The 115343-nt window shown below is 39.3% G+C and carries 109 protein-coding genes (1 of these 109 only partly in view); 53 read left to right on the top strand and 56 right to left on the bottom strand.

Going from position 1 to position 115343, the window contains the following annotated elements; translation table 11 throughout:
* The 9 genes from EHQ24_RS07855 to EHQ24_RS07815 all read left to right on the top strand — a co-directional run.
* Positions 1 to 679, top strand: partial view of a DMT family transporter gene (locus EHQ24_RS07855; protein WP_135601113.1) — the 3' portion only. 242 nt of this gene lie to the left of the window's left edge; 679 of the gene's 921 nt are visible here — the last part of the coding sequence; the start codon falls outside the window, past its left edge; it ends in the stop codon at positions 677 to 679.
* A 53-nt stretch (positions 680 to 732) separates the two neighbouring features.
* Entirely contained in the window at positions 733 to 1860 is a 1128-nt protein-coding gene (locus EHQ24_RS07850) for an Lsa36 family surface (lipo)protein (protein ID WP_135601112.1), read from the top strand.
* A gap of 76 nt (positions 1861 to 1936) precedes the next feature.
* Entirely contained in the window at positions 1937 to 4477 is a 2541-nt protein-coding gene (locus tag EHQ24_RS07845) for a methyl-accepting chemotaxis protein (protein ID WP_135601111.1), read from the top strand.
* Between the two features lie 96 nt (positions 4478 to 4573).
* Positions 4574 to 5536, top strand: a complete 963-nt coding sequence (locus tag EHQ24_RS07840; RefSeq protein WP_135601110.1) for an ArsR/SmtB family transcription factor — start codon at positions 4574 to 4576, stop codon at positions 5534 to 5536.
* Between the two features lie 10 nt (positions 5537 to 5546).
* A complete protein-coding gene (gene ahcY / locus EHQ24_RS07835; protein ID WP_135601109.1) occupies positions 5547 to 6866 on the top strand; it encodes an adenosylhomocysteinase in 1320 nt (439 codons plus the stop codon).
* Between the two features lie 48 nt (positions 6867 to 6914).
* Positions 6915 to 7214 carry a ferredoxin family protein gene (locus tag EHQ24_RS07830; protein ID WP_100745059.1) on the top strand — a complete coding sequence of 100 codons (300 nt, stop codon included), beginning with the start codon at positions 6915 to 6917 and terminating at the stop codon, positions 7212 to 7214.
* A gap of 64 nt (positions 7215 to 7278) precedes the next feature.
* Complete coding sequence (gene metH, locus EHQ24_RS07825) at positions 7279 to 10995, top strand: methionine synthase (RefSeq protein ID WP_135601108.1); 3717 nt, start codon at positions 7279 to 7281, stop codon at positions 10993 to 10995.
* Between the two features lie 38 nt (positions 10996 to 11033).
* Positions 11034 to 11327 carry a hypothetical protein gene (locus EHQ24_RS07820; RefSeq protein WP_135601107.1) on the top strand — a complete coding sequence of 98 codons (294 nt, stop codon included), beginning with the start codon at positions 11034 to 11036 and terminating at the stop codon, positions 11325 to 11327.
* 162 nt (positions 11328 to 11489) lie between these two features.
* Positions 11490 to 11882 carry a hypothetical protein gene (locus EHQ24_RS07815; RefSeq protein ID WP_135601106.1) on the top strand — a complete coding sequence of 131 codons (393 nt, stop codon included), beginning with the start codon at positions 11490 to 11492 and terminating at the stop codon, positions 11880 to 11882.
* A gap of 16 nt (positions 11883 to 11898) precedes the next feature.
* On the opposite strand, the gene EHQ24_RS07810 is transcribed toward EHQ24_RS07815, so the two are convergent.
* Positions 11899 to 12720, bottom strand: coding sequence for a hypothetical protein (locus tag EHQ24_RS07810; RefSeq protein WP_135601105.1), 822 nt, complete (start codon positions 12718 to 12720; stop codon positions 11899 to 11901).
* Between the two features lie 84 nt (positions 12721 to 12804).
* On the opposite strand from EHQ24_RS07810, the gene EHQ24_RS07805 reads away from it, so the two are divergent.
* Complete coding sequence (locus EHQ24_RS07805) at positions 12805 to 14112, top strand: ATP-dependent 6-phosphofructokinase (protein ID WP_135601104.1); 1308 nt, start codon at positions 12805 to 12807, stop codon at positions 14110 to 14112.
* 8 nt (positions 14113 to 14120) lie between these two features.
* Here EHQ24_RS07805 and EHQ24_RS07800 read toward each other — a convergent pair whose 3' ends face one another.
* From EHQ24_RS07800 to argB, 3 genes are read right to left on the bottom strand one after another with little or no spacing between them, the layout of a single operon-like run.
* On the bottom strand, positions 14121 to 14711 hold the full coding sequence (locus EHQ24_RS07800; protein ID WP_135601103.1) for a hypothetical protein: 591 nt from the start codon (positions 14709 to 14711) through the stop codon (positions 14121 to 14123).
* A 16-nt stretch (positions 14712 to 14727) separates the two neighbouring features.
* Complete coding sequence (locus EHQ24_RS07795; RefSeq protein WP_135601102.1) at positions 14728 to 16473, bottom strand: SpoIIE family protein phosphatase; 1746 nt, start codon at positions 16471 to 16473, stop codon at positions 14728 to 14730.
* Positions 16474 to 16479: 6 nt separating this feature from the next.
* A complete protein-coding gene (gene argB / locus EHQ24_RS07790) occupies positions 16480 to 17358 on the bottom strand; it encodes an acetylglutamate kinase (RefSeq protein WP_135601101.1) in 879 nt (292 codons plus the stop codon).
* Between the two features lie 20 nt (positions 17359 to 17378).
* On the opposite strand from argB, the gene EHQ24_RS07785 reads away from it, so the two are divergent.
* Positions 17379 to 18188, top strand: coding sequence for a carbon-nitrogen hydrolase family protein (locus EHQ24_RS07785; protein ID WP_135601100.1), 810 nt, complete (start codon positions 17379 to 17381; stop codon positions 18186 to 18188).
* Here EHQ24_RS07785 and EHQ24_RS07780 read toward each other — a convergent pair.
* Both EHQ24_RS07780 and alr read right to left on the bottom strand, forming a co-directional pair.
* Complete coding sequence (locus tag EHQ24_RS07780; RefSeq protein ID WP_135601099.1) at positions 18185 to 19078, bottom strand: alpha/beta fold hydrolase; 894 nt, start codon at positions 19076 to 19078, stop codon at positions 18185 to 18187. The two genes, EHQ24_RS07785 and EHQ24_RS07780, sit on opposite strands and share 4 nt — an antisense overlap.
* Before the next feature lie 8 nt (positions 19079 to 19086).
* Complete coding sequence (gene alr, locus EHQ24_RS07775; protein WP_135601098.1) at positions 19087 to 20217, bottom strand: alanine racemase; 1131 nt, start codon at positions 20215 to 20217, stop codon at positions 19087 to 19089.
* 55 nt (positions 20218 to 20272) lie between these two features.
* Between alr and EHQ24_RS07770 the strand changes: the two genes are divergently transcribed.
* The 5 genes from EHQ24_RS07770 (at position 20273) to EHQ24_RS07750 (ending at position 25308) form a co-directional block, all read left to right on the top strand.
* Positions 20273 to 21475 (top strand): aminotransferase class V-fold PLP-dependent enzyme, encoded by a 1203-nt coding sequence (locus tag EHQ24_RS07770; RefSeq protein ID WP_135601097.1) that lies wholly within the window; start codon positions 20273 to 20275, stop codon positions 21473 to 21475.
* Positions 21476 to 21501: 26 nt separating this feature from the next.
* Positions 21502 to 22446 (top strand): bile acid:sodium symporter family protein, encoded by a 945-nt coding sequence (locus tag EHQ24_RS07765; RefSeq protein WP_135601096.1) that lies wholly within the window; start codon positions 21502 to 21504, stop codon positions 22444 to 22446.
* A gap of 34 nt (positions 22447 to 22480) precedes the next feature.
* Positions 22481 to 22642 (top strand): 50S ribosomal protein L33, encoded by a 162-nt coding sequence (gene rpmG / locus EHQ24_RS07760; protein WP_081431684.1) that lies wholly within the window; start codon positions 22481 to 22483, stop codon positions 22640 to 22642.
* 8 nt (positions 22643 to 22650) lie between these two features.
* Positions 22651 to 23118 carry a TraR/DksA family transcriptional regulator gene (locus EHQ24_RS07755; protein ID WP_135578051.1) on the top strand — a complete coding sequence of 156 codons (468 nt, stop codon included), beginning with the start codon at positions 22651 to 22653 and terminating at the stop codon, positions 23116 to 23118.
* A gap of 204 nt (positions 23119 to 23322) precedes the next feature.
* Complete coding sequence (locus EHQ24_RS07750) at positions 23323 to 25308, top strand: hypothetical protein (RefSeq protein WP_135601095.1); 1986 nt, start codon at positions 23323 to 23325, stop codon at positions 25306 to 25308.
* A gap of 13 nt (positions 25309 to 25321) precedes the next feature.
* On the opposite strand, the gene EHQ24_RS07745 is transcribed toward EHQ24_RS07750, so the two are convergent.
* Both EHQ24_RS07745 and EHQ24_RS07740 read right to left on the bottom strand, forming a co-directional pair.
* On the bottom strand, positions 25322 to 25816 hold the full coding sequence (locus tag EHQ24_RS07745; RefSeq protein WP_135601094.1) for a YiiD C-terminal domain-containing protein: 495 nt from the start codon (positions 25814 to 25816) through the stop codon (positions 25322 to 25324).
* Positions 25817 to 25880: 64 nt separating this feature from the next.
* The gene (locus EHQ24_RS07740; protein WP_208725733.1) at positions 25881 to 27125 is read right to left on the bottom strand and encodes a methyl-accepting chemotaxis protein; all 1245 of its coding nucleotides are present in this window, start codon (positions 27123 to 27125) and stop codon (positions 25881 to 25883) included.
* A gap of 69 nt (positions 27126 to 27194) precedes the next feature.
* Between EHQ24_RS07740 and EHQ24_RS07735 the strand changes: the two genes are divergently transcribed.
* Positions 27195 to 27506, top strand: coding sequence for a hypothetical protein (locus tag EHQ24_RS07735; protein WP_135601093.1), 312 nt, complete (start codon positions 27195 to 27197; stop codon positions 27504 to 27506).
* Between the two features lie 24 nt (positions 27507 to 27530).
* The gene (locus EHQ24_RS07730) at positions 27531 to 27902 is read left to right on the top strand and encodes a PAS domain-containing protein (RefSeq protein WP_135601092.1); all 372 of its coding nucleotides are present in this window, start codon (positions 27531 to 27533) and stop codon (positions 27900 to 27902) included.
* A gap of 2 nt (positions 27903 to 27904) precedes the next feature.
* Here EHQ24_RS07730 and EHQ24_RS07725 read toward each other — a convergent pair whose 3' ends face one another.
* The 3 genes from EHQ24_RS07725 to EHQ24_RS07715 all read right to left on the bottom strand — a co-directional run bounded on the left by EHQ24_RS07725 (position 27905) and on the right by EHQ24_RS07715 (position 32042).
* Positions 27905 to 29314, bottom strand: a complete 1410-nt coding sequence (locus EHQ24_RS07725; RefSeq protein WP_135601091.1) for an AMP-binding protein — start codon at positions 29312 to 29314, stop codon at positions 27905 to 27907.
* Positions 29315 to 29377: 63 nt separating this feature from the next.
* A complete protein-coding gene (locus tag EHQ24_RS07720) occupies positions 29378 to 31138 on the bottom strand; it encodes an LruC domain-containing protein (RefSeq protein ID WP_135601090.1) in 1761 nt (586 codons plus the stop codon).
* A 172-nt stretch (positions 31139 to 31310) separates the two neighbouring features.
* The gene (locus EHQ24_RS07715; RefSeq protein WP_135601089.1) at positions 31311 to 32042 is read right to left on the bottom strand and encodes a ubiquinone/menaquinone biosynthesis methyltransferase; all 732 of its coding nucleotides are present in this window, start codon (positions 32040 to 32042) and stop codon (positions 31311 to 31313) included.
* A 16-nt stretch (positions 32043 to 32058) separates the two neighbouring features.
* Between EHQ24_RS07715 and EHQ24_RS07710 the strand changes: the two genes are divergently transcribed.
* Together EHQ24_RS07710 and EHQ24_RS07705 are read left to right on the top strand one after the other, a co-directional pair.
* On the top strand, positions 32059 to 32523 hold the full coding sequence (locus EHQ24_RS07710; protein ID WP_208725732.1) for a MotA/TolQ/ExbB proton channel family protein: 465 nt from the start codon (positions 32059 to 32061) through the stop codon (positions 32521 to 32523).
* On the top strand, positions 32520 to 32915 hold the full coding sequence (locus tag EHQ24_RS07705; protein ID WP_135601088.1) for an ExbD/TolR family protein: 396 nt from the start codon (positions 32520 to 32522) through the stop codon (positions 32913 to 32915). The genes EHQ24_RS07710 and EHQ24_RS07705 overlap by 4 nt, the downstream gene beginning before the upstream one ends.
* Here EHQ24_RS07705 and EHQ24_RS07700 read toward each other — a convergent pair.
* Both EHQ24_RS07700 and EHQ24_RS07695 read right to left on the bottom strand, forming a co-directional pair.
* A complete protein-coding gene (locus tag EHQ24_RS07700) occupies positions 32899 to 34899 on the bottom strand; it encodes a PAS domain-containing sensor histidine kinase (protein ID WP_135601087.1) in 2001 nt (666 codons plus the stop codon). The two genes, EHQ24_RS07705 and EHQ24_RS07700, sit on opposite strands and share 17 nt — an antisense overlap.
* The gene (locus EHQ24_RS07695) at positions 34896 to 36029 is read right to left on the bottom strand and encodes a PP2C family protein-serine/threonine phosphatase (protein WP_208725731.1); all 1134 of its coding nucleotides are present in this window, start codon (positions 36027 to 36029) and stop codon (positions 34896 to 34898) included. The genes EHQ24_RS07700 and EHQ24_RS07695 overlap by 4 nt, the downstream gene beginning before the upstream one ends.
* Before the next feature lie 76 nt (positions 36030 to 36105).
* On the opposite strand from EHQ24_RS07695, the gene dinB reads away from it, so the two are divergent.
* Genes dinB through EHQ24_RS07680 form a run of 3 tightly spaced genes read left to right on the top strand, consistent with a single transcriptional unit; the run spans position 36106 to position 38700 of the window.
* Complete coding sequence (gene dinB / locus EHQ24_RS07690) at positions 36106 to 37182, top strand: DNA polymerase IV (RefSeq protein WP_135601085.1); 1077 nt, start codon at positions 36106 to 36108, stop codon at positions 37180 to 37182.
* 3 nt (positions 37183 to 37185) lie between these two features.
* Positions 37186 to 37887 carry an alpha/beta hydrolase gene (locus tag EHQ24_RS07685; protein WP_135601084.1) on the top strand — a complete coding sequence of 234 codons (702 nt, stop codon included), beginning with the start codon at positions 37186 to 37188 and terminating at the stop codon, positions 37885 to 37887.
* A gap of 54 nt (positions 37888 to 37941) precedes the next feature.
* Positions 37942 to 38700, top strand: a complete 759-nt coding sequence (locus tag EHQ24_RS07680; protein ID WP_135601083.1) for a DUF547 domain-containing protein — start codon at positions 37942 to 37944, stop codon at positions 38698 to 38700.
* Positions 38701 to 38792: 92 nt separating this feature from the next.
* On the opposite strand, the gene EHQ24_RS07675 is transcribed toward EHQ24_RS07680, so the two are convergent.
* The 3 genes from EHQ24_RS07675 to EHQ24_RS07665 all read right to left on the bottom strand — a co-directional run bounded on the left by EHQ24_RS07675 (position 38793) and on the right by EHQ24_RS07665 (position 42774).
* Positions 38793 to 39206 (bottom strand): OsmC family protein, encoded by a 414-nt coding sequence (locus tag EHQ24_RS07675; protein ID WP_135601082.1) that lies wholly within the window; start codon positions 39204 to 39206, stop codon positions 38793 to 38795.
* 43 nt (positions 39207 to 39249) lie between these two features.
* Positions 39250 to 39885, bottom strand: coding sequence for a peroxiredoxin (locus EHQ24_RS07670; protein ID WP_135601081.1), 636 nt, complete (start codon positions 39883 to 39885; stop codon positions 39250 to 39252).
* Positions 39886 to 40002: 117 nt separating this feature from the next.
* On the bottom strand, positions 40003 to 42774 hold the full coding sequence (locus EHQ24_RS07665) for an adenylate/guanylate cyclase domain-containing protein (protein ID WP_135601080.1): 2772 nt from the start codon (positions 42772 to 42774) through the stop codon (positions 40003 to 40005).
* Positions 42775 to 42948: 174 nt separating this feature from the next.
* Here EHQ24_RS07665 and sthA point away from each other — a divergent pair, with 174 nt between their 5' ends.
* From sthA to EHQ24_RS07645, 4 genes are all read left to right on the top strand, one after another.
* Positions 42949 to 44352 carry a Si-specific NAD(P)(+) transhydrogenase gene (sthA, locus tag EHQ24_RS07660; RefSeq protein ID WP_135601079.1) on the top strand — a complete coding sequence of 468 codons (1404 nt, stop codon included), beginning with the start codon at positions 42949 to 42951 and terminating at the stop codon, positions 44350 to 44352.
* Positions 44353 to 44477: 125 nt separating this feature from the next.
* Positions 44478 to 44975: an RNA polymerase sigma factor gene (locus EHQ24_RS07655; protein WP_135601078.1), complete on the top strand. Its 498-nt coding sequence runs from the start codon at positions 44478 to 44480 to the stop codon at positions 44973 to 44975.
* Between the two features lie 4 nt (positions 44976 to 44979).
* On the top strand, positions 44980 to 46026 hold the full coding sequence (locus EHQ24_RS07650; RefSeq protein ID WP_135601077.1) for a FecR domain-containing protein: 1047 nt from the start codon (positions 44980 to 44982) through the stop codon (positions 46024 to 46026).
* An 80-nt stretch (positions 46027 to 46106) separates the two neighbouring features.
* Positions 46107 to 46652, top strand: a complete 546-nt coding sequence (locus EHQ24_RS07645; protein ID WP_135601076.1) for a hypothetical protein — start codon at positions 46107 to 46109, stop codon at positions 46650 to 46652.
* Positions 46653 to 48184: 1532 nt separating this feature from the next.
* Here EHQ24_RS07645 and EHQ24_RS07640 read toward each other — a convergent pair.
* The 6 genes from EHQ24_RS07640 to EHQ24_RS07615 form a co-directional block, all read right to left on the bottom strand.
* The gene (locus EHQ24_RS07640; RefSeq protein ID WP_244310336.1) at positions 48185 to 48361 is read right to left on the bottom strand and encodes a DUF1554 domain-containing protein; all 177 of its coding nucleotides are present in this window, start codon (positions 48359 to 48361) and stop codon (positions 48185 to 48187) included.
* A gap of 130 nt (positions 48362 to 48491) precedes the next feature.
* Positions 48492 to 48770 carry a hypothetical protein gene (locus EHQ24_RS07635; protein WP_135601074.1) on the bottom strand — a complete coding sequence of 93 codons (279 nt, stop codon included), beginning with the start codon at positions 48768 to 48770 and terminating at the stop codon, positions 48492 to 48494.
* A 68-nt stretch (positions 48771 to 48838) separates the two neighbouring features.
* On the bottom strand, positions 48839 to 49111 hold the full coding sequence (locus tag EHQ24_RS07630) for a hypothetical protein (protein WP_244310335.1): 273 nt from the start codon (positions 49109 to 49111) through the stop codon (positions 48839 to 48841).
* A 79-nt stretch (positions 49112 to 49190) separates the two neighbouring features.
* Complete coding sequence (locus EHQ24_RS07625; protein WP_135601073.1) at positions 49191 to 51194, bottom strand: S8 family serine peptidase; 2004 nt, start codon at positions 51192 to 51194, stop codon at positions 49191 to 49193.
* Positions 51195 to 51208: 14 nt separating this feature from the next.
* A complete protein-coding gene (locus tag EHQ24_RS07620; RefSeq protein WP_244310334.1) occupies positions 51209 to 52732 on the bottom strand; it encodes a choice-of-anchor D domain-containing protein in 1524 nt (507 codons plus the stop codon).
* Positions 52733 to 52921: 189 nt separating this feature from the next.
* Entirely contained in the window at positions 52922 to 53578 is a 657-nt protein-coding gene (locus tag EHQ24_RS07615) for a hypothetical protein (protein ID WP_244310333.1), read from the bottom strand.
* On the opposite strand from EHQ24_RS07615, the gene EHQ24_RS07610 reads away from it, so the two are divergent.
* Positions 53577 to 54329: a lysoplasmalogenase family protein gene (locus tag EHQ24_RS07610; protein WP_135601072.1), complete on the top strand. Its 753-nt coding sequence runs from the start codon at positions 53577 to 53579 to the stop codon at positions 54327 to 54329. The two genes, EHQ24_RS07615 and EHQ24_RS07610, sit on opposite strands and share 2 nt — an antisense overlap.
* A gap of 11 nt (positions 54330 to 54340) precedes the next feature.
* Here the strand turns inward: EHQ24_RS07610 and EHQ24_RS07605 are convergent, their stop codons facing one another.
* A complete protein-coding gene (locus tag EHQ24_RS07605) occupies positions 54341 to 55204 on the bottom strand; it encodes a methylated-DNA--[protein]-cysteine S-methyltransferase (protein ID WP_208725739.1) in 864 nt (287 codons plus the stop codon).
* A gap of 120 nt (positions 55205 to 55324) precedes the next feature.
* On the opposite strand from EHQ24_RS07605, the gene hrpB reads away from it, so the two are divergent.
* Complete coding sequence (gene hrpB, locus EHQ24_RS07600) at positions 55325 to 57790, top strand: ATP-dependent helicase HrpB (RefSeq protein WP_135601070.1); 2466 nt, start codon at positions 55325 to 55327, stop codon at positions 57788 to 57790.
* On the opposite strand, the gene EHQ24_RS07595 is transcribed toward hrpB, so the two are convergent.
* Positions 57772 to 58251 (bottom strand): hypothetical protein, encoded by a 480-nt coding sequence (locus EHQ24_RS07595; RefSeq protein WP_135601069.1) that lies wholly within the window; start codon positions 58249 to 58251, stop codon positions 57772 to 57774. The genes hrpB and EHQ24_RS07595 overlap by 19 nt on opposite strands.
* A gap of 83 nt (positions 58252 to 58334) precedes the next feature.
* Here EHQ24_RS07595 and EHQ24_RS07590 point away from each other — a divergent pair, with 83 nt between their 5' ends.
* From EHQ24_RS07590 to EHQ24_RS07570, 5 genes are all read left to right on the top strand, one after another.
* Complete coding sequence (locus EHQ24_RS07590) at positions 58335 to 60218, top strand: polysaccharide biosynthesis protein (protein WP_208725730.1); 1884 nt, start codon at positions 58335 to 58337, stop codon at positions 60216 to 60218.
* On the top strand, positions 60215 to 60673 hold the full coding sequence (locus EHQ24_RS07585) for a ClpXP protease specificity-enhancing factor SspB (protein WP_135601068.1): 459 nt from the start codon (positions 60215 to 60217) through the stop codon (positions 60671 to 60673). Before EHQ24_RS07590 ends, EHQ24_RS07585 begins: the two co-directional genes overlap by 4 nt.
* Positions 60670 to 62289, top strand: a complete 1620-nt coding sequence (locus tag EHQ24_RS07580) for an NCS2 family permease (RefSeq protein WP_135601067.1) — start codon at positions 60670 to 60672, stop codon at positions 62287 to 62289. Before EHQ24_RS07585 ends, EHQ24_RS07580 begins: the two co-directional genes overlap by 4 nt.
* 84 nt (positions 62290 to 62373) lie before the next feature.
* On the top strand, positions 62374 to 63264 hold the full coding sequence (gene htpX, locus EHQ24_RS07575) for a protease HtpX (protein WP_135601066.1): 891 nt from the start codon (positions 62374 to 62376) through the stop codon (positions 63262 to 63264).
* Positions 63265 to 63360: 96 nt separating this feature from the next.
* Complete coding sequence (locus tag EHQ24_RS07570; RefSeq protein ID WP_135601065.1) at positions 63361 to 63894, top strand: adenine phosphoribosyltransferase; 534 nt, start codon at positions 63361 to 63363, stop codon at positions 63892 to 63894.
* Positions 63895 to 63934: 40 nt separating this feature from the next.
* On the opposite strand, the gene EHQ24_RS07565 is transcribed toward EHQ24_RS07570, so the two are convergent.
* Entirely contained in the window at positions 63935 to 64972 is a 1038-nt protein-coding gene (locus tag EHQ24_RS07565) for an ATP-binding protein (protein WP_135601064.1), read from the bottom strand.
* Between the two features lie 31 nt (positions 64973 to 65003).
* Here EHQ24_RS07565 and EHQ24_RS07560 point away from each other — a divergent pair, with 31 nt between their 5' ends.
* Both EHQ24_RS07560 and EHQ24_RS07555 read left to right on the top strand, forming a co-directional pair.
* Positions 65004 to 66551: a S1C family serine protease gene (locus tag EHQ24_RS07560; protein WP_135601163.1), complete on the top strand. Its 1548-nt coding sequence runs from the start codon at positions 65004 to 65006 to the stop codon at positions 66549 to 66551.
* A 4-nt stretch (positions 66552 to 66555) separates the two neighbouring features.
* A complete protein-coding gene (locus tag EHQ24_RS07555) occupies positions 66556 to 68031 on the top strand; it encodes a PDZ domain-containing protein (RefSeq protein WP_135601063.1) in 1476 nt (491 codons plus the stop codon).
* Here EHQ24_RS07555 and EHQ24_RS07550 read toward each other — a convergent pair.
* The 6 genes from EHQ24_RS07550 to EHQ24_RS07525 are packed head-to-tail and all read right to left on the bottom strand — an operon-like array spanning position 68028 to position 74712.
* Positions 68028 to 69251, bottom strand: a complete 1224-nt coding sequence (locus EHQ24_RS07550; RefSeq protein ID WP_135601062.1) for an AZOBR_p60025 family cell surface glycopolymer formation protein — start codon at positions 69249 to 69251, stop codon at positions 68028 to 68030. The two genes, EHQ24_RS07555 and EHQ24_RS07550, sit on opposite strands and share 4 nt — an antisense overlap.
* Before the next feature lie 14 nt (positions 69252 to 69265).
* Positions 69266 to 70828, bottom strand: coding sequence for a hypothetical protein (locus EHQ24_RS07545; protein ID WP_135601061.1), 1563 nt, complete (start codon positions 70826 to 70828; stop codon positions 69266 to 69268).
* Complete coding sequence (locus tag EHQ24_RS07540; protein ID WP_135601060.1) at positions 70801 to 71523, bottom strand: glycosyltransferase; 723 nt, start codon at positions 71521 to 71523, stop codon at positions 70801 to 70803. The genes EHQ24_RS07545 and EHQ24_RS07540 overlap by 28 nt, the downstream gene beginning before the upstream one ends.
* Before the next feature lies 1 nt (position 71524).
* Positions 71525 to 72565 carry an NAD-dependent epimerase/dehydratase family protein gene (locus EHQ24_RS07535; RefSeq protein ID WP_135601059.1) on the bottom strand — a complete coding sequence of 347 codons (1041 nt, stop codon included), beginning with the start codon at positions 72563 to 72565 and terminating at the stop codon, positions 71525 to 71527.
* On the bottom strand, positions 72555 to 74030 hold the full coding sequence (locus EHQ24_RS07530) for a nucleotidyltransferase family protein (RefSeq protein WP_135601058.1): 1476 nt from the start codon (positions 74028 to 74030) through the stop codon (positions 72555 to 72557). The genes EHQ24_RS07535 and EHQ24_RS07530 overlap by 11 nt, the downstream gene beginning before the upstream one ends.
* Before the next feature lie 34 nt (positions 74031 to 74064).
* Positions 74065 to 74712 carry a hypothetical protein gene (locus EHQ24_RS07525; RefSeq protein ID WP_135601057.1) on the bottom strand — a complete coding sequence of 216 codons (648 nt, stop codon included), beginning with the start codon at positions 74710 to 74712 and terminating at the stop codon, positions 74065 to 74067.
* On the opposite strand from EHQ24_RS07525, the gene EHQ24_RS07520 reads away from it, so the two are divergent.
* Positions 74707 to 76227: a M30 family metallopeptidase gene (locus tag EHQ24_RS07520; protein ID WP_244310331.1), complete on the top strand. Its 1521-nt coding sequence runs from the start codon at positions 74707 to 74709 to the stop codon at positions 76225 to 76227. The genes EHQ24_RS07525 and EHQ24_RS07520 overlap by 6 nt on opposite strands.
* On the opposite strand, the gene EHQ24_RS07515 is transcribed toward EHQ24_RS07520, so the two are convergent.
* The 11 genes from EHQ24_RS07515 to speE form a co-directional block, all read right to left on the bottom strand.
* A complete protein-coding gene (locus EHQ24_RS07515) occupies positions 76181 to 77242 on the bottom strand; it encodes a DUF1574 domain-containing protein (RefSeq protein ID WP_135601056.1) in 1062 nt (353 codons plus the stop codon). The two genes, EHQ24_RS07520 and EHQ24_RS07515, sit on opposite strands and share 47 nt — an antisense overlap.
* A gap of 84 nt (positions 77243 to 77326) precedes the next feature.
* Positions 77327 to 77689: a PLU-1-like domain protein gene (locus tag EHQ24_RS07510; RefSeq protein WP_135601055.1), complete on the bottom strand. Its 363-nt coding sequence runs from the start codon at positions 77687 to 77689 to the stop codon at positions 77327 to 77329.
* 58 nt (positions 77690 to 77747) lie between these two features.
* Positions 77748 to 78203 carry an SRPBCC family protein gene (locus tag EHQ24_RS07505; protein WP_135601161.1) on the bottom strand — a complete coding sequence of 152 codons (456 nt, stop codon included), beginning with the start codon at positions 78201 to 78203 and terminating at the stop codon, positions 77748 to 77750.
* A 97-nt stretch (positions 78204 to 78300) separates the two neighbouring features.
* A complete protein-coding gene (locus EHQ24_RS07500) occupies positions 78301 to 79614 on the bottom strand; it encodes an SAM-dependent methyltransferase (RefSeq protein ID WP_135601054.1) in 1314 nt (437 codons plus the stop codon).
* A complete protein-coding gene (locus EHQ24_RS07495) occupies positions 79571 to 80371 on the bottom strand; it encodes a DUF1365 domain-containing protein (RefSeq protein ID WP_135601160.1) in 801 nt (266 codons plus the stop codon). Before EHQ24_RS07495 ends, EHQ24_RS07500 begins: the two co-directional genes overlap by 44 nt.
* A gap of 8 nt (positions 80372 to 80379) precedes the next feature.
* Positions 80380 to 81651 (bottom strand): NAD(P)/FAD-dependent oxidoreductase, encoded by a 1272-nt coding sequence (locus tag EHQ24_RS07490; RefSeq protein WP_135601053.1) that lies wholly within the window; start codon positions 81649 to 81651, stop codon positions 80380 to 80382.
* A 26-nt stretch (positions 81652 to 81677) separates the two neighbouring features.
* A complete protein-coding gene (gene pyrF, locus EHQ24_RS07485; RefSeq protein ID WP_135601052.1) occupies positions 81678 to 82505 on the bottom strand; it encodes an orotidine-5'-phosphate decarboxylase in 828 nt (275 codons plus the stop codon).
* Positions 82502 to 83371 (bottom strand): hypothetical protein, encoded by an 870-nt coding sequence (locus EHQ24_RS07480; RefSeq protein ID WP_135601051.1) that lies wholly within the window; start codon positions 83369 to 83371, stop codon positions 82502 to 82504. Before EHQ24_RS07480 ends, pyrF begins: the two co-directional genes overlap by 4 nt.
* Positions 83368 to 84099 carry a hypothetical protein gene (locus tag EHQ24_RS07475; RefSeq protein ID WP_135601050.1) on the bottom strand — a complete coding sequence of 244 codons (732 nt, stop codon included), beginning with the start codon at positions 84097 to 84099 and terminating at the stop codon, positions 83368 to 83370. The genes EHQ24_RS07480 and EHQ24_RS07475 overlap by 4 nt, the downstream gene beginning before the upstream one ends.
* Entirely contained in the window at positions 84089 to 85342 is a 1254-nt protein-coding gene (locus EHQ24_RS07470; protein WP_135601049.1) for a hypothetical protein, read from the bottom strand. Before EHQ24_RS07470 ends, EHQ24_RS07475 begins: the two co-directional genes overlap by 11 nt.
* 6 nt (positions 85343 to 85348) lie before the next feature.
* The gene (gene speE, locus EHQ24_RS07465) at positions 85349 to 86194 is read right to left on the bottom strand and encodes a polyamine aminopropyltransferase (protein WP_135601048.1); all 846 of its coding nucleotides are present in this window, start codon (positions 86192 to 86194) and stop codon (positions 85349 to 85351) included.
* 141 nt (positions 86195 to 86335) lie between these two features.
* On the opposite strand from speE, the gene EHQ24_RS07460 reads away from it, so the two are divergent.
* Both EHQ24_RS07460 and EHQ24_RS07455 read left to right on the top strand, forming a co-directional pair.
* Positions 86336 to 86776: a hypothetical protein gene (locus EHQ24_RS07460; protein ID WP_135601047.1), complete on the top strand. Its 441-nt coding sequence runs from the start codon at positions 86336 to 86338 to the stop codon at positions 86774 to 86776.
* A gap of 83 nt (positions 86777 to 86859) precedes the next feature.
* Complete coding sequence (locus tag EHQ24_RS07455; RefSeq protein WP_100719627.1) at positions 86860 to 87249, top strand: DUF302 domain-containing protein; 390 nt, start codon at positions 86860 to 86862, stop codon at positions 87247 to 87249.
* 110 nt (positions 87250 to 87359) lie between these two features.
* On the opposite strand, the gene EHQ24_RS07450 is transcribed toward EHQ24_RS07455, so the two are convergent.
* A complete protein-coding gene (locus EHQ24_RS07450) occupies positions 87360 to 87770 on the bottom strand; it encodes a hypothetical protein (protein WP_135601046.1) in 411 nt (136 codons plus the stop codon).
* Positions 87771 to 88076: 306 nt separating this feature from the next.
* Here EHQ24_RS07450 and EHQ24_RS07445 point away from each other — a divergent pair, with 306 nt between their 5' ends.
* The 5 genes from EHQ24_RS07445 to EHQ24_RS07425 all read left to right on the top strand — a co-directional run bounded on the left by EHQ24_RS07445 (position 88077) and on the right by EHQ24_RS07425 (position 90865).
* On the top strand, positions 88077 to 88811 hold the full coding sequence (locus EHQ24_RS07445) for a hypothetical protein (RefSeq protein WP_135601045.1): 735 nt from the start codon (positions 88077 to 88079) through the stop codon (positions 88809 to 88811).
* A gap of 36 nt (positions 88812 to 88847) precedes the next feature.
* Complete coding sequence (locus tag EHQ24_RS07440; RefSeq protein WP_135601044.1) at positions 88848 to 89405, top strand: dihydrofolate reductase family protein; 558 nt, start codon at positions 88848 to 88850, stop codon at positions 89403 to 89405.
* Positions 89389 to 89850: a hypothetical protein gene (locus EHQ24_RS07435; RefSeq protein ID WP_135601043.1), complete on the top strand. Its 462-nt coding sequence runs from the start codon at positions 89389 to 89391 to the stop codon at positions 89848 to 89850. The genes EHQ24_RS07440 and EHQ24_RS07435 overlap by 17 nt, the downstream gene beginning before the upstream one ends.
* A 404-nt stretch (positions 89851 to 90254) precedes the next feature.
* Positions 90255 to 90515 (top strand): type II toxin-antitoxin system HicA family toxin, encoded by a 261-nt coding sequence (locus EHQ24_RS07430; RefSeq protein WP_135601042.1) that lies wholly within the window; start codon positions 90255 to 90257, stop codon positions 90513 to 90515.
* Positions 90512 to 90865 (top strand): type II toxin-antitoxin system HicB family antitoxin, encoded by a 354-nt coding sequence (locus tag EHQ24_RS07425; RefSeq protein WP_135601041.1) that lies wholly within the window; start codon positions 90512 to 90514, stop codon positions 90863 to 90865. The genes EHQ24_RS07430 and EHQ24_RS07425 overlap by 4 nt, the downstream gene beginning before the upstream one ends.
* A gap of 106 nt (positions 90866 to 90971) precedes the next feature.
* Here EHQ24_RS07425 and EHQ24_RS07420 read toward each other — a convergent pair whose 3' ends face one another.
* The 4 genes from EHQ24_RS07420 to EHQ24_RS07405 are packed head-to-tail and all read right to left on the bottom strand — an operon-like array spanning position 90972 to position 93843.
* Complete coding sequence (locus EHQ24_RS07420) at positions 90972 to 91814, bottom strand: DMT family transporter (protein ID WP_341867237.1); 843 nt, start codon at positions 91812 to 91814, stop codon at positions 90972 to 90974.
* 55 nt (positions 91815 to 91869) lie between these two features.
* Positions 91870 to 92352, bottom strand: coding sequence for a DUF2505 family protein (locus EHQ24_RS07415; RefSeq protein WP_135601040.1), 483 nt, complete (start codon positions 92350 to 92352; stop codon positions 91870 to 91872).
* On the bottom strand, positions 92352 to 93116 hold the full coding sequence (locus EHQ24_RS07410; RefSeq protein ID WP_135601039.1) for a ferritin-like domain-containing protein: 765 nt from the start codon (positions 93114 to 93116) through the stop codon (positions 92352 to 92354). Before EHQ24_RS07410 ends, EHQ24_RS07415 begins: the two co-directional genes overlap by 1 nt.
* Before the next feature lie 58 nt (positions 93117 to 93174).
* On the bottom strand, positions 93175 to 93843 hold the full coding sequence (locus EHQ24_RS07405; RefSeq protein WP_135601038.1) for a lysoplasmalogenase: 669 nt from the start codon (positions 93841 to 93843) through the stop codon (positions 93175 to 93177).
* A gap of 65 nt (positions 93844 to 93908) precedes the next feature.
* Between EHQ24_RS07405 and EHQ24_RS07400 the strand changes: the two genes are divergently transcribed.
* The 4 genes from EHQ24_RS07400 to meaB all read left to right on the top strand — a co-directional run bounded on the left by EHQ24_RS07400 (position 93909) and on the right by meaB (position 99384).
* Positions 93909 to 94217, top strand: coding sequence for a hypothetical protein (locus EHQ24_RS07400; RefSeq protein WP_244310330.1), 309 nt, complete (start codon positions 93909 to 93911; stop codon positions 94215 to 94217).
* 1 nt (position 94218) lies between these two features.
* Positions 94219 to 96030 carry a methylmalonyl-CoA mutase family protein gene (locus EHQ24_RS07395; RefSeq protein ID WP_135601037.1) on the top strand — a complete coding sequence of 604 codons (1812 nt, stop codon included), beginning with the start codon at positions 94219 to 94221 and terminating at the stop codon, positions 96028 to 96030.
* Positions 96031 to 96032: 2 nt separating this feature from the next.
* A complete protein-coding gene (gene scpA / locus EHQ24_RS07390) occupies positions 96033 to 98171 on the top strand; it encodes a methylmalonyl-CoA mutase (RefSeq protein ID WP_135601036.1) in 2139 nt (712 codons plus the stop codon).
* Positions 98172 to 98268: 97 nt separating this feature from the next.
* Positions 98269 to 99384 (top strand): methylmalonyl Co-A mutase-associated GTPase MeaB, encoded by a 1116-nt coding sequence (gene meaB / locus EHQ24_RS07385; RefSeq protein WP_135601035.1) that lies wholly within the window; start codon positions 98269 to 98271, stop codon positions 99382 to 99384.
* Positions 99385 to 99848: 464 nt separating this feature from the next.
* On the opposite strand, the gene EHQ24_RS07380 is transcribed toward meaB, so the two are convergent.
* From EHQ24_RS07380 to EHQ24_RS07360, 5 genes are all read right to left on the bottom strand, one after another.
* The gene (locus EHQ24_RS07380) at positions 99849 to 100487 is read right to left on the bottom strand and encodes a response regulator transcription factor (RefSeq protein WP_135601034.1); all 639 of its coding nucleotides are present in this window, start codon (positions 100485 to 100487) and stop codon (positions 99849 to 99851) included.
* Complete coding sequence (locus EHQ24_RS07375; protein ID WP_135601033.1) at positions 100484 to 101728, bottom strand: sensor histidine kinase; 1245 nt, start codon at positions 101726 to 101728, stop codon at positions 100484 to 100486. The genes EHQ24_RS07380 and EHQ24_RS07375 overlap by 4 nt, the downstream gene beginning before the upstream one ends.
* A gap of 50 nt (positions 101729 to 101778) precedes the next feature.
* Positions 101779 to 102141 carry a PilZ domain-containing protein gene (locus tag EHQ24_RS07370; protein WP_135601032.1) on the bottom strand — a complete coding sequence of 121 codons (363 nt, stop codon included), beginning with the start codon at positions 102139 to 102141 and terminating at the stop codon, positions 101779 to 101781.
* A gap of 73 nt (positions 102142 to 102214) precedes the next feature.
* On the bottom strand, positions 102215 to 105418 hold the full coding sequence (locus tag EHQ24_RS07365) for an efflux RND transporter permease subunit (RefSeq protein ID WP_135601031.1): 3204 nt from the start codon (positions 105416 to 105418) through the stop codon (positions 102215 to 102217).
* Positions 105419 to 105430: 12 nt separating this feature from the next.
* A complete protein-coding gene (locus EHQ24_RS07360) occupies positions 105431 to 107311 on the bottom strand; it encodes a hypothetical protein (protein ID WP_135601030.1) in 1881 nt (626 codons plus the stop codon).
* Between the two features lie 106 nt (positions 107312 to 107417).
* Between EHQ24_RS07360 and EHQ24_RS07355 the strand changes: the two genes are divergently transcribed.
* The 3 genes from EHQ24_RS07355 to EHQ24_RS07345 are packed head-to-tail and all read left to right on the top strand — an operon-like array spanning position 107418 to position 111147.
* On the top strand, positions 107418 to 108077 hold the full coding sequence (locus tag EHQ24_RS07355; protein WP_135601029.1) for a MotA/TolQ/ExbB proton channel family protein: 660 nt from the start codon (positions 107418 to 107420) through the stop codon (positions 108075 to 108077).
* A 15-nt stretch (positions 108078 to 108092) separates the two neighbouring features.
* Positions 108093 to 108734: an energy transducer TonB gene (locus tag EHQ24_RS07350; RefSeq protein ID WP_135601028.1), complete on the top strand. Its 642-nt coding sequence runs from the start codon at positions 108093 to 108095 to the stop codon at positions 108732 to 108734.
* A 1-nt stretch (position 108735) separates the two neighbouring features.
* Positions 108736 to 111147: a fibronectin type III domain-containing protein gene (locus EHQ24_RS07345; RefSeq protein ID WP_135601027.1), complete on the top strand. Its 2412-nt coding sequence runs from the start codon at positions 108736 to 108738 to the stop codon at positions 111145 to 111147.
* A gap of 48 nt (positions 111148 to 111195) precedes the next feature.
* On the opposite strand, the gene EHQ24_RS07340 is transcribed toward EHQ24_RS07345, so the two are convergent.
* Positions 111196 to 111597 carry an acyl-CoA thioesterase gene (locus EHQ24_RS07340; protein WP_135601026.1) on the bottom strand — a complete coding sequence of 134 codons (402 nt, stop codon included), beginning with the start codon at positions 111595 to 111597 and terminating at the stop codon, positions 111196 to 111198.
* 102 nt (positions 111598 to 111699) lie between these two features.
* Here EHQ24_RS07340 and EHQ24_RS07335 point away from each other — a divergent pair, with 102 nt between their 5' ends.
* On the top strand, positions 111700 to 112290 hold the full coding sequence (locus EHQ24_RS07335) for a TetR/AcrR family transcriptional regulator (protein WP_135601025.1): 591 nt from the start codon (positions 111700 to 111702) through the stop codon (positions 112288 to 112290).
* Here EHQ24_RS07335 and EHQ24_RS19475 read toward each other — a convergent pair.
* Genes EHQ24_RS19475 through EHQ24_RS07320 form a run of 3 tightly spaced genes read right to left on the bottom strand, consistent with a single transcriptional unit; the run spans position 112280 to position 114314 of the window.
* Positions 112280 to 112537: an LA_0364 family Cys-rich lipoprotein gene (locus EHQ24_RS19475; protein ID WP_135601024.1), complete on the bottom strand. Its 258-nt coding sequence runs from the start codon at positions 112535 to 112537 to the stop codon at positions 112280 to 112282. The genes EHQ24_RS07335 and EHQ24_RS19475 overlap by 11 nt on opposite strands.
* Positions 112534 to 113946, bottom strand: a complete 1413-nt coding sequence (locus tag EHQ24_RS07325; protein ID WP_135601023.1) for a UTP--glucose-1-phosphate uridylyltransferase — start codon at positions 113944 to 113946, stop codon at positions 112534 to 112536. Before EHQ24_RS07325 ends, EHQ24_RS19475 begins: the two co-directional genes overlap by 4 nt.
* A gap of 2 nt (positions 113947 to 113948) precedes the next feature.
* Positions 113949 to 114314: a hypothetical protein gene (locus tag EHQ24_RS07320; protein ID WP_135601022.1), complete on the bottom strand. Its 366-nt coding sequence runs from the start codon at positions 114312 to 114314 to the stop codon at positions 113949 to 113951.
* Between the two features lie 112 nt (positions 114315 to 114426).
* Here EHQ24_RS07320 and EHQ24_RS07315 point away from each other — a divergent pair, with 112 nt between their 5' ends.
* Positions 114427 to 115275: an esterase/lipase family protein gene (locus EHQ24_RS07315; RefSeq protein ID WP_135601021.1), complete on the top strand. Its 849-nt coding sequence runs from the start codon at positions 114427 to 114429 to the stop codon at positions 115273 to 115275.
* The last annotated feature ends 68 nt before the right edge of the window (positions 115276 to 115343 follow it).

Genomic DNA, 115343 nt, shown 5'->3' with positions numbered 1-115343 from the left:
GGGAGTGGTAGGTTATTACCTTGCCAGTTTATTTGACTTTTTAGGACTCAAATACATCAGCGCTGGTCTCGAACGAATCATTCTATTTATTTATCCCACGATTGTTGTTCTTCTTTCTTTTTTATTCTTAAAGAAAAAAATCCATACAAGAGAAGTATTTTCTCTTATCTTAACTTATACAGGTGTTTTTTTAGCCTATGGACAGGATGTCCAATTGGGATCTGCTAAGGATGTAAGTTTAGGTGCTTTTTTTATTTTATTATCGGCACTGACTTATGCTATTTATTTGATGGGAAGTGGTTCCATTATCCCAAAGTTAGGTGCAAGAAAATTTACAGCCTGGGCACTCATCATCTCATCCTTTGCAGTGTTCATTCATTTTGCGATTTTTGGAACTTCTAAGGAACTCATCCAACCATTGTCATTTTATGTTTTGGCATTTGTTATGGGGACAGTCAACACTGTGGTTCCTGCTGTTTTTGTTTCCGAGGGAATCAAACGAGTTGGCAGCAAAACAGCTGCTATAGTGGGTTCTGTCGGACCAATGTCGACTCTTTTCCTTGCTTACTTATTACTGGATGAACCCATTACTTTACTACATAGCATTGGTACTTTATTCGTACTCACGGGTGTTTTTTGGATTAGTACGGCAAAAAAAGCAAAAGAAGTGTCTGTTTGAGAGAGAATTTTTCTTTCCAATTGTTGAAACCAGGTAGAGAATTAAGGATCTATATGAATTTGCGAAATCTGCTACTTCTACTCGTATTTGTCACAAGTCTGTCCCAATCGGAACTGTATGCACAATTTACATGTGAAGGATCGGCTTGTAGTTTTTTACCAGCTCCACTCACTGAAGCGGGGAATGGTTCCCTTAAAAAGTTTGAAACGGGCTACTTAAACGAAGTACTCAAAACCAATTTAGAAGCTGGTTTTCTTGCCAATGTGGGAGCAAGTAATATTGGAACAGGAACCGTACGTCGGATCCAATTTGGTGTCAGTGCCTCTGCTGCCGGATACAAAAAAGATGACATCCAAATCCAAGACAATTATATCAAATATCCAAAACTTCCTAACGTAGGTGGAGCTGTGATTCCTTCCTTCCACTTGGACATCAATCCTGGATGGTTGATTGGAGCCTCTGATGAAAGTTTTCTCCGTAGGTTTGGAATTTTCCTCCACGGTATGAATGTTGCGGTTTCCCAAGACCAAATCCAAGCTGCTTCCAATAATAAAAACTATGAAGGTCGTATCGCCGTACGCTCGTATGGTGGTATGTTGCGTTACCAATTGGTTGAAAAAGAAGGTTTTTTAATGAACCTCATCACTTGGAATGGAATCAATGTGGGAGTTGGACATCATGTAATGGAACAAAACATGAGTCTTAGTTACCTAGAAGGGAAAGCTGCTCAAATTGAATTCCAAGGTGTGAAAGGAAAGTGGGGTGGGGATACCAATTTTGTTTTTAATACCAAGGTTCAGACTACAAATGTAGACTTACGTACTGGAATCGGAGTATTCTGGATTGCGAATGTGATTGTGGGAGGGGGTTATAGCTGGAATTCAGGAAGTAATTCTGCTTCTCTATCAAGACGGGGACCATTCCTCGTCACATTGAATGACACACTTCCTTTGGAACTCCCCAGAGAATACCAAGCCGCTTTAGATAAAGAACTCCTGGCCCAAAATCCGAATGCCACTCTTGGGTTTCGTGCCTCTGGTGAGTCCCATTCCAAAAGAGGGATTGGATACGGGATTGTTGGTTTGGAACTGGATATCTTCTTAGTAAAGGTCATTGCCGAAGGTTTGTATGGAGGAAAGGATCTCTATTCTGCCAACTTGGGAGTCAAAGTCTCCTTTTAGGAAATCTTCGGGGAAATCCATAAAACCTTGCCGTACGAATCGCTGAATTTACCCTTCGTATTAGGTCTAAGTTGCAATGAATTTATACAAAAGATACTCCCGCGCCTTCACTCTGGCTTCCCAAGTTTTCTCCTTGGGAGTCGTGGTTCCAATTGGAATTTCTCTCATTCTGTTTTATGTCGATTTAAGTCCGACTCAAATCAAAACCTTTATTGGTTCTGCTATCGCGGCAGGTCTGATCAGTCTCATTTTACCTGCGTTTATTTTTCCTAAAAAACTAAATGCCATTAAACACGGGTTAATTGAGTTAGAATCACAAACGGAAAAAAAACCAGAAACCTATGTAGCTGTTTGGGACTTAATTGCAAAAATGCCAGTGGTTGGTGCTGTCACGGGAAGTATCCAGTGGCTATTGGCTTTTCCGATTGTGGTTGGCCCCATGATGTATCTTCCGGAGACCAGTAAGTCGGATTCCTTTTATATAATTTGTATCTTAATTCTAACAGCCCTACTCAATGTAATCTTTTCGTTTGTTTTTTTGGAAAAGGCATCCCATTTGGTTTTGGAAGATGAAATCCTCCAAGTAGATTTAAAAGAACGAATCACACCTTACTATAGAAACTTAAGAAACACAGTTCCTATTATGTTTTCTATTATGGTGATGATACTTTCTATTTTCCTTTTGATTTTTGCCTTTAATACAAATGCAAAATCTCTAGAAAAAGCATTCTCAAACCAATTGTACAACTTTAACCAAAGTAATGAAGCAGGGATTCATGTTTATTTTGAATCTCTTGAAAACAATTTAAAAGCTTTGGTGGAATTACCCGTCATAAAAACAGCTCTCGAAACTAAACAATACAAACTGGCAGAACCTACTCTTTCCAAAGTTTTAGAAGATTCGCAATTGTTATTGGAAAATGCATTTATCGCATCCTTTGATGAAGGAATTCCCATTGTTGCCTCGGGCCTACCGGGTGGTGCAAGTGTGGGTTATTCTCTTGGTGCCAATCAGGAAGTTTTAGAAAATATTCAAGCAGCCAAAGAAGGAAAAATTCATGTGGGTGTGGCTGTGAAATCTCCGATTAACGGAAGTATTGTGATTATGGTCACAAGCCCTGTAAAAAATGCAAACGGGACTGTCATCGGGATGGCCGGGATGCCATTTTTAGTAGGGAAGGCAATGGAATCCTTCCTAAAAAATGTAAAAATTGGAACTACTGGTTATTCCTTTCTTTTGGATAAACAATCTAATATGGTTTATCATCCCAATCCAAAATATTTAATGCATAGTTTCAAAAATTCAGAATTTGAGGAACTTGCAAAAAATGCTGGGGAATCTGATTCTTTTCGCAATCCTTGGGAAGGATCTACTTTTTTACTCCGAAGAAAAGTAAGTGAAAAATATGGTCTCCAATTTTTTTCCACAATTGATTTAAAAGAAATAGAAGTGGAAAGTATATCCGCATTAAGAGGGCTAACAATCATTAGTTTGGTAGGGGCTATTTTTATAGCAATCTCCATATATTCACTTTTTACAGCAAGATTCAGGCCGATGAAAACCATTGGGAAAATTCTGCAAGATATCGAAATCGGTGACCTTCGTCACAATGCAAAATTGGAATCTTCCGATGAATTTGCAAGACTGGCTCGTGGTCTCAATGCCACTTTAAAACAAATTTCTGAAGTCGTGGGATCCAACCAAATTTTTTCAGAAGATTTGGCATCTTCCGCAGAACAAATGTCAGCTTCACTGAATATGTTATCTTCTAATGCACAAACACAAGCAGCCTCTGCCGAAGAAATCTCTGCTTCGATCGAAGAGATTTCCGCAGCCGTTCAAAACGTGGATGCACAGGCAGAAGACCAATTTCGCAAAGTTGATTTTTTGAAACTAAAAATGGCAGAACTTTCTAGTTTGATTGAAGCTACAGGTAAGCAAGTAGGAAAAGCTTCACAAGATGTGACTTTAATTTCCGAAGAAGCAAGATCTGGCCAAACTTCGTTAGATTCCATGAGAAATTCCATTACCAAAATCAGCAATAGTTCGGAAGAAATTGGAAGTGTGATTGAAATCATCAATAATATCTCGGAACAAATCAACTTACTTGCGTTAAATGCGGCAATCGAAGCCGCAAGAGCAGGGGTTTATGGAAGAGGGTTTGCAGTTGTTGCTGACGAAATTGGGAAGTTAGCGGAAAAAACTGCCATGTCTATTGGCGACATCGGAGAACTCATCCAGGCCAATGAAAAGGAAATTGAAAGCGGTAGGGAGAACATCGAAACCACCATCTCTCTCATCCAAAGGATCATCCAAGGGGTTAGTTCTTTCAATGAAATGACGGATTCCATTGAAACAAGCACACGTGAGCAGCTCATCATCAACCAAAAGGTCGGTGAAGAAGTGGATAAGGTGAACCAAATCAGTCAAGCCATCCGCCTTTCTATGGAAGAACAGAAAAATGCGATCGGGGAAGTGGCCCAGGCCATCTTTAGCATCAACGATCTTACTCAAGGCACAGCGGCGGGACTCGAAGAGATGACAGCCACTTCCAATGGGATTGCGAATTTGGCAGAAACTCTAAAAAGGAAGATCAACTTCTTTAAAATCTCGTAACCGGAGTCGTTTTAGGCCTTTTGTCGAAAAAAAAGGCCAAAAAATGCTTGCCGGACACTACATATCAAGATTTCTTGATATGTAGATATCTTGGTTATGGCAACAGAAACCCTTTTGCAGTCTAGGCCTTCCGGCCACTTGCTCGTTGCTTCCAAGGCCATTTCCGATGAAACTCGGATTCGGATCCTGCATATCCTCAGTTTTGGGGCATTTTCTGTGAATGAAGTGGTGGAAATTCTCGGGATGGGACAATCTCGGATCTCGCGCCATTTGAAAATTCTAACGGAAGCTGGGCTCATATCTTCTCGAAGGGAAGGAAGTTTGGTTTATAGTTTTCTTCCGGAAGAAGAAGAGTCCGATCTTAAATTTCCTCTAGAGCTCACCAAACTATTGTTATCATACAAAGAAGATCTGCCTTCTAGAGAAAGGGATCAAAAAATGGTACACCAAATTCTAGAAAATAGAGAAAGGAAATCCAAATCCTTCTTTGATGGTGTGGCCGAAAGTTGGGAAAAATTACAAGAAGAGACTCTCCATCCCAAACTGTATAGGTCTTGGATTTTACAAGAACTGCCCTTATGTGAAAATATTTTGGATTTGGGTTGTGGACCTGGTGGTCTTATCCCTTTTCTTCTCAATAAATCCAAACATGTGATTGGAGTGGATAATTCTTCAAAGATGATTGAAAATGCATCTTCCCATTACGGAAAAAATCCGAGTGTGAGTCTCATCCAAACTCCAATGGAACATTTGCCATTAACTACTAACTCTTGTGATGCGGTGGTCGCTTCAATGGTGATGCACCATATCTCTCATCCACCTACTGTACTCGAAGAAGTGGCAAGGGTATTAAAACCAGGTGGAGTTTTGTGTATTGTAGATTTAGCAAAACACAATGCAGAGTTTATGCGGGATAATTTTGCAGACCTCTGGCTCGGATTTGAACCAGAATTATTTGAGTCTTGGTTATCCAATGCAGGTTTTAGAGTCGGGTCAATGAATGAGATCCAAACAGAATCAAGTTTTAAAATTTTAACTATCAAAGCAACAAAGGAATAAGGAGGACACTATGTCCACAGCAACTGAAACAAAATCGGAAAGATTGCCATTTAAAGTGAAGGATATCTCTCTTGCAGAATGGGGAAGAGAAGAGATCATTTTGGCAGAAAAAGAAATGCCGGGCCTAATGGCTCTACGTAAAGAATTCGGAACTTCTAAACCACTGAAAGGTGCTAGAATTTGTGGATCTCTTCACATGACAATCCAAACAGCGGTTTTAATTGAAACCTTGGCTGCATTAGGTGCTGACATTCGTTGGTCCTCTTGTAACATTTTTTCAACACAAGACCATGCAGCAGCAGCCATTGCAAAAGCAGGAATTCCTGTATTTGCTTGGAAAGGTGAAACAGAAGAAGAATACTGGTGGTGTATTGAACAAACACTATTTTTTGACGGTGGAAAAGGACCAAACATGATCCTTGATGACGGTCATGATCTAACTCATTACATTCATGAAAAATACCCACAACTTCTAGCAGACATCAAAGGTGTTTCTGAAGAAACAACTACAGGTGTCATTGCACTTCATAAAAAATTGAAAGCGGGAACTTTGAAAATCCCTGCAATCAACGTAAATGACTCTGTAACAAAATCTAAGTTCGATAACCTTTACGGTTGCCGTGAGTCACTTGCTGACGGAATCAAACGTGCAACAGACGTGATGCTCGCTGGAAAAGTAGCACTTGTTTGTGGATACGGGGATGTAGGGAAAGGTTCTGCTGCTTCTCTTCGTAACTTTGGTGCACGAGTGATTGTGACTGAAATTGATCCAATTTGTGCTCTTCAAGCGGTTATGGAAGGATACCAAGTTCTTCGTGTAGAAGATGTGATTGAAAACGCAGACATCATTGTGACTGCAACTGGAAATGATGATATCATTTCACTCGAACACATGAAAGCGATGAAAGACGGTGCAATCCTTTGTAACATTGGTCACTTTGATACAGAAATTCAAATGTCTCGTTTGAATGCTGAAAAAGATGTGATCAAAAAAGAAATCAAACCACAGGTTGATAAATACACTTTCCCTAATGGAAGATCGATCATCGTTCTTGCAGAAGGTCGATTGGTAAACCTTGGATGCGCGACTGGTCACCCATCATTTGTAATGTCTAGTTCTTTCACAAACCAAGTATTGGCTCAAATCGAACTTTACACAACAAAATATGAGTTAGGTGTTTACCGCCTTCCAAAACATTTAGATGAAAAAGTAGCGGCACTTCATTTGGAGCAGTTGGGAGTTCGTTTGACAAAACTCTCTCAAAAACAAGCTGATTATATCAGTGTTCCACTCGAAGGTCCGTACAAACCAGACCACTACCGATACTAAAAAAATCGCCCTTTTTGATAAAATTCAAGAAGGGCAATGGAGTTTCTCATGGCTTATGTTGTAACTGAAATTTGCGTCGATTGTAAATACACGAGTTGTGCAGCAGTTTGTCCCGTAGAAGCTTTTCATGAAGCTCCGGACACTCTGTACATTGATCCAGACACTTGTATTGATTGTAATGCTTGTCAATATGAATGTCCGATTGATGCGATTTTTCCTGACTATGATGTTCCGGAAAAACACAAACCTTCGATTGAAGTAAATGCAAAAGAAGCAACCAAATTCCCGGTAATTGTTACCACTAAACCACCTCTCAAAGGTGCAAAGTGTTCCGATCCGAGTAAATAATTGATTTTTAGAGTATGTGGTCTTTCGGCCATATACTCTTTTCCCTATATACTGATATAATAATATGAAATTTGAATATACCAATCCTTCTGCAAAATCCCTTTTAAAATTAATAAACGAGAGGATTCTCGTTTTAGATGGTGCTATGGGTACCATGATCCAAAGACATTCTTTGGAGGAAGACGATTTTCGTGGGGATCGTTTTAAGGATTGGCCTTGTTCCATTAAAGGGAACAACGATGTTTTAGCCATCACTCGCCCGGATATCATTGAGTCTGTCCACTTGGAATATTTGGAGGCAGGAGCCGATATCATTGAAACAAATACCTTTAGTTCTAATATTGTTTCCCAAGCAGATTATCAAATGGAATCGGCGGTTCGGGATCTAAACTTAGCTGCGGTTTCTTGTGCCAAAAATGCAGTGGCCAAATTCAAAGAAAAAACAGGGAAAACGGATGTGTTCATTGCAGGATCCATTGGGCCAACAGTAAAAACAGCATCCCTTTCGCCAGATGTGAATAATCCGGCATTTCGTGCTGTCACCTTTGATGAGTTAGTGGATTGTTTTTATGAACAGGTCTCGGCACTTCTTGATGGTGGTGTGGATTTACTTTTACCAGAAACAAATATTGATACATTAAACTTAAAAGCATGTATCTTTGCGATTGAGAAAGTATTTGAAGAACGTAGAATTAGAATTCCCGTTGTCCTTTCTGTCACCATTACCGATGCCTCTGGTCGAACTCTCTCTGGCCAAACAGGGGAAGCATTTTATATTTCTATCAAACATGCAAAAGCACTAGCTGTGGGCATTAACTGTGCGCTCGGTGCAGGAGAGATGCGTCCTTATATCGAGGAACTATCTCGTGTGGCTGATTGTTATGTATCTTGTTATCCGAATGCGGGTCTTCCGAATGCCTTCGGTGGGTATGACCAAACTCCAGAAGAGTTTGGTGGTTGGATGAAAAATTTTGCAGAAGCAGGTTTCTTAAATATCGTTGGTGGTTGTTGTGGGACAACTCCTGCACACATTCGTGCAGCCAAAGAAGCAGTGGCTTCCATCGCTCCTCGTCCTTTAAAGGAACAACCCAAACTCAGTACGTTTGCAGGACTTGAACCTTTGAAACTGACCAAAGAACAAGGGTTCATCAATGTGGGAGAAAGAAACAACGTCACTGGATCTCCTAAATTCAAAAAACTCATCTTAGATGGAAATTTTGAAGAAGCCGTGCAAGTTGCCTTACAACAAGTCCAAGCTGGTGCTAACGTTATTGATATCAACTTTGATGAAGCACTCCTAGATGGAGAGGCCTCTATGACAAAGTTTTTGAACTTAATTGCAGGGGAACCTGACATTGCACGGGTTCCGTTTATGGTGGATTCTTCCAAATGGTCGGTATTACTTGCGGGTTTGAAATGCATCCAAGGAAAACCTATTGTCAACTCAATCTCTTTGAAAGAAGGGGAAGAGGTATTTTTAGACCATGCGCGCACCATCCAAAGGTTTGGAGCGGCAGCGATCGTAATGGCCTTCGACGAACAAGGGCAGGCGGCAACTAAAGATGATAAGGTTCGCATTTGTAAACGGGCTTATGACCTACTTGTCGAAAAATTAGATTTTGATCCAACGGATATTATCTTTGATCCAAACATTCTCACTGTTGCCACAGGAATCGAAGAACATAATAATTATGCGATGGATTTTATCGAAGCCACTCGTGAGATTAAAAAAGTTTGTCCTGGTGCGAAAGTATCTGGTGGTCTCAGTAATATTTCTTTTTCCTTTCGCGGAAACAATCCAGTTCGTGAAGCCATGCATTCGGTATTTTTATACCACGCCATCCAAGCAGGTATGGACATGGCCATTGTCAATGCAGGGATGTTAGAAGTTTATGAACAGATCCCAAAAGATCTTTTGGAACTTGTGGAAGATGTCATTCTCAACCGTAGACCAGATGCCACAGAACGGATGATTGAGGCCGCGGCAAGTTTCCATGGAGAAGCCAAAGTCCAAAAGAAAGATGATGTGTGGAGGAGTGGTTCTGTGGAAGAACGCCTAACGCATGCTCTTGTCAAAGGGATTGATGAATTCGTCACCCAAGATACAGAAGAAGCTCGTACTAGTTTTGCAAGACCTCTTGAAGTGATCGAAGGGCCACTCATGAATGGAATGAAAGTGGTAGGGGAACTATTTGGTGCCGGAAAGATGTTCCTTCCCCAAGTAGTAAAAAGTGCACGGGTAATGAAAAAAGCCGTGGCTTACTTACTTCCTTTTATGGAGGAAGAAAAGCGGAACCAAAAAGACGAAAGTAAACAAGCCAAATTCCTTATCGCTACTGTAAAGGGAGATGTCCACGATATTGGAAAAAATATCGTTGGGGTGGTATTGGCATGTAACAACTATGAGGTGATTGATCTCGGAGTGATGGTTCCTTGTGAAAAAATTTTAGAAACTGCAAAAAAAGAAAATGTGGCGGCCATTGGTCTATCGGGTCTTATCACACCGTCGCTTGATGAAATGGTGTATGTGGCCAAAGAGATGGAACGCCAAGGATTCCAAGTACCTCTTCTCATTGGTGGGGCCACAACTTCCCCCGCACATACGGCAGTGAAAATTGCCGAGCAGTATTCCAAACCTGTCCTTCATGTTATGGATGCGTCTCGTGTTGTGAACGTGATGAACAGTGCTCTCAATCCACAAACAGCAGTGGATTATGCAAAACAGGTAGTAGAAGAACAATCACGAATTCGTGAAGAATTTTATTCCAGAGAAAACGAAAGAAATATTTTACCAATTGAAGATGCAATTAAAAACAAATTTTCTGCCGATTGGGATTCTTATACTCCACCAAAGCCAAGTTTTACGGGAGTACAAAAAATTGACGACGTGAGTTTGAAGGATTTACTCTCTTATATTGACTGGTCTCCTTTCTTTTTGGCTTGGGAATTAAAAGGCCGATACCCTCAAATCCTCAAAGACCCAGTGATAGGAAAAGAAGCCACATCTCTTTTTAATGATGCCCAAATCATCTTAAAAGAGATGTTGGAAAATCCAAATCTCAAACCGAGGGCGGTTGTAGGAATGTTCCCTGCTGTTTCTCATGGGGAAGTTGTGGAAATTTTCGAAGATGATTCTAAAACCAAGTCTTTGGGAAAGTATCCGATGTTACGTCAACAAACGGTAAAAATGACAAGCCAACCAAACTATAGTTTGGCGGATTTTATTGCTCCCGAAGATAAAAAGAAAAACGATTATATTGGATATTTTGCCGTAACGGCCGGTCATGGAATCGAAGAATTGGCTAGAACTTACGAATCCAAACAAGATGATTACAATGCCATTTTGGTAAAAGCACTGGCTGACCGATTTGCAGAAGCGTTTGCCGAGTATATGCACCATAGAATGCGGGAAGAATGGGGATTTGGAAGGACTGAAAATCTTTCCAGAGAAGATATGATCCGAGAAAAGTATCGTGGGATTCGTCCGGCTCCTGGTTATCCCGCTTGCCCTGACCATACGGAAAAAAAGAAAATTTGGAAACTATTGGATGTGGAAAAAAATGCAGGCATCCAACTCACCGAATCCTGTGCAATGTGGCCGGCAAGTAGTGTGAGCGGGTATTATTTCTCACATCCGGAATCTCGTTATTTTGCCATTGGAAAAATCAACGAAGACCAAGTAGTGAATTACTCTAAAGATAAAGAAATGGAAATTTCAGAAGTGGAACGTTGGTTGTCACCGATTCTCAACTATGATCCTTCTCGTAAGTCTAAGTCTTAAAGAGTCAGTGTAAGACTTGAGAGAGACGGAGGGTTCAGTTGAGTTTCATTCAAAACAACCACAACCATGGGTGGAAATCTGTCGCCAAAGGAACGCTAGGTGATGGGTTTTCTTTCCATTCCAAACTTGCCACTTGGTTACAGGATTATACCAATATACCCAAAGAAACGGAACTTGAAATTTTAGAAGTGAGTTGTGGGGAAGCCAGTTGCCCGACGGAAGAAACCATGATTGTTTGGAAGGATCACGAATTTCGAATTTCCAGGAAAAAAGAAAACATTTCTAAGATGGATGTGGATTTGTCTTGGAAACGATTTGTGAGTAAAGGGTAAAGTCCCGCACAAGGGATCGAAGCGAAAATCCTTTCCTAAATAGAAAAGTGATCGATACAAACATCATATTGGAAAGATTGAAGCGTAGAGCCCGGTCGTTATAAGATTGGGTTCTGGTATCACATCAGATTCGATGTGCCCAAAGGAAAAATAAATCAATTTATGAATTCACAAATTCAGTTTTTAAAAAACAATCCAAAGTATATTTTTTTAATCGATGGTCTAGGTGCCATCCTTTCGGGAGTATTACTTTCTCTCGTCCTTCCTTTGTATGTGGATTTACTCGGAATGCCAATAAACACATTGTATACTTTATCAATTTTACCTTTTGTATATGCCGTTTATTCTTTGTTATGTTGCGTTTTAAATCCTTTTCAGTGGAAATTTTATTTACGAGTAGTTGCGATCGCCAATTTTTTATACTGCGCTTTCACTATGTTTTATCTGGTTATGAATTTAGGCCAAACTACGATTCTATGTGAAATTTATTTTGTTTTGGAAATGATGGTGGTGGTGAGTTTAGCTAGTTTTGAATGGAAGTTAACGAAGGGTTAACCCAGAGTTAATCCACTCAATTTGAGTGAGAGGAAGCTGCTACAGGCATATAGTATTTGAGGCCTAAGTTTCCTTGGATCTCTGGAGCCCAAAGTTCGTCCAAGGTGCGACCTGCTTCTCTGGCGTTGAGAGGAACTCGCACCATACCTTCAAAGGTTAAATTGCTATTGGAAATACTGATCCCTGGTGTGATGTAAACTTGTCTTCCTACGAAGTTGGTTCTGGAAGGTTCTTGGGCTCGAATGGATGTATTGAGACGGTTATTGATGTCGTTATCAAAACGGTGGAGTTCAGAGAGTTGTAAGAAGAGTTCCCAACGAGAGTTTTTGATAAAGGAAAACAAGTTTCGATTGAGGCGGTATTTGATTCGCACCTTTGACTCGGCCACATCCACATACCCGGAAGCACCTTGGTTCATTGACATTCCCATACTTAGTCCTAGATCAAAGGTAAATCCATTTCTGTAATATACATATGTGACATTGGGTTGGTAAGAAAGGATGGCCGAGTTCATTCTCTCTGGCCTTACATCAAAGTTACCCTCTGGATTGCGGTAAGGATTGGTTGTAGAAAAAGGAATGACTGAAGAAAAAATTTGAATTCCAGCTATGGGATCATCTGATTTGGGAAGATTACCATCATAACCAAGTTCCAATTCTTTCGGGAAACGAAATGGGATAAGAATCGCCAAATTCCCGTTATGTGAACCGCCAACTTGGAATAAAGAAGCTTTAGGGTCTGAAAAGGAATAACTCGAAAAGAAGGGTAGACCCTGTGCCAAAAGACTGTAACTCGCGATGGTGACGAGAAGGGTAAGTAATACTGTCTTTTTTAGCATCTAAAAGCATTTCTGCCTTCTTTTCCTTAGTTTGGCAATGAAATTTGCTTTCCTCTCTCTCTTTTTTTGTTATAAGTTTGATCAATGAATGAAAATGATACCAAGGTTGAACAATTTGGCCCTTGCACCATTCCCAACCCAGCAGGGTATGACTACTGGACGGAAGACAACTCCGTCGTTCTTTTCCAAACCATATTTTCCGGCCCAGCCGATGCTAAAAAAACCGTAGAGACAAGTCCTGTATTCTTTGAACAGGCCGGCCCCAAAGAAAAGATCTACTTTCGTCCCGAAGAAGTCACCGCAGGGATTGTGACTTGCGGTGGACTTTGCCCTGGAATCAATGATGTGATTCGTGCTTTAGTGATGGAACTCCATTACCGGTACAAGGTGCCCCGAATTTTGGGTTTTCCTTTTGGATATGAAGGCCTCGTGAAAAAATTCGGGCATAGGCCAGTCGAACTCACACCAGATAAGGTGGCTCATATCATGAACTTTGGTGGTTCCATTCTCGGATCCTCTCGGGGGAACCAAAATATTGGAGATATGGTGGATACATTGTTTCTCTATGGCGTGAAGATGTTGTTTTGTATTGGTGGGGACGGAACCTTACGTGGGGCCCAGGCCATCCAAGAAGAAGTGCGGAAACGAAAAGAAGACATCGCCATAGTGGGGATTCCGAAAACCATCGATAACGATATCAACTATGTCCAAAAAACGTTCGGATTTTCGACTGCTTTTAGTAAGGCGGTAGAGGCTGTCAACTGTGCCCATGAAGAAGCAAAGGGTGCACCCAATGGAATTGGCCTTGTGAAACTCATGGGTCGTCATTCCGGTTTTATTGCAGTGAACTCGGCTTTGGCATCTAAAAACGTAAACTTTGTCCTCATCCCAGAACTTGATTTTGATTTAGAAGGAGAGGGCGCTTTCTTAAATGTCCTTAAAGAGAGAGTACAAAAACGCGGTCACGCCGTTGTGATTTTGGCCGAAGGGGCTGGGCAAAAGTTCTTTGAAGACAAAGGAGAAAAAGACCAGTCAGGTAACAAGAAGTTGGCGGATATTGGGATTTTTATCAAAGACAAAATTACAGAATACTTTAAAAAAGAAGGTGTGGGTCTCAATCTAAAATACATTGATCCGAGTTATATCATTCGTTCTGTTCCTGCCAATGCCGAAGATTCCGTGTTTTGTGGGTTTCTGGCACAAAATGCAGTCCATGCCGCCTTTGCAGGTAGGACGGGTTGTGTGGTAGGGATTTGGAACAATGTGTTTACAGTCATGCCGATTTCCCTTGCTATTGCGGAGAGAAAGGTATTACGTCCAGAAAGGAGTACTTTGTGGCGGGCGCTTCTCGCGTCGACGGGACAACCGAACTCGATGAAGGCGAAAGGCTGATCTTTAGATCAGCTATTCTCTACCTTTTTTTGAAACTTAAGGATATTGTCCCGGATCTCTTCTTCTTTTTTATGAAGTTCTTTTAGAAATTCCGTATCTAAAATCATTTCCGGTTTTTTGATGAATTTACTTTCATCATAGTTATCAATTTCGTATAACAGATCTTCTATGTTAGATTCTACTTTGACCAAACTTTGGATGGACTCCACTACCTTTTTGTTTACAAACAAAATTTCTTTGAATCGTAAAATGTAATGTTGGAATCTGTTATCGCGAATCATAGCTTGGCGTTGCATTTCTTTTACGATTTCGCGTTCTTTCAGAACTTCCTTTTTTTCCACAAGGATTTGGTTTTTAAAAATACGAATTAGATTTTCTGTTTCTAATTTATAATTTTCAAAACTGCTATTGTGGTTGTTTTGTAAGTCTTCCATCTGTTTGCGAAATTCTTTTTCTCGCAAACGATCCTGTTCTTTACGTAATTTGTCAGATGTTTGTAACGCGTTTTTGACACGTGTTTCGATGACAGCATCTAACATGGCTTTGTGCAGTTTATCCAGACGTAAGGTCACTGCCATTGCATATAAAATGCGTTTCATAAAAACTCCTCTATTACTAGTTTAGACGAATAATAAAGAGAGAAAGGTCATCGTGTGGCTCTGCTTCTCCCACAAATTCACTTACTTTTTGTAGAATGGCTTGTCTGATCACTTCTGGTGGATCGTTGATATGAGATAAAATGACTGATTCCAATCTTTCTTCTGAAAAAAGTTCTTCTTTCATATTCATGGCTTCAGTCACACCATCTGTATACAATACCAAAAGATCTCCGGGCAAATAACTCACAGTGTGTTCGGAGAATTCACAATTTCCAATCCCTAGTGGCTGGCCTTTGCCAGAGAGGTGTTGGATTTTATGATGTTTTTTACGATAGATGATTTGTAAATTATGACCAGCAGAAGAATAAGTTAATTCTTTTTTTGTCATATTGATTCGCACAAGCATTGCTGTGACAAACATTAGAAAACCAGATTTATCTTGTAAAACTTGGTTGGCGTTAAAAAGAGCTTCACTTGTAGAAGTGGTTTTCGAAACCTCTTGTTGTAAAACCGTTTTGGAAAATTCCATAAAGAGGGCAGCTGGTGTTCCTTTTCCAGACACATCTGCTATGATCACGGAAACCTCATCTTTTCCATGAACCACCATATCATAGAAGTCTCCCCCAATTTCTCTTGAGGCTTGGTAATAGGTATCGAACTCTAAAAGTGAATATTGTTTTGGAATGATAGGGAGTGAATGTTTTTGGATCATGGCAGCCACTTGCATGTCGCGGTCGATGTTTTTCAAACGTTCACTTTGTATCTTCACTTGTAGAGCAGTGTAGGCTTCTCCAACTTGGTTGGTAAGAGTTCGTAGAATTCGAATGTCCATCTCATCGAACCTAGTGCGAGATGTTTTATCGGAAACAACTAGGGAACCTAACCATTCTTTGTTTTTCAGAATGGGAAAAAGAATCATACTGTGTTGGAATAGACCCTTATGTGTGAGTTGGATTCCTTGCGGTGAATTGGCGGTGATGATTTTGTAGCCTTTGAACATCCAATCCGCTTTGTCTGCAAAAAGTAGGTCTTCCACATCTTCGTCATGGATTTGATCGGAAAATCCTTTGGACTTTGATCTAGGGAGACCTTTCTTTTCAATTTTTTCAAAGTTAAGAGTGACCCGGTCTACTTGTAAAACTTCCGAAATGGTTTTGACTGCCAAATCCATAAATTCATCAGAACTTTGGATATTGGCAAGGGCCTGGGAGATTTTAAACAAACCATTCAGTTCGGTAGCACGTAAATTGAGACTATCAATGAGAAGGCGGTTTTTGACTGCAATGGCTGCAAGGTTCGAAAGGTATTTTAGAATTTTAATGTCGGTATGATTAAAATCACGATTGTCAAGAGAGTTGACTGCTTCGAGTACACCTTGTACTTCACCTTGGGCAATCATAGGAACACAAAGTAGATTCCTTGTAACATAACCAACTGTTTGGTCGATGGCTTTAAAAATCCTTGGGTCGTTGGTAGCATCGTTGACTATTTCTGGTTTGAGAGTTTCGAGAACCATCCCTGCAATCCCTTTCCCCCTAGGAACTGTTAGGTGAGCGAGAGATTCTTCTTTTAAACCACTAGTTGTATTAAAAACCAACTGATCGTTTTCTTTATCATAGAGGAGTAGGGAAGAACCTTCGGTTTGTAAAACATCCCGAGTGATTCCCATAATTTCACTAAGAAGTGTATCCAAATCTTCATGGGAATTGATGCGGCTAGTGATGTCTGAAATCAGACCTAATGTCAGTAATTTAGTAGGCATTCGAATCTATCCTTGTTCGATCAAACTTCCAATCCCTTGGTTGGTTAAAATTTCAATTAATACGGAATGAGCAACTCGTCCGTCAATGATGTGGGCTCTTTTGACTCCAGAGTCAATGGCTCGCAAACAACACTCTACTTTTGGTATCATGCCACCAGAGATCTGTCCAGTTTTTATATGCCCGTGAATGTCAGCCTTTTTGAGACCGGTTACCAACTGGCCATCGATGAGGATGCCTGGTGTGTCAGTGAGTAAAATGAGTTTGTCTGCATGCAGTGCTTCGGCAATGGCTCCTGCCATGGTATCTGCATTGATATTTAAAGTTTGTCCTTCTTTGGACATTGCCACTGGCGAGATGATAGGGATAAAACCTTCACGTTGTAAGGTGAGTAAAATATTGGGATCAACTTCTGTCACTTCGCCCACAAGTCCTAAGTCCACTTTCTGGACTTTTCCATCTTCCGTTTCCACTTCCATCAGGTATTTTTCAGCGATGGCAAGTCCTCCATCTTTTCCAGAGAGCCCAACGGGTTTTCCGCCTTTTTCTTGGATGAGAGAAACAATTTGTTTGTTTACTTTTCCTGTAAGAACCATCTCCACCACTTCCATTGTGGCTTCATCCGTGACTCTATGGCCACGAATGAACTGGGTATTGAGGTTCAGAGACTTGATTAGAGCATTGATTTCCGGTCCACCACCGTGAACCACAACAGGATTGATCCCTAAATACTTGAGGAGTACAATATCTTCAGCAAAAGATGCTTTTAATTCTTCTTCCACCATGGCAGCCCCACCATACTTGATGACAATGGTTTTCCCAGAATATTTGATCAAATAAGGAAGTGCTTCCAAGATATGATTGATTTTTTCGGAATGGTGGTTCATAAAAGTCCTCATTTATGATAATGAAATTTAAAGCCGCCGCAGTGCAAGTCACAAGTACAGCAAGAATCTCAAATAACCTAACTAAGTGTAGGCAACTTGTGGAAGAGGCAGCAAATGCGGGAGCAAAAGTCATAGGCCTTCCCGAAAATTTTTCTTTTATGGGAAGTGAATCTGAGAAAAAAAATCTCCTGGGCCAAATCGAAGAAGAGACCAATGCCTTTTTACGAGAAACGGCAAAAGACCTTGGGATCTATCTCCTTGGAGGTGGATTTCCCACTATGGCTCCTACAGGAAAAGTTTTTAATACGGCTGTCCTAGCTGATCCCAATGGCAAAGAAATCTTTCGGTATCACAAAGCCCATCTCTTCAATGCAGTAGTCGGAGACGGATTCAATTATAGCGAATCCAATTCCACAGAAAGTGGAGGCAAGGTTCCCGATGTCATCCAAACCGAATATGGAAAAATTTCCTCAGCCATTTGTTATGACATTCGTTTTCCAGAGTTATTTCGAGCACTTTCTGAAAAAGGAGTGGAACTTTGTTTTTTACCAGCAGCCTTTACAGTTCCTACGGGAGAGGCCCATTGGCATGTTTTACTTCGTGCTCGGGCCATCGAAAATTTTATGTATGTCATCGCACCTGGGCAAACAGGAACGCATGACCCACATGGAAATCGCAAAACATTTGGACATTCTCTCATCATCTCTCCTTGGGGAGAAATTTTAGATGAGATAGACAAAGAAGAAGGATTTGTTATTGCTGAAATCGACTTGCAAAAGTTAGGCGAAATTCGAAACCAACTTCCGAGTTTAAATCACCGTTTGTTTTAGAAAAAAGACTTCTTTGTGGAAGCGACCTTTTTCATTAGAATAAAATCTTTCATCACTTTTTCTGCGGCTTGTTTTTTTTCCATGTGTACAAAATGTCCGCATTCAGAAAATAAAACCGCTTTGACATGAGGAGTGGTTCTTTCGAGTTCCATCACATGTTTTCCTGGAATGATCGGATCCTCTTCTCCTCGCATGATGAGGGTAGGAACTTGGTTTCCAAAAACTATGGGGCGAATGTCAGTTCTATCTAACATTTCTAAAATCATTAAAATTTGTCTTGGATTCAAACATTCAAATTGTGGGTTATAGTCTTTGAGAAATTGTTTGATATCTTCTCTTGCATGGAAGGCAGAAGAATCATAAACCCCATAAGAAAATCCAATTTGTAAGGCTTTGGGAAGGGACTTACCCAATTTAAATCCAAAGTCAAAAAAACTTCCTAAGTTGGCTCTAAGTCCCACCACCCCAATTTTTAAAATTCCAGGAACGGGCCCGTGGACAAATGGTGCAATGGAGATCACTTGTTTGATCCTTTGTGGAAATAAAGAAGCAATGGCGAGAACTGCCATCCCTCCGGTCGAATGACCCACAAGGGTGATGTCTTTTTCACCAGCCGAAGCCCAAATTCCTTGTGCTTGTGTTTCTAAAAAATCTTGGAGGGTGAGTCCTTTTTTTTGGTCAAAAATTTCTGCCGGATAATGACCGACTAAGTCGAGTTCGATGACATCTCCAAGCTGACGAAAAAAAGGAATGTTTAGGCCCCAATACCCAGCTGCAGAACACCAACCACCAATGAGGACAATTGTTTCTTTTGCCTTTGGATTGAGTGATTTATGTTTAACGTAAGTTAGCCTATGATTTTTCCAATTATAAATTTGTCTTTCTGACATAAAATCCTCTAGTCTTCGATGATACGAGGGAAAGATCCCAAAATTCTTGTGACCACTTCGTAGTTGATGGTTCCAGTCCAGGATGCATGGTCGTCCGCCGAAATCATTTCGTTTCCTGATTTTCCGAGGATGACCACATCATCTCCGAGTTTTGCATCTGGAATATGAGTGATATCAAGCATTGTCATATTCATACAAATCCGACCTAAAATTTTTGCCCGTTCGCCGCGAATGAGCATATACCCTTGGTTCGAAAGTTTTCGATCTAGTCCCTCATAATATCCGACGGGTACAACTGCCAATTTTGTATCGTGTGTGGTTTTATAAGTGGATCCGTATCCAATAAAAGTCCCTTGGTTTAGGTTTTGGATGTGTTGGATTTGTGTTTTCCAACTGAGTGCTGGTTTTAACATCCCCACATCTTTTTTCATAAGAGATAAGGATAGTTTTGTTTCAAGACTTGGCCATAGTCCGTATAAAGAAATTCCCACTCGAACCAAATCCATCCTTGCTTCTGAAAATAACATGGCAGATGCTGAAGAAGCGCAGTGGCAAATTAGATCGATAAACCCGTGTTTAGCGAATGTATCTATGGTTTCTTGGAACTTACTGAGTTGTAACATAGAGTAACTATGTTCTGTAAAATCTTCGGTGCTCGCAAAGTGTGTGGCTATTCCTGAAAGAGGGAGTTTTTTTTCAAAAATTTCTTTGGCAAGGGCTTCCGCATCGGTTATGGGAATTCCAAGTCTTGACATTCCCGTATCTACTTTTAAATGGATTTTGGGAGTGGGGGAAAGTTTGGATAAAATTTCGATTTCTTCGATCCGAGAAACCATCACCCAAAAATTTTCATCTGCCAAAGATTCCTTTCTCTCTTTTAGATCGGGAATGCTACCCATAATGAGAATGGTGGCTTTCGTAAATACACGTCGTATGGAGAGGGCTTCTTCTAAGGAGTTGACTCCCAAATAGTCAGCACCCGCATCGAGGGCAATGGAGGCTGTGGCAAGGAGTCCATGCCCATAAGCATTGGATTTAATGATGGCTGTAAACTTGGTTTTTGGCCCGATCAGTTTGCGGAATAGGGCAATATTATGGCTAAACGCCGAACGAGAGAGGTAAATCCGAGAAGAGAGCACTGTCCCATTTTTTTTTACTTTTCTCTTCTGTCGCTTCAGATATTTCTATTTTTGAATGCTCTCCCAACACACTGAACTTCCGTCTTTCCCTCCTTTTGATTCTTGGAAAGGGATCTCCCAGTATTTCCCCGTACAGAACGATTCTGTTTGGTTGAATTATTGTGGAACCACACCTGTTTCCACTTATGCCATCGAGATGATGAATCTCTACTTCCAGGAATATGCAAGGTTCGGAATTTTTGCTCCCAGTTTTGCCGAACCCACAATCAAATCTGCCATCCGCGGATCCATTGCTGAAATTTTGAATTGTGATCCCTCAGAGATAGGCATTGTACATAACACAAGTGAGGGGATCAATCTTTACTCCCATAGCATCCAAATCCCAAAGGGAAAACGAATCCTTGTTTTGGAAAACGAATACCCAAGTAATGTTTATCCTTGGGAACATTGGAAAGAAAAGGGAGTGGGGCTTGATTTTATTCCTGTGGGTAAAACTCCCGATGAATTTTTAACGAACCTCAAAACCGAATTAGATAAAGGGGATGTGTTCATCCTTAGTTTATCGCCTGTTCATTGGTGTACGGGAGTGGTTTTTGATATGGAAGCCGTATCCATACTTTGTGAAACTCATTCGACAAAACTTGTGATTGATGGAAGCCAAGCAGTCGGTCATATCCCACTCGATTTTAGAAAACTAAAAGTGGCGTTTTGTGCTTTTGCTGCATGGAAGTGGTTACTTGGCCCACTAGGACTTGGTGTCGTGTATTTATCCAAAGAAGAATCCAAAGGATTCAAACTGATCTTTAAAGGCCAGGCGAGTGTGGTGAACGATTCCAGTTATTTTCCGTATCGGGATGAATGGAAACCTGCAGCCGACCAATTTGAACAAAGTACAATCAATTTCAATGATTGGATTTATTTTTATGCATCCCTACGGATGTTATCGACTCTTGGGTTTTCTCGGGTTCGGGAACGGATTTATGAAGTTGCGGGGATGTTTAAGGATGCACTTCATGATCTTGGTTTTACTTTAGAATCAGATACATTTCCCCAAATAAAAACAGGGATTCTTGCCATTACTGGTCATAAGGATTCGTCCAAGTTCCAACCAGAAGCCATCCAGGCCTTTTTAAAACAGAGGAAAATCACAACAGCAGTCCGTCTGGGAAGGTTACGTTTGGCTCCTCATATTGCCATTGAAGAAGAACACGTGGCCCGTGTGAAAGAAGCTCTAAACGACTACTTAAAACAAAATTAGGCGAATCAAGTACCTTAGGTTTGATGATGTTCACAAAAATTTCTAGACTGATTGTCACTGCGTTTCCCCTTGTTCTTCTACTCATCTCAGGGATTGGATTTTTATTTCCTGAAAAAATCATTTGGTTTAAAGGTTCTTGGATCACCTATAGCCTCGGTGCCATTATGCTTGGGATGGGGCTTACTTTGGATGCAGAAGATTTTATTCGTATCTTAAAACAACCAAAACCCATTCTCATTGGAACTATATTGCAATATACGATTATGCCAATCCTTGGATATTCTCTAGGGTTTTTGTTCCAACTTCCGGAAGCATTTGCTGTGGGACTCATCCTTGTTTCTTGTTGTCCTGGTGGGACCGCATCCAATGTGATTGCATTTTTGTCCAAAGCGGATGTGCCTCTCAGCGTTACCTTAACTTCTGTTTCTACAATCCTTGGAATCCTTATGACTCCCTTTCTGATTGCCGTTCTCATAGGGAGTCGATTGGAAATAGACCGTGTAGGTCTTGTATTGACTACCTTCCAAGTGATTTTAGTTCCTGTAGGATTGGGTTTATTTTTAAAATCAATGTTTCCAAAACTGACAAAAGAGGTTCAGGATTTTTTTCCCGTACTTTCTGTACTCTTGATTGCAATGATTGTGGCTTCGATCATTGCCAGTGGGAAAGATACCATCCTGCATTCGGACTTTCGTATCTTTTTTGCAGTCATCCTTTTACACTTAGGTGGGTTTGGACTGGGTGGGATTTTTAGCCTGTATCTGACAAAGAACGCAAAAACTGCCAAAACCATTTCGATTGAAGTAGGGATGCAGAATTCGGGGCTTGGGGCCGTGCTCGCAAGGACTCATTTTCTCGATCCGAACACCGCAATTCCTAGTGCTTTATCGAGTTTGACCCATTCCCTTTTGGGGAGTTTGTTTGCTACCTATTTCAGAAGGGAATTAAAAAAACCAGCTATTGTCGATTGACTATATATGGGGTCGGTACGTCATGGCATAAATTATGAGAGAAATCATAAAACTAACCTGTGTCCCATGTGCGATACCTGGGCGGTCAAATTACTTCCAGACTAAAAACAAGAAGACAAAGTCGGAAAAACTTGTGACTAAAAAATATTGCAAATTTTGCAAATCTCATACAGATCACAAGGAATCCAAAGTCTAAGGATTAAGATGCCGAAACCAGCTGCAAAATCTTCATCAGCAGAGAAGGGAGTGGACAAAAAGTTCATTGAAGAGGTGCGAGAGCTCCTCCAAGAGAAAAAAGAGTCCCTCCTGATCAAGCTCAACCAATGGGAAGACACTAGTTCGCCTTCTGGATTGAAAGAGATGGGAGATATTGCGGACATTGCATCCGAACTCAATTCAGAGGCCTTAACTTCTGTTTTGACTGAAAACGAAATTGAAACTCTGCGCGAGATCGAACTGGCGCTAGAAAAAATAGAAAACGGAACCTATGGGATCTGTGAAGGAACGAAGAAAAAAATTCCGATCGCAAGACTCAAAGCCATTCCGTGGACAAGATTTACTGTAGAGTTTGCAGAACAAATGGCCAAAAGCCGTAATCGTGCCGGTGGATACCGCATGGATTCTTTATCTGCATATCCTGCAACTGGAATGGACGTGGATTCTCTCGACTAAGAGAAAATCCCTGATTCTTTTCTAGACAAGTTCTCGCACAAAGTCCGAATTCTCCCGATTCCTTTAAATTTACAATTGATTCACTGAGCCAGGCTCTAAACTCTTTCTATCGTGAGTTTTCTAGGCCGACTTCGCTCTTTACCCATATCCGATCTCCTTTTCTTTTTTTTCTGCACCTTCTCTGTTTGGAGCCTCCATCGGTATGTGGAACCGGTTCCGGGAAATCAATTCTATCCATCCTTTCTCTTACAATTTGCCTTTGGATTTTTTCCCCAAATCTATCAGAGGAAATGGGGAAGGATCTTCACAGCTCTTGGAGTATTTACTTTCCTTCGTCTGCCTTATCTTTCTGGTCTTCCTATGGTTGGTTCTTACCAGCTCGTTGGTTTGTTTCTCGGCTCCATTCTTGGAATCTGGACAAGAGAAGTGGTTCTTGTCCTTCTTGGGAGGAATGAAATGGCCCTCCCCAAACAATCCGAACAAATTCTTACCGATTGGATGATTCGTAATCCCACTGGGAAATCCAATCTCCCCATTTGGTATTCTACCTATTTTGGGTTTATCTTCTTTCTTTGTCTTTTGACAGTGCTTTGTCTTTTCCAATACCAAGGTCTAGGGCTTGTGACTGGCCTTGGGATCCAAGAGTACATTTATTTCCCTTCTCTTTCTTCCAGAGAAGCCATGGGACTTTCTTGTAAAATTCTTGTTCCTACTTCGTTTGTGATTTTATATTTATTTTCCGAAGAACGTTCTATGCCAACTCCATCTAAGGATAGTTTGTCGGAACAACTTCGGTTTGGATTGTTTTTAGGTTTGGGAATCAATTTACTTGTGATGTGCATCCAATCCATTTGGAGTTTGGATTTTTTTTCTGCGGGTACTTTAGAAAGTGTAAAGGTTGGGCGTACCACAGGACTTTTTCAAGACTCTGGATCGGCTTCTTGGATTCTTCCTGTATTGTCTCTACTTTGGATTTCGAAACTCATTCGGAATTGGCGTAAATCTAAAGAAAGATTTAGTTTGGTTTTGGCGGTTCTTTCGTTTTTATTTGTGACTTGGCTTGGTCTAAAACAAGGCAAAGCATTTTGGGTGGTCTGGGGTCTATCCATAACGATTGGAATGATCCATCTAACCACTGATTTGTGGATCATTTCTCTCACCAAAAAAAGAATCACTCGAGTGGGTTTGTATTTACTCATTCCTATTTTGGGTTTTTTGACTCTATACGGACTCAGTTTTCTGCAAAAAAATTGGGATCTGGTGGAATTATCTAAACGAACAATGGAAGCACTTCCTATTTTGAAAAAAGATCCTTATTTGGCTCTCAAACGAATGGACTTAATGCGAGCGGAACTTTTGACCATCTGTCTCGAAGGGATCAAAAACAATCTTTGGTTAGGAAATGGAATAGGATCTTTCCCTCTTGGTCTTCTTGATCCTTTCCGGATAGGAACAAAAACTACAAATGAAATGATCGATTTTCCACCTAACTTCTTTTTGTGGTTAATACATGATTTCGGAATTTTAGGGAGTATTGTTTTTTTCTTTTTTATCTCTGTGTTTTTATGGGAGAGAGGGCTTTGGAAACAAAGTTTACTCCTTGTTTTGCCGTTTTTTTTTGGAGTACAAATCCAAAACTCGGACGGGGCTTTTCTTTGTTTTTACTTAGTGTTACTCGGAGAAAAAGGAACAGGATTTTCCGCCAGTTTTGATAAATTTAGAAAAACAATTTGGTTTTCACCCTTACTCCTGATCCTTTCCATAGGCCTTCCTTTAAACTACGCATTGTTTTATTCTCAGAGGTACTGGGATTTGGGTATTGGATCTGAGTTTAGAAAAAACCAATTGCGAGAATACCAAGTGGCAGCGACCCTCCCTCCAAGATCACCTAACTTTGAATATGAATTTCATGGGAAAGTTTGGGAGTGGAAACTTTCCGAATTTGGATCTGCTAGATCGGGAAGGATATTTTTAGAAACCACAGATAAAAGCCCAGTAGTCGAAGTTATTTTTTTGAATTCCCAACGAATGACCATGAAACAAGAGTTATTTACCGAAACTAAATATGGGTACTCCTGGTCCGGAGAAAGTCCTAGTGGGGCGAGTTTTTTCCGTTTAAAATCTAGATCTAAATTAGAATTTCGATTGCCCAGATCACAGTTTGATGGGAACAACCGAATCCAATTTTAAATAATTTAGAAAATTAAACTAACCTTCGGATGTATAAATCCTTTGTGATTTTGGCGACGGTTTTCCCGTCTTCACCAACCACTTGGGTTTCGTAGGTTCGAATGGTTTTTTTCTCTTTTTTTAAAAGTTCTTTTAAGTTTTCAAATTCACTATCTGGAATATGGAAGGTGGCTGTTACCGTACCTTCTCCGGGTTTTACAAAATCAATTTTGGCACCTTTGTCCCAAACCATATAATCTTTTCCCAAATTCATCATAAGTAAAAACATAAAAAATGGATCACACATAGAATAAAGAGATCCGCCGAAATGAGTCCCCACATAATTCGTGTTTGATAATATGAGTGGCATAGAAACTACCATCGTATTTTTATCCACAAGTTTGGGTAAGATGTTGGCACCTTCATAGGGTTTAAACATCCGAAAGGCCTGTTCAAAACCATAAGTTTGTTCTAAAAATTGCCATAAAGGATGGACTTTGTATTCCAAAAGGATTTCTCTGTGTCTCATAAATCCAATTGAAAACCTTAGAACGATTGGTCTACTATTTCTTTTTACTTAAAAAAACAAAAAATCAAGAAACACCCAAAATTTCGTCGGTTTGATTTGAAATTTCTTTGAGTTGTCTTCTTAGGTTTCCTGTGAGTTCTAAAATTCCACGTTGTGCACTATGAATCTCTTCGCATTCTTTTTGAATGGTATCGGAAAGTCCTTGTACATCTTCCAAATTTGTATGAATGGTTACAATTTCACCATAAACTTCACCGGATGTATCCCTCACTCGTTCTGCTACATCATCCAGAGTTTTCGCTTTTGATAGAATGGCAGTACCTCGCGATTTTAATTCCTGAATGGATTGAATGACTTCAGCAATGGTTCCGTGGACTATATGGATTTCATCAGCAATGAATTGAAATGCATTGCCTGATTCAATGCCTAATTTTTCTGCTTTCCCATAATCATTGATATTTTCTTTTAAAATTTTTGTGATTTGTTTTGCGTTGTTTGCGGTGACTGTTGATAGTTTTCCAATTTCATCTGCAATCACAGTAAAACCTTTACTTTCCGATCCAGAATGTGTGGCTTCAATAGCTGCGTTGATGGCAAGCAAGTTTGTTTCTTTGGAAACCCCGTTGATAAAATCGATCAACTTCAAAATGTTTCCAGAGGATTCACTAAATTTTTTAATCGTTTTATTTGTGTCTGCAACTTTAGTCCTACCATCCTTACTTAAAAAAACTAAATTCTCCATTGTTTCATCCCGGCTTTGGATTTCTGCGATGACTATGTTGACAATATCAAACATGATGTTGATTTCTTCCGATGTTTTTCCTACGGCTTCCATAAGTTTAACTTCTTCCGTTGCGAGTTGGGAAACAATTTGATACACACGGTCGATATCTTGCCCTGTGGTATGAATTTTATCGTTTAAGTCAACTATATGTTGGTTGATAGCATCCAACCGATTTTGGAGAGAGGAACAATTTTCTAATAATGATTCAGAATAATCTTGTATATCGATCCCGAATCCTGATAGTATCAGCACTGGATCCAAAGTTTGAGACTTTTCGCCAACCCATAACTTTAACATTTTTCTTTTTTTGTATGATAAATACAAAAATGATAAGGTGAGTGCAAAAGTCGTTATACCAATAAAAATCGGGAGGGGAAGAGGGAAGGCCGCAATCATAAGTTGCAAAATGACAGTTGCCACAAACCCAATTAGTATTGTTACTAAGAATCCATCCAGACGATTCAGTTGGTTAGATATCTCATATTTTTCGTTAATGACTTCGAATTTGTTCTTATTATTTCCCATTTGAGTCGTTCATTTTTTTTATTTTTTTTTAGAGAAATTGGATCATTCCCCTATCTAATGCATTAGACTATGATATTTACCAAAAGGGAAATTGAAGAACACTATCCACTTGAGGAGCGTTTGCGTTTAGAAAAAGCTAAATCGCAAAACTCTGTAATTTACTGGATCAATGAACTTGTTCGCAATCAAGTGAATGGTGCAGAAGATGTAACCAGTCTCATTGAAGTCACAAAGGATTTGATCTCACAAATAGAAGCTTTGTATGCGGAAAAAGAAAAATTGTTAGAACAAACAAAAACTAATTCCATAGAAGAAGTGATTGGGCTTATCCACGGCATGGAAGAACAATTGAATTCTATGTATTCAGAATACGAAACTTAAAAAAAACAAACAGGAATGTAATTAATGAGCAAATTCATAGACCCAAATATCCTTGGCAAACTTGGAACGCTAACTCAAGCCGAAGCTGATGCAGCGTCATTTGGAATCGTAAAAGTAGATGAAAATGGGAAAATATTGTTATACAATAAATATGAGTCAGTACTTGCAAATGTACCCATTGAAACAGCAGTTGGTAAAAACTTTTTTACAGAAGTTGCAATTTGTACCAATAATAGAATTTTTTATGGTAGATTTAAAGAAGGGATGGTTTCGGGCAACTTAGACATCACTTTTAATTACGTTTTTACTTATAAAATGAAGCCAACAAACGTAGTGATTCATTTGTATTATGATCTCCCATCTGACACAAATTGGATTTTTGTAAAACTAAGATAAACTTATTCCAATAAATAGAGTTTCTCTTTTATATATTCCTCTATCCCAGAAGCACTGGCAAAATAACCAGTTCGTTTGTCTTCTTCTGGGATTTTATGATTTATTTTTTTTTCTAATCTTAAAATTAAATCCGCGTATTGAATCGAATCCATTCCATAGTCATAAACTAAATGTTGGTTCGGATCTGGTTGTATTCCTAGTATGGATTCTAAAATTTCGAGAACGCTGGTTTGGGAATTGGTAGGTTCATTCACTTTTAAATTTAACTTTTCATTTTTTAAGGATTGATATTCCTCAAAACAAAGTTTGATGATGGTTGGATAATCTGGTTTCCCATTGGGAAGTTTTGGCAAAGAAGGATAGGTGAGTAACACCTTTGGAATATGACTTTCTGGTAGCTCCCTTCGCAAAATTTGTAAAATTTCAGGTTTCGAATTGTTTCCTGAATAAAATAAACCAATTGTATCGCCTAATTCGTCAGCTACGGGAACACAGACAAATTCTCCTCCTAAACCCAATCCCAAAATTTCAGATTCAATTCGGTCTAAGGAAACACGTTTTCCATTGTGTTTGATAATTCGGTCTTTTCTTCCGAGAAGAAACCATCCTAAATCAGTTAAGTTTCCTAAATCACCTACAGAATAATATTCGCTAGGTGGTGCGGTTTGTTTTTCCCAACCATTCTCTTTTAAAAGAAAGGATTGATGAGATAAAAAAGGGCTTCGAATTTGAAGTTCTGTTTCAGAGATTCCTTCTTCTAATTGAACTTTAGTTTCTATATCGGTAAGGATTTGAAATCTGTTTTGTCTGAGTGGGTCTCGAAACCCAATCCCGCCCGTTTCCGTTGATCCGTAAATTTCGGTCACAGAGATCCCACCTAATTCTCGCAGGTGTCGAGCCAGCGGAACAGGAAATTTCATTCCTGAAACAACTGCCGTGAGGGGAAGTGGGATTTTTGAGTCTAAGGCTCTTTGTAATTGTGGTGCTGATGTGATCCATAAATCCCCAGCTGTAGGACTTGAGGTCCATTGGATTTGGATTCCCAGTCGTTTGGGGATTAAATACCCCCAGAGCAGTCCATACAAATGGCAGAGGGGAACTAACACTTGGACTTTACTCGTCTGACTTAAAAGTGTTTTGAGTTCTGATACATTTGTCCAATAGGTAATTTCTTTTTGAATTTCTTCCCATTCCTTCCATACCATTTTAGGAAGCCCAGTCGAACCAGAGGTCACGAGGCAAAAAGAATTTTTAGAATTTAAAGTAGGGAGTGGAAATCGATGTAGATGGTTTTCCAAAACCGTTCCTTTCCAAAGTGGATCCACTAGGATGGGTTGGTTTCTTTCTAAATCGAATTCAAAGTTTCCAGATAAAAAGTATTCGGAGTCAGCAAAACGAAGGACAGAGGCCATAAACAAAAAATCCTCCCCCCAGGATTTGGAGGAAGGATTTCTTTTAAGGTAGGTTATCTAATTTTAAGCGGCTTGTTGTTTTCCAAATCGTTTTTTCATTAAGAACCCAAGAGCGGCTCCTACGACGATCAAACTTGCCGATACTTCCCAAGCATTTTTCTGAACAGCTTTGATGAGGTAGGCAGAAAAACCATTGTCAATATAAAAGTCGCTGACTCGAACCACATAAGATGGCCGTGTTGCAGTAGGGATTTGGTCTACTTGTGAATACCAGTCTTTATGAAGGACTCCATTTGAAGTTACCCAATCGTTAAAGAAGATATAACCAGAGGTAGACGACTTACGAATGTCAGCACCTTCTGTTGGGTGATTAAAAATACCAGGAACAATGATGGCCCAAGGAAATCCTTTGCTATCGAGGAAAGAGTCTTTACCGGCATTGTTTGTGAAGTAACCAGGACGATAGATTTGTCGGAACACTCCATCTGTTTTTTGGTTGATGGCAAGGAAATAATTCAAATGCCCACCAACTAGGTTTTTGGTTTGGTTCAAATCCACTGGTTCTTCAAATGTAATGGTTACATTGGCAGTCACACCGCGAACAAAGTCGTTGATTGTGAATGTAGTTCCTGCACTTGGAGCATTTTTACTTCCAAACAATGTTTTATCAGAACTTGGAAGGATGAGAACTCCACGTTTGAGTTGTGCAGATGTTAAAGTTCCACCAGTACAATCTCCTGTAGTGTTTGCAGTGTATTTAGGAGCAGCAGCACATCCATTCCATGGATTTCCACTTCCGTTTACATAACTCACTTGGACGGTTGCATTGGTTGGAACATTCAATGAAAGTCTAAGTTCATGATTGTAACCTGCACCTTTCGCAACATGAGTGTAAGTTCCACGAATCACCTTTACTTTGTTTGCTGGTGTTTTGTCCATCTCAGTAGTAAATACTGTAGAGTGGTCGTTTAAGTCGGCATCACCTGCTGACGGAAACATGTCTTCGAATGCAATTGTGTATCTACCAGAACGTGCTGTTGTCGCAAGACTTGGATCTTCTGGGAATTCGTCATAAATATTGGCAATTCCATCGCAATCAGTATCAACGGCTTGCACACAACCATTCACAGGTTGGAAGTTTGTTGTGTCTACAGTGACAACAGGAGCCACAACAACAGTACCTGAACCGTTAGGAGCAGGTTGTTGGACAGGTGCTGTTCCATTGAGTTCCACTACTTCGCCAGTAGTCGGATTCACACCAATCACACTGATTTCTACAGTGGTTACTGTTGGAGGAACACTAATGGGAATGGTTACCGATCCGTTAGAATCAGTGGTTCCTACACCAACCACATTGGGTTGTCCCGTAGTTGTTGTTTCAGTCACAGTGACTGGTGCGTTTGCGATTGGGCCTGATTCATTTCCAACCACAACAGTGACAGGAACGGTCACATTGGTTTCAAAATTAAAATTTCCGCCATTGGTTTGGTCAACGACAACCACTGTAGTTTCATTCACAACGGTAGTTGGCGTGGGAGCCGGAGTGGTGACAACCGGTGCCGGAGTTTGCTCTGGAGTTGTTGTTTGGTCTCCACTTGTGGCACCATCTGTGGGTGTGGTTTCCGCAGGAGCAGTGATTTGGCTTGTGTCGGTGGTTTCGAGTCCCACTACAGTAAAGGCGCCGTCTCCTTTACCAGTCTCTGGTGTGGATTGTGCGGTTCCGTCACCGAGTCCCAAAAATGGGAGAAGTAATAAACCCTTCTTTTTATTGGAACAATCCAATAAAACAAGGGGAATTGTTAAAAGAACTAACCATCGTTTCATTTCTAGATATCCTACCTGTATAGGGAATTAAACGACAAATCCTAAAAAAAAGCAACGGAGATTTACAAAAAATTAGGGAAATCCATGGGATTTTTGGGGGGATGTACGAACAGGGATCAAAAAAAATGAACAAAATGCCCGAATTATCAGACATAAAGTCATTTTTTATATTTTAGTCTGCTTTTTTGGCTACGTGGGCCACGGCATTTCCAAAAACAAAGTTTTGAAACCGTACATTTTGAAACCCCACTTCTTTTAAGATTTCTGCCAAAGTCTCTTGGTCTGGGTAGGCTTTGGATGAGTGAGGAAGGTAATCAAACATCTCATTTTCCTTCCCATAGAGCAAATACCCAAAGATAGGAACTATTTTGAAAAAATAAAAATCAGCAAAGTATTTCAAAAATTTAGGTCGGACACGCCCCACATCCAAATTGACAAATACACCACCTTTCTTTAACACTCGTTTGATTTCATGTAGACATTTTTTGAGATCAGAAACGTTGCGCAGTCCAAATCCCATTGTCACAAGATCAAAACTACCATCGGCAAATTGACTCAAATTCATGGCATCACCCAGAAGGAGATCCACTCTGGGGTCTTTTGGAATTTTGTGGAAGGCAAAAGACAACATCTTCTCCGAAAAGTCAAGACCAACCACTTTTTCTAAACTTGGATCCTTGGAAAGCCGTAGTGTGATGTCTCCAGTCCCACAACAGAGATCCAGGGCTGATTTGGCCAAAGGAACATTCTTTTTGGCCTCTCGCACTACCCAATCCTTCCAAACACGGTGGAGAAAAAAACTATTCCAGTCGTTGAACCTGTCATAAGCTTTCGCGATTCCATCAAAATTGGTTCTTACATATTCCGGTTTCTTTTCTTGGGATGGGAGTTGGTATTGGTTCATAGAGGTCGATACATCCATGAATTGGACATTTTCAATTCCCGCAATTTTGATTTTTATTCTTCTTTTTTGTTTTTCACTGACTTCCTTCTATTTTTTCTTTCGAATCGTTCTCGGACTTAAAAAATTAGAAGGGAAACAATTCCGGTCGGAAATTTTTCCCAAAGAACCAACAGAGACAGAATTGGAATTATTCTTTTCGCCACTGGAAAGAACCATCCAATGGCTGCCTACACTCGCATCTCTTGCCATGCTTCTCGGATTACTCGGAACTGTGATTGGAATCAATTCTGCCTTTGGCGCGATGGAAACCCAAGGGAAGGTTAGTTTGGAAGTGCTTGCTGGTGGAATCAAAGATGCACTGAACACAACCATTGCCGGATTACTCGTTGCCATCCCTTCTTTATACTTTCATCGATTTGCAGAAAACAAAATTCGTTATATATCCGAACTTTTAGTCAAAGATTTTTCGAATCCACAATGAAACTACGTAAGTCCACTTCTAATTCTACCATTGACATTAGTAGTTTAATCGATGTACTTTTTATTCTTCTCATCTTTTTGATGTTAGCCGTCAGGTTTACGGAAACAACTTCTACTTTACAGCTCGACCTACCCAAAACTAAAACGGAATCCATTGGAGAGGAATCACCAAAATTCAAAATCCAAATAAATCATTCAGGAATTATTTATATAGATGGAAAGGAAACGAAAGTAGAAACTTTAACAAACGTAATTCCAAAAAATGAAGATGGGAAGTCTAGAGTTGTTTTAGAAGTGGACCAAAAGGTGGAATTTGGAGTTTTTGTTTTGGTAACAGATTTATTAAAATCAAAAGGGTATCAAAAAATTGATATTGTCACTCAAAAGGATTAGAGTTTTGTAATAAATCGATTAAAAATTTATATTTTTTGTTTTGGACTTTTTGTTCTAGGATTTTTTTCCCTTTTTCCTCTGTTTGAATTTCCTTTAAAACTCCTGTTAGTTGTCCGAAGTTTTGAATTCGAATGAGTCTTAAAATTTCCTTTTTTAATTCAGGTGAGGAATCATTTAAAAAACTCTGCACAATTTCCGCTTCGGACTCTTCCTGTTTGTTCATTTGAAAGATTTCGTTTGTATGAATTGGTCCTAATTTTGATTTTTCTTTGAGGTTATCGGGAACAATTTGTAATTTTGTTAATGGAATTTCAAAAGAAAATTCGGAACCTACTCCTACAAAACTTTTTACGTGGATGGTTCCTCCTAAAAATTCAACTAACTGTTGGCAAATGGAAAGACCAAGTCCTGTTCCTTCTTTATAAGAACTCCCTTGTTCTGTTTGTTGGAAAGCCTCAAAAATAGAATGTAATTGATCTCCAGGAATCCCAATTCCAGAATCTTTAACAATGAATCGAACTGTATCAAAAGATTGGTCGGGGTTACTCTCAATTTTAATCTCTAAACTGACGGAACCTTGGTTTGTAAACTTTAAGGCATTCCCAAGTAAATTAACAAGGATTTGGCGAATTTTTTGTAAATCGGCTTCATAAAAAGAGGAAGATATATTTTCAGATCCAATGAGTTCGAAACTAATTGATTTTTCAGAAAAACGATAAGAAAACATAGAAAACAAAGTGTCCCAAAGTTGAACTAGGGAAAATGGTTCCCGCGTTTCTGTCATCTTACCTGCTTCAATTTTTGCCAAATCCAGAATATCATTGATCATCCCAAGTAAATGTACGCCGTTATCATAAAGGGAATTGACATATCCTTTTAAGTGATTTGGCAGGTTTGGGTCTTTGTCTAAAATTTGGGAAAACCCAATCACCGCATGGAGGGGAGTTCGTAGTTCATGTGTGATTTTTGAGAAAAATACAGATTTGGAACGGTTTGCCTTAATGGCAGCCTCCACTGCTTTTTGGAGTCTTTTGTTTTGTAATTGGATTTTTTGTGAGTAGTCGTTTAACTTATCTTCTGCGATTTTACGGTCTGTGATATCAAAAACCGTAGATTTGCTAATGATAAAATTCCCATTTTTGTCGAAAGTAGAAGTAGAGTTTAAACTAATAAAAAAAGTAGATTTGTCTTTTCTGACAAATTCTAATTCAACACCGGTTAAATTTTCGTTAGGAAAAGAATTTGTGATGAGTCGATATTTGTCTTGGCTACTTTCTGTCATTAAATCATTAAATTTAAAATTCCCAACAACTTCCTCTCTGGTATAACCTAGCCAGTCTAGTTCTGTATCGTTAATGGAAACAATGATATTATTGTTGTCGAGTGAATGGTAACCACAGGGAGCATTGTTATAAAGATCCAAAATCCTCTCATAGGATTTCATCAAATTTTCTTCGGCAATTTTTCGATTGGTGATGTCGTTCCCAATAGATAATACTTCATACGGATACCCAAATTCATTTTTTAAAATTCGGTTGGACCAAGTAACCGTCCTTTTATCACTTTCTCCAATAAAAACTTCGTATTCTTGGCGGATGTTTTGTTCAGGTTTATGAAAGATATTCCATAGTTGAGATTTTACTTCATTCGATTTTTCTAATGGAATTTGGAATAGATCTAATACCACATCTTTGCCTTCCGCTAAGTCTTTTGTGGTTTGAAAAAATTCTTCAGCATAAGGATTGATGGAGTGAATTTTAAAATCAGGACTCCAACGAATGATGATGGAATTTGCAGTATCGTAGATATCTTGGTATTGTTTTTCTTTTTCTCTGATGGTACGTTCAATTTCTTCAGAGTTGTTTAGATTTTTTCTAAAAAGAATCAACCGAAGTTTTTTTTCCCTTTTGTAGGAAAAATAAAAATAGTATGTTGTCAGTAAAAATACAAAGGCAGCGAAAAAGAAAACAATTCCGGTGATCATTTGATTTCCAAGAGTAACATTGTCATGTCATCGGCAACCTTCCCACCAGAAAAAATCAAAACTTCCTTTTGAACTGATTCCAAAAATTCTTCGGAAGGAAGATGAATCCTGGATTCAATCATTGCCTGAAATTTTTGATCACCTAAATATTCTTCTTTTTCATTTGGTACTTCAAACATCCCATCAGAAAATAAAAACAAACGGTCACCTGCTTTTAAAAAGATATCTTCGTTATCTGTATTGAGTTGGTCAGGAAACATCATTAGACAAAAACCTTTGGTCCCTAATTTGATGATGTTTGTATCACGGAGTAGAAACATATTATGGTGTCCTGCCATAGAATAAGAAAGTAAGTTTTCTTCCGCTTTGTATCTCAAATAAATGGCACTAATGAAATGAGTGCTAATCAGTGGTGTGAGAGTGTTATGAATCCAAAACAAACTTTCACTCGGTGACAAAAATGATTTGTCCATCGTTTTGAAAGTGATGATGGCCATAAGAGAAACCATTGCCGCTGCAATTCCATGGCCCGTCACATCTCCAAACAAAATATCTAAATCACCTGAAGGTAACAGATCGTAGGTAATCAGATCACCACCCACAAGTTCCATAGGTTTGTAAGAAGTATAAATTTGATAGAGAGGCGAAGGTGGAAATTGGAATGTAACTAAATTTTCTTGGTTGGATTTTGCAAGTTCCAAATCCTTTTGGATGGATTGCAAAAGATCTATTCTTTCTTTTTCTAAGGTTTTGATTTTGATATGAGTTCTGATTCTTGCAAGGATTTCTGATTCCTGAAAGGGTTTGGTAATATAATCCACAGCTCCTGTTTCCAAACCTTTGACAATATCACTGGTTTCGTTGAGCGCTGATAAAAAAAGTATGGGAGTGTTTTTGGATCTATCCATAACAAGCAGTTGTTTTGCGACGTCAAGTCCACTGAGACCCGGTAATAGGATATCTAATAAAATTAAATCAAAATCTAATGCTTCTGCGAGTTCTAAAGCATATTCACCATCATAGGCAACTGCCACTTCATACCCTTGGCCCAGTAAAATATGAGTGATAATTTCAATATTGGTTTCGTTATCATCAACAACCAAAATTTTTGCTGCTTGTTTTGTTTGCACAATTCATGAAGGATTGAGAGTAAAAAACATTTGGCAAGAGATTTTTGGTATAGTTTGATTCTAAGAGACAAGAGAAATGAAAAAGATCATCCATATTGATATGGACGCATTTTATGCATCTGTGGAACAGAGAGACTTCCCAGAAATGCGCGGAAAACCAGTAGTTGTTGGTGGATCTCCGCATTCAAGGGGAGTGGTTTGTGCCGCAAGTTACGAAGCTAGAAAATTTGGAGTCCGTTCTGCCATTCCTTGTTTCCAAGCCTTTAAACTTTGTCCTGAAGCCATTTTCACTCCACCCCGATTTGAAGTTTATAAATCGATCTCACGAGAAATTCGTTCTATTTTCTTAGAGTATACAGATTTGGTGGAACCTTTGTCACTTGATGAAGCATATTTGGATGTAACTTCGAATAAATTAGAAATTCCATTAGCAAGCACTATCGCCAAAGAAATTAGAAAAAAAATCTTTGAGAACACAGGGCTCACTTGTTCTGCAGGAGTGGCTCAAAATAAATTTTTAGCAAAAATGGCCTCCGAAAAAAATAAACCTAACGGACTTTATGTGGTTCTTCCAGGTGAAGAGGAAAAATTTTTAAACGATATCCCTTTATATAACTTCCATGGAATTGGGAAAAAAACATATGAACGTTTATCCCAATTAGGATTTACTAAGGGATCGGATCTCCGAAAGGCAGAGGAGTCCTATCTTGTCAGAGAGTTTGGAAAAATGGGAGCTGTGTTTTACCGCATGGCACGGGGAGTGGATGACAGGGAGGTTATCCCTTTTCGTGATCCCAAATCCATTGGAGTGGAAACAACCTTTTCTCACGACTCAGAAGATTTTGCTTATTTACTGCTCACTTTAGAAAACTTATCCAAGGAATTAGAAATGCGGATGGGTCGTAAAAATAAACAAGGAAAAACACTGACCTTAAAAATCAAATTTGAAGATTTTACAGTAAAACAAAAATCTATTTCTTCCGATTCTGTTTTCTACTTGGCAGACAACCTTTTCCAACAATCCTCGAACCTATTGGCCACAGTATGGAAAGAAAATATCGAACCATCTCGAAAAATCCGACTTCTCGGGATTTCTGTGACCAACTTTTCTACAGATACAATCAGTAAGGACCAACCTTCACTCTTCGGTTAAACTATGTTAGATAATGAAAATGATTTAGAATCCCTCGGACCATTAAAGGTACTTCGAGTCAAAGGAGACCCTGACGCACCAACAGTTGTTTTGTTTCATGGTTATGGAGCAAGCGCTTTTGATTTATATCCAATTCACGAAGTTTTAGTCACGGACCAAAAATTCAATTGGGTTTTTCCACATGGGCATTTGAGTGTGCCACTGATGCCAGGTTATTCCGGTCGTGCTTGGTTCCCGATTGATATGGCAGCCTTGGAAGAAGCAATCCGCAAAAATGATTTTAGAAATTTCGCTGATAAAGATCCAGAAGGTATGGATGTTGCTAGACAAGCCGCTTATTTGATGTTAGATGCAATTGGTGTTCCTTGGAACCAACTCATTTTAGGTGGATTTTCTCAAGGTGCCATGCTTGCGACAGACCTCACTCTCCGAAAGGAAGAACTATCTAAAGGCCTTATGATTCTTTCTGGTGCTTTAGTGAATGAATCGTTATGGAAAGAATTGGCTCCCAAAAAATCAGTTTTACGATTTTTTCAATCACATGGGGAATTTGATCCTATACTTGGTTATGCGAACGCTAAAAAACTCGAAAAGTTACTTCGTAATTCAGGACTACTCGGTGAATTTATAGCTTTTAACGGTGGTCATGAAATCCCAGCTCCAGTCATCCAAGGTGTCAGTCGTTATTTGAATAGTTTATCGTAAATTTTTATCAGATAGAATCCAATTTGGATCTGTCTAATCAAACGGGTGGTTGTGATGAAACAGTTTTTTCTTGTTTTCCTTTGTGTTGGTTTATGGCAAGGGGCTTCTGCCCAAGGATTCGATCATAAACATAGTATTTGGGACTCGATTCTTAAAAAAAATGTAAAAAACGGACTCGTTTCTTACAAAGGGATTCAGTCGGAAGAAGGTTCCTTCAAACTATATTTAGAATCTCTTTCGAAGGTGACTGAGGCTCAATACCAAGGTTTTAACGAAAAAGAAAAAATTAGTTTTTTAATCAACGCTTACAATGCCTTCACAGTAAAACTCATTTTGGATCATTATCCAATTGAGAGTATTACGGAAATTGGATCTCCATTTTCTAAAATTAATTTAGCCCGGGGCATCCCTTGGAAAAAAGAATTTTATACACTACTTGGAAAATCCAGACATCTTGATTGGATTGAACATGAAAAGTTAAGAAAGGATTTTAATGAACCAAGAATCCATTTTGCGATTGTTTGTGCTTCGATTGGATGTCCTAACTTGGCTTCGGAAGCATACACAGCTGTTAATTTAGAAAAACAACTCCAATCCGCCAAACTCGGATTCTTAAAAAATCCAAAAAAGAATTCTTACGATAAAACAACGAACACTTTGTACTTAAGTAAAATTTTTAATTGGTTCCAAACAGATTTTACCAAAAAAACCACTCTCATTCAGTTTTTGCAAGATGGGTTTGATGAAACTATCAAACCAGATGCAAAAATTGTGTATAATGAATACAGCTGGGACTTAAACGAATTAAAATAGAAAATTGATACAAAGTAGGGAAGTTTGATTTTTCCTACTTTGGTGATTTTAAAATAGAACGGGCAAATGTTTTTTCTTTCATTTGCGAATGATTAAACTAACTCAAATTCGTAAGTGATTTTTGCAGTTTTTTCAAGTGTTTTGGCAACAGAACAATATTTTTCTAAACTTAGATCAATCGCACGTTTTACTTGTTCTTCTTTAAAATCACCAGCGACTTTGAATTTCAAATGGATGTTTTTAAAAAGATTGGCTTCTTCTACTTTTTCTCTATCGGCATCTACTTCTACAGAATAGTCTTTCACTTCGATTCTATGTTTAGCTAAAATCATTAGAACATCAATGCTACTGCATCCAGCAAGTCCCATAATCAAAAGTTCCATGGGTCTCGGACCAGAATTTTTTCCACCAATTTCAGGGGAGGCATCGATACGAATGGAATTACCAGATTCGTTGGTTGCTTCTAAAACATAAGGAGATTCAATTCGACTCAGTTTGATATTCATAAGTATAAAATAGGCGGGTGCGAGAACCCGCCAAGTTTAAAAATTACTTATTCGGTTGTGGAGTGTAACGTAAATAAGGTTTGATGGTTTTAAATCCCTTAGGGAATTTTTTCTTAGCATCTTCATCAGAAACAGAAGGAACGATGATTGTATCTTCGCCGTCTTTCCAGTTCGCAGGAGTAGCAACGCTAAACTGAGAAGTGAGTTGTAAAGAATCAATCACACGTAAAAGTTCGTCAAAGTTTCTTCCAGTGGACGCAGGGTAAGTAAGAGTTAACTTCACTTTTTTGTCAGGTCCGACAACAAATACAGAACGAACAGTAGTGGTTTCACTTGCGTTCGGGTGGATCATATCATAAAGATTTGATACCTTACGATCCGCATCTGCAATGATTGGATAATTGACAGTTGTTCCTTGTGTTTCGTTGATATCAGAGATCCAACCTTTATGGCTGTCCACAGGGTCAACAGAAAGTGCGATCACTTTCACATTTCGTTTTTCGAACTCTGGTTTGATTTTTGCTACATATCCGAGTTCTGTTGTACAAACTGGAGTGTAGTCTTTCGGGTGAGAAAATAGAATCCCCCATCCTTGTCCTAAAAATTCATGAAAGTCAATTTTGCCTTCAGAGGTTTCCGCTTGGAAATTCGGTGCTTCGTCGCCTAAACGTAGTGCCATGGTTTGTCTCCTGTAAGATCAGTTATTCCAATCCTAAAAATCTTGTCCAAAAAGGCAAGAATTTGTTATACTTTATTGGATGAAATTTCCATTTTATTGAAATATTTCACAGATTTCCTACTTTTTCGTCCTGGTAAAGGCCCCATCCCAGTCCGGATCTGGTGGCGTTTCGAGGTAGTACTGGCATCTTTCCCAAAGGAGTTTGCAGGCTTCATCACCGTTTGTGGTGAGAAGAGTGTAGAATTTTTTACCCGCTTCCTCAAACTTGCGGTTCAAATACGAAAAAAGGGCGGATTCATAGGCTTCCACAAATTGATGGTCTTCTTCTGTTTCTTCTCCTTTTTTCGCACGAACTTCGTAAAGAGTGACTGGTTTTGTTTTTCCTTTCACTCGCACAATGTCTAGTTTCCTTGTGAAAAAATGATCTTTGATTTCATCCTGAACAAACTCAGAAACCAAAATACAAACTCCATAATCTTTTCCAGCGGCTTCGAGTCTTGCGGCCAAGTTGACAGTATCACCCATCATGGTGTATGATGCCAATGCATCGGTTCCCATAAATCCCACTTTCGCATAACCCATATTAAGCCCTATTCGGAACTTCATCGTATGCGCTTCTGGAATGTATTTATTTTCTTCTTTCCATTCTTTTTTTAAAACTTCTAGTTTATCTCGCATTTCTACACTTGCAGAAACTGCTTTTAAACAGTGGTTTTCTACATCGAGTGGGGCATTAAAAACGCCGACAATCGCATCTCCAATGTATTTATCCAAAACACCATCATGGTGTTTGAGGATGATGGTCATGGCTGATAGGTATTCGTTTAATAAATTTGCGAGTTCTTTTGAATTTAATTTCTCGGAGATGGCACTAAAACCTGCGATATCGGAAAAAAAAGCAGTGATGACCTTTTCGCTTCCTTGTTTTAGTTTTTCTAAATCTTTAAGAGCTTCTCCCACCACCACAGGGTCCACCATACTTCCAAGAACACCGCGCATTTTTTCACGATCTTTTAATCCCGACACCATCTGGTTGAGTGCTACCGTGAGATTTCCAAATTCATCATTACCACCATCATCAAAATGAACATGGAGATTTCCTTGGCCCACATCTTCGGCACTCCGAATGATCTTACGAATTTTTTGAACCACCACACCAGAGATAAAAATCGCAAATACAATTGCCACAAGACAGATCGTAATGGCAGTAAATACAATTTGATTTCGATTGTCTTTGATCGCCCGAATCCCGTCCGTTCTATCGACTAGAGTACGAATCAGTCCAGAAAAGTTATCACGTAAAACTAAGTTCGGAACATTCTCTGATTCCAAAAGATGAGTTCCGTCTAACTTCCACATGATCTCTTCGGATTCGCTTCGAGAATGACCAAAACTTCCATCGGGGAAAAGTTTTTTTAATTCTTTTGTAGGAGTTTCTTGTTCGGCAGAACTTATCCATTTACGAATGGCCCGCCAACGATTTCTTTGGGTTTCTCTGGCATCTGGATCTTGGTAATAACGTTCGTATTCGGTGGGATCTGTTTTGAATTTCATCAAAATCCAATCTTCTAAAGTTACATCTCGCAAACTTCGTAAAGCCTCAATTTTTTCCCAGTTTTCGGCCGCAATTGGATAGTTTGTGGTTACTTCATCAAAAATTTTATCTCTCTCATCAATGAGTTCGTTATAAGATTTATAAAAACTAGTGAACAGTTTGTCCTTTGCCGGTGGGATTGGCGGTTTGGCATTTTTTAAAGTTTGAATCCGTTCTCGTAGTTTTGGGATGAGTAGGTTTAGTTCATTTGTGATCCGAAAATCTTCCTTAATGACCTCTCTATAATCTCCTAAACTAGATTTAACGCTACTTAGGTTAAATGCTCTTTTTGTAGAATTCTGATGGCGGAAAAGGGGAGAGTGGAGTGCTTGGATTTCTCTATCTTGCCATTCGTAAACGTATTGTTTTTCATTTTCATCTAAAGAGGAAATATCATCCGAAAGACGTTGGAAAGATTCCACGAGACTTTCTTCCATCTGATCAAACTGATCAATTTTTGCTAAAGGGGAAGTATTGTCTATGATTTGTGTATCAAAGGAAGCAAGAGAGGTTTCTCCTTGGATCATTGCCGAAAGGGGGAAGGTTTGGATTCGGAAGAGTTGTGTATCAAGACCCAGTTCTTCCAGTTTTCTTTTTTTTGAATCCGCATAGAACTTAGCAATGAAAAGATCCAATTGTGATTTATGATTTCGAATTTCTTTTTTTAAATTTTTAACATTGGTGTCCCATTTGGTTTTTTCTTCTGGGTCTTCCGGAGGAGTTTGTTTTTGGGCTTCTAAATATTTTTCTTCGTTCCGAACATAAGAAGAGGCAAGGTGAACGAGTGTATTCCATTCTCTTTCACTGATATTTCGGTTGGATGCTTCCCGGAGTTGTTGGCGAATTTCTTTTTCTAATACATCTACATCATCTTTTGTGAGATAAACGGAAAAAAACGAATCTACTTTTTTTACTACTTTGGATGTTCCTAGAGATCCGAATAAATTGGTTTGGAATCCAAAAACAGAAACAGTTTTTTTCTGTGTGACTACTTTGGCAGTTCTATATTTTTTTAGTTCAACACGTTGCCTTTCGATCCTTGATTTAAATTCTTCAATTCGGATTAAGTTTTGCGATATATTCTCAATCTCCATAACCAAACTTGCGATGAAATTTTTGGAAACGGCTGCTTGTTTTTCATAACTTTCAGATAGGATGGCCGTTTGTTGGCGAACGGTAATGATAGAAAGCAAGAGGATGGTTAAGGCGATTAGGGTGCCTGTAAACCAAGCAAGTTTGGCTCTAATTCCTTCGGAAAGAATTTTCCAGACTAAAGTAAGTCCAGTTCGGATCATTTTCAAAAATTCCATAGGGATGGATGAAACTTGGAACTAGGAGTTTGCAAAGCAAGGTTTTTTGTATTTCATTTTGTGCTTTGTTAGGCGAAAAGGAATTAAGACGAGAGTCGTGTATGGTTCTTTCAATTTTGCTTGCTATTTTCCTATGTATCGGTATGGTTTTTGTAGCAAATGTCCATCAATCGTTTTGATTTACTCGCCATCGGGGGCGGTCCTGCCGCACAAAAAGCTGCTATCCAAGCAAGCAAAATGGGAAAAAAAGCAGCCATCATTGAAAAAGACCCATACTTGGGTGGTGGTTGTGTCCACTATGGGACCATCCCTTCCAAATCCTTACAGGAAACGAGCCGGTTTTATCGGAATTTAAAATTGTCCAAACTGCATGGACTCCAATCTCCACAAACGGCAACACTCACCTTGCAAGAGCTTATGTTTCGCGCAGACACTGTGATTGAAAAAGAAGAAGATGTCACTCGTGAACAGATGATTGAAAATAGAGTCACCACACTCACGGGTTGGGGACAAATCATTGATCCTCACCACGTAGAAGTCACAGATTCTGCGGGAAGAAAAAAAGTCTACGAAACAGAAAATATCTTAATCGCCACAGGAAGTAGCCCTCGTCGACCCGCAAACGAAAACATTCCTTTTGAAGATGGACTAGTTTATGATAGTGATGGGCTCTTTACCATGAAAAAGATGCCTACCTCTCTCGCTGTTGTGGGAGCAGGGATCATTGGTTCTGAGTATGCTACTATTTTTTCTCATATTGGAGTGCAAGTTCATCTCTTTGATTCTCAGAGCCGGATTCTTGGATTTTTGGATGAAGACGTATCCAATGAAATGACTCGGATCATGCAACAATCAGGGATATCCATCCATGTTGATTCTTCGATTACAAATTATAAAAAACTTCCCAATGAAGATGGGTATGAACTCACAACTAACAAAGGTGAGGTGGTACGTGTCCACCAAGTTCTAATCTCTCGGGGTCGATTGGGGAATGTTGACAATTTAGGCTTAGAATCTGTTGGGATCATTCCCAATGATAGAAAACAAATCTTAGTGAACGAAAACTACCAAACCAATGTTTCCAATATTTATGCTTGTGGTGACGTGATTGGATTTCCTAGTTTGGCGTCCGTGTCTATGTACCAAGGTGCCTATGTCGCAAAGCATATGTTTGGTCATCCTTCTGTTCCAGTTGATGCTGAAGAATTTCCAATTGGAATTTATACATTACCGGAAATCGCAACCATAGGACCAACAGAAGAAGCACTCAAAGCTCGAGGGGTTTCTTATGGAGTGGGTATGGCAAAGTTTGATACCATCACTCGGGCTCAAATCAGCGGGGACCAAGTAGGTCTTTTAAAAATCCTTTTTGATAAACAATCCAGACGTGTTTTGGGAGTTCATATCATTTCTGACAAGGCAACGGAACTCATTGCCCTTGGACAATGTGTGGTAAATCTCAAGGCACCCATTGAGTACTTTACCGAACACATTTTTAATTACCCTACCATGATTGGGGCTTATAAAAATGCCGCGAATGATGCCCTTTTAAGAGAAAAATAATCTTGGTTTCCATGAGAATCTGACCTATCCCGGTTGTTTACTTTTATAGAGAAGAACGGGATTTTACTTGTCAGAGACTCGGTTTTACCAACACATACAAGATTGTGTCAGACAAAGCTGTCTCTATGAGTCAAATTTATGAAAGAAGTCATAAACGTATTTATGACTTCCTCTACAAGTACACTCAAAATGCGGACACGGCGATGGATTTGATGCAAGACAGCTTCTTAAGTTTCCATAAGCACTACGGCAATGCCGGTCTCTCGGAAGAGAAGTCCGTCATGGTTTTATATACGATTGCTCGCAATTTGTCGATTAATTATGCTAAAAAGTTTTCTACCACAAGAGAGATTGTTTCTGATGAAATCGAATTTCATAGTCACAATCCCAAATTGGAAACTAAAGCAGAATATCAGGACTTAGAAGACAGGCTCTATTCTTTTCTGGTGGAGTTGTCGGAAGAGGAACGTTCTGCTTTGTTACTGAAAAATGTGGAAGGATTTCAGCTGGTGCAAATCGCTGAAGTTCTGGGTGTTTCGGTTTCTACGGCATCTCGTTTGGTCATTAGGGCCACCGAGAAGGTGTTAGCCATTGCTAAGAGAGAGAATCTGGTACCGGATTAAATCTATGAACGAATTTGATAAGCAACATACAATCGCTAAATGGGAAGAACTCTTACGGAAACCATCCAAGGTGACTGAGTCCAGAGAATTTCCCTCTTGGGAAGTTGTCTCCAAACGAAATATCCAATTCGAATACAATCCTAAGTCAGTTTCCAATTCCAATGTAGTTTCTTTTTTCCGTAAACCTTTGGGCCTTGCTATTGTGGGGGGATCGGTTCTCTCGCTTGCGGCTACACTATTTTTTGTTTTTTTACTAAATCCAAATTCCTCACAAACAAATGGATCCGATCTAGCAATTGTATCTGCCGCTAAATCTTCGAAGGAAATTAGCTCTCCTTTAAAAGTTATCGTTTCGTCGGTTAAAGGGAAGGTTTCTGTCCTTCCCCAAGGAAGTTCCCATCCAGTTCCACTCGTCAAAAGTTATCAATTGGCCTCGGGTGATGTTGTCATCACCGAAGGATCTGCACAGATTGATTTGGATTTTGAAACAGGATCCTGGATGCGAATCACACCGAATTCAGAAGTGGTTATGGACTTAATCGAAAAAACAAATGAAGCCCAATCACAAAAGTTTTCGGTTAAAAAGGGGAAGTTATTTGCCTCTGTTTCGAAACTATCGAAGGACAGCCAATTTGTTGTCCAAGCTGGCGAACATCTTACGCAAGTTAGAGGAACAGTCTTTAGTGTTCAATTTGATGGCACCACTGAGGTGGTTGCTGTGCGAGAAGGTTCGGTTGCCGTAGGAGACTTAGTCCTATCTGCAAAACAACAAACGGTTGTCAAACTAGGGGAGCCGGTGGCAGCCACTGCCTCACCGGTAAATTTGAAAGAGGAAAAGGAACTCAAAGCCTTTCAAACACAAACTGTTCTTGCTCGTGAGTCCAAATTGTACGAAGAACATGCAAGATTAGAACTTGTACGATTGGAAGATGGAACCGAATACCGAGGAGTGATCCTTGGACAATCAGAGACACATCTCCACTTCCAAGGATTGGAAGGGCTTATCGAAATCCCGATCCAAAAGATATTAGAAACAGAAAAAATCCGTTAATTTTTATAAGTTTTTGACAATTTTGTCTTTTTCTGAGAGGCTCTACCCGAAGCCCGCCTTTGGGTACCTTAAAGGATACTATGCCGCAAAATCATAAAAAGACCTTCCGATTTCACTATCTCATCGATAAAGAATTCCAGTTAAAATTTTTAGCCCATTATTCTCTTTTGTTTATCTCTGGAGTTCTAGTGACTTTAGGTTTTCTTTATTGGTTGAACCAATCTAAATACGATGGTGGCGCTGTATTTCGACTCCGCCAAGATGCACAAACTGTGTTTTGGAAAGTGGAAAATGAAGATGCAGCACCTGGCGAAGCAAAAGAGAAATTTGTACCTCGCGAAATTTACCTTCCTAACTATGACCACCAATTGAATATGTATACCATTCAATTTGATGCAGTGGTCACACTTTCCGTATTGTATTTACTTTTGATAACAGTGTTTTCTGTTTTTAAATCTCATAAAATGGCAGGCCCTGTTTTCAGTATCAAACGTTCCTTACAAAGGATGGCATCTGGCGAACCCATTGAAACCATTCGCATTCGGAAAGGTGACGAATTCCAAGAACTTGTCGAAGTGCTAAACGAAGTGATCCAAAAGCGAGTTGCCGATAGCGGAAAGAAATAAGCATAATTTAACTATGTCGCATTGCCCCCGAATGAGCCCCCGCCCTGATTGGGTGGTGGAGGTGGGCCTTGTGGGCTTTCTTTCCCAAAACCACACCTAACAGAATTTTCCCAATCTTTCAACCCAGTCTCCGGATCCCGCATTTTTTCTTCCCATTTGTTCGTGTTTTGCACCTGGATTCTTCTCTCAATCCACTTGTAAATTCTAAACTTTCTTTTTGAAGACCACCGAACCAAAGTAACTCATTGGCAGATAAGCCAAGCCCCAACTAAATCTGGGATAGTATAAACCCAAGCCGAGAAGGTAACAGCCGATTGTTGGTCACAAGCAGAATGAGTAATTACCATTTTTATTGCAAACAGCAGGAAAAAATATTATAAATTTATAAAGTAATAACAAGCGCTACATTTCAATTATTGCATCTTCATTTATTTTTTATAAAAAACATTTAAAAAGTGCACAATATTTGTGAAGCTAAATTTTTAATTTCATTGGCTATACAAATATCATAATATTAAGATAATCAAAGTTTGCTGATTATATCTTTGCCGAGTTAGACTGCGTGTAGATTTTGAAGCAATCAAATTTAAATAGTTTAAGGGTTATATGAAAATAATTAAAGTTTTGTTTGTCGTAGGTGCGTTAGTTTTGTTTCTAAATTGTGAGAAAAAAAGAAACTGCATGCGCTGAAGATGTTGTTTGTTCTTATCTGCTAGTAAATTCTACTGTGAAAGGTAATATTAACATTGCTGCTTCAACAGGAGCACTGAGTAATGCAACGAATTATACAGTCGCAGTATATACTGCTGCTAATTGTGAAGGAACGGCAGCATCCACTACCCAATTCAGTAGTACTGGGCTTCGAAACACTTATCTACCTGGGTTTCCCTCAAATACACAGTATTCTGTCAGGGCATACACTAGTAATAATAGCATATCTATTTGTTCTTCTTCATTTTCTTTTAGCATTGAAAAACAATCGGTAAACTGCCAAATCGGTACATCTACCATCACTTGTATTTAATTGTTAGGTTGTAAAAACTGGTAAGGGAAATTGAATCCATTTTCTATTGATGAATTCATTGGAAATGGGCGAAAGTTCCCTTCAAAGATAAAGTATCGGATGATAAAATGATTTAAAAGATGCGTATCATCCGATACCATTTTGCCACCGATCGTAGCGGAAATCCTTTCGCATCGCGAAAGATTGGAGCGTAGAGCGGGATCGCTTTTCGGCAAAGATGATCGATCATAGATCCAATTTGCGAGGCGCATCCATCCGGCGGCTGTTTCTTGGTAAATTATTTTGATTTGGAATACTATGAATTATGAAGCAATATGTTACTTCCCATAATTGATCTTATGTCACATTAGAAGCGGGGCTTTATTGTATAGAAAGGCACATCGGTAACACTTTAGATCACTCACATGGGTTACACATTTTTTTCGAAATGGAATCACAGAATTCCATCGTAAGTATGTTCTTTTGAAACGTTCCAGACCAAACTTACTATTTAAAGTTCTAATAATCTTTATTGTTCCACACAAACCAGTTTCCAAATGTTGTTGGTACAATTGGCTGATGCACAAGTAATACGATTGGTTCCATCGGCAACTAGTGCTTTGTAGGTGCTTGTACTGCTAGAAGAAGGTTTGTTTACGTCAGAAGCACATTGGCTATCAAGTCCGGCAATATAAGTTGCTATCATGCAATAAAAATCAGGGGAAACCCTAACGCAATATCTGAAAGTTTCGACACGCATGAGGTATGATTTTCACTACAATGATGGTTTATGGAACTACGAAATTTAAAGTTGCTACCTTGTGCCATATGTAAGTTCATTTAGTTCCGCAGGTTTTTTTCTTGATGTCTTCGCATAAATAAGAACCTACCAGTCGTTCGGCGTCACATTGGAATTTGGCTGCTGCTTTTGTGTCGGAAGAACCCGAGACACCAGAGGCAGACTCTGCGCAATAAGTATACGACTGGTACACCACAAGAGAACAAGCCAGATAATCTAAATCGGCTCTCTCGCAAGCTTCGTAAGAAGAGCTGGTTTTGGAACATTGAGATAAAAAAAGAACAGGAAAGATTATAGAAACTACAAGGGGACGCACTGTCCGTTAGACAGATGAGAGTAGGTTTTAGTTTCGGTTTTTTTACCTGATTTATGATCGATAAATACTTATCGATTTGAGTTGTATTTATGCATGATTTGGTTTCTTTCAATGTATCGAATTTTGCCAAACTTTTTTGCCTTTTTTTCAATGATTGAAAGTCCTGGATCATTGTTGAGAATCAAATGATAACTTCTGTCTCGAACAATCATTGAATCCAATTTGATGATTCCAAATTCATCAAATAGAGTCCGCAGTTCATCCGTTGTAACCCCCTCTTCCGTTGTAAAGAGATATTCGCCTTCTTTAAACATCGGTTTATCTTGCTGAATAGGTCTCATTGGTTGGTTTTGTTTTGGTTCGCCAAATAAGGTGCAGCCTGTGGTTAAGGCTGCGACCAGGATGCTGCAAACAACAGTTTTATTGTAAAGCAGCGGTAACTCCAGTGACTTGTTTGAGATGTTTGATAGAAGCATTAGCATTGATGGTTTTTCCATATCTTGTGATTGTACTAATATCTGTTGCTGCCACTCCACCTTCAATAAGCTTTGTGATCACATCTTGGTAAGTAAAAGTTGTACCATTATAAGATCTGATCAGTGCTGCCACTCCAGAGACATTTGGCGCAGCCATAGATGTTCCGTTAAGATTTGAATAAGCAGTGTTTGAAGGTGCCCAAGCGGAAAGATAAACGTCAGTAACAAATCCACCAGGGTAATTACCAGAACCATCCGTTGACATTCGGTATCCTACAGTGCAGTTTGTACCGCCGCCAATACAGTTCGTTAGAATTAATGTATCATCAGGGTGGCTCTCAAAAATATATTGCCCATCGTTACATAGATCAGTTTTCATTGCGCCATAATTGCTATCATATAACTGCAATGTAGTTGTGGGAACACCAGTATTTGAAGAATATCGAACTTGCATAAAGTCGTAACAAATGCTGCTTGTCCAGCGATTTCCATAATTCACAACATAATGCGAAAGAGTAACTCTTGTTGACCCACTCGGGATTGTAAAATTCCTATATACTATACTATTTGTGTTAGCGCTAAGATTCGAAACAGATACAGCCGAATTATTAAATAAATAATTCGGCAAAGTACAGTTTGGATTTGTAAGCATTTTATAATTAGAGGTTAAGCAACTTGTATTAAGCCATGCACTTCCCGTGGTTGTTGAAATCTGCCAGCCAGCATAACTAGTTGAATTTTCATTGTACGAAACTTCATTACCATACCCGCTGTAAATGTTTGTTCCTGGAGCACCAAAATCTACCGTACGACTTGCAGCAGTATTATGGGAATTGTAATTAGAGAAAGTGGCTCTATTAAAGTTTTGATCAACCGCTGCAATACAAAGTATATTATCCTTATCGTATTCGCAAGGGTAAGAATCATTATTGAGTATATTTAGATTTAAATTTGAATTTCCTGCCGCAGCAACGATCAATACATCATTGATACGAGCGTATTCGATGGCATCTAACATGGTTTGTGAAAAGGCAGGGCCACCTAAACTCATATTAATGACTTTAGCTCCATTATTAACAGCAAATCGAATGCCTTGTGCAATAGCATCGTTAGTTCCGCCTTGGAGACCTAACACTCGAACCGCCATTATCTTAGCACTTTGGCAGACTCCTGAAATTCCTTTGTTGTTATTTCCAACTGCTCCAATAGTTGCAGAAACGTGGGTGCCATGACCATCTTCATCTTTTGGATCATTATCGGAACCTGCATAGTCCCATCCATGATTAGGACAACCACCACCTATTGCATTGTTATCATGGTCAACACAGCTTGCTCCATTCCACATATTTCCTACAAGGTCTTCGTGGGTGTAAGTCACACCTGTATCAAGAACAGCAATGATCGTATTGGAACAAGAGGTAGTTACATCCCAAGCACCTAACACATTCATATCTTTACCACTGGTTCCTTGACTTGGAGAGTAACTTGGAGACGGAATCGCTTGCGCATTATTGTTTAAGGCCCATAAATTCCCAAATCCTGGATCGTTTGGTGCGCTGGCATATTTATAATAAAGATATTTTGGCTCAGCATATTCTACATTTGGATCATTTTTCGCACGAGCCACAGCAGTTTCAACGGACTCGCCATCCATAATTTTACCTGTGACAAAATGTCCCCTTTCATTCTTGATTCCTGGTCTGAAACCCAAACGAGAGGTTTGTGTGGATAGTTCCGAATTCGGAATCTGTTTTTTGAATTTAATTACAATTTCATTAGGAACAAATAAAGGTTTTTTTTGATTGCTCAAATTTGAAGAATCGACTGTCGCTTCTAAACTTTTCCGGTATGGTTCCCAGATAGGCTCGGAAACAAGAATATTTGTAATCGCGAAAACCGCCACTACAAGAGATACACATTTTGGAATCAAATGTTTGTTATTTTTCATCATCATATACCTTATTAAGATTGTGGAACTACTACGGACACTTGCGTTGAAGGTAATCCACCAGTTGTGTTATATTTACCATATGAATACACTTTGAAATACCATGTTCCATAGGATGGAACAGAAATCGTTTTAGAGGTCGGAGTATTTCCTCCCGCATTTGGCACAGCGGCACAAAAAATAGAATTTGCAATGGGTACGGCAGTAAAGTTTGAGGTTTTGCTGTAACATACATTATAGCCACCATCAGTATCATTGACTGCTTTTTCATTCGTTGCAGACCAGGTGACTAAAACATCTACCCCGGTTCTTCCTGTTCCCACAACAGCCAAATCGGAAGAAGAAGCACTTCCATTACTTCCATTTGCAGTTTGTACTCTTACAATTGCGTTTTTTTCACCATGTAGAGTTGGTACAAATTGAATGGTAAAAGTTCCTGAGGCTCCTGGTGCTAGACTAGTTCCTGCGGAAAAAGCACTGACTGAAAATTGACCAGGATCTGTTCCTAATTTAGAGATGGAAATCCCTGTCATAGTGGCAGTTCCACTATTAGTTATAGTAACCGTTTTTGCTCCGGCAACTTCAGGAGGCCAGACTACGCCAAAATTGGGAATAGAACCGCCAGTTGTAAAACTGCTAGAGTTATGAGATATTGCAATTGTAGGCACAGGTTTCACTGTTGCAGTCGCAGTGACCTTATATAAGAAACTTGCCGAACCATCGTAGAGAATCGCAATATTTGACTCCTCAGCTCCCGCGACCAAGGGAGAGAATCCAATGGTAAACGTTTTACTCTGTCCAATGGCAAGTGTCCCAGTAAAACTTGCTTGGCTTAGAACAAATCTTGCGTTTGAAGATGTAACTGCTGGTGAATCAAAGTTTACTACAAAACTTCCGGTATTTCGGACAGTAAACGTAACAGGAGTTCCCACGGATTGTTCTTCAACTGAACCCATAGCGTAACTTCCATTAGACGATATTTGAGTCGCAGAAACGGAGACATCTAGACGAAAAGCACCTGCTCCACCTGTTCCTGTTAAATTCATTTGGAAAGAACCAACAGCAGCATCACTCGATTGAATTTTAATTGTAGCAGTTTTTAATCCAGTGGTAGTCGGTTTGAAATTTAATGTAAATGTAACCGACGCTCCCGCCGCTAATGTCGAGGTGCTTGGTTGGGTCACTGTAAATTGTGAAGCATCCGTTCCGGAAAGGGCTACAATATTAGGAGATCCTGGTAATGTAATCGAAGCAGTTCCAGTATTTTTGATGGTTATCGTTCCTGTTTTACCATCTGGTGTGTTAATGGGTTCAGATCCTAAATCAAGCGTGGCACCGCTTTCTCTGCTAATGCCATTGTAGACGATTTCTAATTTGGGAGCTGGGACGTCACCTCCGCCACCACCGCCCATACCTAACAAAGCAAATGCAGCTCCCCCGCCCCCTCCACCACCGCCAGGGCAACCAATGATTGTTAAAGATAAAAGTGTTAATAATATTAGAAAATTCAGTTTTTGATTCATGGGTAAAGAACGCATAATTTTTGACCCATCGTGGAACGACTCTGATTTTTTTCAATCGTACAGCGGTTCTCTGATCTGAGAAAAACCGCTAGAAACGTTTTTATCGGCGTTTTAGAACGTTAATTCCGGTTCGACGAAATTTTTTTTTAAAATCTGGAACCACAGTTCGAAATTTTTACCTAACACGAGTTTTAAGTGAGTGATTTAATCCTCTTCGGGAGGGCTCACCACACCATTTTTAGGGATTTCCTTGCGATGACGAATGTCATCTTCGCACTCCAAATGCCTGTAAGTTGGGAGGGAAGGTATAGTTTTGTCAGTGAATTCGCTATGGTCTAGGTCGTATTCCCAGTATTTGGTGAGGTTCCCTTGCCAATCATAAGGAACTATTTTTTGAAAAACAAACTCACGATCGGTGATCCCTTGCATATGGTGAATTTCTAATTTTAGATTCCCTCTAAAAAAATGAGGGATGGGAAAAAAATACAAACATCCAACCAGTAAGGTTTCTTCTAGGTATTTTGTTTTTGTAGAAAGAGGTAAAAAGAAAGGTTCTTTTGATTCTGCAAGCGGGAGGGGATGAATTCTTAATGATTGTTTGGTGCTGTCAGACAAGTTTTCAAAAGTCAAAGTGACAGGAATTTCCTCCACAAGCCCAATGGTTTGATCCTTACCATGAACCAATCTTAAAACCAAATAACTTTCTTTATCAGAGAGATATGTAGGTGCGGGTGTTAATACTGGTTCTTTTTTATATTTTTGTTTCAGATACATACAATGAATACAGAAAAGAAGGATAAAGACGAAAATTGATTTCGATTCTTTTACCGAAGTTCTGGATTGCGTTTTGATTCGAACCATGTTAAAATCAACTATGGTATATTACTTAATTCTCACAACCATTCCTTCCGCCATCATCTCGGCTTTTTGTATCCACTGGTATACATTACAGGGAGAATCAAATCCTCTCAAACGACTCGAACACTCGCGTGGGATTTATCTGGGTTTTTCCTTTCAAATTTTACTTTTTGCGTGGTTGTTATTTCAATTGGGACATGCCAGATTTTCTTATCCTTTGTATGCCATTGGATTTTCTTTTTTAGGAGATTGGTTTAATCTCCAATTCCCTATTGCTAAAAAACAAATGGAAGACCCAGTTCTCGGGGGAATCTTTAGTTTTGCCATTGCACAAGTTTTCTTTTTGTTATCGTTTTGGCGTTTGACCAGTTGGAATGAAATCTACACGGGAATTTTGCCTTACGCGATTACAGGAGCATTACTCGTCCTTCCAGCCATTATCTTCTATTTTAGAGTTTATAACCCCAATCGGTCAAAATGGGTGATAGCTTCGGCCTTTATTTATGGACTTGTTCTTTGTTTTTTTGTTTCTCTTTGTATCAACGCCTATTTTTCGTTTGGTGGAGTTTGGATTTATTTGGCCATTGGAGCAGGATTTTTCTTACTTTCTGATGCCGTGATGGGAGAAACAACTATCAATGGAACCAGACACCCTAAATGGGAATTCCAAGTTCCATGGGTTACCTATCTAATCGCTCAATCATTTTTACTTGTAGGTTTCTTTTTAATTTCTCATACAAGGCATCTAGGATAATTTAGAAAAAATCACTTAGTTACATTCAATAAATCATTGTTTGGTGCAACCACTTTAGCCTGTTCCCAAGCAATGATCATTCGTTTCCGGTCCGGATCCCATCTGTATCCACCAAATAAACCTGAGGTTTGGATCACACGGTGACAAGGGATGAGGTAAGCGATTGGATTTTTACCAATTGCTGTCCCTACTGCTCTTTGTGCTGATGTTTGTCCAATCGAAGTCGCAATGTCTCCATAGGTACAAAGTGTACCTAAAGGGATTTTTAATAAGGATCTCCATACTTTGAGTTGGAATTCAGTTCCATATACATATAAGGGAATGGGAGTTTCGGGAATGGTTAATTTTTGGAAGTAGTCCTTTAGTTTTTGGTGTTCATCATTTCCACCTTCCTTCCAAACAGCACTTGGGAATTCTTTTTTGGTTTCTAAAATTCCTTTTTCTCCTGAATCGATAAACTGAAGGGATTGGATCCCACGTTCTGAGGAAACAAGAAGGATATCACCAAAAAGAGAAGGAAATACTTCGTATTGCAAAACTAGTCCTTCCCCTCCTCGTTTGTATTCACCTGGAGTCATGGCTTCTAATTTGACAAATAAATCATGAAGTCGGCCCGTTCCCGAAAGTCCAAGAGAATAAGTTGTGTCTAAAACTGACGATTCTTTTAACAATCGTTTGGCGTGAGTAACTGTGACGAACTGTAAAAATTCTTTTGGTGAAACTCCGGCCCAAGTTCGAAATACCTTTTGGAAATGAAAAGGGCTAAGCGAAACTCGTTCTGCTAGAGAATCCAAACTAGGTTGGTCTTCAAAATGTTCCAAAACATATTCGATGGAATTTTTTATGATTTCGTAATGTTTATGATTTTCATCCACAAAATAGATCCTAATCGATTTCACCAGGGCTGAAAACCCGATTCTTGCGATTTCCGAAAATAAACTACAATTTGTTTGATTTTTTTTTAAGAGATCCAACCCTCTTCTTTAAGAAGAAAAGTGTCAAAATCCTTGGATCCATTTCCCGTACTCACCGCCTTACAATCCATTGTTGATTCCATTCAAAAAAATCCTGTGACGATTTTGGATGCCCCACCAGGGACCGGAAAAACAACAGCTCTCCCCACAGAACTTCTAAAGGCTGGTGTCGCTTCAGGGAAAAAAATCTGTATATTAGAACCAAGACGAATTGCAGCAAAAAATGCCGCCAAACGAATCAGCCAATCTTTAAACGAAGAAGTGGGAGGCAGTATTGGTTACCGGGTTCGATTTGATACTAAAATCAGCAAAGATACAAAAATCGAGTTTGTGACCGATGGAATTTTAACAAAGATTTTGTTAGCAGATCCAGAACTCAAAGAGTATGGACTGATTGTTTTTGATGAATTTCATGAAAGAAAACTGGATTCTGATCTATGTTTTGCTCTCGCACGTCGCACCCAAGAAGTTTTTCGAAACGATTTAAAACTTCTCATCATGAGTGCCACTTTAGAAGGACAAAATTTTGAATCCATTGGCATCCTGTCAAAACCCATCCAAGTCAGTGCAAGCACTCATCCCTTAGAAATTTTTCATATGGGAGATTCTTCCAAAAAACAAAAAGAGAGACTTCTCGATCTGATTCCCAAAGCCGTAGAACAAACAGAAGGTGATATTTTGGTATTTTTATCTGGGAAAAAAGAAATCCAAGATTTAAAATATGGATTGGAATCCATCCATGCCATCCAATCAAATGCTGCTGTGCTTAGTTTGTACGGCGATTTGGATCTGCACCAACAGGAACAAATTTTTTTACCACATCCACATAACAAAAAAAAGATCATTCTATCCACAAATATCGCAGAATCATCTGTCACCATTCCTGGAGTCAGAGTCGTTTTTGATACAGGATATCACAAACATGCGGTTTTTGATTCGGAATCGGGGGTTTCTCACCTAATCAAAGATAGGATTAGTATGAGTAGCGCCAAACAACGTGCAGGTCGAGCCGCACGCGAAGGCAAAGGATTTGTTTACAGACTTTGGTCCAAAGAGGAAGAAAGTTCTTTTTTAGACAGAACCAAACCAGAAATTTTAGAAGGTGATATTGACCGATTGGTTCTAGAAGTTAAGTCCTGGGGGGAAGAGGTTGATCAGTTACCTTTTTTAGATCCACCAAATAAAGGTTCGGTGATTAGAAGTACCAACCGGTTGCAACTTTTAGGATGTTTGGATCAAAATTCCAACCTGACAAACATAGGAAAGGAATGTTTGCGTTACCCTCTTCCCATTCGGCTGGGAAAAATTTTAGCAATTCTGCCAAAAGACAAAGAAAGTCTAATTGCCGATATAGTCGCGTTAGTTGGGAAAGAAAGTTCAGGAACAGAAAGCAAACTTTTTCCGGAAGAAACCCAACCAAAAAATTTTCCGTACGAATTACGCTCGGTATATGACCAAATTTTACGAATTTACAGGGAAAAATCGGATTTTTCAACCACTGTCCCAGATAGGGATCGGTTGTTTTATCTCAGTTCTGGGTTCCCGGACCGGATTGCCAAAGCCAAAATTTTAAATGGAAAAGACTTTAAACTTTCGAATGGAAAACAAGGAATCCTAAATACAACATCCCTTCAAATTCCAGAATTCATTTTAGTGTTGGACACTTTTTCTTTTGGTTCGGATCTTTTGATTACGAATTTTCTACCAATCGAAGAAAAACAAATTGAGAAATTTTTCCAAGACCAAATCCAAACCAAAGTAGTTTCCGAAACAAGAACCAATCAAAGAGGCGAATCCTTTCTTGTTGTGAAAGAAGAAAGATCACTTGGTGAATTGGTTTTAGATTCTAAAGAAACAAAATCTCCCAACCCAACTGTACTCAGTTTGGCGCTTGCCGAATATATAACAAAAACTTCCCTGGAAGAAGAATGGAAAAAAGACCCAGAATTAAAAAACTTTTATCACCGAGTTCAATTTTTAGAACGAAACGGTATTTTAGATACCAATACCGATATGAATCATTTAAAACAAACCTCCAAAGATTGGCTTTTTCCTTTTATCGATTTTGATTCTGGTAAAATTTCCCTCGAGAAACTTCCCTATTTGGAAGCATTCAAAGCCTATGTAGGATATGATAAAAAAAATACAATCGATTCCGAGGCGCCTAAATCCATCCAAGTTCCTTCAGGTTCTCATATTTCTTTGAACTATGAGGGAAATGAACCTGAGTTACATGTCAAATTACAAGAGTTATTTGGTCTGAAATCTTTACCAAAACTCGCCGATGGTAAGGTGAGTATCCTCATCCATTTGCTTTCACCAGCGCGTAGGCCTGTACAAATCACAAAAGATTTAGAAAGTTTTTGGAATCACGGTTATCATGAAGTCAAAAAAGAATTAAAAGGGAGATATCCTAGACACCCTTGGCCCGATAAACCTTGGGAAGCCACTGCGACCAAATATTTGAATCACAACAAACGTTCGTAAGTGGACACCCAACCCTTTTTGTTCACAAAAAATTTGGTCTTACATTGAGGGCAAAGATAATCCCCGGCCAATTTCCACCGAAGTAAAGATTGGCATTCTGGGCAATGAACCGTTTTTTCTTCTGATTTGGGAGCAAATTCGTTGGCAGGAATGTCACTGACAATTTGTGATTCTAAATGATGGATACAATCAGACTCACTTGAGAAAAATTGAAAACCAAATGGCAGATTTTGGGCAGCCTGGTCTTTCCAACCAAATCCAGCCACTTTTGAGCCTGTTTCTTTACAACGTTCGGTGATCTTTCTTAAGAACTCCCAACCAACTTCTGTGACTTCTTCCACTTCCAAAAAATCCAGGCAAAACAGAGAGGGGGAAAGAGTTTCCTCCTTCAATTTTAGATAGAGTTCTGAGCCGATTTCCGCAGAAAATGTTCCCGCTAAGCGGAAAAGAAGTGATTTCAAACAGGTTTTTCCTCTTTTCTATTCTTCGGAAAAGATTCTGTATTTACAAGGAATTTTGTTCCTAATACCTTTATTTATCAGATATGAAATCGATACCTAGACGATACTGGGTTTTACCAGTCGACATACTCTTTATGTTTTTGTCCTATTTTCTCGCACATCTTGTGCGATTCGAGAATGTACGATTTTTAGATAGTTATCCTGACTTTTGGGTCTGCGCCACTATCGTCGTAGTTTCGCGAAGTGTGGTATTTCTATTCTCAGGGATTTACAGATCCCTTTGGTCTTACGCATCCTTACATGACCTACTCTCTATCATCAAAGCCACAGTTCTTTCCTCTTTAGTTTCGACTCTGGCGCTTCTTTTTTATAACCGGTTTTACCAACTCTCTCGAATGGTTCCGATTCTTGACACTCTCATCTTACTTGGGTTTTTATGTTTGCGAAGTTTGAGTTGGAGGATGTTAAGAGAACAAATTTTTAGTTCCGACAAATCCAAAGGTGGGATTCCGATTCTACTTGTAGGTGCAGGTAAACTAGGGAGTTCATTCTTAACGGAGATTAGGCGAAATGTGGACATGGATTATTCGCCAATCGGATTTTTGGATGATAACATTTCCAAAAAAGGTGGATACATCCAAGGAATTCCCATCCTCGGTTCCACAGACGAAATTGGTAAAATTTTAACTCGTTTCGGCGTGAAAAAAGTAATTATGACAGTTCCCCAACCAGATGGGCGAGTTGTCAGTAAACTCATGAAAGAGTGTGAAGGTGCAGGAGTGGATTTTAAAATCCTTCCTACTTTTGGTGAATATTTATCTGGCAAACCGAATATCACACAACTCAGGGAAGTTCAGGTGGAAGACCTTTTGGGAAGACCCACTGTGGATTTAGAAATTGAATCCATTCGTTCCTATTTGGAAAAAAAAGTAATCCTTGTTACAGGGGCCGGTGGTTCGATCGGTTCCGAAATTTGTAGACAGGTAGCACTTTTTAAACCCAGTGTTCTTGTGATTTTAGATGCCGCAGAAACTCCGTTATACGAAATCGATTACGAACTAAGAAAAAATTTCTCCGACTTAAACATAGACATTCGGCCCGTCATTGCTGACGTTAAAAACTTGTCCCGTATTTCGGCAATTTTTGAAGAACACCGCCCTTCTGTCGTATTCCATTCCGCAGCATACAAACATGTTCCGATGATGGAAATCAATCCTTCCGAAGCTGTACTCAATAATGTGATGGGCACAAAGAATGTAGCAGATGTTTGCCGGTTGATTGGAGTGGAACGTTTTGTTTTGATTTCCACGGATAAAGCTGTAAATCCAGTGAACGTAATGGGTGCTTCCAAACGTGCTGCAGAAATTTATCTGCAACATATCTCTCAAAATTCAAGAACTAAATTCATTACCGTACGATTTGGTAACGTTCTTGGATCCAATGGAAGTGTGATCCCACGTTTCCGTGAACAAATCAAAAGAGGTGGACCTGTCACTGTCACCCATCCAGAAGTCATTCGTTACTTTATGACCATTCCAGAAGCCACACAACTAGTGTTACAGGCAGGAAGTATGGGTGAACATGGAGAAATTTTCCTTTTGGATATGGGCGAACCAGTCAAAATTCTATCTTTAGCCGAAGAGATGATTCGTCTTTCCGGATACACTCCTCACAAAGACATAGCCATTGAATTTTCTGGACTTCGTCCTGGTGAAAAGTTGTATGAAGAACTTCTTCTCAACCAAGAAGGAATCAAAAAAACACACCATCCAAAAATCCGAATCGCGGCACCTTTGGAAAATTACAACCTACTTCTCTTCCAAAATAAACTCAACAGGTTGTTCTCTCTTGCTAAAGCCAATAAAAATAGAGAGGTTTTTGGTGCCTTTAAAGATATCATTCCCGAATATAAAGTCCACGACGAATACATCGAGTGGGAAACATCACATGGTAAAAGGAATTTATGAGCGAAAAACTCACCCAGGAAGAAATCACAACATTACGTGAGTTTAAAAGGGATTTGTTCAATCTCTATTGGGAACGGTTCGGAGTGTTTTACATTCATGTTATGCCCCATCCAAAGTTGGAAATTGGGAAACGTGGATTACTCAATGCTGAAAAAGAATCGGGCATCGTACTTGTGTTTGGTGACAAAGCGGTAAAAGTTTTAGATAGTAAACCAGATTATTTATTTGCGGAACTACAATTTGGATCAGCTTGGGAACCAACTATGATTCCTTGGGATGCTGTGTTTCGTATTTATGATAAGTTTCAAAATTCGGCAACCCAACTCAGATTTTTGCAAGTGGAAACAACAATGAATGTTGAAGAAAATACTCCTAAACCTAAGCTCACAAAACCAGAAGTTACTGGGGATGGAAATGTGATACGAGTTGATTTTGGAGGGAAACGAAACGAATGAATTTTTTTACTATCACTCGGGGTGATCTCGACGGTTTTTTTGGTCTCATGGTGGACAACCTCATCCAACTTTTAGTTTTATCTGCACTCTGTATCGGCGTTTGTGGGTTCCCACTCCTCTTTGTTACTTCTGTAGTCCTTCCCGGTGCAGCTGTTTCTTTACTCGTAGGAAATGTTTTTTATGCATGGCAAGCCTGGAAACTAGGCCAAAAAACTCACCGAACAGACGTTACCGCAATCCCTTACGGAATCAATACAGTTTCTCTTTTTGCTTTTGTTTTTTTTGTTATGTTCCCCACCTATCAGGCTACAGGTGACTATGTGGCTGCATGGAAAGCGGGCCTTCTTGTATCTTTTGTTTCCGGTTGTATCGAAGTGATCGGTTCTTTTGTAGCTGCAAAAATTCGCAAATACACACCCAGAGCGGCTTTACTTTCTGCTTTGGCGGGGATTGCCATCACCTTCATTTCGATGGATTTTTTACTTAGGACCTTTGAAAGGCCAATTGTCGCCTTTATTCCATTAGGTGTTATTCTCTTACAATACTTTGGGAAGGTTCGTTTCCCTTTTGGAATTCCGGGGGGGTTTCTTTCTGTCATACTCGGAATTTTGTTATCCTACCTATCATCATTTTGGGGTGATCCCATTTACAAACCAGGAGCCATTGATAATGGATTACAAACTCTTGGAATTTATTTCCCACAACTTTCGATTAGTCCCCTGATAGAAACTCTAACTTATGCCAATATCAAAGCCTACTTTTCAATCATCCTTCCTATGGGAATTTTTAACGTCATAGGTTCTTTACAAAATATTGAATCAGCAGAAGCATCAGGTGATAGTTTTGATACAAAAACTTCGCTCCTTGTGAATGGACTCGGGACCCTTGTTGGAACTGCCTTTGGATCTCCATTCCCAACTACAATTTATATTGGGCATCCAGGTTGGAAGGCTCTTGGGGCTAAACATAGTTATTCGGTGCTTTCCGGAATTTTTATGACTCTCGTCAGTTTGTTTGGACTTATGGGTCTCATCCAAGCATTGATCCCGGTAGAAGCAGGTATGGCCATTGTACTTTGGATTGGAATTGTGATCACAAGTCAGGCCTTCCAAGCCATACCCAAACACCACTCCCCCGCGGTTGTTGTTGGTCTTTTGCCAGCCTTTGCTGGTTGGGCAGTGCTTATCATTCAAAATGTATTTATTTTTTTGGATGGGAAACTACAGGCCACTTTACAAGAATTAGGTGCCAAACAATCGATCCATTTTTCTTTATCAGACCTTCCCCCTCATTTGCCATTCCTTCCCTACGCCCTTTCTGGAGTTCTTGCCTTGTCACAAGGTTTTCTTATCACCTCGATGGTGTGGTCGGCAATGGTTGTGTTTATTTTAGAAAGAGAATGGTTGAAAGCTGCGTTTTGGGCAGTCATTGCCGCCGTACTTTCCATGGTGGGTTGGATCCATGCTTATGAATTGCAGGGGAACGCTATTCTGAACCGATTCACTGAACTTGCAAGTTTGGATTTCCCTATTGCTTACATTTCTCTGGCTGTTTTGTTTTTATTGATACAGCTTCTCAATCATTCAAAAGAAAATCCTGACAAATTCGGGCATTAATTTGCTTGTAATCTACGACTCAAACAATTACAGTTTGAGTCTAACAAATAGGTTCCATGTGGACCTTAAGGAGAACAATTTCCTATGACTTGGATCAAACGAATCGGTTTTTTCCTGTTAACCAATATTTTGATTATGACTACCATCTCTATCGTAACCACATTGCTTGGTTCGATGGGATTTAGCATCCGTGCCTATGGTTTGGATCTAACACGACTCATTGTATTCTGTTTAATGTGGGGTATGGCGGGGTCTTTCATTTCGCTTTTACTTTCTAAGATGATGGCGAAGTGGACGATGGGTGTAAAAGTCATCGATCCTAAAAAAGCTTCTGCACCTGAAATGGATGTATATCGCCGAGTACAATCTTTGGCGCAACGAGCACACCTTCCTATGCCAGAAGTTGGGATTTATGAATCCCCTGAAGTGAATGCGTTTGCTACAGGACCAAGTAAATCCAATTCCCTTGTTGCTGTATCTACTGGTTTACTGAATCGTATGAACGCACAAGAGTTGGATGGAGTCCTTGCACATGAGTTGTCACACGTTGCCAATGGAGACATGGTAACACTCACTCTCATCCAAGGTGTTGTGAACTCATTTGCTATGTTCATCTCTCGAATCATCGCATACATTGCTTCCAACGCAGTAAAAGAAGAAATGGCGCATATCGTAAGAATTGTTGTTACAATTGCTCTAGACATCGCTTTCTCCATTCTTGGTTCTATAGCAGTGGCTTATTTCTCGCGTAAACGTGAGTTCCGAGCTGATGCAGGTGGTGCTAAACTTGCGGGAAGAGAGTCTATGATTTCTGCTTTGGAATCACTCCGTCAAATGGTGGATATGCCAGAAGATCCGAGAGGAGAGGCTTTGGCTTCTTTTAAGATCTCTTCTAACAAAGGAGGATTTATGTCCTTATTTGCAACCCACCCTGCCTTAGAAGAAAGAATTTTAGCACTCAAACAAATGAGATAAAATCTTCTCACAAAAGACTAACAAAGTAGAAAGGTCGGCTAAACAGCCGGCCTTTTTTTATTGCAAAGCCCTAGTCCTCCTTGGTTTCATCCTATTATGTCCATTGTTAAATCTAAGATACGAACCATTCCCGATTACCCGAAACCAGGAATTCTTTTTCGCGATATTACTTCCCTTCTCATTGACCCAGAAGGATTCCAACTCACGATTGGAATGTTTGTAGAACGATACCAAAATGCTAAATTAAATAAAATTGCCGCCATTGATGCCCGTGGTTTTATCCCTGGAGCGGCCCTTGCCTTCCAACTTGGAGTGGGATTTGTTCCTATTCGAAAAAAAGGAAAACTACCAGGCACCACTATTTCCGAGTCTTATGCATTGGAATACGGTGTGGATCATGTCGAAATTCATACAGATGCCATTAGTCCCGGCGAACGTGTTTTGATTATGGACGATTTGATTGCTACTGGAGGAACTTTGGAGGCTTCGATCAAACTGGTTCAAAACCTAAAGGGAGTCATTCATGAATGTGCCACAATCATCGACTTACCAGATTTAGGTGGAGCAAAACGAATCAAAGATACTTATGGAATTGATGTATATTCTATTTGTGAATTTGAAGGACATTAAATAGAAATTTACTTTTTCTTAAAAAACAAAGAGTTCTGTTTTAGGTTATAGATTTCCAATCAGAATTCTTTGTTTTATCCACACGGATACTCACCTCATTCCCCAGGAAATTCCAACGGACCACAAATAGTTTTTTTAGTATATGGATCCCACGTCCACTTGTGACTAACTTTCTATCGGAATCAATAGGGTTAGGGATGAGTCTTGGATTAAAACCTTTTCCACTATCAATCACATACACATCAATGTACTTACGCGATTCAAATACATGAACTGTAATGATATCATCTTCTCTTTTACCTCCATGTTCTAAGGCGTTGTCTAAGGTTTCATCCACAAGGATCTGGAACCAGAAACTATCCATAATATTCCGCCAGTTTCTTGTTTCATACAATCTCCAAAGATTTTCTTTGATCAGTCTGGAATTAGTTCTTGTCGCGAGAATTTGGTCTTCAAAGATTTTGTTTGATCTTTCAAAGATAAAAGAAAATGGATGTGTTAGGTAATCTTCTGTAAAAGAATAATGAAATAAAAAAACGATAAAACAAGAAAGAAAAAGTAGATTCACAAATAGGAAAAAATGTAAAAAATATTTTGTTGTGAGAGGAATGGTATTGGGGAAAAAACAAAGAATAATAAAGAAAACACAAGTAGAGAAGGTGGCCAAATAAATAAATTCCATAAATCTTTGAATGGCTGGGAAGTTGAATCTAAGTTTGGCGATGATCAAATAGGAAAATGTGATTACAGCTAATACAAAATAGGTGTTATAATAATATTTTAACAAAATTAGGTTTGCTTGTGGAAAAACTTCATTGAGTAACCCCAAGTCCACAAATAACAACATAATCCCCATCCCCAGAACAAAGGAACAAATCACAACAAGTCTCGGGAAATTACGAAAGAAGGTTGGGAACTGCAAACCAAAGTATAACAAAACAAAGGATAAAAAAACTAAATAGGTGGAGATGGAATGCGCTTGGTTTAAGATTTGATTTTCTAAGAACAAAGTATCAGAAAGTATTGTCAAATCCCCGATACAGAAAAAAGCCGCGAGGATGGAAAAACTTGTTTTCATTCTTGTCCGAGGATTCTTTCTAAATGAAACAATACCGGCAATCAGTGAAAAAAAGGCGGTAACTCCGAATATGATGGATTCAAACAAACTCATGCAAAAACAAAAAAAAATTCTCCACGCCCCATCTCTCTTTGCGAGTACTATTTTATTTTTTACAAGTTTATTCCTGAATCCAATTTACCCGGAAGAAAACAGACAATCCATCGACGAAATCAAGAAATCTGTAGTCCAAATCCGAGTATTTTCGCAAGCCAAAGACCCCTTCTCTCCCTGGATCTCCTCCGGAATTTCTGCATCTACTGGCTCAGGATTTTTAATCACTAAAAACCGTATCCTTACAAACGCACATGTAGTTTCTAACGCAAAGTTTATGGAGGCCCAGAGGAACAACCAAACAGAATGGTATGAATTAAAAGTTTTGTTCGTTGCACATGATTGTGATTTGGCGCTTCTCGAAGTTCCCGATCCCGAATTTTATAAAGACAGTAATTTTTTGGAACTTGGCGACCTTCCAGAACTGGCAAGCCCGGTTGATATCATCGGTTATCCCATTGGTGGTAGCAAAATATCTGTTAGCCGAGGAATTGTTTCACGGATTGAACAATCAACGTATGCACATTCCCAAATCGATAGCCATTTGGTAGTCCAAGTGGATGCGGCCATCAATCCAGGAAACTCTGGGGGCCCTGCACTCCAAAATGGAAAGGTTGTGGGTGTTGCTTTCCAAGCCTCGACCAAAGGCGAAAATATTGGTTATATCATTCCCACAGGTGTGATCCAACATTTTTTAAAGGATATCGAAGATGGAACTTACCACGGTTATGTGGAATTAGGAATTCAAACCCAACCTTCTTATTCCGAATCCCATAGAAAGTTTTATGAAATCCCTCCCTCTGTTGAAGGAGTTTTTGTCACGAAAGTCCTAAAGGCAGGTTCTGCCGATGGGTTTTTAAAACCGGGTGATTACTTAACTGCTATAGATGGAAAAAAAATTGGTCGTAACGGAAATCTACTAGAAACAGGTTCGATTGATTTTTTAGAACTTGTAGACAATAAGTTTGCTGGCGAAGAAATTCAGTTCGACCTCATTCGAAACAAAAAGAAAATAAATGTAAAATTCCCAGCTAAAAAAATGCCTCAAATGGATAACCAAAGGTCAAGATATGGAGTTAATTACGATTATCTATTGTTTGGTGGCCTTGTATTCCAAACTGTCAACAGAGATCTACTAGAAACTTGGAGTAAAAATGGACAAACACAAGGAGGAAGCCTTCTTGTGTATCGGTTTTATGATGCCACGACACTTTCTGATGGAGCGACAGAGGATGTAGTTTTGTATCGGAAACTACCTCACCCCAACAATTCTAATTCCGATTTTTATTTGAATATGGTAGTGGAATCCTTGAACGGAACGAAGGTTCAGAGTTTAGCCCATTTTAAAGAATTACTTGGTTCCTCAAAAGAAAAAACAATCAAAATCCAATTTTATGGAATTCAATTGCCTATGATTTTAGATAAGGAAGAATCCGAACGTGCCGACCTTGAAATTAAAAAAACTTACCACCTAACTGGAAATTAAAATAATGTTTCATTCAATTCAAACCATTCGATCTATTTGGCTTTTTCTTTTTATTTTTACAGGTACTTTATTCGGAAAATCCGTTCCCGTGGGAATGACCGATGTTTCCATCTTACAAATTAAAGCTACAGTCCAATATCCGAATTTCCAACAACCTTGGCGGTTTAAAAATCCCGAAGTTCGTCATTCTACAGGGATTTATATTGGAGACAATCGAATTCTAGTCCCTGCCCAAGCCATCTATTTTTATACAAGTATCGAAGTCAAAAAACCAGATGTTTTAAAACTATATACTGCAGAACTCGATCGTTTGGATCCAGACTTAGGTCTCGCAATTTTAAAGTTAAATGACCCAAATGCTTCGAAAGACCTAAAGGCGGTAATTTTCCCAAATGAATTGTTTTTACCTGGAACTGGTCTTGTGATGGAAAGTAAGGAGCAAAGGAACTTAGAAGAAAAAAAAATCAGAATGATTCGTTTGGATATGGATGCATATTCCAGTGGTTACGCAGAACTTCCCTTTATCGAAATTCAATCAGAAGAAAAGTTAGATGGTGTGGGAGAACTGATCGTAGATTCTACATCGAGAATTCCACAAGGTATCTTATACCAATTTAAGGAAAATAATACTGGTAGAGTCATTCCTTCCTTTTCTATCAAACATTTTATAGAAGGAAAAATTTTTCCCTTCAAAGGATTCCGGTTCAAACCATTAACGGATACAGCGACAAGGAATTATTATGGACTAAAAAAGGACGACTTAGGAGTGTTAGTGGCAGAAATTTATCCCGGTTCTTCGGCTGATGGGATTTTACAATTAGAAGATGTATTACTCGAAGTTTCGAATTCAAAAATTGATCCAAAAGGATATTTTGACCATCCCAAGTTTGGAAAACTCAATTTATCATATTTGTTTCATAATACGAGTGAAACGGATTCTCCACTAGTGAAAAAAATCAAACTGAAAGTGTTTCGAAATAAAAAACCGGTTTCTTTGGAAATGGAACTAAAACCATTACCAGAATCTGCCATCCGAATTCCGTATGGAAACTCCAGATCGCAAACTCCCAAATATTTAATGTTAGCTGGGATGATTTTTCAAGAACTTTCAGAGATGTATTTATCTGAACATGGGAACCAATGGAGAAACCGTGTGAATAAAGAACTACTTTATCTAAATGATTTTTATAGAATCAAAAGGAATGCGAATGAAGGTAAAGTTGTATTTTTATCACAAGTTTTACCGCTATCAGGAAACAAAGCCTACCATACAGCTCACCAATTGATTCTAAAAACGGTAAACGGAACAGAGATACAGTCATTAGGCCAATTGCAGGAGTTGGTTAAAAATGCCGAAACACCTTATATTCATTTTGTGATGAATGATGGATTTGAAATGATCTTCAAAAAAGAAGAAATCCAAACCCTCAATACAGAAGCAAAACAAAGTTTTCAAATCCAGAAGGATTCTAATTTTTAGAATCCAACAAACCCAATTTGGTATCCTAATTGTTTTGAAATCAATAAAACCTTCGCAAGAAACAAAACTAAAATAAAAAGTGTTAATAGTATGTATTCTTTTTTGCGAACGGATTTGTCTTCGTTAACAAGTAACAATAAAACAGGAATGGATAAAGTAAACATCCGAGATACGTTTTCATACACTGACCAAAAATGGTAATACCCAGCAGTCCCAATCATAAACATAATGAACAAAAAGGAAATTCGAAACTCCCAACCTTTTTTCAACTGTCCGGTAAAAGGCAAAAACAAACCCAAAAAGAATAAAACTACTAAAGGGAATCTTGAAAATAACCGTGCTAAGTCTTTCCAGTTGTTTCCCGCTGAAAGAGAAGCCCAAATGGATTCCATATAAGAAATTAACCCTTCCAATGGTAATATAAAATCCGTTAAACGACCAGGTCTCCAGTTGGGGAACCGATATGCCAAATACAAATGCCAACAAATAGGGATAATGAGAACAGAACCTACAACCAAAATCCGTTTCCATTCCTTTCTAAAAACAGCGGCAAGACCCAAAGGGAATAATAAAAACAAAGCTGGTTCTTTGGTGAGTATTGCCAAACTAGAAAGTAAAATAAAAGGGATATAGTTTTCCTTTACATAATAATAGTATGCAATGATCAGAATGGACACCATCACAGTATCGCTTACAAGAACATAATAACTACCTAACGCGAAAGGGCTAATTAAATAAAGAATGGCATAAGGTTTTGTATCTTCTTTTAGGAGTTTACGTAAATAAAAATAGGAAACCAATGTAAGGACAATGTTCCAAAAGTACATTCCAAAAATAGCGGCTGTTTTCCCAAAAAAACCAAAAATGGCAATTAACAGAGGGTAGCCGATACGCGGTGCTCGGTAGGATTCATCAAATCCTTTCGGCCAATTCAAATTCAATTCGGAAAGTGGTCTTGAAAAATAATAAAAAATTTGGCCATCATAACCTGCACCCAAATCACCCTTCTCCCCCTTAAATAGAATGGCCTTCTCTGGAGTTTCTGTTTGGTTTTGCAGAGCAAATTCATAACCAAAATTTACCATAGAACTAGGGTTCCATTCGTATTTTTTCCAATAACCTAAAGTAGAAACACCCCAGATAAAAAAGAATAAAAGTATAGTGGCCCACTGCTTTGAATTGAAATATAAAAAAATAGGATTAATATATTTTTGGAACATTGGGTTCACTCCCATTACGGATTAAATTTTAAAATTTGAGGTTCTAGAGACTTGGAAAAAATAGAGTTATAAAAATCTGCACCTTCATAAGTTAGATGGTGAGGGTCAAAAAAATAGCGAACATCACTCACTACTTCGGTATGATCTATGAGAGTTTGGCCTCGTTGTTCTAAATGAGATTTTAAATTGGTTATCCAATCCTTTCTCCACTCTGAATTTTTATATATGTCAAATTCAATTGGATTCTCAGGACTTAATACCAAAACAAAAGGAATTTTGTGTTGGTAAAAATAATCAGAAATACTTAAAATACGATTCAATTCCCACCAGGGTTCAAAAGGAACAGTATTCACATTTTTTTTGGCTTCGCGAACCAAATGCAAACGCATGAGTTCAGGTCTAGTTCCTGCATCTCGAATCATTCTCTCAGAGTAATCTTCTTTAAAATCAGAAACAGTTTTTGTCACCAAACGGGTGTCATCCCAATAGCTATCGCGGGAATAAGATTTATTTTCTAAATTAGTAGTTTTACAAAAAAAATGAGACAACCGAACACCAACAGATTCATCTCGTCCATAACGGATCAGTTTGACTTCTTTTGCAGTAGACAATTCAGATAAAACTTTGATTTGGACAATGTTCCATTCTAAATTAGATTGGATGAGAGAACTCCAGTCTAGTTCGTTCCATCCGGAACGAACAAATGATTTTTCAATTTCAAATACTGGTTTGTCCAATGAATTAGAATCTTTGAAAAAACGGAATAAGAGCTTCGTATTTGTTTTTTGGAAAAACAAAGATTCTTTTGGTTTTTTGTCAGAACAAAGAATGGTTGCTGATTCTTTTGTCCATCCTTTCGACCAAATCCCTTCCATCGGTTTTTCACCTTGGTATAGATGGTATTTTCTACCACTTCCAAAGTGGTTGTCGATATAAACTTCAATCGGATCCATAAAGAAAACCCGAAACCGACTTACGTAAAACAAAGATTTTGCGGCAAGTTTGGATATAGTTTTTCTTGGTAATTCTTTCCAATGATCGAACAAATAGGAATTTGGATAAATGGTTTTAGCAGGATAACGTTCTCCAAACTGTGTGACCCAAATTTTTTGATTAAACTTTAGTTTGCCATCAATTAGGTCTTGGTATTCCCACTGTAAATCAGCAAAATTAAGGAGATACACCACTAATGTCGGATGGGAATCTAAAAGATCTTTTTTATAATAATCTAAATCTGTGGGAGCCATTGCCACATGGGAGAAAAAATGATACTTGGTGATTGGATTTTCTTTTTGATTGAGCCTGTCAGGTAATACTGAATACAATGCAACAGAACTGCCGGTGATAATGGTACGATGTTTGTCTTTTGTTGATTGTAACTCTTTGGTTTTGAAAATGAAATTATACCATGGAGAGGAGTCCCACTCCGTTTCGTTCGGAAACAAAAAATATAGTTTAGAAAAAATTAGATTATCTAAAAAAAGTATACCACCAAACAAAGCACAGGTGACAACGAACACTTTCCATTTCTGCCCGAAACGGGATTTGTTTAAGGGTATTCTGGACTCAGTTTCCATTTTCGTAACAAAAGTTTTTTTGCAAAACTAATGGCAAGTTTCAAAACTTTTTTATTAAAACTACTATTTGAAAAGATATAACGAATTGGTAACTCTTTAATGGAACCATCATTTTTCGCTACAATAGACAAAGCTTCCATGTGAAAATCAAAAGCAACCGATTCCAATGGATAAGCTGCGATTTTTTGAAACATTGGTTTGGAATACCTTCGGTATCCACTTGTGCAATCGCGAAGGTTGGCTCCAAAAAGGTTAAAAACTCCTTTGGATAAACAATAGTTCATAACTTTTGCAGCAGACCAAGAAATCAACTTTCGATACAACGGAACATTCACAGTAGAAGTTCTAGACCCAATGACTAGGTCACAATTTGGAAAAGACTGGAACTCTTTCAGATAACCAGCGTCATGCGACAAGCCCGCGTCCATTGTGATCACCCAGTCATAACCTTTTTCCACCGCATACTTCATTCCATCTTGAATTCCACCAGGGATATGAGTATTTTTTTCGTGGCGAATGACGTGAAGTCTCTTTCCAAATTCTTTTTGTAATTTAGCCAAAATGGTGGGTGTACCATCTTTACTCGCATCATCTGTAACAGAAACATCTGCAAACACGATGGCACCCCGAACCACTTCCTCAATGGTTTCGGCTTCATTGTATGCAGGGATGATGACTAAAGTTTTACCAGACATTCTACTTCCCAGAGATATTGAATACGTCTTTGTTGGCTTCAATCCACTTAAGAAGCCTTGTCACACCTTCTTTTGGTAGAATTTTAGGATTGAATCCGAATTTTTTTGCTTCTTTGATATCACATATAAAATAACGCATGTCACCTGGTCTTTCTACTTCAAAAAGAATTTCTTGTTTTTTATCCAGAATTTCACCAATGAGGTGGATACATTCTAAAAGAGAAATTTTATGTGGGCTTGCACCACCAATATTGTAAACACCTGGAATTGGGTTTTTAAAAAATTCCAAATAAGATTTTGCACCGTCTTCGGCATGTAAAATATCTCTTGTTTGTTTACCAGTTCCAAATATACGAAGTGGGAGACCAAATACGGAACGAATTGCAAAGTTTGCAACCCAACCATGATCCTCGCCACCAAACTGACGTTCGCCGTAAATTCCGGTAAAACGAAAACTTGCAGCTTTTACACCATACATATCTGTATAAGAACGTACATAATGTTCCGCACTCATTTTTGAAGCATGGAGTGGGGAAATTTGTCCCACCATTGTTGGTTGTTCTACAGAAATTTCGACTGGGTTTCTTTCGTAGGAAGTTTTACCTTCCGTCAAACTATCGTTAATGGAGTTTCCATAAACGTGGATGGAAGATGTATTCACAACAGGGATTTTATGTTTCCTTGCTGCTTCCATAACGTTAAAAGTTCCAATCACATTGGTGGAAAAATCAAGTTCAGGATCTTCCCAAGAAATGGTCATTGCAGGTTGTGCCGCTGTATGGATGATATAATCACAATCAGCCGAACGATCCATCAAATGTTCTAAATTTCGAATGTCACCTTTTACCATAGTGACACCAATGGATTTTAAATAATTCCAGTTATAATCACGAGTGGCATCAGACCCATAACCAGTTCGTTTTAATTCATATTTTGTCATGTTGTCAAAACTAACAACATCCCAACCTTCTTTACGAAATAATTCACAAACATGGGATCCTAAAAATCCACATCCGCCTGTTACCAATACTTTATTCGCCATCGCGATTTTCTCCTAGGTAAAACTTTTTAGATAAAATTAATTTCATTATATGGACAACATCGGAAAACATATCACGTACTCGATATTCCACCTGCCCTACCGGTTTGAAGTAGGAAACAGGAATTTCAATACAACGCATATGAGATCTAACAATATCTATCATAAGTTCAACGATGAACTTTCTATCTTGGGTAAATAATTGTGGTTTGACTCGTTCATAAGACTCTCGCCAAACAGAAAAAAATTGACAATCCACATCGGTAAATCGTGGTTCTTGTCCCCACCAAAACACTTCAACCAATTTTCCCATAAGTAAGTTTACCAAACGGTAAAGTGGTTTGAGATTGGATCCTTGTTCGATCATCTGTCTTGTGGTGCGTGTTCCAATCACCATATCCGAATCTTTCATATACTCGAGAAGTTTAGGAAAATCTTTCGAACGAAAAGATCCGTCGGGAGAAACGACAACAATGATATCACCTGTTGTATATTCGATTCCCCTTCTCACTTGTTCCCCAAGCCTTGTGGGATCACCATCACCTGGGAAAGTATAGGTTTTAACTTTTTCTTTTTTGCTCAGAGCCAATGTTTCGTCAGTGGACTCGTTATCGATTACAATGATTTCGTTAAATTTATCTTTGAAGTCAACAATCACATCTGTGATGGATCTTTCGTTATTATTTGTTGGGATCACAAGACTCGTTTTGAATTTGTGGAACAAATCATTTCTTACTTCATACACCGCATGATAGTAGTCTTGCATGGAATTGATATTGAAATATTCACAACTAAGAGTGGTTGCATACACTCCCGTTTTTGACTCTTTCGCCATCTTATCAATCACGTCTGTGATTTCAATGACACCCGACTTTTGAGATGCAGGTGTTTTTTTATAAAACTCAAAATACTCTGGTGTAAAATAATAACTGCCTAAACCCAAAAGTTCATTCGGAGGATTTTCTGGTTTTTCAACCAAGTTTACTATTTTATCATTTTCTAATACAACGGAATAATTCTTTCGAATCCTTGAAAGTAAGGATGTTTTTACAATCCCTATGGACGCGGCCATATTTGGATGTTTTTTTAAAACTTTTAGAAACTCATCGTGGTCGGTGCGGTAATAAAACTCATCTCCAAGGATAGTTAGAAATGGTTCGCGGATGGTTTTTTCTAAACTGGCGACATCAGATGCCAGGCCTTTTTTGGTCCAATCCACAGGTTCAATGACTACTTTGGGAATGGCCAAACGGATATGATCAATTTCTGAGATGATTTGTTCTTTCAGGTGACCGACGAGAACATAAACCTTTTCGATTCCAAATGTTTTGACCATCAGTTCCACATTTCGGTGGAGGATGGACTTTCCTTCGATGACGAAGAGAGGTTTTGGAATGAAGCTGGTTCGGGGATATGCACGGGTTCCTTTTCCGGCAGCTGCAATGACCCCAATTCTGATCTTTTTCAATGTAAAAGGAAAGTCCCTGAAACGAACCCCTGGGTCAATTAGAAAAGGATCGTTTCCACCGGTAGAATTGGAAACCTGAACCGGTTTTGTAGCCTTGGAAGGGCTCCCAAACCTGCTTAGAAGGATTCCAGGTCTTCTCTGGATCTTTTCCCCCAAGCCCATTCAAATGGAAGCCCCAAATCCCTTCCTTGGTCATCTGCATGGCATCAAAATGGACAGCCACAGGGTTTCCGGCACTATGATCCAGAACATAAGGTAAGGAAACCGATTGGATGGTTCCCAGTAAGGACTCTGAAATCACAAAACCATTTCCTGGCTCTTGTTTCAGGCGGTAGTACAAATGGTCACAATCAAAACGGCGTAGAAGTGCCATTTTTTTACCCCAAGTCTCTGTGGCTCGGATTTGGCAGGCCTCAGGCACAAGGACGAGATCTCCTCCTTCTTTTGTGACCGTCCCCACAAAAATGACCTCTTCCCAACCTAGTGATTTTTGATACCGTAGCTCTTGGGCATTGTAAAAAGACTTTCCCTTTTCTGTGAAGATCTCTATTCCTAATATTAGATAGCCGTTCTCCGTAGCCAACTGGTCGGAAAAATAGAGGCCATCCGTTGACTTGGCGAAATTTGGATCCGTCCAAAGGAATGTCAGGGAAAAAAGGCCCGCTGCCAGGAATTTATGCATTTAAAAAAATTAATCCTTTTTCCTCTTCTTTTCGTAACATCATTCATTACTGATTGCAATCTCCTAAATTTAGAAAAAGAAAAAAATAACGATTTGGTTATGTTACTGGGTGCCTATGCCCTACTAGCAAACAATTGTACGAACGGTTCAGGCATTTGGGCGAGAGATCTAACGACGAATTCCAGTGTTTGTGTTACGGTAGATTTGGTTATTTCTGGAACCAATGTGGAAGTTTATAAAGAAAGATCATTATCTCTTAGTTACGATCTAATAAAGTTCGGTCGTGATTTTGATTCCATTACGTTTCCAAAATTAATTTCCACCTTCGGGGCTCCAAGCGATATAGATGGGAACGGAAAAGTAAAAATTCTTGTGATGGACATTCGAGACGGTGCCACAGCAAACAGTGCTTATGTGGCAGGATATTTTGACCCGGTTAACTACTTTCCAGATATTATTATATCCAGACTTCGTTCCAACTATGCTGAAGTTTTGTATTTAGATGGGAAAGAACTCATAGCAGCTCTTACCTATGACCCAAATGCCTTTGCTTCCACTGCAGCTCATGAATTCCAACATTTATTAAGATATCCCAGAATGCGAGCCGCAAACCAAACCGACGAACTTTGGATCAACGAAGGAACAAGCGAAGTAGCAAGTGATATCGCAGGATACGGACCACAAAACAGTCGTATGGATTGTTATTCAGGAGTGAATGACTCTCGTTGTCCCGATGGGATCAATGGGGTTTCCTTACTTGACTGGGATAGTACAAGCAATGATGTTCTCAAACAATACTCTTTTGCTTATGTATTTATGCGGTATCTTTATGATATTTCAGGAACAAACGATACACAGAGACAAAACTTCTTCAAAGAAACTGTGATTGGGGAATCAGGTACAAGGGCAAATAGCACAGGCAATTTAATTAGTTTATTTAGAAATACAACCTATGCTCCTAATTTTGATGCTTCTTTACTGGGAAATGGGAACTCTGATGTTTTCTTTCGCACTTATGCCTTACTGAGTGCACAAAGTTTTTTAGGGAGCAATCCCAACCTAACTGCTGTCGAACAGGTGACAAGCGATGGAGCTTCCGCGTCTACGATCAACTTAGCAGGAGCACTCACTAGATACCCTTTGTCTACGACTCTTTCGAGAATTGCTACGAATCAAGTCACTCCGACAACTACAAAATTTACAATCAAACAAGGTTCTACGAATTTTTACAATTCATCGACACCCTCTATCCCAGCAAGTTCCTCTAGAAAAAACTATGGAAGAGTGACAACCGCAACCACCAAAGGAATCTTTTTTTGGGCTGATGCCCCTTCCGGTCTAAATGCTAACATTAAATATGTTCAAACGAATGAAGAAGGAAATACAATGACAATTCCAAAAAAACCTCGTTCTTTGAAATCGGTCATTGAATCCTCAACAGAGCCTATCCCCATTTGTGGGATCGAGTTTACAGATGATGGCGTTCGTACTTTCGAAAGTATTCCAATAGAATAGAACGCATCAAACTGCGATAACAATCTTTTGCAACATGACCACCGTCTGCGAACGCATTACAAGTATAAGATGGTTCGTTTTTCAGTTTCAAAATAGAAAAGTTTTTACTAGCAGTTAGCGCATCAATTTCTTTTTCCCAAGTTTTGACCAAAACTTCTTTTTCCATAAGTGCTTCAAAGTCGGGTGAAGAAAGAGGCCAAATGATGATGGTTTTGATTTTTTCAGCCTGTAAACGATCCAAAATTTTTTCATAAAATCCGAATTGCATCGGGCTACGAACATACGAGGCAAACAACCAATCCAAGGTTCTATGGCTTGTCATTTGTAGGGAATTAGAATCTTTCTCCATATAATTATCGATTGGTGAAAGTCCGTTTCCATTGTGTGAAAGAATGTAGTCATAGGTTGCCTTGTGCATTTCAAAGGCATTTTCTAAATATGGATTTTTATAATTTCTCCACATTTGGTCCAAATAAGGTTTGTACGTCCCTACTGCAAAAAGTTTACGCCCCAAATAAAACGAAACATGGTCTTTTCCAAACAAACTGAGATTTGACAAAACATAAGATAAATCAAAACTATAAGTTAGGTTCGAACTTTTAAATACTGAGTTTTGGTTAAACTGGTTTGGGTCAGTTTCCATTACTACCAAATCAGGTTTGATCCCCGCATCCAAAACTTTTGTCAGTTGGAAATCATAATACGCAGGAGTTGTCACTGCAGAAGAAAGATTATAAATATCCCAATCAGGATAAAAAGAAACCAGTTCATCGTGATCAAAATAAAGAAGGCGTGAAGATCCCAAAATCAACATGATTTTTTTGGTTTTTGGTGTGTTCACACCTGGTTTTTCGGAAATGAGTTTTTCTAAGAAGGCCGATTTAGCTTTATAGTTAACTGCCGTTAAATCAATCTTGGTAATTGTCTGGATATAGGGAATTCGAAATATCGCATCAACAACAAACAAAAACAATAAAAGGATAACAGGGTAAAAAAGGAACCGCGCCTTGGACATATCTGAAAGGAGAAAGGAAACGGATTTAATTGTAAAGCGAATTGAAGAGCCTCCCCCGAGGTTTCTTTCGAGGGAGTTTAAATTTTAAGCGACTTGGATGCGAGCGAGTTTACGTTTCTTTTTTAAATTGACAAACCAATCATCAGAGTTTCTGACATGGCTTACTAATTTTTTTACATATTCACGATTTTCTGGGTTCAGAATTTCACGTGCTTCTTGAATGATTTCTTCCACAGTTTTCACATGGAAAGTAAAATAACTGGTAAAGAGTTCGTAATACTCTCTGTCCGTATTCTCCCAGTCCTTTGACTGAATGTCTGCGTAGAAATCAGATAACTGTGGTATGTCGATCTCAGGTGTCGCATCAAAATGATTGTTCATCATAGCGATACGGTCTGTTATATCAGTTAATTTCTGGAAATACGTTTCCAATTCGGGATATTCCATCTTCCAGCCCTCCTTAACAACCCTTACTTTTACCAGGATTTTAGAAAGGCCCTAGAGATCAAGATTTTTTAAAAAATTTTGTGATGTCTGGATTTTGTTTTAGAAAGTCTTTTAAGTGTAAAGCTTGTCCATCCCATGCCTCTTTGGCACCTTCTAGCCATACATCGGAACTTTCTCCATCAGGGAACCCTCCATTAACAATTGTTAATTGGGAAGATTTTTCACCTTTGGATTCAAATAATAATTGTAAATAAATGGCACCTGTTGGGTCAGCAGGATGGTCTTTCCATTCCATTACCAATTCACGTAATGGTTCTATTTTTTTGTATATGCCATGTGTGGTGAAATCACCTTCCAAACCCAATTTCCAAGTCCATGAAAAGTCACCACCCACTTTCGGGCGACCTCTTACCTCATCCGCGAGCCAATGCACTAACACTTCGTAGACGGTGACACCGGACCACAATCGTTCGATTGGTTCGTCAAAGGTAAATACGGACTTAGTTTCTCTCATAGACAGAGTAGTAAAGAGATGGGTTTTCCTTGGCAAGATGTTTTTTGGAAGGAACTACCGACAGGTTTCCCCATCGGTAGCCAGGTTTTGTACGAATTTAGAGATTTAGATTGTTTGGCCTAACATAAACAGATTGAATCACACTGATGTTTCTCATTTGGAAAGCAGCTGCACAATATGCCAAATAATATCTCCATTTTCTAATGAAGGTTTCGCTATAACCTTGGTTTCTTACCTCAGTTAAGTTTTCTTCAAAAGCTCTTAACCAAAGTCGGAGAGTTTTCGCATAACTCATACCCATATCTTCCAAGTGGAATAAATACATATCTCCTGTACGATTGATGGCTTGGTTCATACGACCAATGGATGGCAATAAAGAACCAGGGAAGATATGTTTCTGAATGAAATCGATTCCATTTTTGAAAGAAGTAAATCTAGAGTCAGGGCAGGTAATGACTTGTAAGGCCATAATTCCGTCCTTTGTCAAAAGGTCTTGGCACTTTTGAAAGAAGGTTTCATAAAACGCATCCCCTACTGCTTCTAACATTTCCACAGAAACTATTTTTGTAAATTGACCCTCAATTTTTCGATAATCCTGAATTCGAATTTCAATTTTGTCAGAAAGACCTTCTTTTGCGATCCTTTCTTTGGCATAGGCATATTGTTCTTCCGATAGTGTAACGGTAGTCACACGGCAACCATAGTTTTTTGCAGCATGGATAGATAAAAACCCCCATCCACTTCCAATCTCCAAAAGATGATCTGCAGGATTTAGTTTTAACTTTTGGCAAAGTTTGTCCACTTTTCTTGTTTGTGCTTCTTCCAAACTATCTTCCAAGGATTCAAAATACGCAGAACTATAAGTCATCGATGGATCAAGAAACAGTTTATAAAATTTATTTCCTAAATCATAATGTTCTACGATATTTTTTTTACTTCCTGTAAGCGTGTTTTTCCTTAAAAAATGTAGGAATTTGTTACCTAAATTGAATAAATCCAAATGGAAAAGTTTCTTTTTCGCACCAGAAAGACTGGGACTATCATCCACGTTGAGAATAAACCAAGAAATTACGTTTTCGATGGAATCTGTTTCCCAATCTCCCGTTAAGTAAGATTCGGAAAATCCAATATCGCCGTATAACACTGATTTCTTGAAGAAAACAGGGTTTTTGACATGAACTAATGCTGAATGAAACTTTGAATCTACATTGGCATTCGGATCACCTAACGTGATTTGTTCTCCATTTGGGAGGATCATTCGAAGGGATCCTCGTTTCATGGAACTCATAGCTTTAAAAAATATCTTCCTATAAATGGGAAATTGTTCTAAGGTAGACTTGTTCTTTAATTCGGTAAAAAGTTCTGAATCAATCGTGTCTTGTAAGAGGGACTGGTTCTGTGATTTCTCCAAGGGGAACTCCTGTTTGTTTCTCTAAGTTTTGGTGTTTCGAAATGTATGGAATTTTTTTGATCCAAAGTTTGAAGGCTTGCCAGTGGATCAACGTTATTATTTTGACGGTAACAAATGGGAATTGGGTAAAAAGTTTTAATAAGTATTTTGATTGGAATGGAATTTTTTTTCCAAGAAAGGAAGTGGTTAATATTCGTTTTCCATTTTCAAAAGAGTCGACACCAATCTGTAATTGATTATTGGGTAAGTTCAATCGGAACTCAAATTCAGAATCCAAACTGATAAAAGGTGAGACATAAAAGTTTTTACGTTCCCTGATATACACCTCTGGATCCGCAATGGTTCCTATGGCTTTCTTAAAATAACCGACATAGGGTTTGATCTCACCAAAGGTATTTCCTACTTCTGCGATCGATACAAGTGGTTGTCCTAATTTGTCATAACAAAAATAAAAACTTACCGGATTAAACACATAACCCAACACACGGAGGTTGGTAAGAAGAAATATCTTTCCAATGTCATTTACTCCAGAGGCTTCCAAAAAGGACTTAACATTTTCATAAACTGTTCCTTTTTCAAATTGGATATGGTCTTTGTCATAAAAGGAAAACAAATTGAACCGGTTCCTGGAAAACCAAAAACTTTCGTGGGCCAACTGGTCTATTTCGGAAAGATCCAAATAAAAATTAAAAATTCTGTATTTGAATTTGTTGGGTTTTGGAGCGGTACGTGTATGATACACATCCGCCTCGTACATACATGAGTTTAAGTCCATGGATCCCTTTTTAAAATACTACGCGAAACATTCACTGCTGATAAAAATCCATCTTCATGGAATCCATACCGGAAGTAAGCGCCTGCATAATAGATCGGACCACTTTCGTTTAACTCTGGCAAACGATTTTGTCCAAGAGATGCTTCCACAGAAAAAAGTGGATGTTCATAATCTATTTTTTGAATGATTTTGTCTTTTGCCACACGATCCGGGTCGTTGATGGTCACAAAATAATTTTGTTTTTTGGAAACATTTTGCAAACGGTTCATCCAATAGATTGTGTAAGGGTTTTGTTTTCCCTTTTCATCTTCTACAATTTTATAATTCCAACTGGACCAACAAGATGATACTTTTGGCATATCACTGGCATCCGTATGTAGAGTGGCAGTGTTGTGTTGGTATTTGTAAAGAGGAAGGAGTGCGCTTTCTAATTTTGTCGGATTTCCGAGTAATTTCGCAGAAATATGCCCATGCGTGGCAAGTAAAACCTTATCAAAGATTTCTTTTTTCCCTTCACCAAACACAAGTTCCACCTTCCCGTCACTCGTACGGTTTACTTGTTTGACTGGCGAATTAAGTCGAAATTTGTCTTTGATGGGGGGAATGATTCGTTTGCTATATTCATGCGACCCACCATCCACCGTATACCATTGGTGTTGTGTATTTAATCCCAAAAATCCATGGTTATAAAAAAACCGGATGAGTGACTTTGCTGGAAATTCCAACATCAAATCAGGCGGCGTTGACCAAACAGCGGAACTCATTGGAATTAAATAAAAATTTAAAATGTCTTTTCCGTATCCAAAAGCCTCCATGTACTTTCCTAAATCCCAGGAATCATACTTGGGATCGTCTAAAATCTTTGGGGCCGATTTGTTGAACCGGTCAATCTCAAGTAACATCTTCAAGTACCGAGGTCGAAACAGATTTTTTTTCTGAGCAAACAACCCAGAAAGTCCAGATCCACAAAACTCTAGTTTGGTGGGGTCATGTTGGACACTAAAAGACATATCTGATTTTTTAGTGGGGACGTTTAATGTTTGGAAAAGTCTCAGTAAATTAGGATAAGTCACATGATTGAACACAATGAATCCGGTATCAATCGGTATCTTTACCCCATCTTCTTCTACCATTACCGTATTGGTATGACCACCGATATAATCGGCACTGTCAAAAATAGTTAAATCAAAATCGTTTTTTAAAAAGTATGCGGAACCGAGACCAGAGATCCCTGTACCAACGATGGCTAGTTTTTCTTTCACTTGTTTCCCTTTCGGTCATTAGACCGTTAGAGAAAGAGTTGGTTCATTTGAAGATGGACTTCTTCTGCTTTCTTTTCTGCGGTTTGTCCGAAATTTTCTTCCAAAGAACTGAGAGTGATTCCACGTGATGAATTGATGAGGGAGCGATTCCCCGAAGCCTGGATGATGGAGGAAAGATCCCCACCTTGGGCTCCAAATCCTGGAATGAGAAAGTACAAATTGGGATGACGGGCTCGTAAGGATTGAATCTCTGATGGGTGGGTTCCCCCCACAACAAGTCCTACTTGGTTAGGATATTCCTCCGCAAGTTTTGCCATCTGGTCACTTACCTCTTCATATAAGTGAATTCCCTTACCGGAAAGTTTTTGTTTTTGGAAGTCTACTGAACTTGGATTTGATGTGAGTCCAAGTACAAAAATATACCCACCTAGATCGAGGTAGGGAACAAGACTGTCCCGACCCATGTACGGATTAACCGTCAGGGCATCCACACCCAAGGTTTTAAAAAAATACTTAGCATACTCTTTGGAAGTATTGGCAAGGTCACCACGTTTGGCATCCATCACTATGGGTACATCTGGTGAAACCTTCTGCATCAAACGAACCATATGTTCTAAGGCAAAATAACCTTCGGAGCCCAACCTTTCAAAAAATGCCACATTGGGTTTCCAAGCCGCTGCATAAGAATGTGTGTAGCGAATGATAGTTTCTGTAAAATGAACCAGCGGTGCTTTCGAATCCAAACTTACCTTCGGTAACTTTTCCAATTCGGGGTCGAGACCAATACAAAGAAGAGATTTTAATTGATCTCTACGCGAATTGAATTTTTGAATGAAGTTGGATTTGGAATTCACTTGGGTTCCTTAAATTGGATCTTTTGTTTTCTTTTTTCTAATTCGCTATCGATGTCTCGTTTTTTGTAGCGACCGTATATATGTCCAGGAATCACAGTAAGTGCGGTGATTGGATTTGCCACTACATCCCCAATCGCTCCTCCCACATAAGTAGAATAAGCTGGAGTGAGTAACTCATAAGATGACTCTAATTGTTCTTTATCGTTTTTTTCCGCAAAATAATTGAGAGCGTCATCAGAAGCCCTCGCTTCATGATACAAAGAACCAACGACTGGGATAGCATACATCGTAGCATAAAGAGTTCTTTTTTCTCTTTGCGCAAAATCCTTGGCATGGCCCCCTTCATGAATCACAACCGCTGGTAAATCAGAATACACATTGATGGTGTTGGTAAAAGAATTGTAATGGTCTCCTCCAACAGTTCCTGCAAGCAAGCGGCCAGGGAGGAAAGTATAAGCAAGCAAAGAAATGGACCCAAAAAAGTAACGAATGACTGGATTGATATTTTTATTTTTTGGGAGTCGTTTCCATTCCGAAAGTGGTGCGTATTGATTGAAACGAACTTTCACATCCCTTAAATTATTTTCTTTGATATAACGAATTAGATATTCTTTGGTTTCTTTTGAAATGTGATGGTTGTCTGCTTTTAGATTCCAAAGCACTAACTTGGAAGGAAGAGAAAAAATCCAATTCCCCGTTTGGTCTAAAATCCAAACTGGTTCCCCTTCTTCAAATTGTGGATCATCTTCTGTAAATTCGGGACTGGGAAGGTATGGATTCCCGTAATTGTATGGTTTTTCCAAGGAATAACAATTTGTGAAACCAAAACTAAGGCCAAGGATTAAAACAAAGGAGAAAAATTTCATAAACTTTCCATGATTTCCTTAAGTTTGGGGTCAACTGGCTCTTGTTTTACAGGCGATTTTTTGAGTTTTACAGGCGGTGGTTCCGGTTCCGAAAATTTATCCACAGGAGAACTACCGTTATAACTAGAAAGAATTTCCAAACGCGTAAAAAACTCTGTTAAAGAATTCCTTCCCAATTGGTTTAATTGGTCTTCCCTGTTCCCACGAAATCCATTGTAAGGAACATACCAAACCAAAGGGATAAAGGTAAGAATACTTCCCGCCAAATAACAATTCGTAACACGAGAGTCAATTTCATCATAATAAGAGAACTCTTCTTCTAATTGGCCTTGGATTTGGATCCTCGCTTTCATCCGCACAAAAGTTAAATTCTTTGAACACCTGTCCAAAGAAACCAATTGGTATTCATCTACGAAAATTTTTCCACCGCGAGCAAGTAACAAAGGAAAACGATCTCCTCGGATAGAAAGTTCCTTTCGAATCAAATAAGACAAAGGACCGTATTCATTCGGGAGTGCCTCTGGATCTGCAAAATACCCATCGTAGACACCCATCTTCATTCGGTTTTCTTCTTTGACTTTGACTTCTATATGATCCATTTTTTTGACAAACTCAAAAGAGGACTCATTAGGAAAGGGTCTATACACTCGGAGAGAAACTCCACATCCCCATACAAAAAGAAAAAGCAAAGTGGGAATGATCAAATGAAACCTTAGTTTAAAAAACATAAGTGTACCCAAAGTATAAATTCGAAATGGCATAAACTCGCGAAGAACGATTATCAAGTCCATCCGATTCATAAAAAGCTGAACTTAAATAATAATCTCTCACACCAGAAACAAAAGAATCTTCATTCAAAGCACGAATTCCAGGAGCCGAAGATTCATTGGCCCTCCAAATGTATTGAACCACTTGTAAACCTAAATGGAATTTGTGATGTTGCCAAGGTTGCCAATTGGCCTGGGCTAAAAGATCTAATCCAACAATGGAAGTCTCTAATGGTTTTTCTGAGAACAAAGAATATGCTTCGTTACCGGTGACCGCACCTTCTCCAAATCGTCTAGCACCTCCACTTCCCGTCATTATATCCCTTCGATAATTTAAGCGGCCCAGTGGAGTTACAAACATTTCCCCACCTAAATCATAGGAAACTCCCTCCCCGATTTTATGATAAAATCGGAACCCGGCACTCGGTGCTAAATACTGCATCGAGTCTCGCATGACTCCCGTTTGGTTTAACGATTGTGAAGAAAATACAGAGTTTGTCTGGAAGGAACCCGCTCGAAGTCCAAAATCCCAACTATAACCAATGTTTCGAGAAGACTCTTCGTAGATTTTAAGAACTAATTTATGTTCTGCGCTATGCAACCTATCACTATGATAAGCAGAAAGTAAACCTTCTACATATCCTAAGGAAAGATAATTGTTAGTTGTCTGAAATTGGAAATAAACATATTCCAATCCCCATTTTGCAGATTTATGTTTGTAAGCCACTCTTGGAGAAAACGAACCTGAACCTTGGTTTTTTTCCCATTCATAAGCGTAAGGTAAAGATCGAATATTTTGATAACCAATCGGCGAACGAGGGAAATACGGAGTTCCAGCTTGAAACGCAACCCTTCCATTGTCATCTGCCCAAACATCCCCCGGTGTAAAAACTCCACCTTGGCTCATCCCACGAATCCCAACTTCCCAAGTGCCCTGGTGGAACTCTAAAGAAGCGTTATTTGTGGCAGGGATATTCGAAGTGATCGGATAAAGCGGCTCGCGGTTCCGGTCACGGAATTGGTCTTCACGGATTTTTTTGATCTGATGACGAAGTTCCGCTGCTTTTTTTGGATACCCGCGTGCCTCATAGGATTCCGCCTCTAATTCCAACTTTGTTGCTTTGGTTTCCCCTGCCAAAAGAGGATTAGGTCTTATGGCAAAGGATGCTAAAATTAAAAAATAGAGAACAGGAATCTGTTTCACAAAGTTTTAACCTTTTCGTTTGATATAAGCTTTTGCAAATTCAGGAAGTACAAAAGCTGCTTTGTGAATTTCTGGACTGTAGTATTTGAGTCCTTTGGGAACACGTTCTGGATCCGGTGTTACCGAATAAGGATCAATCGCATTCGATAAAAAAGTAAACCCAATGATTCCGGAAGGGTAAGTAGGAATGGTTGTATAATAGTAACCATACTCAGGAAAAATTTTAGGAATAAAATCAAAAAGTGATGAGATCACATCTCCATGATACCAAAAAGATTCTGCTTGAGTTGCGATAATTCCCGTAGGTTTTAAAGCACTCGCCATATCTCGAAAAAACGGTTCTTTAAATAAAACTTCTGCAGGACCAACAGGATCACTGGAATCCACAAGGATGACATCGAAACGACCTTTGTTGTCTCGCGCAAATTTGGCTCCGTCATCATAATGATGAATGACTTTAGGATCTTTCATTGCATCTGCACATTCAGGGAAATATTTATAACTAATATCTACAACTGCTTTGTCAATCTCGCATAACACAACTTCTTTGACAGATGGGTGTTTTAAAACTTCTCGAACCGTTCCACCATCTCCCCCACCAATCACCAAAACTGATTCTGGATTTGGGTGACTCATCATCGGAATATGGGCGATCATTTCATGATAAGAATGTTCATCTTTGTTAGTAACCATTGTTACACCATCAAGTGTAAACATTCGGCCAAAGGATTGTGTTTCAAAAATATCGATTTTTTGGAACGGAGATTGTAGGCTTTCGATTGTTTTTGTTACCCGGTAACTCACAGCACGGCCTTTTTCTAATTCCAATTTTTCGGTATACCAAATCTCCATTAATTTCTCCTAAGGTTTCTCTCTTTAAACCAGATTTGATTTGTGAATAAGAAGGTGTAGTTTTTTTTAAAGTTTCTTTGTTTGTTGGCAATTAAAAATTCAACTTGGCGGGAACTGGGTGTTTCGGTTCCATTGCCTTGTATGCAGAAATATTCCCGTGTTTTTTACCTGCTTGGTTTTTTATCCATGCCTCTTTTCATTTTGTTGCTCGTTTTCGGTTATGTCAAAATCAACGAAATGGCAAGCGAAGAAATCCACTGGGGTCACAACAAATCCTTTGCCTTTGGCCAAGCCTCTCGCGAAGGAAAACTCATCCTCTTATCCATCACCAAATCTCGTTGTGAGATGTTACAAGGATTGGAATGTGGAGAAGGCAAACCAGACCTCGGAGCCTATGTTTTGCTGAACTTCACTCCCAGGGACCAAGAGTTCCAAACATTAATTTTGGATGACCGGTTTGTTTCCTTAAAATCAGATCCCATCCCCCAATACTTTTTACTCAATTCTTCCGGGGAAATCCGTCATATGTCTGCACAACTTCCCAGTGTAGAAGAAATGCAAAAACTCCCCAAAAAAGAATGATCTTTTTCAAAACCTAACTAAAATACTCTTGCAAGTTCCAATGATTGCCATACCCTATGGGGTATGCACCTTGCGGAGGATTTATGTTAGGACTCACCGTTCACAGAAAAAAAAGTTTTGAAGATACCATCACCGACACAACCGAAGCCTTAAAAAAAGAAGGATTCGGAGTTCTAACCACGATCGACGTCAAAAACACTCTCAAAGAAAAAATCGGCGTTGATTTCAAACGTTACACCATCCTTGGGGCATGTAATCCCGGTTTTGCGCACAAAGCCCTGCAAACCGCTGACGAAATTGGATTATTACTTCCCTGCAACGTGGTTGTCACCGAAGAAAAAAATGGGGAAACCAAAGTTTCCATCTTTGATCCAATGACAATGACAAAACTCGTCCAAAACCCAGAGTTGGAAAAAATTGCCAAAGAAGTACAAGAAAAACTAATCCAAGTCATCCACCACTTACACGAATGAAGTAGATTTTTGAAAAATCAGTGGGCGCCTCGCCAATGGATTTTTGTTTCCAGATTCTATCCATTAGGCGACCCCGCTTTCCGCTCCAATCTTTCTGGAAGGATTTTCGATTACTTACAAAATGCCGGTGGGTTTTGTTTTGGATTTTTAATCCGAGTGTAACAAATCGTCGATCCTTCGGTAGTCATCCCAAAAAGATTCAATGATCCTCCAACGGGATACTGCGCTTTGGATGCAGGACCTTCTTTCCAATCAATGTTATAATTTCCTTCGGTTTGTTTGATGAGTATTCCCTTCACAACAGAACTTGTTTTTTTGTAACAAGATTTAATTTCCCGGTTGTTGCTAATGATAAGCCAAGCACTAGGATTTGGCGTCGGATCAGTTACACAATTGGAAGTAAGAACCCAAGTTCCTTCCAGAAGGGTTTTACCATCAAGCGCACCCGTTTTATCCCCCGACTGGCAGTAAAATACAAAGGTAAAAACTGCCATAACCATGATTAAACAATTTTTTTTCATCACGAGCTCCTAGTGTCGAAATAAGATATTCCTACAAGAGGATAGTAAAGACTAGAAAAACAAAATTCTGTCAAATTTTATTGTACGGGTTTAAATTTAATTCGGAATTGGGAACGGGCCAGAAGAATGATGTTCATGATACAAATTTGAATCACACAAAACAAAGGTAATTCGCCACCTAACTGTTTTTTACACCAAAAAATATTTTTTCGGCGGGTGTTGTTTTTCATTGAAATACAAAAACATCTTTTATATTGTTTTCTTAACTGATACAAATTGTAATCATCAGACAAAATCATTTCCGATATGAACTCAATCAAATTTACAAAACTGATACTTCTTATTTTTTTCTACCTAATTTCAAAAGGCATATCCGCAGAAGATACGGAACGGAAAAAAACACAAATCCTCTTTACTCCTTGGATCGTTCAATCAGATAACGGACACCAACATAGAAAAATTCCAAGTTCATTCAATCTACAGATTCTTTATTCGCCATTTAAAAATATTTATTTAGGAATGATCTATGGGATTGGGAGAGGTAAAGAAGAGTCTTATGGGCAGTACTATTCCAACCCCAATAGGGCCAATGCCATTTACCAATTTTCGCGAACCAAACAGGGTGAGACTTTTGCCTTCAACATCCAATACTATCTAACAACTTCCATCTTTGCTAGTGTGAATTTAGGTTTAGAAAAAGGATTCACTGTAAAAAGAGAAAATTATACAAATTATTCTCCGAACAATATCGATCTAGAACCTTACGTGCATAACACATCCTTCTCTGACCGAGTTTTTAGTTCCATTGGACTCGGTTATAAAACAGAAATTTGGGACCACTTTTTATTTGCTTTGGAAGTACAATGCGGGTATATGGAAGCAGGTAAAATCAATCATAACATAACATTTAATCCAAATTACTACGAAGGATCTTTACCCAAACAATACCAAGATTTACTGATCAGCCAGAGTTTGTACAATTCATACCCAAAAAATACAACGTTTTCTCAAGTTTTAATTTCGGCTGGACTCTCTTTCTAAAAAAATCAATCAATGACTGTAAACCAGGAGAATCGAATGAGAAAATTAATTATGTGGAACGTAATCACCATTGATGGATATTTTGAAGGTGAAAAAAGTTGGGATCTTGGTTTTCACGGACAAGTCTACGGAAAAGAACTTGAAGAATTCAGCCTCGTCCAATTGAACTCAGCCGACTGTCTCGTGTTTGGTGCCACTACATACAAAGGTATGGCTGATTATTGGACAAATGCAAACGAAGACGAAGGAGAAGTTGCCAAACATATGAACAAAATCCAAAAACTTGTATGTTCCCGAACTCTCCAAACGGCAAACTGGAACAATTCAGTCATTGTCAAAGATGCTGTCTCTGAAATTCAGAAAAAGAAACAAGAAGGCAATGGAGATATGTTTGTATTCGGCAGTGGAAACCTTTCTGATTCGTTACTCAAAGCAAATCTATTTGATGAAATTCGTTTGTGTGTAGCACCCGTTTTTTTAGGGAAAGGAAAACTTCTATTCCAAACAGGAATCCCAGAGAAGAACTTAAACCTTATCGAAACTCGAGCCCTTACCACAGGTGGAGTCATCCTTCGGTATGGATGTCAAAATTAAAAACATGAAAACCATCCTCCCACTCCTTACATTGATTTCCTCGTTATTCCTATTCTCTAACTGCATTGATGAAGAAAGGGAAAGTCGTAAAAGGGGTCAAAATCTATTCATCGGCTCTCTTGCGATGGCCGGGTTTTTCAGACCTAATTATTGTTCTGCTCCAGAGATTCTTCTAGAAGAAGGTAAGGTTTACAATATCACCTTAGAGCCTAGAAAAAAATTTTGGTTCGACTATGCAATTAGATCAAAAGGAGGGAATAAGAAATATCGGTTAACAGTCAATAAAGATGCAAACACTATTGTCCAATATCAACTAAAAGCATGTGATTTAAGTAATGATCAAGGTGAGAGATTGATCATATCCTCAAACTCAACTCAAATTGTTTATGAAAATGAATCTTTTAGTTACACGGATCCTTCCGAACAACATCAATTAGTGATTTAAGCTTCTATTTAGTGTTTAAGGCAGGAAATCCAAATGTATCAATACGTTTTGAGTTATTTTAATATCGGACGAGTATCAAACCAGACAATGTAGCTTCCGGGCGCCTCGCCAATGTATATCTGTTCTCATATATTTTCCATTAGGCGATCCCGCTGTCCGCTCCAATCTTTCGCTTTGCGAAAGGATTTCCGCTACCATCGGTGGCGCGGGAGCAAACCATTCACCAAATTTAATTGCACATTTGGCTGAAATTTTCCCATATTCGGAACATGTTTTTTCACTTGGGATAGAATCTTCCGATGAAGTCATATGAAAAATAACGTCTGAAAAAAATATTCCGTAAAGATTAAGCAGTAACTATTTTTTAGTTGCAAATTTATCAACTATTTGTAACTTGAGAGCAAGTGGCCAAAAAAGATAAAATTTTAGCCAGATTATTATCTAAACCTAAAGATTTCACATATGATGAACTTAGAAAACTTTTAAATGGTTTTGATTATATAGAAGACAATTCAGGAAAATCTTCAGGATCAAGGGTAGCATGGATACACGAAAAAGGAAAACATGTGATTCGGCTTCACAAACCGCATCCTGGCAATATATTAAAATCATACCAAATTAATCAAATTATAAATGAACTAAAATCTGAAGGGTATATAGAATGAAAGATCTAATGGAATATAAAGGATATCTTGGTTCAGTGCATTTTGACTCGGAAGATGAAATTTTCTATGGAAAAATCGAAGGAATTGAAGATCTAGTTTCATTTGAGGGAAAATCTGTAAATGAAATCAAAAAGGCGTTCATCGAATCGGTTAATGACTATCTAGAATTATGTATTAAAGCAAAGAAAGATCCAGAAAAATCTTTTAAAGGTTCTTTCAATGTAAGAATACCATCTGAACTTCACAGAAGAGCATATCGAAAATCGTTAATAGAAGGAATTTCTTTAAATCAATTTGTTCAAAAAGCAATAGAAAAAGAAATTAAAGATGAAGGAGCTCATGTCGCATAACAGCGACTAACCGTTTCGTTACTTAAAGAAAATAGATCCTCAATCCAATCATTTACAAAAAATCCAGAAGCAGGAATTCTATTTTTAGTCTAAAGGTATCGACTACTCATCCTCCTTCCTTTCCACTCTCTGCTTGTTTGCGAAATACTTCTAAAATCGCACAAAATAAAATAACTCCGCCACCTAACCAAAGTCTATCGGGTGGTACCTCACCTAAAAAATACCATGCCGCCAAACTTCCGTATATGGGGCTTAGAGTAGACAAGGTTCCTGCCGTGGTCACAGACAAATTCGATAAACTACGAATCCACATAGTATGAGCAAACGAAGTAAACACTCCGGCAAGAACCACTTGAAACAACAAGTATTTGGGTTCTGCGAGCATCACAAAAAGTCCATTGGCAAAAGGAAGAAGCACAAGGCTTGTGGCGATCAGTTGTGTGAAAAGGATTTGGGAACTTGGGTAATGCACATGCATTTCTTTGGTGAGTAAGTTACGAATGGCATAAAGAACTGCAGAGACAACTCCCCAAACCACCCCTTGGAACATTTGGTTGCCCCAAGAAAGATCTGGAACAATGAGAAAAAGTCCAAAAAAAGAAAAAAGGGCTAAAAAGAAAGCAAAAGGTTCTGGTCTTTTACCACCAAACAATGGTTCTAGGATAGCAGAAAATACGGGATAGGTGAAAAGTGACAACATCCCTACAGCCACTGTCGAAACCTGGATGGAATGAAAATACGTAACCCAATGGAGGGCAAATAAAATCCCAATCCCAAAAACAAAGGCAAAATCCTTAAAACTCCGGTAAGATACCGATTTACCACGAAGCCAAAAGAAAAGACCGAGTAAGATGACAGAAAATAAAGCCCTACCAGAAATAATCGTAACTGCAGGGAAAGGAAGGAGTTTGGCAAACAAAGTGACGTTCCCCATAATGAGGATCGTCAAATTGAGCTCTAGGACAGAACGTAAGAGATGAGGAGAAGAAGATTTCACTTCTTCCTTAGGATTCAACCCCCAAAAATTTGGCGATGGATTTTCTGTCTTTTTCCAAACTATGTTTGTGAATTTCTTCAATGGCCTTCTCCACGATAGGAGAAACAAATAGAAGACTAGAAATCACATCCACATCATAAGAACGTTTGGATTCTGACCCATCCGCCTCATATTTACTTTTGCCTTTGATCACAAATACATTGTCCTTCCCTGGCGGAGAGATTTTGAATTCGTGGGTGTTGGTAGTAATGTCAAAAGTGGATTCCTCCAAAAGGGAAAGATCGTTCAGCGCAGCGGAAAGTACAGCGGGCATCGACCCTTCCAAACTCACCTTTCGTTTTTGGCGAATGATATTCCCCTCTTTCGTTTCTTCTAGTAGAGTTACATTTTTAAGGTCAGGGAACTGATCCAAATGTTTGTATCTCTCCTCTCTTGCGTGAAGGAGTTTTTCAAGGGAAACGGGAAATGTATGTGTTACTTGGTATTTCACTATTTTTTCTTACCTTTTTTCTTCGCAGGTTTTGATTTTTTAGCCGCTTTTTTGACGGCTTTTTTCACTGCATTTTTCGCAACCGTTTTCACCGACTTCTTGTTAGCTGGTTTTGCTACTGGTTTAGAAGTTTTTTTAGCCGAAGGTTTTGCTTTTGCCGTTTTTGGTTTCGGAGTCGATGCGGATACTTTTGGTTTTGATGCGGATTTTGAAGAACGATTGACTTGTTCCATCAGCTCCTCATCTTCCCAATAAAAAACTTGGTCGGCCGGTGTGGACTGTTCCATTGCCATAGCTTGTGCTTCTAAAAGTGAGTTATTGGACTCGTTAAAGTTTGCTAACTTTTGAAATAACAAATTGATTTTTGGATCTTGGAATTTGTTACGAATGGTTGCATAAAAATTACGAGCATCTTCCCCTTCTCGGATGGCAAGTTCCAATGCTTTTCTTTCATCTGCTTTGACTTCTTCGTTTTTGTTTCGATCCAAACGATCCATAACCTTTTGGATGGTCGATGAATGGAACTTCTCAATTTCGGAAAGTTGTTTTAGGTTGGGGAGTTCTTTCCCTTCCGCACCTTTATAAATTTCTTTGATGAATTTGATGTGCTCATCACCATCTAACGCAAGTTGGCTGAACAATTCTCTGATTTGACCTTCAGGCAGACTTTCTGAGAGTTTAAGATAAAATTTAAAACATTGAACCTCATGTTCAATGGCAGCAGCAACTGCTTCGATAAAGGATGTTTTTTTTAGTGATTTCATAATCCCATTCCCTGGTTATTCAAAACCATAGATACGATACTCGCGACTTATAAGTGAATCAAGTATTTTTCACCGAACGAACATCCAACTCTTCCAACTTTGTGGCAGAGTAAATGAGCACTTGGGCAATATAATAAGTGATCATAATTCCCATAGATGCCGTGAATCTGTCCATTTCTGGTTTTAGAAACATAGAATATGCGATTAAAGAATCGGAGAGAATAAACACAAGTGCACCAAGGAGGCCAAGATAAAATGGTTTGGACACAGAATTTCTGGCAGCCGCTCGCCAACCCATGAGGCAAATCGCAGAAATATAAACACCTACCGGAATGAGAAGTGATCCAAGTTTTGGAACCAAAACCAAAAAGAAGGAACTACCAAAAAGTAAAAACGGAACCGCTAGGATTGGTTTGATTTTGGAGTCCAAAGTGAAGGCATAGGAATAAATCAATTGTGCGATGAGAAAGGAACCAAGTCCAAACACAAAAAATCCTTCTTTGGGGAGAGCAAGAAAACTATCTCCAAAAAGAGAAAACACAAGACCCACAGCCACCAATTTCCCACGTTTTTCCAAACTCGGAAAGTAACGGAATAATGCTACGATCAGAATGAGGATCGGGATGATTTTTGACGGGAGATAAAAAACATCCTGTTTTGTGATCGTAGCGATCGCAAAAAGATGCACAATAGAATAGAGAACAAACAAAACAATTTCTTTAGCCATATTTCTTACTTTACAGGGAGATCATTCTCGAGATTTCATCAGATGAAAGCCCGAGTGATCAGCCTATGAAACAAACACGACCCTTGTCCATCCTTTTCTTAATCTGTCTCTTATGGAGCCAAAGTTTGTCCGCAAGAGAAGTGCCCTCTGGTGGCGAAATGTTAATCGATTTGATTGTGGCAAGACCCATGGGCCTTGCAGGTACCGTTCTAGGAACCGCCGCATTTATCGTTGCCACCCCTTTCACACTGTTATCAGGAACATTTATACAAACAGGAAAACGTCTCGTCGTTTATCCAGCTAAATTCACCTTCACACGTGCGTTAGGTGACTTTCCTGGATATATGGAAGATTACCAAATCGTAGAGGAATAAATTGAACGAATTTTTATTTTCAGACTTCGCTGAAGTTTCCACTGAGGATTGGAAAAACCAAATCCTCAAAGATCTAAAAGGGAACCCTTGGGACAAAGTCACTTGGGAAACAGAAGAAGGTTTCAAAATCGAACCCTTCTACCGCAAAGAAGATATCACAGACCTCCCCCGAGTTTACAAACGAACCAACGGTTGGTTGGTCACAGAAACAATAACTTCTGAATCCGAACTGACTGACCTTCCCAAAAAAGGGGCCGATGCTGTGGTTCTTGTTGGGAATGGGCAAACGGGAAAACCATCAGGATTAAAAATCACTTCCTCTGGAGATTTAGAAAGATTGGCGGGTCTTACGGGGAATTTACCTTTGGTGGTTTCTCTCGGGAACCAAACTGCCGGTTTTTCCGAATCTCTTAAAAAACTCAGTTCTTCGCATAACATTGTACTCGGTGACTTCGACCCTTATGGCTCTGCTCTAAAAGATGGGGAACTAGGAATTGAAGAAAACACAATTGGAAAAACTTTCTCTTCGCTTGCGGGAACCAAAGGATTTGCCGGTATTGGCGTTCACAGCTATTATTTGCGTGATGCCGGTGCCTCCATTGGCCAAGAACTTTCTTACTCCCTATCATGGGGAGTGGATTATTTAAACCGCCATCTTGATGCCGGTGTGGCAATCGAAGATGCTGCCGCAAACATTTGGTTTTGGATGGGGATTGGTTCCGACTACTTCACGGAAATTGCAAAATTTCGCGCCTTCCGTATCCTCTGGACAGAAATCTTAAATGCTTACAAACCAGGACTTGGAGAATCGATCCCGGCGCTCATCGTAGCAAGGACATCCAATTTCCAATTCACGGCCTATGACCCACATGTGAATATGTTACGAGGAACCACTGCTGCCATGTCTGCCGTAATGGGTGGGGCTGACTTTGTTTCTGTCTTGCCATTTGATTCCGAATACTCCACACAACAAGAGTTAGGCAAACGAATTGCGAGGAATTCACAACTCCTTCTCCGTTACGAGTCTTACCTTGATAAGGTAGAAGACCCAGCAGCTGGATCTTATTATTTAGAAGTCCTCACGAAAAAATTAGCGGAATCTGCCTGGGCAAAATTCCAGGGTTTGGAGAAAGATGGAGGGTTTGGAGAGGCTTTAAAAAAAGGTTCCATCCAAAAAGATATCGCTGATCGGGCCGACAAAAAAAGAAACGCCCTCGCTACGAAAAAAGAAATTTTACTCGGAACAAACCAATACCCTCTCCCTTCCGAAAGGCATCCAGAACTCGTATCTTCTTTGCAAGAAACTTCAAAACTGAAAACCACAGAGAATAAGTCCGCTTACACTCGTTTGGTTCCAGTCCGTCTTTCCTACGAATTTGATAAATGGAGAAATCTCACAGATGCCCATGTAGCAGCAGGTAAAAAACTTCCAAAAATATTTTTACTTACTATTGGGGATCTCACCATGCGAAAAGCACGCGCTGGTTTTAGTTCCAATTTCCTCGGTTGCCTTGGATATGAAATTGTAGACAACATAGGATTTACCTCTGTCAAGGAAGGAGTCGCGAAGGCCAAAGAACAGGGATGTGAAATCGTTGTCCTTTGTTCGTCTGACGAAGAGTATGCGACTTACCTTCCCGAATTTGCCGCGGAAATGAAATCCCAACTCGCCAATTCTTGGAAACTCCTCGCTGGATATCCAAAAGATCTCATCTCCCAAGCAGAATCACTCGGGATCGACGACTTCATCCATATGAAACGAAACATCGTGGAATTTATGGAAAAAGCCCAAACCAAATGGATCGGGAAATAAACATGAACAAACCCAATTTTGCAAATACTCCTCTTTCTTTCAGTTCCGGGAAACCAGATCCCAAGTCCATTTCCCTTTGGCAAACAGCAGAAGGAATCTCCATCCAATCTCGTTATGCGAAAACGGATTTGGAAGGAATGGAACATCTAAACTATGCGGCAGGGATTCCTCCTTACCTACGTGGCCCTTATTCCACGATGTATGTGAACAAACCTTGGACTGTCCGCCAATACGCTGGGTTTTCCACTGCTGAAGAATCCAATGCATTTTATCGTAGAAACTTAGCTGCTGGACAAAAGGGACTATCTGTTGCCTTTGACCTTGCCACCCACCGTGGTTACGACTCTGACCATGACCGTGTAGTAGGAGACGTGGGGAAAGCCGGTGTGGCCATCGATTCGGTTCTGGATATGAAGATCCTCTTCGACCAAATCCCTCTGGACCAAATGTCTGTTTCCATGACTATGAATGGAGCCGTCATTCCAGTGCTTGCTTTCTACATTGTGGCGGCAGAAGAACAAGGAGTTTCCAAAGACAAACTCTCTGGAACCATCCAAAATGATATTTTGAAAGAGTTTATGGTGCGTAACACTTACATTTACCCACCGAAACATTCCATGAAAATCATTGCCGATATCTTTGGTTATACTTCCAAGTACATGCCTAAGTTTAATTCCATTTCCATTTCTGGATACCATATGCAAGAAGCGGGCGCTACGGCAGACTTAGAACTTGCCTATACACTCGCCGATGGATGGGAATACATCAAAACAGGAATTGCATCTGGGCTTTCCGTGGATGAGTTTGCCCCTCGCCTATCTTTTTTCTGGGCAATTGGAATGAACCATTTTATGGAGATTGCTAAGATGCGTGCAGGAAGACTTCTTTGGGCAAAGATCGTAAACCAGTTCCAACCCAAATCCACTAAGTCACTCGCACTCAGAACTCATTGCCAAACCTCTGGTTGGTCACTCACCGAACAGGATCCTTTCAACAACGTAGGAAGGACTTGTATCGAAGCGATGGCAGCGGCTCTTGGTCACACACAGTCCTTACATACAAATGCACTCGATGAAGCCATTGCCCTTCCTACTGACTTCTCAGCGAGGATTGCAAGAAATACACAAATTTATCTCCAAGAAGAAACTAACATCCACCGAGTCATCGACCCTTGGGGTGGTTCTTTCTATGTAGAAAAACTCACAAACGATTTAGTCCATAAAGCTTGGGCCCTTATCACCGAAGTACAAAAGTTAGGTGGAATGGCAGAAGCAATCGAAACTGGAATTCCTAAGATGCGAATTGAAGAAGCATCGGCAAGAAAACAAGCCCGTATCGATTCTGGAAAGGATGTGATTGTTGGGGTCAACCGGTTCCGTCTGGATAAGGAAGCCCCTCTTGATATTTTAGACATTGATAACACTGCCGTTCGGATTGCCCAAATCAAACGTTTGGAACAAATGAAAAAAGATCGGGATAGTTCTGCCGTAGAAGCCGCGTTAAACGCCATTACCAAATGTGCTGAAACGGGTGAAGGGAACCTTCTCGAACTCGCAGTGGATGCCGCACGAAAACGTGCTTCTCTTGGTGAAATTTCTTATGCTATGGAAAAAGTATTTGGGAGGTACAAGGCTGTGATTCGTTCTATCTCTGGAGTGTATTCCTCTGAAATTTCCGAAGACAAAGGCTATTTAGAAGCAAGAGACCTTGCAGATGAATTTGCCAAATTAGAAGGCCGTCGTCCACGGATCATGGTTGCCAAAATGGGCCAAGATGGACACGACCGTGGTGCCAAGGTTATCTCCACTAGTTTTGCGGATATGGGCTTTGACGTTGATATCGGGCCACTTTTCCAAACACCAGCGGAAGTCGCCAAACAGGTAGTAGAGAATGACTGCCATATCTTGGGAGTATCTTCCCTTGCTGCCGGTCACAAAACTCTCGTCCCACAAGTGATTGAAGAGTTAAAAAAACTGGGAGCAGAAGATGTACTCGTGGTTGTGGGTGGGGTAATTCCTGCCCAAGACTACGACTTCCTCTACAAATCGGGTGCAACGGCAATTTTTGGACCAGGGACTGTGATTTCAGAAGCTGCCAAACAAATTCTGAACATCCTTCTTGGTGAAAGAAGAGCTGCCTAAGTTCTAAATTAAACAAGAGACTTATCCCACCAAACACCGATTTGCTGGAATTTATCAGTGGATCGGTGTTTATTAGGATCTTTTACAAAAAATCAATATGGAAACACCAAACGAGGACATTGGCAAAAAGAAAGAGGATTCCGGTAAAACGAATCCAAAGTCGGCCCTTTCTGTCAATCCAGGTGTGGCCGATGCCCCAGCCATTTCTCCTTACATCCGTGACCAAAGAAAAACACTTACTCGCAAAGAAATTTCCGTAGCCGAACTTGCCGAAGGGATTCTTTCTGGAAACCGCACCCATCTCTCCAAAGCCATCACACTTGTGGAAAGTAATTTAGAAGTCCATAATGACAAAGCCCAAGCCATCTTAGAACTTGTGATGCCAAAAGTGGGAAATTCCATTCGGATTGGGATCACAGGTGTTCCCGGCGTTGGTAAATCTACCTTTATCGAAAGTTTTGGAAGTTACCTTCTAGAACAAAATCATAAATTGGCCGTCCTTGCCATTGACCCGAGTAGCCAAAGAACCAAAGGTTCCATTCTCGGTGACAAAACAAGGATGGAGATTCTTTCCAAATCAGAAAATGCCTTCATCCGCCCTTCACCTAGCAGTGGTTCTTTGGGAGGAGTCGCAAGAAAAACAAGAGAGTCCATGTACCTTTGTGAAGCAGCCGGATTTGATACTATCATCATAGAAACTGTAGGTGTCGGACAATCCGAAACCCAAGTCCACTCCATGGTGGATTTCTTTTTATTACTCATGCTTGCCGGTGCGGGAGATGAACTCCAAGGAATCAAACGAGGAATTATGGAAATGGCAGATCTCATTGCCATCAATAAGGCCGACGGACAAAATGAACCTTTTGCGATGCGAGCTCGTGTGGAATACGAATCGGCCCTCCACCTTTTCCCTGCCCCAGAATCCAAATGGACACCTAGGGCCACCACTTGCAGTGGGATTGGCGGGAAAGGCATTGATGAAATTTGGAAACTGATTTTAGATTATATCTCTACAACAAAAACAAACGGATATTATGCGAAAAATCGGGAGAACCAAACTCGGATGTGGTTTGATGAAACTTTGAGAGAAGTCGTACTCGAACAATTTTTTATGCGCCCAGGCAAAAAAGAATCCATTTTGGAATCCGAAAAAAAGCTGATGGCGGGCCAATCCACTCTCTTAAAAGAAATCAAACACCTTATGGACAAATAAAAAAACACCACCGTGGCGGTCGCACACGATGGCGCTTGCATGGGCAAATAGATTGTCAAATGGAAATCGTTCGCTAGTACCAATCAAAGAATAGGAAAGACTGGCATACAGGATCTATTCTATCGGGGGATTAGGAAGTTGTCTATCTACCAAATGGTATAAAAATAAGGAGGGAGGGGGAGAAAGTAATCAAACCTAATTTAGGAAACGAGTTTTGGATTTTCTTACAGAATCCAATTCATTAAAAACACGAGAGCAAAGTAAACACCAAACCAGAGCACAAACCTAAGTTTGACCCAAAAGATAGAGATCCAATCGATGGACTCAGTTCGTGTTTGCATGTATTTGTGTGATTCGATCCTAGAATGATATCGAAAATCTTAGGATTTGTCCATTTACCAGATGGTATAAAAATCAGAATCGCAAATTAGGATCAAAAACTTACCAAACAATCCAAAATCCATTTAGAAAATTCCAAACTGACGGGCTTTTTTCACCATCTGCACTCTGGTATTGACTTGGAGTTTTTTATAGATCGTTTTGATTTGTTGGCGCACCGTACCCACAGTCGTTCCAAAAAGAGAAGCAATTTGGTGGGGACTATCCCCTTCCACAATGAGTTCCAAAACTTGCCTTTCTCTAGGAGTGAGTACTTCCACACCCACTCCTGAATCCAAGTTTGGTTGGGGTTTACGAAAACTTAACAAGACTTTTGCGGCGATGGAAGGTGAAATCACACTTCCCCCATCAAGTAAAGTTTGGATGGTATCATGAAGAGAGTCTAGTTCTGATTTCCAAATATAACCAGATGCCCCATTCCTAAGGGCAGAAAAAATGGCATCATCTGTTTGTAAGGAAGAAATCACTAAACTCTTTCGAGATTGAACGGTATGATAGGTTTTGAGGACATCAATCCCAGTCATGCCCGGTAGGCCAATGTCTAAAATTAGAAGATCCCATTCTTTGGCCGCATCCTCTGCCCAAAACTCTTCTGCTGAATTCCAAGTTTTTAAATGGAGTGATGGATTCTCTTCTAACACTCCACATAGGGATTGTAAAAAATCCAAATTGTCTTCGATGATACCTATGGAAATGAATTTCATAAATCAAAAAGCCCTATCGGAAGTTTCATATCAATTTTGTAAGGAGATTCTGTTATGAGAATTTTACCGTTAAGTGTTTTGATTCTTTGGTGTAACCCTCGTTCACCGATCCCAAAAAGGACACCTTCATCCCCATCATGGTTTTTAGTTTTCGTCCATTTTCCTGAGTTCTCCAAACTTTGTGACTCAGTAGAAAATTGAAATTCTAAGTGATCCAAATTTCGTTCGATCCTCCAAGTGGAAATCCCGTTCCCATACCTTAAATCATTGGTTGTGATTTCTTTAAAGATCTGAAGGATATGGTGGGCCATTTCTGGATCTCCTATTTTAATGATAGGATCTTCGCCGTGACCTACCCACTCTAAGTTAACATTCCGCCCTGCTAGTTTGTATCTTTTTTTGACGGATAATCCGATTCCGTCTAACAATGATTCCTGGAACAACTCTCTTTGGTCTTCTTCTTGAACTTGGGTGCGCAAAGATTGCAGTGCCGACTCGGAAAGTTGTTTTAATTTTTGTAATTGGATGTCTGTAATTTCTTTTGGAGTTTTTTCCAGTTTTTGCGTGAGTATCACCAAATCTGTCAGTTGGGAGCCCAAACTATCGTGGATGTCTTGGAAAAAAGTTCTTCGTTTTTCTTCCAACAACATCCCACGATAAGCTGCAATGTATCTGGTTCGAAACCACCAATGGTTTAAAAAGAAAGCCACTAAAAACAAAGGAAAAATGGTAGACATCTCTCTCCAAGTTTCCAGTGGAATCACTGTTTGGTTGGCAAAATACACTCTGATGATGTATATCAAAAGAACAATCGACCATTCTAATATGTACTGCCAAACAAGGCCCGGATAAAAGAAAGAAGAAGTAGCCAGTAAAGCAGTGATGGTTAACCAATTCCTAGGGTCAAAATAAGGAATGGTGGGATCATGGAATCCTGTTTCAATCTCCACCAGAACCAAAAGAAAAAAAGTCAAACGAACAAGGATAGGAGCAATTCCAAAGAACCTCCTAAAAAAGAAGGAAGTCAAAACTAAAATGACACTGAGTACAAGTTGGATAGCAGAAAGAATACAATTGGTTTGGTCAGGGGTATTCCACTCCAAATAAACACTTTGGATATAAGCCAAACAATAAGCTAGTCCCAGGAAATATAGTTTACTAATAATTTCTGAATAAACAGCGAGAAGAGAAATCGGTTCGAGAGGAATTCCTCGAAAAAACCCAGCTAACCTTTGTAACATACGAGTTCTACCGAATCACCGATGAATTGTGGGAAGTAGAAAAATTCAGGTTATACTTCTAATCGACTAATGTGTTCTAATAAAAGTTTTTCGTCATCGAGAAACAACTGGTTGAACTCGAGTCCAATTTCGTAGAATGCCCCTTCTCCGAACTCTTCCAAACGAACCACCTTTGCTTTAGGGTACAAAACGTACTTAACATCAGGAAATCGTAATTCTAATTCCAATCTCGTGCCAAGCGGCATGGGTTCTTTCGTTCGGAATAGAAGTCCGCCTTCAGAAATATCTTGGGATTCTCCTTCTCCCTTGTCTTTGGGTAAAAACTGTGCAGAGCCTGCGCCCGATTGGATCACTCGGTATGTGAGCTGGACTTTTTCGGAGATTCGTTTGTAAATTCGGCGTTCGCTGGACATGTAAGCAAGAGAACACCGAATTCAAAGTTTGGGCAAGTTTAAATTTATGCCCTAGAATCAGTAAGTTTTGAACTTAACCCTCTAAATCCTCTGGTCGAATTTCGTAATCAGGACGGAAAGCTCCCTCGATCTTTTCACGAAGACGGTCAATGTATCCAAACACAGCAGGCACCACAATGAGAGTGATGAGAGTGGAGAGGACAAGACCTCCGATGATCGCAATTCCCATGGCTGTTCTTGATTTAGAAGCCTCACCAATTCCAAGTGCAATTGGCAAAGTTCCTGCAATCATCGCAAGGGATGTCATTAAGATAGGACGGAGGCGTTTGGATCCCGCATCAAAGATGGCTTCATCTCTTGTCATTCCATGTTCTTTCATGGCAAGCATTGCATGGTCTACAAGAAGGATGGAGTTTTTGGCCACAAGTCCCATGAGAAGGATGAGTCCAATCATACTGAAAAGGTTTAACATCTCACCAGTCAAAGCAAGAGCAAAGAAAGCTCCCGAAATGGCCGGTGGAATCGCGAATAGAATCGTAATCGGTGTGATAAAGGATTCATATAGTGAAGCTAACACTAGATAGATGAAGATAAGAGCCATTCCAAAAGCAAGGATGATGTTTTGTAAAAGTTCCTTAAAATCTTCCGATTGGCCCACAAAGGAATAGGTAATCCCTGGAGGAGGCTGAAGTTTTTCTTTTAGAATTTTTGTCGCTGCCTCAGATGCCGATGCAATCGCTCCACCCGGTGCTAGGTTTGCGTTGATTGGAACCACTCGCGATCTGTCTTCTCTGATGATCCTTGCAGGAGAACTACTTTCTTTTCCTTCAGCAATGGCACTGAGTGGAATGAGACGGTTTTGGATGTTCGGCACACGAGTTTCAGAAAACGATCTTCGTAAATTTCGTTGGTCTTCTTTCAAACGAAGCCTTACATCATACTCGATTCCATTTTCTAAATACTTAGCCACTTCCCCACCTTCAATATGGTAACGAAGTTCGGCCCCCATAACACCAGCGACCACACCCACGGTTTGCATTTTCGCACGGTTTGGAACTACTTGGAATTCTGGTTTTCCTGTTCGGTACGTTGTGTCCACGTCTGTAAGGTCAGGAATTTTTCGTAATTCTTCCATGACTTTAAACGAATACGCTTCCAAATCTTTTAGGTTTTCACCTTTTAAGTTTAAGTTAAATGGATATTGAACCCCACCACCTATCGCCGAATAGTCGTTCACCTTAGGTCTTGCTTGTGGGTATTGTTTTAAAAATTCACGAACCTGGTCTTTGACATCCCCTGTCGTACGTTTTCGATATTCGGAAGGGAGAAGTGCCACACCAATGGTCGCAATATTGGATTCTCCATCACTGTTACCAACAACGGTTGCGAGAAGGTCCATCTCAGGCACAAATTGGATGATGGCATTTTGAATGTCTTCTACCACTTCCGTAGTTCCTTGTAAGGAAGTTCCCGGCGGCATCTCTACGTTCACCATAAACTCACCTTGGTCGTTTGCTGGTAAGAAGGTTTTTTTCACAAATGCAAGTGAGAAAATACTAGTAACTAATGTGAGAAAAGTTAGTAGAATGACTGCCCATGGTTTTTTTAGGGCAAAGTTCATGATGATTCCGTACATTCTGTCCAGAAAATCTTGGAACTTATCGAAGTTACGTAATACGATGTTTTTCTTTTTATGGATGTCTGTTTTTCCTGCAAAATAAGCAGATAACATTGGTGCAACGGTCAATCCATCAAATAGGGAAATGATCATCGCAAAAACAACGGTAAATCCAAACTGTTTGAAAAACTGACCGACAATCCCTGATAAAAATCCAATCGGAAGGAATACCGCAATCACTGTTAAGGAAGTTCCAATCACAGCAAGAGTTACCTCTTCTGTTCCTTTCCTTGCGGCAACAATGACAGATTCCCCTTCTTCTAGTTTCCGGAAGATATTTTCCCTGACCACAATGGCATCATCCACAAGGAGTCCCACGGCAAGGGAAAGTGCAAGAAGAGTCATTACGTTCATGGTAAAACCCATGGCATACATAATGATAAAGGCACCTAACATTGAGTTTGGTAAGGCCATACCCGTAATAAGAGTCGAACGAATGTTCCCAAGGAAAAGATACACAACAATAACAGCGAGTAAAATCCCGAGAATGATGGCGATGGTAACGTCTTCAATATTGGCACGAATCCATTTGGATCCATCGCGGATGAGAATGACTTTTGGGGCACCTTTTAAGTCTTTGATCTGTTCATTAATGGAATCAATTTTTCCAAGAATTCCATCGGCCACTTCTACGGTATTGGCTCCGGATTGTTTGTAAACATCCAGAAAGAGAGCTTTCTTTTGTACTCTTTCTTTTTTGGGAGGTTCGTATTTAAAAAGAAGTTTTCCAATAACAGATGGTTCTTCGTGTTCTTCTGTTTTTACAGGAGCATACAACATACCTACTGTTTGGCGGTCTTGTAAAGTATCCTTAACTTGGCCTAAATCCTTAACAAGTACTCCTCGTCCAAATTCCCCACCAAAGGATACCACTGTGTTTTCGATTTGAGATAAGGATTCGTATTTGGCAACAGTTCGAAAAGATGTTTCTTTGTCCCCACCTTCTACCTTTCCCGCGGGAATATTAACTCCGGAGTTTTTGATTTGGTTTCCAATCGCAAGGGCTGGGACTTGGTAGGAATTGATTTTGTTACGATCCAGTTCGATGTGGATTTCCCGGCGTGAACCACCAATGATTTTTACAGCGCCCACGTTGTTGACTTGTTCTAACTTGGTTTTGATTTTTTCTTTTGCCAAATCATAAAGTTCCCCTTCTGGTAAGTCTGCAAAAAGGGAAATCCTCATGATGGGTTGGTCTGATGGATCAAACCTTTGGACAAGTGGTTCTTTCGAAGATTCGGGGAAGAGTGGTTTGACGCGAGCTGTTTTGTCCCGAACTTGTTGTTCGGCGTATTTGATGTCTGTTGTGAGATTGAACTCAGCAAAGACCATCGAAATCCCTTCTTGGTTTCTGGATGTGATCCGTTTCAATCCAGAGATGGAACTGAGTTCCTCTTCCAAAGGTTTGGATATGGAAGTTTCAATTTCTTCCGGGCCTGCACCTGGATACACAGTCGAAACGACAACAAAGGGAATATTGATGTCAGGGAAAAGATCAACACCAATTCGTTTCAAAGAAATAAATCCCGTAATCACCATAATGATGACCAACGAAGATATAAAAATGGGACGTTTGATGGAAAAAGAAGCTATACTCATAATACCCTTTCTTTATTTGAGCAATTTATATTCTTGAAGGCAGGCAATGCCAGAACTTTCTCTATAAGTAGACAGTAATGTTGATTTACTATTCAAGGTTTTTGTACGATTTTCAAATTTTTCTTCGACAAAACTATCAGGACAAACATCGCTTAATAAAAGAACGGAATCAAAATCGGTCCATTCTTTCCAACGATATTTGTTATCATTTCGAACCATACCTTGTTTATAAGTTTTTAGTTTCATCGCAAGATCGAAATCTGATGCGAGCACCCGACCTCGAGAACTATACTTTTCTTCAAAATGGAAGGCATTGATCAAAATGTATTTTTTCTCAGGTGATATCTGTTCGGCGATCTCTCTTGCTGGTTGGAAATCACCGGCATTCATCCCACGGTAACAAAACATTTTTTTCTCAAAAAAATTCCCAGAAAGAATTCCTTGAGAATACAATGAATTTGAAAACACAAAAATAGCGGTGAGTAAAAATACGGAAACAGAAGTGATTTTTTCTATTTTTGTCTCAGCTAACTCGTACAAACGCAAGATCCAAAGGAAACTCACAAGCCCGATGGCAGGGATAAACTGCAATACATGCCTTGGTTGTTTATTTCCCGTTGTCAGTTCTAAAATAAGAAGTTCCAAAAATAAAACAAGAGTTCCTGCAAGGAGTGGATCTTTTAGCTTAGATTGGAATTTGATTCCACTTCGTAATACGAAATAAAGAAGAGAAAGAACTGCAAACACAATGAGAGTGCGAAACCCCCAAATAAAATCAAATACCCCAGGTACAGAAGGATCCAGGCCTGGTTCCGTCCAAAGAGTTAAGAAAAAACTTCTTGTGTATGCATTCACAATCATTTGGGCATCGATGAGAGCATTCACCCGGTCAGGATTCATAAATAACCAAAGAAAAGCCGGAAATACTGCATAAACCCAAAGAACCACTACCGTTTTCGGAAATATTTTTTTGATTTCATCCCTTTTACGGAAAAAATAAATAGAAAGATCCACAAACAAAACAAAGGTGATTCCAAACATAAACTGTTTGAACCCTTTTTGGTTGAGATTGATTTTTGTGACCACTCGTAGAACTGGCAAAGAAAACACCATAAGCACTACAAAAACTAAATAGACTAATCGAATCCCTTTCGCATAATGTTTTAATAAGTAAAACAAAGCATCTTTGTAAAGACTGGGAGATCTTAAAAGTTCATAGGCGAAACATGCCATAAAAAACAAAATCCCATACGGGTATTTTGTAAAATAAAATCCAAACAAAGAAAATAGAACTAACAACTTTGTTGTGGAATCAATTTCTCTTTCACGGTTGTCTACATCATACAAACGATAAATGGCATAAACAGAAAACAAAAGAAAAAACATGGATTGCGTTTCTAACATGGAAGAAAGTGAATAGGCAGGCACTTCTCCGGTTTGGATGGTGAGGATCAAAATAAGACCAGAAAGAAGTCCTGACCAAAATAGTGACTTTGTTATGCGAAAAACAATATAAACCAGAGCTGGATATACTAAAATCAAAAACAAAAGCCCTAAAAAAGAATCCCTATAGGTTTCATAAGCGTCAATTGGCAAGTAGAGAGTAACAAAAGTTAAAATAGAGCGGAGAGGTGGCCAAGTCGGACTTTCCAAAAATGGCATCACTGCTTTGAAAAAACTTCCCGTACGAAAATCTACATACTGGTCTAGGACTTGGTTCAGTCGGATATTTTCATCCCAAGACAAAAAATCTTTGTTGGGACAGAGATTGAGAAAAGTCTCCCAAGATTTCGTAGCATAGAACACTACCAACGAAACACCTAAAACGATAAAAATGAGCCCAAAAAAACTGGGAAGAATGTTTTTTGCCTTCATACCAACCTTTGGAATCATTCTTTCTTTAGGGTCGACTATGAGGCAACCGAAGTTCTTTTTCCGCAATTTTTCTCTTTGATTGTTGTCCAAGGTAAAGAATTCTGTCCGTTAGAAGGTTCCTAAAATGCAAGATTTCGTAGACCTTGGGGAAAAAATCATATTCCTCGTTATGTTACTCGCGAGTATTCTCGCGATTGCCGTATTTATCGAAAGGTTCATTGTTTATAAACGTAATTTTAACAAAGAATCAGAGTCATTTCTCGATTCACTCACTCTTCTCATCCGCCATAGAGACCTAAAAGGCACTGAAAAATTATTAGAGTCCCACCCCATGGAAAATTCCTATTCAAGGTTCATCCATTTCGTTTTAGAACGGGAAAAGGAAAATCATAAGGGTCTTATGGAGCTCATGGAAGGAAAAATTCTCAAAGAACGTTTGAGTTTAGAGGAAAGACTTCCTATCTTAAACACTCTTGGAAATAACGCACCCTTCATTGGTCTTTTGGGAACGGTTCTTGGTGTGATCAAAGCATTTTACGGACTGGGTACACTTGGGAATTCGGGAGCAGAAGTTGTGATGCGTAGTATCTCCACTGCCCTACTAGCAACTGCTGCGGGTCTTGCGGTAGCCATTCCTGTGGTGATTGCCAATAACTACTTCACTCGGAAAATGAAACTTGTTCTTGGCCATTTGGAAATTTTATCCAAAGAAATCCATGCTAGTTTTGTCACGAGCGGGAAACACAACCAATCTTCTAGTTCGACACCTAACATCCATCACTAATAAGATCATAACATTATGAAATCATATACATTATCTTTGCAATACAAACTGAGAAGGTTTGGACTCTTTCGAGCCAGTCTTTTCGCCTCAGTTGGGTTGCATGTATTTTGTTATTTGATTTATTTTATACTCACACTTCCGAGTAACGCAGCCTTCCAAGAAACTTCGATGGAAGATATGGATGTTTCTTTTGAAGAAATTCCTCCAGAACTTCTGGGTGGAACTTCGAGCCCGGCTCCTGTTGAAAAACAAGAGTGGGTGGAAGGATCAAACAAAGATGCGGAAGAAAAACCAGATAATTCTGATTTGAATCCCAACCAACTTTCAGGCAATGGAACGGATAAAGATGGATATTTGTTTTCTTTCAATGGAGATAGACCTCCTACCCCCATCATTGATTTTGATTTGAAAGCCTATTTTCCGGAAGCAGCAAAAGCAGCTAATATCAGTCAAAGGACTGTGATTGTGATGGTGCAAGTGGATGAACACGGTGTCCTCCAAGGTGTTAAAGTTGTTTCAGGTAGAGCGGGTTATGGGTTTGATGAAGCCGCCATTCGCATCATCCAAAGAGCCCGGTTTTCCCCTGGATATGACAAAGGAAAACCAACAAGGATGGCTCATAGACTGCCTATCAGTTTTGATTTAGAAGAGGATTGATATGTTACGGAAAACCAAACATCGAATTGCGATTGGAACCATTTTTATTGTTGTTTCGCTTATGATCGCCGGGTTCCAATCCAAACCCATTACCGGAAAAACAGAATCCAAATCCTCTGCTAGAAAACCAGGCCTTATCCCCGATCCATTTGAATTATACCAAAGTATTCCACCATTTCGCTCCGAACTGGTAAGTTCTGATTTACCAGGAAACTTTGATTTTTCTATTGAATTTCCAACACCCGCTGACCAAGGCACTTACAAAGATAACGTTGGGTATACAGTCGGTTATGGACTCATCTCTTATTTAGAAGCCCAAAAAAAAGGGATTCGTAATCTATCCTCATTAGGGCCTACTTCCGCAAATGGACAAAAACAATTATACTCACCTAACTTTATTTATAACCAACTAAATAGTGGGAAAGACCAAGCAGTTTCCTTATTGGATGGATTGGTGCTCGCTGAAAGTCGAGGTTCTGTATCCTTACAACAAATGAACGAATCCTCATCTAGTTTTAGGACTAGGCCCAAAGCAGATATTGTTGAGGTAGGTCGAAAGGCAAGACTACGCAGGATTTATAGAGTTGAACCACATGACCTAACTTCAATTAAACTGGCGTTAGCAGAAAAACGGCCTGTTCTCATTGGGTATTTGGTTTATGAGAATTTTAGAGATCCAAAACCTGACTCTATTTTTGAAAAGGGGACTGGCGAAATATTAGGTGCCCAGTCTCTTGTCCTTTTGGGTTATAACGACAAAAAGAAAGCATTTAAGGTATGGAATACTTGGGGAACTACGTGGGGTGACCAAGGGTATTTATGGATCTCCTACGACACTTTTCCCATGTATACAAAATCAGCCTATGTTGCTGATTCAGAAACTGAAAACGAACTCCTAACTCAGAATAGACTAAATGATGCATTGGAATCTTTAGAATACGGCGAACACAATCTATTCCCACCCAAAGAAGTATTTGCCTCTCGAGGTGATTTTTCTGATCGGATACGGATCAGTTGGTCTAGAGAAAAACGTGCTATTGGATACGAAGTCTACCGTAAACGTAAAATCGACAGTAAATACCAACTGGTGGGACTTTCGAAACAAGCTTTTTTTGAAGACTTTGGAATCCAAAAAGGTGTGGCATACAATTATCGTGTGGCAAGTTTAGATGAAAACTTCCTTTCTAAAGCATCAATCGACTCAAACGATGGTTATGCGGTTGATCCAACAAAACCTGCCGGAATATTACCAGTGACAAATCTCCATGCTGTGGTCGCACCAACCAATGATCGCATTTTATTGGAATGGGATCCGCAGCCAATCTCCACAACTTATACAGTTTATAAATGGAATCCCACAGCAAGGATCTACCGATTTTTAGGTAAAACTGAAAAAACATCGTATATTGATTTAAAAGCCAGTCGTAACGGTGATAGCGAAATTTACCAAGTCATTCCCGAAAGAAACCAACTCATTGGCGAATCTAGTTATTATGTTTCTGCCCATTTGGATCCATCGGAAGTTTTAAAACCGAGACCAAAAAATCTAACCGCATCGAAAGGATCCTACGCTGGTGTAACCATTTTACAATGGGAAGGATCGCCGAGTGCTGTCTCTTACCATATCTTTCGAAAAACTAATGGGGCTTGGAAACAAATTGCATCTACAACTGACCTACAATTCAAAGATGATACCTCTTATGAAAAGGAATCGTTTTATGCTGTGGCATCTGAATTTGAAGGTGGATTGTTTAGCCTGCCTTCAGAACCAGACATTGGGTTCCCCTCTCTCGTAGCAGGAAGGTCACTCGGAATCAAATCTCCTGAACTGAACGTTTCAGAGAACAGAAAAACAAGCGAATTTATATTCACTTGGAATGGGATCCCCAAGGTAACTTCTTATAAAATTTACATGCGTAAAAAAAATGATTCGGAGTGGAGTCTTGTCAAAGAAACCTCCGAAACAAATTTTAAATTACAAAATCTAACAAAAAACCAATTTTATTTTTTTGCCATCCAATCTGTTTCCAAAGGGATTGGTGAAAGTTTATTTTCAAAACCTGTCACGTCGGTCATTTCCGATACAGTGGTTGATATTAAAAAAGTAAAAACCTTTGGTGAGTCCGCAATACAAAAGTTTATTGGCCCTTGGACAGCAATGTACTGGGATGGGAAAAACAAAGTGAAACCAGTTCGATTGACCATTGAAGCGGAAGATGTAGAAGGAAATATCATCATGAAGTGGAATGAAAACGAAATTTTTCGCGGTAAAAATATTGTAGATTCTGATCTTCTAGAAGAAAAAGGAAAATGGAAAATCAAACTATCTCCTAACTACGAATCTTTGTCAGGTGAGTTTGAAGATAAAATTTTAGTTCCAGAGAAAAGTCAACTTTCCTTCATTCGCGAATAAAAAAGGACTCACCTATTCGGTGAGTTTATTCTATTTTGGTCTTTTCAACTAATCCACTCTAAACTTTTCTAAAAAAGTATCAGGAAGTTTCCAAGGTCTGTTTTTTTCAAAATCAAAGAACAAAGCCGAAAATATTGCCGCGCAAACAAGAGCTCCGTCAGAAACACGAAACATGTTTTGAATGACCTTCCCTTTAATTTTCGACATATCTTGAAATCCCGTTTCAATGCGAACCCTATCTGGATGATGGAGGGGTTTGTGGTAAGATAACTCAGCTTTTACCATCACCGGGCCTACTTTTTTTTCACGCATTTCCTGGATTGAGAATCCTTCGTTTTCAAGAGCTTGGATTCGTGCTTCATCAAAATAAGTCTGGTACACGCCGTTATTTACGTGGCCATTGGCGTCCATGTGAGACCAGAGGATGGGGATTTCGGTGATGTGGGGCATGGTGTTAGGTTCATGCAGACCGTTCTGTCTGTAAATCATAAAAACAGACAGAACGGTTCGTAAGTATTGACACACCCTCCCCCTCCGCCACACCCTGATCCAATGAAAGGCTCTCCCCGACACCGCATCCTCGAAATCGCCAAAAAACGATTTTACCAACAAGGATACTACCATACAGGTATCAACCAACTCATCCGCGAATCGGGAACTGCCAAAGCTTCTTTCTATGACCATTACCCCTCCAAACGGGATTTAGGAATTCGAGTCATCCAATCTTATGGAGCCGATGTCCTTCTTTGGTTTCGGCAAATTCTAAGGGAATCCCATACCCCCGATGATTTTATAACCCAACTCTCCCAAGCTGTAACTATCCAGATGCATGAAGATGCCTCTTATTACCAAGGCTGTCCCATTGCTATATTTTCGTGCCAATTCCCTGTCGGAGAACAACCGTTTAGTGATGAATTTAAATCCATTGCTTTCCGATGGGAGACCCTATTTGCAGTGTATATAGGTAAATGGCAAGCGAGTGATTTTTTGGAAGATAAAATTGATGCGATGGAAATGGCGAGAGACTTAATCAACCTTTATGAAGGAGCCCTTATCAACTGGAGGATTTCCTTAAATGAAGTTTATATCAAACGAATGTTAGTTCATATGAAACAGATTTTTGACTTTGGAGCTAAAAAATAGTTCCACTTTCGCAATTTTTGCGACAAGTTTTTTCTAATCCTATACAACTGCCAACAATAGCCGTTAAGTCTATGGAGCTGTATTCAGGACTATTCGTAGATATTTTATAAAACGCGTCATTTCGCAAAAAACAATCTCCTTCAATCGTAGAACATTTGTTACGATCATAACAGGCCGACCGAAACGAAAATGGTGACCCACACTGAAGGAAAAAAAACAAAAAACTAATGATGATGTTTAATTTCATAAGGAAATGGTTTCGTTTTGAAATTCCTTTCTTCCAATGGAAGAAATAGTTTTTAAGACACCCGATTGGTTCAGAAATTTTACTTTCCCTTTGATTGTAATCGGCGTATCAAACAGAATTTCGCCAGTCACCACTAACTCTTCACAATGCAGAAGAGATGGATATTGCAAAAATAAAGAATCAAACTGATGAATTTTTTTATAATAGGTTTCGTCCAGTTGGACTAAAATTTCACCAAGCCCGGAAGCCTTTCTTTCCTTTGTCATGGTAAGAGAAAAGTCTGGGTTAAGAATATAAGCATCCGAACGGCGAATCAAATAATCCTCTGTTTTTTTCACTGGAGCAAATCGATCTCTAGGAATAATGATTCCTTTAAACTTAGGAAAATTGCCCACAGCACTTCCCATAGCTGTTTCCAATTGGATCACTGACCTTCCTTCCACTTGTTTGGGATTGACAATGAGAGAAAGTGAAAAGTTTCCTTGGTTAAATCTTTCTTTTAGAGCACGAAGATTGATCCAAAGATTGTTAGTAGAAAAAGTTCGAAATTTTCCAAGCCCACTGAATTCATTTTCATGTTCTTTAGGAACTTGTGCTGTTTCCAAAAGTTCATACTTGATAAACTTACCACCGACTATTTTTCGATAGATGGCCCCACCTTTTTTATCGGCGAGAGTTTTTGGAGTCATCTCCATAGCAAAATGGATATTTTCTTTCAAAAGATAACTGACAATATGTGGATCAACAGTGGCTCCTAAATTATCTCCATTGGATAAGAAGGCGATTTCAAATCCTTTGGAAAGTAATTCATCCAAAATCCCTTCTTGCACCATTGTAAAATAGATATCACCATGTCCTGGCGGGCACCAATTTTCTTTTTCATTTTTATTTTGGATGGGAGCAAATGTTTCTGCATCTAACCTAGGGACTTTGTTTTGTAAAAAACTTGTGCGAAGAGATTGTTTGAATCCATTTTTTTCTAATTCTATTTGTGAATCTTTTTGAGTGTTATAAGAGTCCATAAAAAGCAAAGGGACTGCCACTCCATACTCAGAACGGATGTATTCAATTTGTTTTGCCATGACAGCGAGAAAAGACATGGAACCTTTGATCGGGATGAGGGACTTTGCTTTGTCGAGACCCATACTGGTTCCAAGCCCTCCATTGAGTTTGATCACAACTAACTTGGATAACAAACTGAGGTCAGTTGGATAAGCAGAGTGAATGGACTCTAAAGGGATTTCATCGGTTTTAGGGTCTAAATCCCCCACTTCTTCCCAATTGACAATTCCTGTTTCTCCGTTTCTCACCGCATCAACTTTGGTAATAAAATCGGCGATGAATGCATCCGTAAGACCAGCGGCCTTCATAGTATCTTTGATGAGTTGGTCCGATTTCTGTTTGTCCATAATCATTTCCCTTCGTGTGGTTCCCCGAGTTCGATCCGATGTGGTTCTTCCGAAACAGCCGGATTCCATAGAAAAAATACGAGGATATTCCGGCCGTCTTCTTTTGGAACCGCGACCGTCTCTTGCCTTTCGTATTTTGGCATAAAAACTTCAAAATTGTACATCCAATACTTCCCTTTTTTACGAGTCACCTGTCGGATTCCTTGTTTTAAGGGATCTTTTTTCGTGAGTTTTCCATAAGGAAGGGGGTATTTTGTTTCCCAAATTTGGGGCAAAAGCTTCGCTGCGGCTTCGTAATTCCCTGGTTCGGCAAAAAGAATCGTGGGAAACAATCCCAAAAGTATAATGATTAAAAAACTATGACGCATACGATTCTAAAAGGCAATCCTATGTGAGTACGGTAATCGGTCAATTCAGGAATTCTTGGGCTGGAATTGATTTTCATAGACAAGAATCGAGTCAGACAGAATCATTTAATTCATGTTTCGATTCATAGAATATCTGGAACGTTTTTGGGCGTTATTGTCGTTTTATCTTCCGAGCCATTTGTTTGTGGAGAATAATAAGGATAAAAACATATTGATCGTTCCTGGGTTTCTCGCCGGGCGATCCTACTATTCTAGACTCAAATCCAATTTGGACAATTTAGGATTCAAAGTGGGGATCCTTTCAACCTTACGTAACCCCGTGTCTCTCGAAGAAGCTGTTCAGTATCTTGCTAGCCAAATTCTCACAGCACCTAACGAAGTCACTTTGATCGCTCACAACACCGGCGGTCTTCTTGTTTTGATTTTACCTGATGAAGCAAGACGAAAAGTAAAAAGACTCATCACTCTTGGAACTCCCTTCCATGGTTCCGACAGGTTTACCAATACAAGACAATCCTATTGGGGTTATGAATCTGATTGGGTAAAAACAAATTACAAAAATGCACTTTTTTTTCCCCTCTTCCAACCTCTCTCTGCCATTGAGGATTTTTCCTTTCCTCCGCAAGAGAGTACTGAGTTTGGCCAAGGCCGTGACCTTTGGTTCGATATTCCAGGAAATTATAACTTAGTCAGAAGGAATGAAAACATTCGCACGCTAAGAGAATTTTTGGGAACACCGAAAGACAGTATCATTACACAAAGTTCGCCGAAAGCGAATCCTGAATTTGCAGTCCCTAAAAAGATTGAAGTGGATTTTTCTAAATATGAACCGTCGGTTTATAAAAAGAATCAGAAACAATTGGCGGTAAAAAAGAAATCTGCGGTTAAGAAAGCCAAACTGGCACAAAAAACAAAACCAGCTGCAAAACCAAAAGCCAAAAAAAAATCAAATAAACGATAGATTCTTTAGTTTTTAAAAAAACAACTGCCCGCCAAACAGCAGGCAGTTGCAAAAGTTTCAATCCTATC

Origin of the sequence: Leptospira noumeaensis, from assembly GCF_004770765.1 — a bacterium.
Taxonomy (GTDB): domain Bacteria; phylum Spirochaetota; class Leptospiria; order Leptospirales; family Leptospiraceae; genus Leptospira_A; species Leptospira_A noumeaensis.
This window is presented reverse-complemented; position numbering and strand designations above follow the sequence as displayed.

Excerpts from the sequence above, each read along its gene's own strand:
- EHQ24_RS07850 (WP_135601112.1), top strand. The coding sequence starts at position 733 with ATGAATTTGCGAAATCTGCTACTTCTACTCGTATTTGTCACAAGTCTG.
- EHQ24_RS07845 (WP_135601111.1), top strand. The coding sequence starts at position 1,937 with ATGAATTTATACAAAAGATACTCCCGCGCCTTCACTCTGGCTTCCCAA.
- EHQ24_RS07840 (WP_135601110.1), top strand. The coding sequence starts at position 4,574 with ATGGCAACAGAAACCCTTTTGCAGTCTAGGCCTTCCGGCCACTTGCTC.
- ahcY (WP_135601109.1), top strand. The coding sequence starts at position 5,547 with ATGTCCACAGCAACTGAAACAAAATCGGAAAGATTGCCATTTAAAGTG.
- EHQ24_RS07830 (WP_100745059.1), top strand. The coding sequence starts at position 6,915 with ATGGCTTATGTTGTAACTGAAATTTGCGTCGATTGTAAATACACGAGT.
- metH (WP_135601108.1), top strand. The coding sequence starts at position 7,279 with ATGAAATTTGAATATACCAATCCTTCTGCAAAATCCCTTTTAAAATTA.
- EHQ24_RS07815 (WP_135601106.1), top strand. The coding sequence starts at position 11,490 with ATGAATTCACAAATTCAGTTTTTAAAAAACAATCCAAAGTATATTTTT.
- EHQ24_RS07810 (WP_135601105.1), bottom strand. The coding sequence starts at position 12,720 with ATGCTAAAAAAGACAGTATTACTTACCCTTCTCGTCACCATCGCGAGT.
- EHQ24_RS07805 (WP_135601104.1), top strand. The coding sequence starts at position 12,805 with ATGAATGAAAATGATACCAAGGTTGAACAATTTGGCCCTTGCACCATT.
- EHQ24_RS07800 (WP_135601103.1), bottom strand. The coding sequence starts at position 14,711 with ATGAAACGCATTTTATATGCAATGGCAGTGACCTTACGTCTGGATAAA.
- EHQ24_RS07795 (WP_135601102.1), bottom strand. The coding sequence starts at position 16,473 with ATGCCTACTAAATTACTGACATTAGGTCTGATTTCAGACATCACTAGC.
- argB (WP_135601101.1), bottom strand. The coding sequence starts at position 17,358 with ATGAACCACCATTCCGAAAAAATCAATCATATCTTGGAAGCACTTCCT.
- EHQ24_RS07785 (WP_135601100.1), top strand. The coding sequence starts at position 17,379 with ATGAAATTTAAAGCCGCCGCAGTGCAAGTCACAAGTACAGCAAGAATC.
- EHQ24_RS07780 (WP_135601099.1), bottom strand. The coding sequence starts at position 19,078 with ATGTCAGAAAGACAAATTTATAATTGGAAAAATCATAGGCTAACTTAC.
- EHQ24_RS07770 (WP_135601097.1), top strand. The coding sequence starts at position 20,273 with ATGCTCTCCCAACACACTGAACTTCCGTCTTTCCCTCCTTTTGATTCT.
- EHQ24_RS07765 (WP_135601096.1), top strand. The coding sequence starts at position 21,502 with ATGTTCACAAAAATTTCTAGACTGATTGTCACTGCGTTTCCCCTTGTT.
- rpmG (WP_081431684.1), top strand. The coding sequence starts at position 22,481 with ATGAGAGAAATCATAAAACTAACCTGTGTCCCATGTGCGATACCTGGG.
- EHQ24_RS07755 (WP_135578051.1), top strand. The coding sequence starts at position 22,651 with ATGCCGAAACCAGCTGCAAAATCTTCATCAGCAGAGAAGGGAGTGGAC.
- EHQ24_RS07745 (WP_135601094.1), bottom strand. The coding sequence starts at position 25,816 with ATGAGACACAGAGAAATCCTTTTGGAATACAAAGTCCATCCTTTATGG.
- EHQ24_RS07740 (WP_208725733.1), bottom strand. The coding sequence starts at position 27,125 with ATGGGAAATAATAAGAACAAATTCGAAGTCATTAACGAAAAATATGAG.
- EHQ24_RS07735 (WP_135601093.1), top strand. The coding sequence starts at position 27,195 with ATGATATTTACCAAAAGGGAAATTGAAGAACACTATCCACTTGAGGAG.
- EHQ24_RS07730 (WP_135601092.1), top strand. The coding sequence starts at position 27,531 with ATGAGCAAATTCATAGACCCAAATATCCTTGGCAAACTTGGAACGCTA.
- EHQ24_RS07725 (WP_135601091.1), bottom strand. The coding sequence starts at position 29,314 with ATGGCCTCTGTCCTTCGTTTTGCTGACTCCGAATACTTTTTATCTGGA.
- EHQ24_RS07720 (WP_135601090.1), bottom strand. The coding sequence starts at position 31,138 with ATGAAACGATGGTTAGTTCTTTTAACAATTCCCCTTGTTTTATTGGAT.
- EHQ24_RS07715 (WP_135601089.1), bottom strand. The coding sequence starts at position 32,042 with ATGAACCAATACCAACTCCCATCCCAAGAAAAGAAACCGGAATATGTA.
- EHQ24_RS07710 (WP_208725732.1), top strand. The coding sequence starts at position 32,059 with ATGAATTGGACATTTTCAATTCCCGCAATTTTGATTTTTATTCTTCTT.
- EHQ24_RS07705 (WP_135601088.1), top strand. The coding sequence starts at position 32,520 with ATGAAACTACGTAAGTCCACTTCTAATTCTACCATTGACATTAGTAGT.
- EHQ24_RS07700 (WP_135601087.1), bottom strand. The coding sequence starts at position 34,899 with ATGATCACCGGAATTGTTTTCTTTTTCGCTGCCTTTGTATTTTTACTG.
- dinB (WP_135601085.1), top strand. The coding sequence starts at position 36,106 with ATGAAAAAGATCATCCATATTGATATGGACGCATTTTATGCATCTGTG.
- EHQ24_RS07685 (WP_135601084.1), top strand. The coding sequence starts at position 37,186 with ATGTTAGATAATGAAAATGATTTAGAATCCCTCGGACCATTAAAGGTA.
- EHQ24_RS07680 (WP_135601083.1), top strand. The coding sequence starts at position 37,942 with ATGAAACAGTTTTTTCTTGTTTTCCTTTGTGTTGGTTTATGGCAAGGG.
- EHQ24_RS07675 (WP_135601082.1), bottom strand. The coding sequence starts at position 39,206 with ATGAATATCAAACTGAGTCGAATTGAATCTCCTTATGTTTTAGAAGCA.
- EHQ24_RS07670 (WP_135601081.1), bottom strand. The coding sequence starts at position 39,885 with ATGGCACTACGTTTAGGCGACGAAGCACCGAATTTCCAAGCGGAAACC.
- EHQ24_RS07665 (WP_135601080.1), bottom strand. The coding sequence starts at position 42,774 with ATGATCCGAACTGGACTTACTTTAGTCTGGAAAATTCTTTCCGAAGGA.
- sthA (WP_135601079.1), top strand. The coding sequence starts at position 42,949 with ATGTCCATCAATCGTTTTGATTTACTCGCCATCGGGGGCGGTCCTGCC.
- EHQ24_RS07655 (WP_135601078.1), top strand. The coding sequence starts at position 44,478 with ATGAGTCAAATTTATGAAAGAAGTCATAAACGTATTTATGACTTCCTC.
- EHQ24_RS07650 (WP_135601077.1), top strand. The coding sequence starts at position 44,980 with ATGAACGAATTTGATAAGCAACATACAATCGCTAAATGGGAAGAACTC.
- EHQ24_RS07645 (WP_135601076.1), top strand. The coding sequence starts at position 46,107 with ATGCCGCAAAATCATAAAAAGACCTTCCGATTTCACTATCTCATCGAT.
- EHQ24_RS07640 (WP_244310336.1), bottom strand. The coding sequence starts at position 48,361 with ATGATAGCAACTTATATTGCCGGACTTGATAGCCAATGTGCTTCTGAC.
- EHQ24_RS07630 (WP_244310335.1), bottom strand. The coding sequence starts at position 49,111 with ATGAGACCTATTCAGCAAGATAAACCGATGTTTAAAGAAGGCGAATAT.
- EHQ24_RS07625 (WP_135601073.1), bottom strand. The coding sequence starts at position 51,194 with ATGAAAAATAACAAACATTTGATTCCAAAATGTGTATCTCTTGTAGTG.
- EHQ24_RS07620 (WP_244310334.1), bottom strand. The coding sequence starts at position 52,732 with ATGCGTTCTTTACCCATGAATCAAAAACTGAATTTTCTAATATTATTA.
- EHQ24_RS07610 (WP_135601072.1), top strand. The coding sequence starts at position 53,577 with ATGTTAAAATCAACTATGGTATATTACTTAATTCTCACAACCATTCCT.
- EHQ24_RS07615 (WP_244310333.1), bottom strand. The coding sequence starts at position 53,578 with ATGGTTCGAATCAAAACGCAATCCAGAACTTCGGTAAAAGAATCGAAA.
- EHQ24_RS07590 (WP_208725730.1), top strand. The coding sequence starts at position 58,335 with ATGAAATCGATACCTAGACGATACTGGGTTTTACCAGTCGACATACTC.
- EHQ24_RS07585 (WP_135601068.1), top strand. The coding sequence starts at position 60,215 with ATGAGCGAAAAACTCACCCAGGAAGAAATCACAACATTACGTGAGTTT.
- EHQ24_RS07580 (WP_135601067.1), top strand. The coding sequence starts at position 60,670 with ATGAATTTTTTTACTATCACTCGGGGTGATCTCGACGGTTTTTTTGGT.
- htpX (WP_135601066.1), top strand. The coding sequence starts at position 62,374 with ATGACTTGGATCAAACGAATCGGTTTTTTCCTGTTAACCAATATTTTG.
- EHQ24_RS07570 (WP_135601065.1), top strand. The coding sequence starts at position 63,361 with ATGTCCATTGTTAAATCTAAGATACGAACCATTCCCGATTACCCGAAA.
- EHQ24_RS07565 (WP_135601064.1), bottom strand. The coding sequence starts at position 64,972 with ATGAAAACAAGTTTTTCCATCCTCGCGGCTTTTTTCTGTATCGGGGAT.
- EHQ24_RS07555 (WP_135601063.1), top strand. The coding sequence starts at position 66,556 with ATGTTTCATTCAATTCAAACCATTCGATCTATTTGGCTTTTTCTTTTT.
- EHQ24_RS07550 (WP_135601062.1), bottom strand. The coding sequence starts at position 69,251 with ATGTTCCAAAAATATATTAATCCTATTTTTTTATATTTCAATTCAAAG.
- EHQ24_RS07545 (WP_135601061.1), bottom strand. The coding sequence starts at position 70,828 with ATGGAAACTGAGTCCAGAATACCCTTAAACAAATCCCGTTTCGGGCAG.
- EHQ24_RS07540 (WP_135601060.1), bottom strand. The coding sequence starts at position 71,523 with ATGTCTGGTAAAACTTTAGTCATCATCCCTGCATACAATGAAGCCGAA.
- EHQ24_RS07535 (WP_135601059.1), bottom strand. The coding sequence starts at position 72,565 with ATGGCGAATAAAGTATTGGTAACAGGCGGATGTGGATTTTTAGGATCC.
- EHQ24_RS07520 (WP_244310331.1), top strand. The coding sequence starts at position 74,707 with ATGCATTTAAAAAAATTAATCCTTTTTCCTCTTCTTTTCGTAACATCA.
- EHQ24_RS07525 (WP_135601057.1), bottom strand. The coding sequence starts at position 74,712 with ATGCATAAATTCCTGGCAGCGGGCCTTTTTTCCCTGACATTCCTTTGG.
- EHQ24_RS07515 (WP_135601056.1), bottom strand. The coding sequence starts at position 77,242 with ATGTCCAAGGCGCGGTTCCTTTTTTACCCTGTTATCCTTTTATTGTTT.
- EHQ24_RS07510 (WP_135601055.1), bottom strand. The coding sequence starts at position 77,689 with ATGGAATATCCCGAATTGGAAACGTATTTCCAGAAATTAACTGATATA.
- EHQ24_RS07505 (WP_135601161.1), bottom strand. The coding sequence starts at position 78,203 with ATGAGAGAAACTAAGTCCGTATTTACCTTTGACGAACCAATCGAACGA.
- EHQ24_RS07495 (WP_135601160.1), bottom strand. The coding sequence starts at position 80,371 with ATGTACGAGGCGGATGTGTATCATACACGTACCGCTCCAAAACCCAAC.
- EHQ24_RS07480 (WP_135601051.1), bottom strand. The coding sequence starts at position 83,371 with ATGAAATTTTTCTCCTTTGTTTTAATCCTTGGCCTTAGTTTTGGTTTC.
- EHQ24_RS07475 (WP_135601050.1), bottom strand. The coding sequence starts at position 84,099 with ATGTTTTTTAAACTAAGGTTTCATTTGATCATTCCCACTTTGCTTTTT.
- speE (WP_135601048.1), bottom strand. The coding sequence starts at position 86,194 with ATGGAGATTTGGTATACCGAAAAATTGGAATTAGAAAAAGGCCGTGCT.
- EHQ24_RS07460 (WP_135601047.1), top strand. The coding sequence starts at position 86,336 with ATGCAGAAATATTCCCGTGTTTTTTACCTGCTTGGTTTTTTATCCATG.
- EHQ24_RS07455 (WP_100719627.1), top strand. The coding sequence starts at position 86,860 with ATGTTAGGACTCACCGTTCACAGAAAAAAAAGTTTTGAAGATACCATC.
- EHQ24_RS07450 (WP_135601046.1), bottom strand. The coding sequence starts at position 87,770 with ATGAAAAAAAATTGTTTAATCATGGTTATGGCAGTTTTTACCTTTGTA.
- EHQ24_RS07445 (WP_135601045.1), top strand. The coding sequence starts at position 88,077 with ATGAACTCAATCAAATTTACAAAACTGATACTTCTTATTTTTTTCTAC.
- EHQ24_RS07440 (WP_135601044.1), top strand. The coding sequence starts at position 88,848 with ATGAGAAAATTAATTATGTGGAACGTAATCACCATTGATGGATATTTT.
- EHQ24_RS07435 (WP_135601043.1), top strand. The coding sequence starts at position 89,389 with ATGGATGTCAAAATTAAAAACATGAAAACCATCCTCCCACTCCTTACA.
- EHQ24_RS07425 (WP_135601041.1), top strand. The coding sequence starts at position 90,512 with ATGAAAGATCTAATGGAATATAAAGGATATCTTGGTTCAGTGCATTTT.
- EHQ24_RS07410 (WP_135601039.1), bottom strand. The coding sequence starts at position 93,116 with ATGAAATCACTAAAAAAAACATCCTTTATCGAAGCAGTTGCTGCTGCC.
- EHQ24_RS07405 (WP_135601038.1), bottom strand. The coding sequence starts at position 93,843 with ATGGCTAAAGAAATTGTTTTGTTTGTTCTCTATTCTATTGTGCATCTT.
- EHQ24_RS07400 (WP_244310330.1), top strand. The coding sequence starts at position 93,909 with ATGAAACAAACACGACCCTTGTCCATCCTTTTCTTAATCTGTCTCTTA.
- scpA (WP_135601036.1), top strand. The coding sequence starts at position 96,033 with ATGAACAAACCCAATTTTGCAAATACTCCTCTTTCTTTCAGTTCCGGG.
- meaB (WP_135601035.1), top strand. The coding sequence starts at position 98,269 with ATGGAAACACCAAACGAGGACATTGGCAAAAAGAAAGAGGATTCCGGT.
- EHQ24_RS07380 (WP_135601034.1), bottom strand. The coding sequence starts at position 100,487 with ATGAAATTCATTTCCATAGGTATCATCGAAGACAATTTGGATTTTTTA.
- EHQ24_RS07375 (WP_135601033.1), bottom strand. The coding sequence starts at position 101,728 with ATGTTACAAAGGTTAGCTGGGTTTTTTCGAGGAATTCCTCTCGAACCG.
- EHQ24_RS07370 (WP_135601032.1), bottom strand. The coding sequence starts at position 102,141 with ATGTCCAGCGAACGCCGAATTTACAAACGAATCTCCGAAAAAGTCCAG.
- EHQ24_RS07365 (WP_135601031.1), bottom strand. The coding sequence starts at position 105,418 with ATGAGTATAGCTTCTTTTTCCATCAAACGTCCCATTTTTATATCTTCG.
- EHQ24_RS07360 (WP_135601030.1), bottom strand. The coding sequence starts at position 107,311 with ATGATTCCAAAGGTTGGTATGAAGGCAAAAAACATTCTTCCCAGTTTT.
- EHQ24_RS07355 (WP_135601029.1), top strand. The coding sequence starts at position 107,418 with ATGCAAGATTTCGTAGACCTTGGGGAAAAAATCATATTCCTCGTTATG.
- EHQ24_RS07350 (WP_135601028.1), top strand. The coding sequence starts at position 108,093 with ATGAAATCATATACATTATCTTTGCAATACAAACTGAGAAGGTTTGGA.
- EHQ24_RS07345 (WP_135601027.1), top strand. The coding sequence starts at position 108,736 with ATGTTACGGAAAACCAAACATCGAATTGCGATTGGAACCATTTTTATT.
- EHQ24_RS07340 (WP_135601026.1), bottom strand. The coding sequence starts at position 111,597 with ATGCCCCACATCACCGAAATCCCCATCCTCTGGTCTCACATGGACGCC.
- EHQ24_RS07335 (WP_135601025.1), top strand. The coding sequence starts at position 111,700 with ATGAAAGGCTCTCCCCGACACCGCATCCTCGAAATCGCCAAAAAACGA.
- EHQ24_RS19475 (WP_135601024.1), bottom strand. The coding sequence starts at position 112,537 with ATGAAATTAAACATCATCATTAGTTTTTTGTTTTTTTTCCTTCAGTGT.
- EHQ24_RS07325 (WP_135601023.1), bottom strand. The coding sequence starts at position 113,946 with ATGGACAAACAGAAATCGGACCAACTCATCAAAGATACTATGAAGGCC.
- EHQ24_RS07320 (WP_135601022.1), bottom strand. The coding sequence starts at position 114,314 with ATGCGTCATAGTTTTTTAATCATTATACTTTTGGGATTGTTTCCCACG.
- EHQ24_RS07315 (WP_135601021.1), top strand. The coding sequence starts at position 114,427 with ATGTTTCGATTCATAGAATATCTGGAACGTTTTTGGGCGTTATTGTCG.